Below are 115,343 nucleotides of genomic sequence, written 5' to 3'. Positions count from 1 at the left end.
TTATAATAACCACGAGTACGATAGTCTGGAGTCATTGAATCTTGATCTAAACGGATTAGACTATCAATACATGCACGAATACGATGGGAATTCAAGGCATAAATATCATCACTTAGAGTCTGATAATACTCTAATGATAAATGTCTATTCGGATTATCTGCACGTTTTTCACATGCTGTAAAGCATAATAAACAGACAAAAATGGCCCCCCAAAAACCGATATTCTTCTTCAACAACACTCAAATACCTTAAATATACGAAAGATTAAATTCCCATTTAACGATATCTATCAACTGATGATACTACTGTAACTTACCTTAATTTGACACACGAATTAACTGATAGATACTTTTCTAACCGTTTTTCCAACTTTAATAATATAGCATCCTCGTGTAAGATTGCTCAGATTGAATTGCTTTTCATTACTTTCCACACGATAAGTACCAACACAGACGCCAGCCAAATTATAAATATGAACAACCTGACCACTTGCATTAAAAACATGAAGAATTTCTCCACGAACGCTAATAGTCACGTCATTTGCATCGATATCGCTAATCTCGATAGCTACAGCAGCCTGAGCACTTTCGGCAACAAAAGGTGCAACCAACATACCGATTAAAACGATTATAGTAAGTATACTATTTTTCATACAACAAATCAAATTAATATAGATATTGCAAAGATAATATTTTTTTTAATAGATTGATAAAAAATATAAAAATTAACAATCTAAACATCAAATATTTTTCCTTCATCAGTTAACTTACTGTTTGGGAATATAGTCTTAGCCTCTGCAAGAATTTTGCTTTCATCAATATAGCGGGCACTATAATGTCCTAAAAGCAACTGCTTAGCTCCTGCATCACGGGCTACAGAAGCCGCTTGTTTAGAAGTGCTATGATAATACAGTCGTGCACGATCTTCATAATCGCTAGTATAAGTACTCTCATGATATATGGTATCTATTCCACATAATAATTGGTGCAAAGTCGGTATATAACGGGTATCACTACAATATGCATAACTTCTAGCAGGATCAGCAGGAATAACCAACCTACTATTAGGTATAACTTGCCCACTCTCTGTTGTCCAATCGGCTCCAGCCTTGATATTATTTATTTGGCTTACAGGAATTTGTAAAAAATCTAACATATCTCTCCGAATGTGTGGCTTAAGCGGCTTTTCACGAAAGATAAAGCCACAACATGCTATACGATGCTCCAAGGGTATCGTTTCAATCGTCAAACTGCGATCTTCATAAATAACTTGCGACTTAGATGTGTCAACAGGATGAAATTCAACTTTAAATTCGAGTCCTGAACAGAAAAAATCAATTTGCTGCTGAAGAATCGGTCCAAAGTCAGCTGGCGCATACACATGCAAAGTTGCTGTACGCCCCAACATTCCAAAAGTTGAAATCATACCTATAAGACCAAAACAATGATCACCATGTAAATGCGATATAAAAACCGCACTGATTTTTGTAAATCGTATTTTACTTTTACGCAACTGCATCTGCGTACCCTCACCACAATCTATCATGAAGAGCTTTTCACGAATCTCGACTATTTGAGAAGATGCATTATGATGCAATGTAGGGAGAGCGCTTCCACATCCTAAAATATGAATTTTAAATGGTTCCATGACCCGAATATTATTTTTGAGATAATTTTACCCCACCCTCATTTTTCTGACGTTTATAAGTAAAGATGCCATTATTATTTTCTAAATATAGGCTATCAGCACCCAAACTTGTAATTTCAAAAGTATCCCGATTAAGTAAAAGGTTACCGTTATAGATTTTCCAAACATTCCAAGGATTCTTTTCGGCATTTGTAAAATTACGAACAGTACCCCCCTCTTCTATTTCAAAATTCTTATCCAAACTCACCCATTTTCCTAATAAAGTCGTCAAGTTTATAATTTTATTGGCAACCAGACTACCATCTTCAGTTTTATAGCCACACACGGCCATACGATCGCCCTCAAGTAGTCCTCCCTGTACAGGATTATCATCCTCTATGCCAAACATATACTCGATGGTATCACCACTATCCGTAATCAACTGAATCATATGCATAGAAGATCCTTCACCACATACACCATAGACAGTGGTATCATTATCATCCTCACTCGTCCGTATGCTGTCAGAAACCGTTACAACTGGCATTTTTTTCTTAGTATCATTGCAACCAACCATCATCATAGCAGACACAGCCATTACAACTACCGGTATCAATTTTTTCATAATATTATTGTTTATTTCTTTCTATTTGTTTTGCTTCATTCCAAAGTTTATCCATTTCCTCTAAGTCCGTATCTTTAAATGACTTACCTAAAGACTTCAACGCTTGTTCTACATATCCGAAACGAGAAATAAATTTTTGATTTGTACTTTCCAAAGCATTATCAGGATTTAGCTTATATAATCTAGCTGCATTAATCACACTAAAGAGAAAATCGCCCAATTCCTTCGTTGAATTTTCTTGATCTTCTTTTCGAATTTCTGCCTCTAATTCATCCAATTCTTCACGAACTTTTTTCCAAACATCGCCTTTATCCTTCCAGTCAAAACCTACATTACGAGCTTTATCCTGAATGCGATAAGCCTTAATAAGAGACGGTAGAGAATCAGGAACACCTCCTAAAACGGTTTTATTTCCATCGCGCTCTTTTTGTTTACGCTGCTCCCAAGTTGATTCCACCTGCGAAGCTGTTTGAGGAGCATCACTATCAACAAGAACACGATTTAACTCATCGCGATAAACCACCTGGCCAGAATCATTTACCACCATATCAGAACGAGTAAGCTTCCATCCCCTCCAATCGATAAAATCATGACGGAACATTAGCTTATCTGCTTGTTGATTACACACATCAGCCACATCAAAATCATTTGTTTCATCACCCATAATACTATATAACATCACATGTTCCATGACATCACCTAGTTCTTTGGATATATTTTTGCGATCATCCTTCATCAAGGCATCACACAGTTCAAACACTTCTTCGATAGTATTGGGACGAAGGCTTTCATACGTTTGTTTCCTATCCCAGGGACACTCTTTGCGGAGACGTTCCTGAACATCCAGAAGACGACCAAAAGCCTCAATTTTTTCTTCTCTTGTATGCATAATCTAATGAATTAAAGGCGGTAAAATTTACCCATCAGATGCAAAGGTAATAAAAAGTTTGGAAATAACAAATTCTATTATTTATTACATTATTAAAAAGAATTTTCGTAATTTTGTACCCGATTATGCTATCAACTATATTCAGACAGCATACGACTAAGATTAAAATACGTAAAAAGATAAAAGTTAGAATGGAATTAGCAAGTAAGTACGACCCACAAAACGTGGAGTCAAAATGGTATCAGTACTGGCTTGACAACAAGCTCTTTAGTAGTAAACCTGATGGACGTGAACCTTACACTGTCGTCATCCCACCTCCTAATGTTACTGGTGTCCTCCACATGGGTCACATGCTGAACAATACAATACAGGACATTCTTGTGCGCCGTGCACGCATGGAAGGTAAAAATGCATGCTGGGTACCAGGTACAGACCATGCTTCTATCGCAACTGAAGCAAAAGTAGTAAACAAATTGGCTCAAGAAGGTATCAAGAAGACAGACCTTACTCGTGAACAATTCCTTGAGCATGCATGGGACTGGACCAATGAACATGGAGGCATTATCTTAAAACAGTTAAGAAGATTAGGCTGCTCTTGCGATTGGGACCGTACAGGATTTACTATGGATGAGACTCGCTCAAAGAGTGTCATCAAGGTTTTTGTTGACCTTTACAATAAAGGCCTTATTTATCGTGGTGTACGTATGGTTAACTGGGATCCACAGGCACAAACTGCACTTTCTGACGAAGAGGTTATTTATAAGGATGAGCACTCTAAGCTCTATCACCTAAAGTACTACGTTGTAGAACAAGACAAGGTAGAGCGAAAAGATGAAGGCAACATCATGCACAAGGACGAAAAAGGGTATTATGCAGTAGTAGCAACTACGCGTCCTGAGACTATCATGGGTGACTCCGCCATGTGTATCAACCCTGATGATATTAAGAATACTTGGTTAAAAGGTCTTCATGTTGTTGTACCTGCTGTAAATCGCGAAATTCCAGTTATCGAGGATAGCTATGTAGACATAGAGTTTGGTACAGGCTGTCTCAAAGTAACTCCTGCACACGATATTAATGACCATGCCCTAGGCTTAAAACATGGTCTTGAAACTATCGATATTTTTAACGATAACGGTACCATCTCTGAAGCTGCAGGTCTTTATGTTGGTATGGACCGTATGGATGTCCGTAAGCAAATTGCTATCGACCTTCAGAATGCAGGACTAATGGAGAAGATTGAAGACTACGATAACAAAGTAGGATTCTCTGAGCGTACCAATGTACCTATCGAGCCAAAGCTATCTACTCAATGGTTCCTTAAAATGGAACACTTCGCAGAAATTGCACTTGGCCCGGTTATGAATGATGACATCGAATTCTATCCTAAAAAATACAAGAATACTTATCGTCATTGGCTAGAAAACATCAAAGACTGGTGTATCAGCCGTCAGCTTTGGTGGGGACATCGTATTCCTGCTTACTATTTCTCTACCGCTGATGGTAAAAAAGACGTAGTAGTAGCAGAGACTGCAGAAGAGGCTTTAAAACTTGCACAGCAAAAGAATGCCAATTTGAAAGCTGAAGACCTGACACAGGATGAGGATGCTCTTGATACATGGTTCTCTTCATGGTTGTGGCCAATTTCTTTATTCGATGGCATAAACAACCCTGATAATGAAGAGATTAATTACTACTACCCAACTGCAGACTTGGTAACAGGTCCTGATATTATTTTCTTCTGGGTAGCTCGTATGATTATGGCTGGTTACGAATATCGTGGCAAAATGCCTTTCAAGCATGTTTACTTTACAGGTATTGTTCGCGATAAACTCGGTCGTAAGATGAGCAAGAGTTTAGGAAACTCACCTGATCCTATCATGCTGATTGAAAAATATGGTGCTGATGGTGTACGTATGGGTATGATGTTGGCAGCTCCAGCTGGTAACGATATTCTCTTTGATGAAAGCCTTTGCGAACAAGGTCGTAATTTCAACAACAAAATTTGGAATGCTTTCCGCTTAATTGAAGGTTGGCAAACAGCTGATATTGAACAGCCTGAAGAGAATAAGATTGCCATCAACTGGTTCGACGCTAAGCTGAAAGTTATAAATGCTGAAATGCAAGAACAGTTTAAACAGTATCGTATCAGCGAGGCACTGATGACTGTATATCGTCTATTCTGGGACGAATTCTCTGCATGGTATTTGGAGATGATCAAGCCTGCTTACATAGATGGAAAGGCTCAACCAATTGATCAGATTACCTATAATAGCACTTTACAATTCTTCGAAACATTGATGAAGATGCTTCATCCATTTATGCCATTCATCACAGAAGAACTTTGGCAGCACATTGCCGACCGTAAAAACGGCGAAAGCATTATGAGTGCTACACTAACAATAGATAATCCTTCAGAATCAGACCATAAACTGGTAGATGCAATCGAGAATATGAAGCAAGTTGTAGGTGGAGTTCGTACTGTTCGTAACCAGAAGAACATAGCACCAAAAGAAGCTCTCGAACTTCAAGCTATTGGCCAGAACGCATACGAGGCTTACAACAGTGTAATTATGAAAATGGCTAATTTGAAAGCCATTAATGTAGTTAATGCCAAGGGCGACGATGCTTCTGCCTTCATGGTTAGTACTGACGAATTTGCTGTACCTGTAGGTGATCTGATTGATGTAGCTGCAGAACTAGAGAAGGCTCAGAAGGAACTCGAACACCTACAAGGTTTCCATGCCAGCGTAGAAAAGAAACTCGCTAACAAGAATTTCGTTGATCATGCCCCTGAAGCTGTAGTGGCACGCGAACGCAAAAAGCTCAGTGACTCAGAAGAGAAAATGGCTGCATTAAAGGAAACCATTGCAAAACTGCAGGGTAAGTAATTATAATTTATATTTGGGTACATTCTTTGATAACACAGGGAATGTACCCTTTTTATTTTTACTATGAAGAAATTTATCACTTATATTATTTTAGGCTTAACGGTTTTGGTAAACCTAACCTCATGCAAAGACGATCCTGTTTATGATGAGGATATAATTACGACCCAGACTCTTTTAGTATATATGCCTTGGACAGGAACAGCTACAAAAGCTGATGGTCTGTATACTTATTTGACACAAAATCTTGATAGTATCAAAGCCGCCATTTTGGCACAAGGACTTGATAACAGACGAGTTATTGTTTATTTCAACAACTCTGCTAATTCTGCCAGACTATATGAACTTACCGTTAATGGCAATCAAATACAAGAAAAAGACATCAAAGAATACTCCGGCACAGAATACACTACTGCCGAAGGTATAGCTGATATTATTACTACTGCATTTACATCAGCTCCAGCTCTCAACTATGCAATGATTATAGGTAGCCATGCCATGGGTTGGACCTATAAAGAAGACTGGCTTAATTATCCCTATTACGCAAAATCAAATACTCAAGAATCTAATAAGAAACAGCAAACAAATCCATTAGCTAATTGGAATCAAGGTGATAACATTGAAAACATCACACGCTTCTATGGAAGTGTATCAGACATCAGCAGCTATGGTGTCGATTTAAATACATTAAAAGAAGCTCTCCTAGCTGCGGAAGGTAATATAACCTATCCTGCAACAGAATCTCACAAACTGCAATATCTTCTATTTGATGATTGCTACATGGCTAATGTAGAAACTGCATATGAGATAAAAGATGTTACAAACTATCTAATAGCAAGCACTAGTGAAGTTATGGGTGAAGGTATGCCATATCGAAGGATATTCAATTACCTCTCAAGTGCATCTCCATCATACTCCTCTATAGTTAGCACCTTTTACAGCTATTACAATAATAAAAAAAACTATCCGTATGGCGAACTTAGTGCTATCGACTGCAGACAACTAGATAATTTAGCTGAATTCATGAACAGAATGAATGCGAAATATACTCTTGCAGATTCACTTCGTGACAGCATTCAGGTTTTAGATGGTTTTTCTCATATTCAGGTAGAACCACTCTTTTATGACATGACAGACTACATAAACCATTTAGGACTAAAGAACTCCGAATTAGAAAACTACAATGACCTGATAAGTAAAGTAGTATATGCCCACCAGAACACCACATTACTCTATTCCAATTTGAGTAGTATCTACGGGGAAACTACTTTCAACGTTAATACTTGCTGTGGTTTAACTATCAGTGATCTGAGTCTTAATACTGTTGCTATCAAAGGCAAAGAAAAGACAGCCTGGTGGAAAGCTACCCACACCGCAACTAGCAATTAAATTATCATCGATTATCATTTTTTATTCAAGTAATATCAATGAAAAAATATTTTATTATCATTAATGGCCAGCAGAGCGGCCCATTTTCTTTAGAAGAATTATTCGACCGTCATATCACTTCTGAAACCTTGGTTTGGGCCGAAGGGATGCAAAATTGGACACCAGCTTGGGAAATAGAAGAACTTAAAGATATTCTTAGAGGTATTGATCCACGATCTTCTGCCTATAATGGAACTACTACACCCAATGAACAAGGTGTAACCCCTCCTCCATATCAGCCAACAAAACAACTTACACAAAATGACCAGCAGATACTACAACCAGGTCAGGGATTCCCAAACAATAATCCGATTGATAATGACATAAAGACTAAGGATAAAAGCAAAATAGCTTTGTATTCTGTCATTGCAGCTTTCATTATTCTACTTATTTTTGCTTTTACTGCTCCTAGCAAGAAAAGCCACGAAGAAGCTATTCGCGAAGAAGTAGAAGAAGCCATACAAAAGAAAGCTGACTGTGAATTAGGTGACGGCATCTTCGCTTCTGGTTTAAAAATGTTTACGAGTATGCTAACACGTAATATTGTAGACCAAGTATTTAACGAAGTTCTTGATTATCATAATTATATTATCTTCAGTACCACTTCCGTAAAATATGGCGATGCAGAACATACTGTAAGTTGGGGTATCCTAGGTAAAGTATTCACCATGAACTCTGATGATATACTAAAGGCTATCGATAGTAATAGTCCCACAGTAGACACTTCTAATGAGAAAAATCAGCAACAGATGGAAGAATCAATTGACAACACCAATGATGAAGATAATTCTGACGACGTTACTAATGATAACTCAGAAAAAAATAAATTCCAGAAAACAATCGACAAAAAGGTTGATGAAGCTGTAGATCGCGTTACCAAACATGTTGAGAAAAAAGTAGAGCAAAAAGTCTCTGAGAAGCTAAACGAAGTAGCTGACTCTTCTACTATTGATAAAATTATCGATAAGATTATGTCTCTGTTTTAAGCAGAAACTACTATTTATAACAAAGAGAGTGTGTCATCTTTAAAATGACACACTCTCTTTTTTTGTAAAAATAGATATTTATTACTTTTCTAATTTGTCATACTTGCTTAGTATATTGAACAAACGATTACTGATCTTCTTAACTCCTCCCTTAACATTAGACTCAATATTAAGAGGTAATACTGGGTCATGGAGAGAGAGACGAAGCAAGAACCAACCTTGCTCATCACCATTAGTACAGCTAACACGAATACCCTCATAGTTTGGCTCTACTATATTCCATCCAGCCTCACTCTTTACAGCCTCAGCCACTTCATCAAGTACCTGCTGACCATATGGTTTGAAATCTTCCAAGTTAATTGTAAAACGAACCTCTGTACTTTCAATAGGCTGTTTCAAGTCTTCTATAAGGTTTTGCAGTTCTCCCCCCTCCTTGCGTTGGCGGGCTGCTTCAACTAGTAACTTAGCCACCAAATAAGCACCATCATCAAGGAAATAATTCTCACGAAGAGCAGCATGTCCAGAAGTTTCTATAGCAAGCCAACATTCTTCACCTGAATTATTCAAACGAATACCCTCATCGATTACATTACGATAACCACGGCGAAAACGATGATGACGACCACCACGTACAGTGATAAAATCAGCTAAACCATCTGAAGTTACAGAGTCTGTTACAACAGTACTCTTAGGATGCTCACGAAGAATAACATCAGCTATCAGGGCAATAAGCGAATTACGGTTAATAGACTCGCCATTCTTATCAACAATTGCAGAACGATCTACATCCGTATCAAAAATAATACCTAAATCAGCTTTATTCTTCACTACTGCTGCACAAATAGAAGCCATCGCCTCTTTATTTTCAGGATTAGGAATATGATTTGGGAAACGACCATCAGGGTCTAAAAACTGACTACCTGCTGTATTAGCTCCCAACTGTTCAAGTACCTTGGCAAAGAAGCCACCACCACCATTTCCAGCATCTACAATGATATGCATACCACTTAATGGAGTGCTGCTGCCTGCTGCAATGCGAATATAATCAACCAAGTGGGCCACATACTTATCCATAAACTTATAAGGAATAACAACTCCTCCCACTTTAGGCTCTGGTAGATTACCTTCCTCAGCATATTTTAGAATTTCAGCAATATCTTCTTTTTCAAGACCACCATCTTTAGTAAAGAACTTAATACCATTACGGTTGAAAGGAAGATGACTAGCTGTGATCATGACACCACCATGTACGGGTCTATTTTTATCTATTGTAGTCATAAACATAGCAGGAGTAGAAGCTAAACCACAATCATATATTGTATGGCCTACCTCTGTAACGCCTTTAATAAAAGCTTCTTTCAAAGCAGGACCTGAGATACGAGAATCAACACCAATAGCTAAATTGACATCATCTGTTCCTAATCGTTTGCAAAGCCATGTAATAAAAGCTTTTGCAATAACAGTAGTAGCTTCAGCTGTAAGATTCACATTTTCATTAGGCACGCCTTCTAAAGCTATACCACGAATATCTGATCCATTCTGTAATTTTTTCCAATTCATGATTTTTCGCATTAAATATTTAATATTTTTTATATTCATATATAGGTAAATCCCATCCCATAATAGCAGAAATCTGCGGTATTAAAGTCATGGCTATTTTTGCCTGTCCTTGATAATTCGGATGCCAATCAGACCCCATATCACGAGCTTCTGTTACAATATTAGGCATCGGTTGAGAGAAGTAAACATTTGACCATCCTGCAACTTCTTTACTTAGTTGCTGTAAAGATGCCATCAAATAACCATTGGCTGAATGAGGGGTTACACACAAAATCGGTATATTACCATAATGTTTTCTGATAGTCTGTATCATTTTTTTATAAGACGCAACATACTGATAGATATCTGGAACCATCCCTGGATTATAGTCATTAGTACCTAAATTTATCATAACCAAATCAGGATGATAGACCTTAAAATCATAAGCCGTTTTCTGAGCAGCATCAAATAACTGAACAAAACGCGTAGACATATTCTCTACTGATATTTGCATTTTATCCCCCCAATCGTGTACCATACCCTGACCAGAATGAGCAATAAGCGCATAATCTGCATCAAAATATCTAGCAATAATACAACCATAAGCCTTATTACAGTTTTCTGTATCTATACGAAATGGCTCACTGGCTTTTTTCCCTTCTGTACCATAACCACAAGTATATGAATCGCCATACACCTCTATCATACGAGTCTTTGCAGGCACAGCTCTTAACTGAGCTTTATCAGCAACCAAAAATTGATGAATAGTAGTACATCCGTATTGTCCCTCTGTGCATTTTTGCAGACGAAGACGATGTACTTTCTTTGACAACTTTTCTGCCAGTACTATTACCTGAGGATGTTTTCCTTGGATATGTATCTTCTTAACCCACACATCATCGATAAATACATTATGATAACTTTCCCCTGTTTCAGAGACTTTAATAGCTATTTTACCACCTGTAAAATCTGTTTGGAAATAAGTACCTATCCAATCGTAACGAACACTTCCATCTGAAAGTTTTTCTACACGCCCCGTGTAACTAACTTGACTATCATTAGCAAAAAACGATTGGTCTGCCCAAGCCGACAACGTGCATGCGCATACGAAGACCATCAATGACAAAATCTTTTTCATGTGTATAGTATAAATAATAGTTAGTCGTATGCAAAGATACAACATTTCTAGTAAAAATAAGAGAAATCATTTAGGAAATAATTTGCCTAGGTAACGAACAATATGAATAACCATCTACTCTTTGTAAGTTAAAAACATAACCTAAAAGTCCAAAACGCTTATCAAAAAAGCATCTTACATTTAAATTCAAAATATATCACACCATAGAAAAAATATACCCCACAGTGAAAATTGTATAAATTTCACTGTGGGGTATATTTTTAGCTATATAATAATCACTTATTAGATAGTTATTTTTTGCTAAGAGTAAACCTTTTTTTTATTAAGCGTTTACCCAATCTAACGTATGTCGGTTGAATTTATCTTACGCATATTACGATCATGATTGTCGACATAATAACCTTTTGTTTCAGAATTACCATCAACAGCTTTTTTAAGCCCATGAATCTCAGCTTCTTTCAGTTCACCTGTATAGAAAATTTCGTAATCCACAGGATCCTGAGTTGGGGATACTACATTCGTATCAAAAGAGAGCTCTAGCACACCCTTTGTAGCAAGATTGCCAAAAATACGAATAACTTCATGAACATAACCTAAATTCATGCTACTATCATACACAAACTCCACTGGTTTAGCCATACCAGGCATGATAATCACATCATTATCGGTTGTATTGGTCAAACTTAAAGAAGATGGCTGAATATCATTAATAACTAAAGGTTGGTTACCTGTATTTTTTATTTCAAAAATCATTTTTAATTTTTCACCTTGAATAATAGGATAATAATGTCGCACAGAGTCAACTACAGATACTGTGGTCGGCCCTATAACTTTTTTACAACCTACTAAAAATGGTAAAATCAACAATATTATAATAAAAATCTTTTTCATCATTCAAAATTAAGTTCAAACTGAATCTCATCGCACGCCACGGCGACTTTACCCTGTATATTTGGCAATATGATACGCACATCAAACGGTTTATTAGGCTGAAGTTTTTTTACCGGCATCCGGTATAATAAACGTTGGAGTTCACTATCACCATCTGGTGTATGCGCATAAGGTATATCTGTTTCTGCTATAAGTCTTGCTCCTTGCCACACTTGAACTGTTTTAGGGGCATAGATATGCCAAATAGGAGCTAACAGGCATCCGATAGTTAATACTCCATTTGATTGATCTACCATACACTTATAGTCTGTTGTTAACGTACTAGAATGTACCCAGTTAACATGATAGTCATAAGCAGAACCTATATAGCCATCCGACATCAATGGTTCATTACTGCAAACAAAAGACTTATATTTACCCACCTTCGGCTTATTACTTCTGGAATAAGCGATATAATCACTTAATTTTCCATGTCCCTCACGATAATGAGTTATCAGATTATAGCTGATACCACCTTCCAAATTGTTAAGGCAATCAGCACGATACTCTGCATTATATGGAATATAAGAAGCACGTATCAGCTCCAGCTGAGTATAATTAAAACCTGTAAGTAATATGTTCAGCTTTCTTCTCTCATCTCCTACTATCCCTTTAGACATTTTATCGAGTTTCCTAACAAATTCTAAAAAATTATCAACAGAGAGATACATACGAACCTCATCATTTATGCCTCCATACATGGCAAGCTCGCCATTCGTTTGATCCAAATGCTTTTCTAATGAGAGATAATAATTTGCTATCAACTCACCTGTCTCTGGATAATTATCTACATAGAACTGGTTAACTAACTGATCAAGTTTCTGGTAAGGATTGAGTAATAATTTTGCAAGTACTTCAGTCTGCATATCGCCAAAAGCAGAATAATCGTCACCACTTCCATTCAAGATAATACCTCTAACTCCTTTTTCCTGATACCACTGTAAACGTTTCTGCATCAATCCTAAAACAGGATAAGGAGAAAGATAATCATCAAAATTACTCATATAATCCCAAACATATATTTGGCCAACTTTATTTTTCCAGGATTCAATCAACCTGGAAAAAGATACACCCAACTTGGTCTGAGCAAAGCCCTTAACAAAAGGCAAATCTATAGCACTAATAATAACTCCAACATTATCTGGCATCTTATAAACAGGAGGTTCTTTGACCGACAAATATGATGATGTAAAAAACTCATCGTGAGGAAAGCGATTAGCCAGTTTAGAGATAAATGCTGTAACCGCTGGTGACGCAGAGCGAAGAGAATTGCCTTTCTTACGACACTTTTCACACTGACAGACTATAGCATTATCATTCGGCATAATAACAAATCTACCCGACTTATGCTTTGTATGGTAACTAACTATAAAATGTTCAACACTTCGGTACAACTGCTCTGAAGAAAAACAGTATTGCTCCTCATTTCTACATCCATTCACCAATGCATAAACATCATCTGAAACCTGTTTGCCAAGTATCTTATGCATATTATGTCCCCATAATCCCCAATCATAATCCAAATTTCCACAATCTAAAGCCTTTCTCTGATCTAAAGTTCGAGTATAAGGCGAATATATGCTTCTGTATTTGAAAGCAGAATCATCACCAGCAGACAAGTTCGCACATTGTGTAAACCCTGTGATGCTAGCTATTACAAACAACAAAATACGACTAGAAATATATCGACAAAGTACCATCTATACTAAACAAATTTTTGTATTTAGTTTCCGTATAATCTATAGGATTTAATTCATCACCCGAGCGACGAGACAATACATTGCTAAAAGTATTCCAAATACCAACCAGATTAAATGTAACCATACGAGAAAGCTGATACTGGAAGCCAAAGTTAACCATAGTATTTATCTTATCGAAACTACCCGGTTGAGCACGATCTATGATTTCAGTCTCTGGAGCTGTACCGACAGAAGCTCCTGCCGTAAAACACAGCCACTTACTATCTAATGGATAGTAATGACCTTGAACAGCAGAAGTATAGCAGAGGTTAGATGCATAGAAAACCAGGCCAGCCTTACCCTCAATATCAAACTGATCCCAAGTTTTACGAACTCCTAAACCAGCATTGACCATATTATTAGTCTTTTTGGCCCATGGACCATTTGCCCATGCCCCCTCTGACTCTTCAATAACATAAGTAAAGGTACGGTAATAATTATCTAATTGGCGATATCCTGCGTACAAATTAGCCGACCAATTATTTTTGAAATCATAGTCAAGACGAATATTGGCAGCTAATTTCGGAAAATACTTAGTTGCTACTGCTGCATTAATCATACCACTCCACCTATTATCAAATCGATGTTGCCATTCAACTTGCCCCTGTAAACCAGTTCCTCCTGGTACATAAGAATCTTCTTGATCACCAACATCATTGCCATCTCTACCAGCATAATTAATACGCCCAACATATACATTGTCCTTCGCTTTATGCGTATAAGCTATTGATGCAACGCTGTTAATAACATCAACATCACCATAACGTGATTGACGATATTCAAAATCCAAAATATTCTTTCTTTCCTTACGACGAAGCATATCGAGGTGAATCATAAAATCGCTGTATTCTGCAGCAGAAGGCTGATAGTAGCGCTGATATACATAAGCAGAATCGTACTCATGTACAGATTCATAAGCCAAGCCCTTGGTATACAGCAGTTCTTTATTCTTATCATCATAAACTAATGCAGTATCTACTACAGCAATAGCTTCTCTTCCCTTATGCTTCTTAACTAGTTCTAATGCTAATAAATTACTATTTTCAGAATAAGCACCCACCAATGTAGAATCATAAGAATAGGTAGATAGTAATGGGCGAAGAATATCTAACGCTTTGTGATAATCTTTTTGACGCTTATACGAAGTTGCAAGTTTTTCCTGGAATAATACATCTTCAGGATATAGTTCTGTAGCCCTCTCTACATAAGTGTCGAAATCTATGTACTGTTTAAGCATATCTGAAGTATTAATAGCAAATAACAAACCGTCATGAGATTTTGGATTTACTTCAAGTAGATTACATGCCGTATTCTTAGCACGTCTAATAGCTCCCATTTCTATCAATTTCTTCACATATGGAACAGCCAGTTCTTCATAAGCACTACGATATAATTCTATATTTTTTGCATCCTTAGCACCTTCTAATGCATCAAACAATACATCTAACGATTCATTGGTTTTTCCTTCTGAATCAAGAAGATATGCCTTTCGTATATAATAATTTTTCTGATTAGGAAATTTTTTGCTCATCAAATCAAGCAGTTTAGAAGCCCGACCATACTGTTTAGTTTCTGTAAGACAAGTATATTTCTTATTCATCGCTCCAAGCACCTGCTCTTTATCAGACGAGTGATCAATTACAAAATCGAGCAAAGGAATAGCCTCTGTATAATCATTGGTAACCATTAAATCTTGTGCTTGCTCCAGACGGTAAGCACTCAGTTCTATCACAGCTTCTCTATTACTTGGCTGTACCTTATACAATTTCTCCAGAGCTGATATGGCATGGCGTTTATCCCCTGCACGCTTATAAACTTGATACTCCATAAAGAGTAATTTAGGAGTATTGCCCTGATGTCTACGAGCCTCTTTCAAATAGTAAAGAGCATCATCTGTATATCCATGACTTACAGAAGTATTTAGCAAATAATCAAGAGCCTCTTTAGATTTAGACTCTTCATAGACCTTTCCATACATGGTATAAGCGTCATTACGAAGAGCATCCTCTGCCGCATCTTTACGCATATTTTTACGCATTGCAGCCAATTTGCTACTACTATGGCGCTTTAAGAATGAAGCTAAAAAAGTATCTGCTTCATTATAACGATGAAGTACGGCCAAGATACTAGCACGTTTTTCTGCTAAAGCCACATTACCAGGATTACGCTCCATACCTTCTATTGTAGCAGCTAGAGCTTCTTCGCTACGACCACTCTGTAATAATAAATTAGCTAATTGCAAATAAAGAGACGATTGCTTTGGATTCGCTTTTATCAAAGAACGTACGTTTTCTGCTGCAGCTGTAGTATTGCCATGCAGACGTAACTTTTTAATATTCTCCTCAGTACGCCCATAAAGTCGACGTTGCAAATCTATATCATTCGGGTAAACCTGTGCTATTCTTCGTAACAAGCGGTCGGCCATCTGAAAATTTCCTTGTCTATTATATAAGTCTATTTTCTTTAACCATAATACTTTATCATATGGGCTAACTTTCAGAATATCATTGATATAACTGATGGCAGTAGAATAATTACCCGTTTCTGTTTCTACTTTGACTAAAACGAGTTTAGCTTGAGTATCATCAGGGGTATACCTTACAGCTCGATAAAGATAATAACGAGCCTTATTATAATTCTTCACATCATAATAGCACTTACCAAGCAGATAGTTGAGTAAAGTAGACTCAGGATAATTCTTAACACCATTCTGTAAAACTTTTAAGGCCTCCTCATGTTTGCCCTTTTTAAGAAGCGTAAGAGCTGTAGACTCATAATTGGCAGGTATCTGCATATCTTTGGGAATCTGGGCAGATGCAACAAAAGTAGTTGAGGCCAAAGCAAATAATATACTAGTTATCTTCTTATTAAACATTTTATGCATGCATTTAAGATTGTTTTGACTTATCTGTAGAATCATAACCCTTACGGGCAATAGTTTTCCAAACAGCCTTTTTACCAATAATATATTCAAAATATCCACGAAGTGAGAATAAAACAATCAATGGATGATAGAACAATGGTTCAACAGTAGCTGCCAATGCTAAAGGTATATATTGACTCAAATGCTTATATTCGCATTGCATCTTATAAGTAAAGAATATAACGACGGAAGAAAGCATCAAAAAGAAAGCATACACCGATGCACCAATAATAGTAGCTGCCAACCAATTAATTTCATTGTTCAGGAGTAAGTACACAAATACGAAAAATCCCATGAACTCTATAACCGGAGCACATAATTCATAAATAAACACATAAGGGATTGTTAGTAAACCTATACGATGATACTTGTAATTAAATAGCATATGGTAATGCAGATGGAATACTTGTATTAGCCCTCGTCCCCATCGTGTACGTTGTCGATTTAACATATAAAGTGAATTAGGTCCTTCTGTACGACAACAGGTTTTAGGAATCTGAACTACACGATACTTAATGTTATTCTCACAGCAATATGCTATCATACGGAACAATACATCCATATCCTCTGCAAAAGAATCTGGACTATAGCCACCTGCCTGTATACATACATCACGCTTGAACAAGCCAAAACCACCCGACACATTAGACATGGCATTGACACTAGACCAGCCCATTTTACCAATTACAAACGAACGTAAATACTCTAACTCTTGAAAGAGAGGTATCGGATTCTTAGGCGGAGCAAGTTTAGTAATCATACCGTTTTCTATGGTACATCCATTAGACATAGTCATCATACCACTTACTGCTATAATTTCTGGGTTCTTGAAGATAGGAAGCATACACTGATAGATTGCATCTAACTCAAGAATACAGTCAACGTCTGTATTAATAAAATATTCATACTGCGCTACATTCAAACCACAATTCACAGGGTCTGCTTTGGTACCACCATTTTCCTTATCTACCACTGTAAGATTTTTAAACACTGGATTTACCGAACGATATAAAGCTTTAAACGGTCTAGTCTGCAACTTCTCCTCATACGAAAAAGGAGCGACCTTTAAGTCAAAATAATCAATCAACTTTTGAAGTGTAGAGTCTTTACTACCATCATTTACAATAATAACCTCATACAAAGGATATTGTTGGCTTAACAAAGACTTCACATTATCCACAATAGTTTTCTCCTCATTAAAAGCAGGAGCAATAATAGAAACACCAGGTGTAAAAGGACTCGTATTTACCACCATTTTGGCATAACTATCATCTACATAATTTTTATTACGATAATATCCTCTTGCTGCTAAATACATCAATGCAACATAAGTCAACATTAATGTAAAAGAATAAAAGAAGACTGCATATCCGTATATTTCAAAGAGTATTTGAGACATAGCTAGTAATATTTTCAAATTCATTTGCATGATGAAGCGACATATCCACGTTTTCACGATAAATTCTATCAAGATATATCGTATTCATCACTTGTTCAAATAAGACTTTTTCTTCAGATGATGCCTGTTGTAACAATGCATGAAATAGGTTTTGACCTTCTGTACTGTATCCGAATAAACAAAGTAATGCAACCCTTCGTGTTTTAAAGGAAGCAGAACACTCATAAACATTTTTATAAAAAGATTCTAAATGACCTGAATGGATAAGAAATAGCGTACGTAATATCAACCGACGCTCATGATCTGATTTGGATATATACACCTTCTGCATTGTTTCTACAGACTCTGCCACTTGATTACGAGCCATACTCTTAATTGCAGCACGAGCTATTTTTTCATTAGATGACTTCACTAAAGGAATCAGTAACTTGACATCATCTTTACTTGACCAGAAACCTACTTCTTCTACAAAAAATGCCTTATTGACTGGATTATCAGATCGCTCAACGAAAGATAAAAAACTTGGCAGTTGTTTCTTTTCTAATACGCAGATACGACTTAACATATGCATTTGCATTTTGTCCCAATGCGTCATCTCATCTGTCAAATTCATAGCATACGGATCTTCTTTACAATTCAGCATATAAAAAATACGTGCTTCTTTACGCAAAACCGAATCCTTGTGATTTATTAGACGAGAAACATAACTAATACTTATGGGAAGCATCAACATTTGACTTATTTGTAACACCTTAATTTTATCTTTCAAAGAACCACTGATAAGTACTAACTCGCAATATTCCTTAAAGCCTGTAATGTCAAGTAAATTATGTAAGTTGACTCGATTAGAATATTTATCCAACTTACAATATTCATTCGTATATAATTCATACCAGGCGTTCACTTGGAACATATTATGAATGGAATAATCATCTTTTAATTCCATTTTTTCACGAATCTGAGCCTTGGAATAATTATCACAAGTATCTAAGAGTGACACGAAATTGTTATGATATTTCTTAACAAAATGATTAAGACGCGAGCTTGCTGCCGATATACATATCCCTCATAGCTTATACGTCCTACAATACCTAACAAGACTATAGTACTTAGCAATACTATCATAAAAGATATGCGAACAACCAAAGCATAATCGTCAAAGTATTCATCCGCTCTAAATTCCAAAAAACTAATATAATCAAAGAATGAAAATTCTCGTGTCATCGTCCCTGGAACAACATATGAACCACTATTGGAACTAAACACAGGTTCTCCTCCTATATTAATCAATCGTAATACAATAAAAATAAGAATTGCGATTTCAAGTAATATTAAATATCGATGTTTATTTTTCATAGTATTTTATTTCTCAAAATTTGATATTATTCCCACCTATCATTTTCATCTGATAATGAGGTATTAACTTCTCTAAAACAGAAATAATTAATACGCTTAGAAAAATAGCTCCTACATTTTCCATAATTACATTACATTTAGTTGACTCCATATATATCCGTTCATATGAATTCGGAGTTAAATTTTATTTATTCGTTAGTTTGATTAAAAGCTTTTCCGCCAATATCTGCCCTCTTATTAGGACAAAAACCTTATTTAAAGAAATTATTCTGCAAATATAACTTATTTTTAGAAAATTACAAAGAAAATTAGAAAAAATGTCAAAAAACATAGCTACTAGAATTCGTAATCTAGTTCAAAATCTTCAACTTTTAGACTGACTATTTTGCATTTTTCTATAACACTCTACCCTTTTTCCTATAAAACCATAGCTCATGATAGGCAAAAGTTTATATTTGAGCTGACAAACACTATGCTTTCACTGCATAAACACTATGTTTTTAATCAATAAACACCATACTTATAATCCGTAAACACTATACTTTTGCCATGCATTTATCAGCATACCAAAACAGTACACACGACGATTCATATCAATAAAATTCAAAACACCTTACCATCTTTCCTTTAGACAGAGTAAAACATAACACCAGTACTAATATACTTTTGCTTATAGTCATGTGTTATTCTAAGTTCAACAGAGGCTTTTTTATTTGGAGTGGCTACCTTTCTTCTATCAAACACAAAGTTTAACTGGGGTATTTTGCTATCCACCATTTATATAATACAATTAGAATGATAATTTTGAAAAAGAAAAGAAAGTGTAAATAATAGTATTGAAGTGTGTAAATACTACGTAAAGCATGTATACAAAAAATAAAAGGGAAAGCCGTATAAACCTTCCCTTTACAATATCCTTGCGGAAGAAGGGGGATTCAAACCCCCGATACCCCGAAAGAGGTATACTGGATTTCGAGTCCAGCGCATTCGATCACTCTGCCATTCTTCCTATTAAATTGTACTAACAAAAGTACATATATTTCTTCAAACAACAAAAAATATTAGATATTTTTTTATTCAAAATCTAATTTCGCTAATCTACTTCGAAGTTGTTCTGCCTCACTTTTCCTGATACGAAGGGTTATAGAACAAGTATTATCAAAATGCTGATTAATAATTTGAGGTTGCATTTCTTTAACAATTCGCATCACACCATTCATCATAGGATAAGTAAACTGATACTCAACATCTTCTTCTACCTGCTTAGTTTCTATATCAGAATCAGCAATGGCTTCAGCTGCAGCTGTGCGATAAGCTACGATAAGTCCTCCTGTACCCAAATTTACTCCACCATAATAACGAACAACTACAATAAGGATATTCGTAAGCTCATTACTATTAATCTGCCCAAGAATAGGTTTTCCAGCAGTGCTACTTGGCTCACCATCATCATTGGCACGAAACTCTTCTCGAGCAGCCCCCAAGACATAAGCATAGCATACATGGCGGGCGTCATAATATTGTTTTTTATAAGAAGCCACTAGCTCTTTTATCTCATCAAGAGTATCCACATGATGAGAAAAAGCAAGGAACTTACTCCTTTTCTCGGTGTAAGTTCCCTTGCCTGTCTTATTAGATATAGTTTTATATTCGTCTGTCATTCGTAATGATAGATGATATTGAGTTATTATACTAATTTATGAATTATCAGACCCGAACGTAGTTTAGGTTCAAACCATGTTGCCTTAGGTGGCATGATCTTACCACTATCGGCAATATCCATAATTTGCTTCATACTAACAGGATAAAGAGCCAGCGCCAAACGCATTTCACCACTATCGACACGACGCTTTAATTCCTTCAAACCACGAAGACCACCAACAAAATCAATACGATTACTTGAACGAAGGTCTTTAATATCTAAGATCTCATCAAGAATCAATCTTGAAGAGATATCAACATCAAGTACACCAATAGGGTCGCTATTATCAAATGTTCCAGGTTTTGCCTTCAAACTATACCACTGACTATCCAAATATAGTGAGAATTCATGAAGTTCCTGTGGTTTATATTCATCAGCACCTTTCAGTTCGACAATAAAGTTATCAGCTAACTTAGTCAAAAATTCTTCGGATGTTAAACCATTCAAATCGGTTATAACACGGTTGTAATCTAAAATAGTTAACTGATTAGCAGGAAAACAAACTGCCATAAAATAATTATATTCTTCCTTACCTGTATGGTTAGGATTCTGCTTAGCTTTTTCTGCGCCAACTAAAGCCGCTGCTGCTGATCGATGATGACCGTCAGCAATATATAAACTTGGCATTTTATCAAATTCAGCTGTTACTGTAGCTATATCTTGATCATCACTGATAATCCAGAACTGATGACGGAAACCATCTATTGGGGCTATAAAATCATAAACAGGCTCTGTAGCAGCATAACGAGCAACAAGATCATCCAACACCTTATCATCTGGATAAGCAAAGAATACCGGTTCGATATTAGCATTATTGACACGAACATGCTTCATTCGATCTTCTTCTTTGTCACGACGAGTAAGCTCATGCTTTTTTATAACGCCTGTCATATAGTCTTCTACATAAGCACCAACAACAAGACCATACTGTGTTTTACCATTCATGGTTTGAGCATAAATATAATAATGCTCCTTTTCGTCTTGTACTAACCAACCTTTATCTTGAAATTTTTGGAATTGCTCTGCCGCACTTGCATAAACGCGAGGATCATATTCAGAAGTACCAGGTTCAAAATTAATCTCTGGCTTAATAATATGATACAAACTCATTTCATTTGTACCAGCTTCTGCACGAGCCTCATCTGAATTCAAAACGTCATAAGGACGAGATTCTACTTTTTCTACAAGCTCCTTTGGTGGGCGAATACCCTTAAATGGTTTAACTGTTGCCATAACTGTACAAGTTAAATTTAGAATGAATATATTGCAAAGGTATAAAAAAAAAGCGATATAATAAAATCATTCTAAAATTATATCTAAAAAAAAGCAGACCTCTACATGGAAGTCTGCTTTATATAATAATATTGGTGTATTACTTATTTACTTGAAATTTGGTATCACCATCCTTGAAGAATGCATTAATTTGCTTAGCTGCTGCAATACCCGCATTAACATTAGCTTCTGCTGTCTGAGCTCCCATTTTCTTCGGTGTAGCGAAATAACGACCTTCAAACTTTACAAATTCTGCATCAGCATCAGGCTTAATGTCTGCAACGTACTTCAAATCTTCACGCTCAGCCAACAATTTTAGGAGTTCTTCTTCGTTAATAACCTCTTTTCGTGCTGTATTTACAAGAATACCACCCTTAGGCATCTGATTAACTAATGCATAGTTAATGCTTTTTATTGTCTCAGCTGTAGCAGGAATATGAAGAGATACGACATCACTTGTCTGGAATAATTCTTCTTGAGACTTACAAGCATGAACACCTGCAGCCTCTATAACATCAGCAGGACAAAATGCATCATAAGCAGATACTTCCATACCAAAACCTTTAGCAATACGAGCCACATTTCGTCCAACATTACCAAAAGCCAAGATACCAAGTCGTTTGCCCTTCAACTCTGAACCAGCCTTACCATTGAAGAAATTACGAACTGCATAAACCAGCATACCAAACACTAACTCTGCTACAGCATTAGCATTCTGACCTGGAGTGTTTTCAACAACAATATTCTTCTGCTTAGCATAGGCTGTATCAATAGAGTCATAACCAGCACCGGCACGAACAACAATTTTCAACTGAGATGCAGCATCAAGTACTTCAGAAGTAACTTTATCGGAACGTACGATCATAGCATCCACATCCTTTACAGCATCAAGTAATTGAGCTTTTTCAGTATATCTTTCAAGCAAGACAAGCTCATTGCCCGCAGCTTCTATTTCTTTTTTTATACCCTCAACAGCTGCTGCTGCGAATGGTTTTTCTGTTGCAACTAATACTTTCATGGATTATATATTTATTATTTTTGTTACAAATAGAAATCCCTCTGAATAAATCAGAGGGAATAAATTATTTTTTTATAGAGAATTAATGCTGAGCTTCAAAATCCTTCATAGTTTGGATTAACGCATTAACCCCTTCCATAGTCATGGCATTATAGCAGCTAGCACGGAAGCCACCCACAGAACGATGTCCTTTGATACCAACCATACCGCGCTCTGTAGCGAAGTCTAAGAAAGATTTTTCAAGATCTTTGAATTCATCGTTCATAACAAAACAGATATTCATCAAAGAGCGGTCTTCTTTAGCAACTGTACCACGGAACAACTTATTACGATCGATTTCCGCATACAAAGCTTCTGCACGTTCATGAGCACGACGATCCATTTCTTTAACACCACCCTGAGCCTTAACCCAGCGCAATGTTTCCATTAAAGTATAAATAGGAACTACAGGAGGAGTATTAAACATACTACCCTTCTCTACGTGTGTACGATAGTCTAACATTGTTGGCAATTCACGTGGAGCCTTACCCAAAACATCATCCTTAACTATAATAACGGTTACACCAGCCATAGACATATTCTTCTGTGCACCTGCATAAATTGCATCATATTTTGAAACATCTACAGGACGGCTAAGAATATCAGAAGACATATCAGCTATCAAACGAACTGGAGCATCAATATCCTCACGAAGCTCGGTACCAAAGATTGTATTGTTAGTACAGATATGAAGATAATCCAAATCTGCTGGAATTTCATAGTTATGAGGAAGATGGGTATAATTATCATCAGCGGAGGAGGCAACTTCAACTACTTCTCCAAACAGTTTAGCTTCCTTCATAGCCTTCTTGGCCCATGTACCAGAGTTTACGTAACCAGCTTTTTTTATCAAGAAATTTGCTGGAATCTGCATAAACTGCAAGGAAGCACCACCACCCAGGAATATAACGGAGTAGCCCTCAGGAACGTTGAGCAATTCCTTGACAAGAGCCTCAGCCTCATCTACTACTGGTTGGAAATCTTTAGCACGATGACTAATCTCCATCAGAGAGAGTCCAGAGCCATTGAAATCCAAAATCTGCTTAGCTGTGTTCTCAATTACCTCACGTGGAAGCATTGATGGACCTGCATTAAAGTTGTACTTCTTCATCTGAATGTTTATTTATTTGACTTTAGTATAAAAACGTACACGTATGTACCAAAATTACGATTGCGAAATTACACTTTTTATTTTATATAGCAAAATATTTTAGCAAAAAATTATCAAAATTCAATTTCTTCTTTCATATTGTCACTTTTGTTTGACATAATGCACATGAAAAGGCTATTTTATTTCACTTTTTCCACAACTGTCCGTATTCCTTTTATTTTTTCACCTTTAGTCTGATTAATAACTATATTAACTTTACTACGAAGTACTGCTGCATAGCAAAAACGATCCTCTATATCAATTCGACCAATTTCATTTCCTTTCAATCCAGCCTTTTTACATAGGAAGCCAAGAATATCACCTTTGCTAATTTTATCTTTTTTTCCCTTACCTATATAAATAGTAGCCATCAAAGCAGGAAAAACTTCAAATTTATCATGTTCCTTTCTAAAAGCAACCGTTTCTTCCGGAATTTCATACTCCTCGACTTCTTCATCAACATAGTCTGGTACGACTTCACCAGGTCCCAAAAGGAAAAATGCTTTTCCTTTTGCTTCCCAACGAGCAGTTCTACCTACACGATGTATATATCCATCCTCTGATTCAGGAATATGATAATGTACAATATTATCAATATTAGGAATATCTAGACCTCGACTTGCTAAATCTGTAGCCACTAAAATATTAACAGAACCATTACTGAACTTATATAATGCAGCTTCACGTTGCTTCTGTTCAAGACCTCCATGAAAGAAACTCGTAGAAAATCCTTGTTCTTGAAGATATTTTACCGTTCTCTCAACAGAATCACGATAATTCAAGAAAACAATTGTACTTTTTCCTTTAAAACTACTAAGCAAATAAGCCAAAGTTTGTAATTTATCTTTTTCTGGGCTATCTACCTTATAAATACGAACACGAGCAGGTACTTGTTCTTCGTCCTGCAAATAATTCAAGGTTTTAAATCGAGTATTTATAATATGCTGTTCACGCATCTCTTCAGCTGGGGTAGCACTCAGCAAAATCTGTCTGGCCTTTTCTGGTAATTTACTAATGAGGTTCTGCATTTCTTCATGAAATCCCATTTCAAGACATTTATCAAACTCATCAATTATGATAAACTTGACAGTATCAGATAAGAAATTACCTTTATCCAAGTGGTCATTCAACCTACCAGGCGTTCCAAAAAGAATTTGTGGCTGTACTTTACGCATCATACGATGCTCATCCATCGTTGGACGTCCACCATATACTGCCATGCTACGAAGTCCACATTTCATATTATTCAACACCGTAGACGACTGGAGTGCCAATTCTCGTCCAGGCACAATAATAACAGCCTGCACTTCATTACAATCTTCAGAAACCAATTGAGTTAAAGGAAGAAGGTATGCAAGAGTTTTACCAGAACCCGTTGGTGACAAGATTGTGATATTATCACGATGATGGAGTACAGCATCTATAGATTCTTCTTGCATGGCATTAGGAGTAATACCTAATTTATTAATTATCTCTTGAATTTTCATTTTCTTAATATTTTATCAATTTCCTCAAATTCTTTACCCATATTCAAATTAAGATAAATCGTATAAAGTGGTACAGCCCAACGGTTTTCCATATCGGGAGCCAACTTTCGAAATGTTTGAAAATAAGGTAAAGCCTTACTATAATAACTCTTAATACTCTTGAGTTCTTTCCATTTACTTTTCCTGTTATTTTCCAATTTCAAGGCTTTATTATAATAAGCTAGTCCAGCATTTAGATATGCATCTTTTAAAGTATCATTAATTTCTATCAATTGATTACAAACTTGAACGCACTCATCATAGCGCCCGATATTCAACAAAATTGTACTTTTTGCAAAAAGGAACACTTGATTTTTCGAATCAACAACTAACGCAGAGTCCACTACTGCCAATGCCTTTGCATTATTTTTCTCTACATCACAATAATAATCAATCAATCGAGGAAAGAAAAAAGAAAAAGTAGGATACTTTTTAAATCCTTCGGTCAGAGTACTTACATACCTAGCTGTATCATTTTCTTCTTTATAGGTTTCAGCCAAATATTGAAGCATATATTCATAATGAGCAGTATCTTTTAAAGCCCAATAAGTATGTTTCAACGTTTCCTTTGACTTACCCTCCTTATAAGCACAATAGGTTGCCCAATAAGCTGCTTGTGGAAGCAGTTTATCATTTGTAGCATATTTATAATGACTAAACATCTGAAGGTCGGAGCATTTTAGATACTCATCAAAGAATTCATATGCCTGTGCATATTTTTGCTTATAAGTGAAATACGCACCACCATTATACAGATTTGGCCTAATATGATCTAAAAACTCTGCATGTCGTTCTCTATATTTCAATTTTACTCTTCCTTTTTTATCAGGTAAACTCTCGATAGAATCAAATTTTTCCAAAACAGAAAACAGTTTCAACGTCAAGTTAAAAAGTTGGACTGTATCATATTTTTCTTTCAGATAGAGCTTTTCATTACCTTGAATATATTGCAACTTTAAAGCATCATATAAAGTTAGCCATACTTTTTCATTCGATTTATTTGCACTATCCTTCAAAAGATTTTCCATAGAAGCAACAGCCTTATCTAGATCTTTTCCAGACTTAATTTGGTCTTGCGCTTCATTTATTACCTTTTTCTGTGCCATACCAGTTGATACACAGAAAACATTGATAAAAATAAGAAATATTACAATCTTTTTTATAACTATCATCTTTAATATACTCTATAATAAAGGGTTCTTTGCAAAATTATAAAAAATATCCCAAACTATTCGTATCTTTGCATACAAAAAAAATAAACAATGAAATATCTTTTTATATCAGACATTCATGGCAGTAAACCACAACTAGAAAAAGCATTGAATTTTGGCAAGAAACATCAATGCGATATGATATGTATAGCAGGTGATATTCTTAACTACGGTCCCAGAAATAGAATTCCGGAAGGTATTGATGCTCCTGGAATCGTGGAACTACTCAATAAAAATGCTGACCAAATAGTAGCCGTCAGGGGTAATTGTGACTCAGAGGTTGATCAAATGCTACTCGATTTTCCTATGATGTCAGATTATTTACTTATTGTAGACGAAGGAAAGAAGATTCTTATTACCCATGGACACATATATAATCAAGAAAAATTACCAAAAGGAAAATTTGATGCAATAGTATATGGTCATACTCATATTTGGGAACTTAAAAAAGTAAACAATATGGTCATATGCAACACTGGAAGTATTACTTTTCCAAAAAATGGTAATGTACCAACCTTATGTACTTATGAACATAACGAAATAAAGACATTCTCCTTAGAAACAGAAGAATGTCTTCAAACCATATCGATTTAACACATATAGACTTCGGTGGTTAGCCAAGGTATTTCATCAATAACTTGGCATTTCCACTTTGTCTAATCTTCATAATACTTTTTTCTCTAATTTGACGTACACGTTCACGGGTTAGTCCCATTTCTTCTCCTATCTCCTCCAACCCTTTTTCAGGGCCACCAATACCAAAACAATCCTTAACGATTTTCAACTCTCTGTCTTTCAGAACAGACTTTAATACCCCTTCCATATCATTCTGCATTGACTCATAGTCTACCTGACGGTCAGTCCTAGAATCATCACCTGAAGAAAGCATATCAGACATAGAATTATCATCATCATCAGAAAAAGGTGCATCAATACTCATTTGGTGAGAATCCGCATTCAAACTCTTTTGAATTTTATCTGCATCGATTCCGGTCAATGTAGCAAGTTCATCAGCCGATGGCCTACGATTATGTTCTTGTACAAATTTTGCAGTAACCTGATTTATTTTGCTGACTGCACCTACTTGATTTAACGGAAGTCGAACTATTCGGCTCTGTTCTGCAATAGCTTGCATAATGCTCTGCCTTATCCACCAAACTGCGTAAGAAATAAACTTGAAACCACGTGTTTCATCGAACTTTTCAGCAGCTTTAACTAATCCAATATTACCTTCATCTATCAAGTCTGTCAATGTCAATCCCTGGTGTTGGTACTGTTTGGCAACTGATACTACGAAACGTAAATTAGCTTTGACAAGTTTTTCCTTTGCTCGATCTCCGGCTCGCCCACCTTTTCTAATCTGTTGTGCCAATTCTGTCTCTTCATCAATAGACACCATCGGTTCACGACTGATTTCAGCTAAGTATTTATCTAGAGCCTCACTAGATCGATTGGTAATACTCTTGCTAATTTTTAATTGTCTCATAAAAAATCCTCTTACCTAGTTTTTGCTAAATATTGTACAATTATAATTATAACACTAAACTACATGCAAAAATTGTGCTAAAACATAAAAATAATTACAAAATCTCGAATTATCTATAGAAAATTAAACTAAATTACGATATTGTTGTAACTTTGCACTTAATTTATGGAAGAAAGACTTTGGACTATAGACTACATCAAAGTAATGCTAACAAACTTTTTGCTTTACTTTGCCTTTTATTTGCTTACCCCCCTTCTCCCTATTTATTTAAGTGAAGAATATGGGGCTACAAAAGATACAATAGGAATTATATTGTCAGGATACACATTAGCAACACTTATCATTAGGCCGTTTAGTGGCTTTCTTATCGATAACTTTCCAAGAAAAAAGATTCTTCTAATATGCTTAGCTTTTTTCTTTATCTGCTTTGCTGGTTATATCGCAGCAAGTACTCTTTTGATGTTTGGTATTATTCGCACCTTACATGGTGCTCCTTTCGGAGCTTCTACTGTATCCAATAGTACCTGCGCTATCGATATATTACCATCTAGTAGGCGAAATGAAGGTATAGGTCTTTTCGGTTTAAGCAACAATTTAGCTATGGCTATTTCGCCTAGTATAGGTATTTATATCTATAAAATTGTTGGCAATTTCAATATTCTATTTTGGATAGCATTATTTATTGCTGGAACAGCTTTAATTACAGCCTCATCTATTAAGATTACAACAAAACCTATAGTCCATCAGAACATGAAATTATCACTAGACCGTTTTTTTCTTACAAGAGCGTGGATAATGGCTATTAATATTTCGTTGTTTGGATTCTGTTTTGGTATTTTATGTAATTACCTTGCTATTTTTAGCAAGGAAGAGCTCCATATAACCACAGGAACTGGAACATATTTTGCATTACTTTCCATTGGACTTTTTGTGAGTAGACTTCAAGGAACAAAATCACTGAAAAAAGGAAAGCTCACCCATAATGCTGGTATGGGCATGATACTCGCATCAGTGGGATATCTACTTTTTGTTAGCATACATAATCCGATAGCTTATTATATATCGGCCATACTTATTGGTTTAGGTAATGGACACATGTATCCAGCATTCCTTAATATGTTTATAAGTATAGCTCACCACAACGAAAGAGGAACTGCCAACTCTTCAATTCTTACAGGTTGGGACATTGGATTCGGACTTGGAGTTTTACTGGGGGGTATCATTGCTGAACATACTAGCTACGATGTTGCATTTTGGATTGTTGCAGCGTATAATATAATAGGTGTAGTTTTATTTTATACCTGCACGAGAAACAACTTTCTTCAAATCAACCTAAATTCCCAAAATCATTAATTTGCCTCAACTTACTTATAATCTCATTCTTTAAGCAAGAATTCTAGGAATAGATTGTATATAACAAGCGATCACCACGACAAAAATACAAATCAAAAGAAACTATTCTATTGTCACTTTATTTCAAAACAAAAGGCTTGACAATATAAACTCAGCAATAAAATAACCTCATTGAAAAAAATCCCAATGAGGTTATTTTTTATGTTACCATGACCTCGAATAAAAGTTGGTCATGATGTATAGAAAATTATCTTAAATTATCTTCAAAGAACTGACTAATCTGACGGAGCAAATGATTACGAGAGTTACCTCCTCGAATACTATGATTTCTGTTCGTATACAGAACTTCTTTAAAATCCTTATCTGCTTCAACCAAAGCTTCCTCATATTCGAAAGTATTCTGCGGATGTACATTATCATCTGCAGTACCATGACAAATCAACAAAGCCCCATGTAATTTATCAGCTTGTTGAATAGGATTTGTGTCGTAACCTGTTGGATTTTCCTTAGGTGTACGCATATAACGTTCAGTATAAACGGTATCGTAAAAGCGCCAATCAGTTGGAGGGGCAACAGCAACACCTGCTTTAAAGACTCCACGACCTTCACTCATGCTCATTAGAGTATTAAAACCTCCAAAACTCCATCCCCAAATACCAATGCGATTAGCATCTACATAAGGAAAAGTTTGCATATATAGAGCAGTTTCTACTTGATCTCTTGATTCCAACTCACCTAATTTCAAATAGGTACACTTTTCAAAATCTGCACCACGACCTCCAGTACCACGACCATCTACACAAACGATAATATAACCACGCTGAGCTAGATACATATCAAAAGCTCCGCCTTGCCCCATACTTCCCGAGTTCCACGAATTCATCACTTGCTGGCTTCCTGGCCCAGAATACTGGAAAAGAATTACAGGATATTTCTTTTTTGCATCGAAATTTGCAGGTTTGACCATCCAGCCATCTAAGCGTACTCCCTCTGATGTCGTGAATGTAAAAGGTTCTTTCTTAACCCATCCATACTCAGATATCTTAGTTTTTAATGTAGAATTATCTTCTAAAATATCTATAACTTTACCCTGACGCGTACGAGAAGTAAATACGAATGGTGTATTATAATCGCTCCAAATATTGATGAAATATTTGAAATCACCAGAGAATATGGCAGAGTTTTCACCTTCCCTTTCAGATAAACGATCAACTTTTCCATTAGCATGGGCCACATAAATTTGTCGATCATGAGGATTCAACTTGGCTGCTTGATAAAAGACATCACCACTCTTTGAATCATAACCATATACGGCAGTTACATCATAATTTCCCTTTTCGACCTGACGAATCAGTTTACCATTTATGTCATAAAGATACAAGTGCATATAGCCACTACGATCACTTGGCAATAAAATATGGTTACCATGAATTTCTATGCCTTCCATAGCCTCCTCTTTTACATACTTTGGCACTTGCTCCTGTATAAGCAACTTACTAATACCTGTAAAAGGATTAACAGCATAAAGACGTAAATCATCCTGATGACGATTGAAAGTATAAATTACAATTTTTTTCGCATCATTTGTTGCCTTTATACGTGGCATGTAACCATCAGCATCCATAGGAACATTTAATGGAATAGAAGTCTTTGACTTTAAATCATAACTCCAAGCTGATACCTTAGAATTATCTTCACCAGCCTTAGGATATTTATAACTGTAAAGACCAGGATAAATACGAAACTCTTCTATTTCAGGCATTGAGCCCTTGTACATTTGCAGCGAATATTGCTTTACCTGTGATTCATCAAATTTTAACCAACAGATTCTAGTCCCATCAGCATTAAAAACCAATGCTTTATTATATCCAAATTCCTCCTCATTAACCCAGTCTGGGAGTCCATTGATGATATCATTAAATTTTCCATCATTTGTTACTTGAATTTTCGAAGCTGATGTCAAATCACTAACAAAAATATTATTTTGGTATACATAAGCAATATGTTTGCTATCTGGCGACCATACAGGAATTTGTTCTCTTCCTTCCGCGGACAATTTTATTAGCTTTTTTGTTGAAACCTCATAAATATAAAAATCTGCAGTATAAGAACGACGATAGATATAATTCGTATTTGTACGAATTAAAAGAAACTTACCATCAGGACTAGGTATATACCCATCGAAATTATCAATCTTGTCACCTATAGCCTGAGAAACATCAAACAGAACCGCTATCTGTTTACCTGTTTTAAACGAATAACGTTGAATTTGTCTACCATCCTGACTAATTTTCGCATAATCTCCAGAACCCTTAATAGGAATAATACCAGATACATATTCCGCTGCAAAATCACCTGATGTAATAGACTTCAAATCAAGCTGCTTAACCGCAAAAAGATTTCCTGCAGTCATTACCATAAAACCTAATAAAATGAATATTTTTTTCATCAATGCAATACTTTTTCTACTGCAAAAGTACGAAAAAATTAATAAAATACGCAAAAATGAACAAATGTATTATTTAAAATCAGAATAATCTTCTGATTCCAATAATTTTCCAACCGTTACATTTTTATGCTTTTTCATATAGCGATCAACTATAACCGTATAAGGAGTAGTAAAGACCTGCCTACCTACGGCTTGATTAACAACCCACATAATTTTACCCATATGAAGGTCTCGCTTTAACTGAGGTAACGATTCAAAATTACTAATACGATAAGCACTTAATAAATAAAAACAAAACGCATCAGGAACGATAAACGAACGGTTCATAGATGCAGTCTGCACTGGAGTATAATATTTTTTATACAAAGGATAACTACCTCCCATATATTTATCCAATGAAATACCGATAGATTCCTCTCCCACAATCACACTCTGATCTAATGCACCTATCTGAGCATACACTAAAGGCTTCTTTAACGTAGGAAGCCACTCATGCAACTTTTCATACGTATCATTAAATTGCTGGTTAAGATCATCCATATTAGCATATTGAGTTTCTGCATCAGACAAAAGTGTCTGAAGCACAGAATCTTGATAAAACATCAAAAATTTATGGCTAATATTAGGATCATTAACTTCACCTAATTGTAAGACCTTTTCTAATAAGGTACGAGTTTCCATAGGATACTCTGTATTCATTTGCTGAAGGGCAGAAAAATCACCCGTGGTAAGATAACGACTTTCTAGACGATCATAACGCTTAATTTCTATTTGCGCATTCTGAACGTCCTCTATGTTAGGCTTAAGTTTAAACTCACATGCCACACAAAGAATTGTTACCAACAGCAATATGTAATATACCTTCTTCAAATAACAATTTTTAATTATATATCTGCAAAAGTACTAAAAAATCTTTTAAATGCAAAACAATAAGCTAAAAAAAATAAATTTTTCGCGTTTAATATCCCTATTACGTTTAAATATATAAAAAAAGCTTGTTTATTAATTCGTTAAACATTTTTCCCAACTTTACAACCTTGCGTAACTCCCGTTTTAATGAGATGATTGTGCAATAAGTTAGTAAACTGATAATTTTTTAATCCCCATTTGGGGGCTATAAGCAGTTCTGCAGGAGACTGACTTACGAATCTTTCCAATACTATATCATTACGCAGATACTGAATATACGAGGATATCAACTCAATATATTCGTCTACAGAATAGACATGAAAAGGGTGCTCTTGATATTCATGAGCAAGAATTGTGCCACGAATTATTTGCATTTGATGTATCTTCAAAATATCAATCGGCAAAGACGAAATGACAGATGCTTGACGGATACTCTCTTTCGCATCCTCACCTGGCAATCCTAAAATAATATGAGCTCCAACCGTGAGGCCAAGCTGATGACTCTTTATTATTGCTCGCTTACTACACTCAAAATCGTGTCCACGATTTATTCGCTTTAAAGTCTCATCATTTGTTGTTTCAACACCATATTCAACAAGTACAAATGTACGCTGATTTAATTCTGCTAAATATTGTAAAAGTTCATCAGAAACACAATCCGGTCTTGTACCAATAACTATACCTACAACATCAGGCACTTTAAGCGCCTCCTCATACATAGCTTTTAAATGTTCTAGAGTATCATAAGTATTAGTATATGCCTGAAAATAAGCTAGATATTTCATATCTGGATACTTTCGAGCAAAAAATTCTTTTCCGTCTTCCAACTGTTCTGTAATGGTTTTACTACGATGACAATATGACGGATTAAAGGTACGGTTGTCACAATACGTACAACCGCCCGTAGATATTCTACCATCGCGATTAGGACAAGAAAAACCTGCATCTATAGATATCTTTTGAACACGATACGGGAATACTGTCCTAATCCAATTTCCAAAGTCGTTATAATATTTCACTCTTTATTTTACTTCGATTACAACTGGAGCTTCATTATCTTCCTTCCAGTCTTTCAGCCATTTATACCATTCCTTTTCATTCTTAAAGCCAAAATTCTCATTAGCACTAGTATAAGCTAACTTATAACTTATCTTGTTGTCTGACGGTTTAACCACATAAGTCAAATCATTAACATTGGCTTGTTTTTCACTTTCGAGATACTTCATAGGTACATAAATACCTAGACCTACTGTTTCTAACTTATGAATACCATCATCCTTACCGGTTGGCCAATCCATACCATAGCAACCTCTAAGTCCCGCTTTATCTGAAAATTCTGTAGAATTCTTAACGTTAATAAGACCTGTAGAAAAGCGATAATTCGAAACATCCTTATCAAAGAATACATCACAGTCAAAATCTCGATGCCCTGCATATATGGTATAACGAATTATGGCTGTCACAGGTTTCAATCCTGGAGCAGGTGTCCATCCCTTATCCTCAACCTCTACAATAGCACGCAGAGGACCTTCAGAGATAACACGTTGAGTACGATACTTCACCTGATCCAACATTAGACTCTTAGAGCCATCCCAACCACGAAGGGCACCCAATCCATAAGTATTACCAACCCAAAGTACATCGTCACCAGAACCAGCCTTTAACTGTTCTTCAGAAGGATAAAATTGTGTATCATAAACCACTAATCCTTTACGTGTCTTACCATATATATCCATAGTCTGACGATGATCAAAGTAAACCCGAAGTGCAATTAATTCACTCTCAAAACATAGGCCATGAGAATGTACATAGTGATAAGGATCTACTGTTCGCTGATCAAAAGTGATACTACGTAAATAAATATCTTGCTTATTTTTCGCTAATTTCTTGTTTCTACTTGGCAAACATAGCTCTGCAAATGTACGCTCAGGATATTGATTTTGTGTACCCTCCTGAAATAACTTTATCTGGTAAGTTTTGGCCTCTTTTTTATCTAAGTTCACGAGGAAGCAAAGTTCATCATTGGTCATATCAACGTTGATATCATCCAACTGAGATGGAATCTCCTTTCCATCGACAGTTACTACCGCTTTCTGAACATCACCATATTTAGCCAAACTTAAGACTACAGGAACATCTTTACGTTCTTTTTTAGTAGGATTTGATACCTTTACCGTTAATGATTGCTGCCCCATTACCTGCATTGAAAACGCAGACAAAAAAGCCAAACTTAAAATTTGATTTTTCATTGAATTATTAGTTTTTGTAGATTTCTGAATATTTTTTTCTGCCTAAAACATAGTACTGCCACAGTATAGAAAAATCAGATTGACCATCAATCTGTTTTACTACCCTTGATTTCTGAATAACGTCTCGATCCTTGTCAAAATCATGACGCCATTTACGAAATGCTAGACGAGCCTTAATGATAGCCTTGAAATCCTTAAAATTACCTTTTAGAATTAAAGTTTCAAACGCTGCAAGGTAATCCAAGAACAAACGCATAAACATAACTTTACGCAAATCGCTTTGAGGAACATTCTTATAAAGCATTGTAAGATTGTTTCGAAAATTTAAAAACGTCTTCATTGGATTACTCTTGGGCAAAGTTCCTCCACCTACATGATAAACATAACTCTCGGGCTCACAATAAATTTTTTTACCCAAAAGACGCAATCGCCAACATAAGTCAATTTCCTCATTATGCGCAAAAAAACGTCCATCAAATCCGCCAACTTGCCAGTAATCAGATGAACGAACCATAAGGCAAGCACCTGTAGCCCAAAAAATTTCTTGTCGATAATCGTATTGTCCCTGATCTTTCTCAACAGTATCAAATATACGACCTCGACAATATGGGTAACCATATTTATCTATAAGTCCACCACTAGCCCCAGCATATTCGAATGCATCTTTATCATACTCCGCAAGCAGCTTAGGCTGACAAGCTGCAACTTCTGGATGTGCATCCATCAATTCTATCAATGGTTCCAACCAATGATGAGTGACTTCTACATCGCTATTTAGCAAAACATAATAATCTGCCTCAATCTCTTGAAGACAACGATTATATCCTTCTGCGAAGCCATAGTTCTTCTCCAATCGTAAAGTGTTTACCATCGGATAATGGGCTGTAATAAACTCTATTGATTCATCTGTCGAAGCATTATCAGCTACCCAAATATCCGCATCCATTCTAGAATAATCTATTACTGTTGGCAAATACTGTGCTAGCATTTTCAGCCCATTCCAATTTAAAATAACTATGGCTACTTTACTTTTCATATTATTATGCTAAAATTTCAGCTTTCAAAGCCGTTTTATCATGATTAAAATCACCTAATCGAACCTTAATCAATTGGTTATCAAAATCTTCTTTAGCTAAGGCTGGTGATAATTCAACTCGAATATAATTTTTGGTAAAACCATGCATAGCTTTTCCGACTGCAGATTTTTCAAATAATACCTCAGCCTCAGTACCTATATAATTAGAATAAAAATCTTGTGTTTTCTTATCACTTAAAGCAAGCAATTCCTTAACACGACGTTTCTTCTCCTTATCATCTACGACATAAGGAATAGAAAGCGCACTAGTACCAGGTCGTTCACTATATGGAAAAACATGTAATTGCGTTACAGGTAAACTTTCTAAAAAACGATAACATTCTTCAAAATATTCAGGTTTTTCCCCTCTACAACCTACCATTACATCCACACCTATAAATGCATCAGGCATAAACTTTTTAATAAGCTTTATTTTATGAGCAAACAAAGCACTATCATAACGACGATGCATAAGCTTCAAGACCTCATCACTACCACTCTGCAATGGAATATGAAAATGCGGCATAAAAGCCCTACTTGTAGAGCAATACTCTATTAATTCATCATCACAAAGGTCTGGTTCGAGACTACTAATACGAAAACGCTGAATTCCTTGTACTTGATCAAGTGCCTTAACCAAATCCAAAAAAGATTCATTCGTTGTTTCACCAAAATCTCCGATATTAACACCCGTCAACACTATTTCCTTTCCACCCTCTTCTGCAGCCTCCTCTGCTTGTTTTACCAATGAAACTATAGAAGGATTCCGCGAGAAACCTCTTGCATAAGGAATAGTACAATAAGTACAGAAATAGTTACAACCATCTTGCACCTTTAAAAAATACCGAGTACGATTACCGCGAGAACAACTTGGTTGGAAAGTTTTAATATCTTTAGTTCTTACACTATGATAACTATGCAAGTGTTCAGTATCCGTCGATTCTGAACGGTTCACCGACATATCAGAAGTCAACTGACCTGTAAAAGCATCATTGAGATATTGGATAAGATTAGCTTTTTCATTGCTTCCCAAAACTAAATCTACACCATCTATTTTACTTACCTTTTCTGACTCTAACTGAGCATAACAACCCGTTACCACTACGAAAGAGCCTGGATTCTCTCGTACCATACGATGGATTTGTTGGCGACATTTATGGTCTGCCATTTCTGTCACAGAACATGTATTAATAATACAAATATCCGCTTTCTCTCCTTTTTTTGCAGCATGAACTCCCATATCTTGAAGCATCTTTCCAAAAGTAGATGTTTCTGAAAAATTGAGTTTACAACCTAATGTATAATACGCTGCAGATTTACCCTGAAATGCACTAGTATCTATCATAAATGCAAAAATACAACAAATGAAGAATATAACCAAAGAAAAAAAACAAAAAAAGCCGCTGAAGACAATGTCTCCAGCGGTGTCTCAAATTTTCTGTTCGTGAGTAAAATTACTCAGCAGCAGCTGAATCAGTTGCAGCTGAATCAACAGCTACAGAATCAGCAGCTGAATCAACAGCTACAGTGTCAGAATCAGCACCTGCTGCAGGAGCCTGCTTACCATCGTTACAAGATGCAAAAGAGATAGCTGCGATAGCTACGAACATTAAAACTAATTTCTTCATTTTCTTTGCTTTTTTAAATCTGTAAAACAATCATTTGTTTATTAAAACGTTGCAAAGATAAGTATTTTTTAAATACCACGTACATTTTTTATAGACTTTTTTTAGGTGTTACCTGTAACTTTTTTATAACTTCTTAATTATCAACAACTTACCTACTCTAAACAAATGTTAAAACATATTTTCCATTTTGTGTACCTTCACAAAACGATTTATGGGAGGAACTTTAGAAATAAGTTCCTCCCATAATTTATCTAATGCTTGGGATTATTTTAATACTCACCCCATGCCTTAATATCTATATCATCAAGACTAATAGTACAGAATGCATTAATGAATGCACTTGCCAATCGGCTATTAGTAATCAAAGGCACATTCAAGTCGATAGCAGCACGACGAATCTTATATCCATTCGATAACTCACGAGAAGTTAAGTCTCTTGGTATATTTACGACCATATCTATTTCACGATTACGAAGCATATCAAGTGCTTGAGGTTTATTATCCTCATCTGATGGCCAATATACTAATGTATTCTCGATATTATTCTCGAAAAGATATTTGCTGGTACCTGGAGTAGCATACAATTTATAACCATGTTCTACTAAAACTTTAGCAGCATCAAGCATTTCAGCCTTCTGCTTAGCACCACCAGTAGACAACAAAATATTTTGCTTTGGTATACGCTGTCCTACACTCAACATACTCTTCAAAAGAGCAGTATTAGAATCATCGCCTAAACAACCTACTTCACCAGTTGAATTCATATCTACACCCAACACTGGGTCAGCTTTCTGCAAACGGTTGAAAGAGAATTGACTTGCCTTTATACCTACATAATCCAAATCAAAGAGATTCTTACTTGGCTTTTCTACAGGAAGACCTAACATAACTTTAGTAGCAAGTTCTATGAAGTTAATCTTCAGCACCTTACTTACAAATGGGAAAGATCGAGAAGCACGAAGATTACATTCAATAACCAAAATATCGTTATCACGAGCCATAAACTGGATATTGAAAGGACCACTAATATGCAATTCTTTGGCAATCTGTCTACTTACTCGTTTTATACGACGAACTGTTTCAACATAAATCTTCTGTGGAGGGAACTGGATTGTAGCATCACCTGAATGAACACCAGCAAACTCGATGTGCTCACTAATTGCATATGCCAAGATTTCACCATTCTTAGCTACAGCGTCCATCTCTATTTCCTTAGCATGCTCAATGAACTTACTAACCACAACAGGATGATCTTCACTAACATTAGCAGCCAATTGCAAGAAACGCTTCAACTCATCTTCATTAGAGCAAACGTTCATCGCTGCACCAGAAAGAACATAAGAAGGTCTTACCAATACAGGGAAACCTACTCGCTTAACAAATACGTCAATATCATCCATACTTGTCAATGCACTCCACTCTGGCTGATTAATATTATTCCTTGTCAACATAGCGGAGAACTTCGCACGGTCCTCTGCATTGTCTATATCTTTGGCAGCTGTACCCAAAATAGTAACATGCTGCTCATCAAGATACATAGCCAAATTATTAGGAATCTGACCACCAGTACTAACGATCACACCATGAGGAGCTTCAAAATCTATAACATCCATGACACGCTCAAAAGTCAATTCGTCGAAATAGAGACGGTCACACATATCATAATCTGTACTTACGGTCTCAGGATTATAGTTAATCATTACAGAACGATAACCTTCCTTGCGAATTGTATTCAAAGCCTGAACACCACACCAGTCAAATTCAACAGAACTACCAATACGATAAGCACCACTACCTAGAACGATAATAGACTTCTTATCATTTTCATAATTGATATCACTCTTTACACCGGCATAAGTAACATACAGATAATTAGTCTGAGCTGGATATTCCGCTGCTAGCGTATCTATCTGCTTTACTACAGGAAGAATACCATAGGTCTTACGAAGATTTCTAACAACCAACTGGGCCTTATGCATATTATGAATTTCCTGTTCCAAGCCAACAGCACGTGCTATCTGAAAATCTGTAAAACCATATACCTTAGCTTGACGAAGCAAATCCTTATCCAAGACATTGATAGAAGTACACTTTTTGAGTTGCTGATCAATATCGATGATATGCTTCAACTTTTCTAGGAACCACTTATCAATCTTGGTTAAATCGTGAATCTGATCGACAGTATATCCCTTTTGCATAGCCTTAGAAATAACAAAGACACGCTTATCTGTTGGATCTTGAAGAGCAGCATCAATATCTTCAATTTCAAGCTCTTTATTTTCTACGAAGCCATGCATACCCTGACCGATCATACGAAGTCCCTTCTGAATAGCCTCCTCAAATGAGCGACCTATGGCCATTACCTCACCCACAGACTTCATAGAAGAGCCCAACTCACGATCTACACCACGGAACTTAGAAAGGTCCCAACGAGGTATTTTACATACGACATAGTCTAAAGCTGGTTCAAAAAAAGCAGATGTAGTTTTGGTTACAGAGTTCTTTAGTTCAAACAATCCGTAGCCCATACCCAATTTAGCTGCAACAAAAGCCAAAGGATAACCTGTCGCTTTTGAAGCCAAAGCTGAAGAACGACTCAAACGAGCATTAACTTCTATTACACGATAATCTTCACTATTTGGATCGAATGCATACTGTACGTTACACTCACCAACTATACCTATATGGCGAACTATCTTGATTGAAAGTGCACGTAATTTATGATATTCACTATTAGTCAAAGTTTGGGATGGAGCAATAACAATACTTTCACCTGTATGAATACCAAGCGGGTCAAAGTTTTCCATATTACATACGGTAATACAGTTGTCATATCGGTCACGTACCACTTCATACTCTATTTCTTTCCAACCCTTCAAGCTCTTTTCTACAAGTACCTGTGGTGAAAAAGAGAAAGCCTTCTCTACAAGGATATTTAATTCCTCTTCATTATCTGCAAAACCAGAACCTAAGCCACCCAAAGCATAAGCAGCACGGATAATAACAGGATAACCTACTTCCTTTGCAGCTTTTCTTGCTTGCTCAATATTTTCACAAGCCTCACTTTTAATGGTCTTAACATTGATTTCATCAAGTTGTTCTACAAAAAGTTCGCGGTCTTCCGTGTTCATAATAGCTTGTACAGGAGTACCAAGCACCTTAACATTATATTTTTTCAGAACACCACTCTGCTCTAATTCAACACCACAGTTCAAAGCTGTTTGCCCACCAAAAGAGAGCAAAATTCCATCTGGTTTTTCTTTCTGAATAACACGTTCTACAAAATATGGCTGAACAGGCAAGAAATAAATCTGATCAGCAACACCTTCAGAGGTTTGGACAGTAGCAATATTTGGGTTAATCAATACAGTTTCAACCCCTTCCTCACGTAAAGCTTTGAGTGCCTGAGAACCAGAGTAATCAAACTCTCCTGCCTCACCAATTTTGAGCGCACCAGAACCTAAGAGGAGAACCTTTTTAATATTTTCGTCTTTCATTTAATGATTTTCTTACGATAAACTTTTAAAAAATTCACTAACACATTACCAAGGGATTACTTTCCCAACTCGTCCACAAACTTGTCAAACATAAATTCTGTATCAATCGGACCAGCACAAGCTTCTGGATGGAACTGACTACTAAACCAAGGATTTGTCTTATGTCGAACACCCTCATTAGAGCCATCATTCATGTTAACAAATAATTCTTCCCAATCAGCACCAAGAGTCTTTGCATCTACAGCATAACCATGGTTTTGCGTCGTAATATAACAATTATTTGTACCAACAAGACGAACAGGCTGATTATGACTACGATGGCCATATTTCAACTTATAGATGGTTGCGCCACCAGCTTTTGCCAATAATTGATTACCCATACAAATACCACAGATAGGTTTGCGACTAGCACTCATCTGCTTACGAATGATTTCGACCGCATCATTACACATATCAGGATCACCAGGTCCATTAGCCAAGAATAAGCCATCAAAATCCATATCAGTATAGTCATAATTCCAAGGAACACGAATTACTTCTACACCTCTATTAATAAGACAACGTATAATATTAGCCTTTACACCACAATCTACAAGAACTACCTTTTTACCGGCACCTTCATTGTATCTTATGATTTCTTTGCAACTCACCTGATCTACAAAATTTACACCTTCATACTGTGCATCTGGGATATTATCAGGATCATCATCAAAAATAATCTTACCCATCATCACACCATGCTCACGAAGCACCTTTGTCAGCTCACGTGTATCAATACCAGTAATACCTGGAACATGCTCACGTTTCAACCATTCGCTAAGACTCTCTGCTGCATTCCAATGACTATAGTTCTGACTATAATCACTAACAATAAGAGCTGAAGCGTAAATTTTGTCACTCTCCATAAATGTAGGAAGACCATTTTTCTCAAAAGAGAACTCTGGTACTCCATAATTACCTACCAATGGGAATGTAAGTGTCATCAACTGGCCAGCATATGAAGGATCCGTCAAACTCTCAGGATAACCCATCATTGCGGTGTTAAATACAACCTCTCCGGCAACAGGAGCATCATAACCAAAGCTCTTGCCGTGGAATTTTGTACCGTCTGATAAGACTAAAGTTACGTTTTTCATTTATCTCGTTTAAATTCTAAATTTTATTCGTTTTGGTAGACTTTCTCAACGTAGTTGACAAAAGCTAAATTGCAATTTTTAGTACCTCCAGGAGTTGGGTATTTACCCGTAAAGTACCAATCTCCCTTATGATTTGGTATCGCAGAATGAAGTCCTTCTATACTCTGAAATACTAATTCTATAGGGGTTGTTACGCCATCAGGTCTAAGCATTTCAACAATCTTCTCATTAATCTGCTCTATTGTAAATGGTTTATAGATACCACGGACAGCATTTTGCATCTCTTCCTTTGGCTTTTTAAGCTCATTTTGACAATCATGATAAACATTTTCAATTACATACTGCATATGATTATCTTTTAATAATTCAATAGCAGCACGGAATACACAAAATTCTTCCAAATGAGGCATATCTATACCATAATAGTCAGGATATCTTATTTGAGGTGCAGAACTTACCATTATCATTTTCTTTGGATGTAAACGATCCAAAATACGTAGAATACTTTCTTTTAAAGTCGTACCACGGACAATACTGTCATCAATAATAACTAAGTTATCAGTATATGGTTCTATTGAGCCATAAGATACATCATATACATGACTAGCCAAATCGTTTCTTGATTCACCTTCAGAAATGAAAGTACGTAACTTAATATCTTTCCATGCCACTTTCTCCGAACGAACAAATTCTCCAAGAATCTGCTCTAATTCTTGATGCGTTGGCTGATGATCAAGTGATTCTATAGCTTCTAGCTTCTTCCTGTTCAAATACTCTTTAAAACCGTCGAGCATACCATAGTAAGCAACTTCCGCCGTATTAGGTATATATGAGAATACAGTATGCTTAGTATCATAATTCACAGCTTTCAGAATTGGCTCAGTAAGTTGTTCTCCCAACTTCTTACGCTCTTTATAAATATCTGTATCAGAACCTCGACTAAAATATATTCGTTCAAAAGAACAAGCCTGCTTTTCTTTAGGCTCTAATATTTTCTGAATAGAGCATTCTCCCTTTTTATTGACCATCAAAGAAGTACCAGGCTCCAATTCCAAAATTTCATCACATTCCAAGTCAAAGGTTGTCTGCAGCACAGGACGCTCACTTGCCAAAACAATAATCTCATCATTCTTGTAATAGAAAGCCGGGCGAATACCCCATGGATCACGCATAGCAAACATCTCACCAGAACCAGTAAGACCACATACTACATATCCTCCATCAAAATCTTTCATCGTTGTTTTGAGGACATTGCTCATATCTACATGATCTTCGATATAACTAGTAATTGCTGTCTTTTCTAAGCCCTTACTTTTGGCATCAACAAAATTTCGCTCAACTTCTCGGTCTAGCCTATGCCCCATCAATTCTAACAATATATATGTATCACTATAAATACGAGGACACTGACCCTGTTCTGTAAGCTGATCGAAAATTTCATCAACATTGGTCATATTGAAATTTCCACAAAAACAAAGATTTTTTGCACGCCAATTATTTCTTCTCAAGAAAGGATGAGTATATTGAATACCGCTTTTTCCAGTAGTAGAATATCTAAGATGCCCCATAAAAACTTCTCCTGCAAAAGGAAGATTTTCCTTTGCAAAAGAAGCATCTGCCAACTGCTCTGGAGTTACATCTTTATAGTTATCCTTGAGATTACCAAAAATTTCAGTAATCGCATTACTACCCATAGCCCTTTCACGGAACATATATTCCTTACCTGGTTCTGAGTTTAATTTAACGCATGCCATACCAGCACCTTCTTGACCACGGTTATGCTGTTTCTCCATCATCAGATAGAGCTTATTCAGACCGTACATCCAAGTGCCATATTTTTGTTGATAATACTCAAGAGGCTTAAGTAGTCTTATCAAAGCTACGCCACAATCTTCATGTAATGGTTCCACTTCTAAAATTCCTATTTTATTAATATAATCTTGTTCTATTACGTATATATACAGACGGAGCCTGCTACTCTACGGTAACAGACTTCGCTAAATTTCTTGGTTGATCCACATTCTTACCTTTACAAACTGCTACGTGATAAGCCAACAACTGCAGAGGGATAGTAGCAATTAATGGCTCTAAGCATTCCAAAGTTTCTGGTAATTCTATAACCTCATCTGCAATTTTGGATATAGTATCATCGCCCTTTGTAACCAATGCTATAACTCTGCCTTTTCTTGCCTTAACTTCTTGAATGTTAGAGAGTATTTTCTCATACATCTCATTATGAGTTGCAATAACAACACAGGGCATATCTGAATCTATCAAGGCAATAGGACCATGCTTCATCTCTGCGGCTGGATAGCCCTCAGCATGAATATAGCTGATTTCCTTTAACTTTAATGCCCCCTCAAGAGCAACAGGATAACTAAAACCACGTCCTAAATAGAGAAAGTTGCGAGCATAGGTGAATGTCTGACTCAATTCTGCAATTCTATCATTTTCCTGAAGAACTTCTCTGATCTTATCAGGTATTTCACATAAACCTTTTATTATACATTTATAATCTTCATCACAGATAGTATTCTTTTCACGAGCTATACAAAGTGCCAACAATGTCAACACCGTAACCTGTCCTGTGAATGCTTTTGTTGATGCTACTCCTATTTCTGGACCTACATGTATATAGGTACCTGTATCCGTAGCCCTAGGAATACTAGAACCTATGGCATTACATACACCATAAATAAAAGCTCCTTTTTCTTTTGCCAACTTTACAGCCGCAAGAGTATCAGCAGTTTCCCCACTTTGCGATATTGCAATAACAACATCGTCGGAAGTCACAACTGGATTACGATATCTAAATTCTGATGCATATTCTACTTCTACAGGTATACGACAATAGGTTTCTATCATCTGTTTACCTATCAAAGCAGCGTGCCAACTTGTACCACAAGCAACTATAATTATTCGTTTGGCACTAAGCAACTGTTTTTTATAATCGATTATAGCACTTAACGTAACTTGTTGCTTATCTAGGCTAATTCGTCCACGCAAACAGTTAGTAAGGCATTCTGGCTGTTCAAATATTTCTTTTAACATAAAGTGAGGGAAACCACCTTTTTCGATTTGCCCTAACGCTATATCTACTGTTTTTACCTCGGGATTTAAATCTACATTGTGAATATCAACAACCTTTAAAGGCTCTCCCAAACGTAAAACCGCAATATTACCATCCTCCAAATATACAACTTGATCCGTAAATTCTACTATAGGACTAGCATCAGAACCTAAAAAGAATTCTTGATTATCCTTTCCTATGCCTACAACAAGAGGAGACTGTTTACGTGCTGCTATAATTTGATGGGGATTATTCTTGTCTAGAATAGCAATTGCATAAGCACCAATAACTTGCTTCAAAGCAACTTGAACGGCAGAAAGAAGATCCAGATTCTTTTTTATCTCAATAAACTCTATCAATTGTATTAAGACTTCAGTATCAGTTTCTGAACGAAATTCAACCCCCTCAGCTATAAGATTTTTCTTAATCTCAGCATAATTCTCTATAATTCCATTATGAATTATAGCTAATTTTTTTGATTCTGAATAATGAGGATGTGCATTCGTTGAAGAAGGTTCTCCATGAGTAGCCCATCTTGTATGAGCTATACCAACTTTACCTGTTATATCCTTATCGCTGCAAAAATTTTCTAAATCATCAACTTTTCCTTTTGTCTTATAGACATTAAGATCGTCATTTGAATTAATCAATGCTACACCAGCCGAATCATAGCCTCGATATTCTAAGCGTTTCAGACCCTTTATAAGAACAGGATAGGCTTCACGATTTCCTAAATATCCAACGATTCCGCACATATACTCTATTTTATCTAAATATATTAACTAATAATGAAGATAACGAAGTCACAATTCCTACTACCGAAAACCAGATAGATGTTGTACTTCCTATACTAGAACTTCTTGCCTTCACCTTATTCGGTTCAACATATAAAATATCATTTTGCTGAAGATAAAAATAAGGAGAATTAATCAAATTTGCATCATTTAAATTCAAACGATGAATACTCTTCTCACCATTAACATCTTCTCGAATAAGCATTATATTATTTCGCTTACCATATATTGTAAGATCACCCGCAGAAGCGATAGCTTCAATAACACTCATCTTCTCTGTTGTAACAGGTATTACACCGGGCCGACTTACCTCACCGATTAGAGTTACACGATAGCTGGCCATTCTGACTGTAACAATCGGTTTTTCTGAAGATGCCAAATATGGAGCAACTTTTATTTTAATCAAATCCTCACATTGGGTCTTAGTAAGACCTGCTACATGAATTCTACCAACAACAGGAAAATTAATATTTCCATTATTATCCACCAGATAAGCTTGCAAAAAGCCACTACCACCCGATTCACCAAGTTGGCCACTTGTACCAACAGTATTAGAAACAGAAAGATTAAATGGAGCTGATGCAAGTGGATCTGAAGTTATTACCGTAATAGTCAACTGATCCTTAGGCATAATTTTTGCATCATAAAGCATCTTTGATGCGGCAAGACTAATTTCGTCGGCATTTTGAAAATAAGCTACTTGTCTACTCATTGAACAACTGTTCAAAAAAAGCAGCAAAGTGAACATAGCCACGAAGAAACTTACCTGTTTTTTCATACCTCAAAGATAAATCATTATAATCTCTGCAAAAGTACTGCTATTTTTTTAAAAAAACAAATCTTTTTATTGAAAATATTCTTCTATATACGATAAATGAAAGCAAATAAAACTTATCCTTTACAAGACGTCAAAAAAAGAGCAGGATAAATATTACCCTGCTCCTCTATTACTTTTACAGCTCTATATTAATAGAACTTAAAGTATCTACGTGCATTGTTGTAAGAGATGTCCTCTACCATACGAGCAAGAGACTCTTTATCATTAGGAAGTAGACCATTCTCTACATCATTACCAAGAATGTTACAAAGAAGACGACGGAAGTACTCATGACGAGGATAGCTCAAGAATGAGCGAGAGTCTGTCAACATACCTACGAAACGACTCAACAAACCAAGAACTGACAAAGAATTAATCTGACGGGTCATACCATCAAGTTGATCATTAAACCACCAACCAGAACCAAACTGAATCTTACCAGGCTCTGAACCATCCTGGAAGTTACCAAGCATAGTTGCAATAACTTCATTAGCACATGGATTCAAAGTATAAAGAATGGTACGTGTCAACTTACCTTCCATATTCAATTCATTGAGGAAATGACTCATAGCTGCAGCAGTAGTAAACTCACCAATAGAATCGAAACCGGTATCAGCACCAAGCTTGTTATACATTAATGTGTTATTATCACGAATAGCACCATAGTGATACTGCTGTGTCCAACCTGCATCATAATCCATCTCACCACAAACTTTCAAGAACGCATGTTTGTACTGACGTATTTCCAATACAGAAAGTTGCTGACCACGAAGAGCCTTTTCGAAAATTGTTTCTATCTGAGAATCTGTATAAGGCTCATCATAGAACTCCTCGATACCATGATCGCTCAGTTTACAACCATTTTCAGCAAAGAAGTCATGACGCTTCTGAAGAGCATCTACCATTGACTTAAAGCTATTAACATCAATACCACTAACTTCAGACAAGGTCTTCATGTATGCTGCAAATTCAGGCTTTTCAATATTCATAGCCTTATCTGGACGCCAAGCAGGAATCATCTTAATTTCGAAACCACTCTCACGTGTCATCTTATGCCAACGAAGGTCATCTACAGGATCATCAGTTGTACATACGCACTCTACATGATAGTGACGCATCAAGCCACGTGCACTAAACTCTGGTAATTTTAATTTTTCATTACACTCGTCAAAGATTTCACGAGCAGTAGCTGGGCTCAACAATTTATCAATACCAAAAGCAGTTTTCAACTCAAGGTGAGTCCAGTGATAAAGTGGGTTACGGAAAGTATATGGAACGGTTTCAGCCCATTTTTCAAATTTTTCCCAGTCTGAAGTATTTTTGCCTGTACAATAATCTTCAGAAACACCATTAGAACGCATAGCACGCCACTTATAGTGATCACCGCCAAGCCAAAGTTCTGTAATGCTATTAAATTTGTAATCCTCAGCTACCATCTGTGGTACAAGATGACAGTGATAGTCGATAATAGGCATCTTAGCCGCATGATTGTGGAAAAGATCCTGCGCTGTTTTAGTATCAAGCAGGAAATTTTCATCCATAAATTGTTTCATTTCTTATCTTTTTGTTTTAAGAGTTTAATAATTCTGTTAGCCTTTAAGTTATTATGGGCAAATATACTGATTTTTTTTGGTATATGTACGGATTTTAACTATCTTTGCAAAGATTTTCTACGAAAACGATAACGTAGATTATTCTTCTGGCAAATATGTCTGGTATTATTTATATATGTGATAAATTATGAATTTAACGAGAAACGACAAGGTACTACTTATTTATACAGGTGGCACAATAGGTATGGGAAAAAATCCTCTTACAGGCGCTTTAGAGCCACTAGATTTTAAACATTTAGTAAAAGCTATGCCTGAAATTTCTTCAGTAGATACCGAAATTGACGTTTATCAGTTTACATCTCCTATAGATTCTTCTGACATGAATCCACGTGTTTGGGCACAAATCGTAAGAATAATCTCCGAGAAATATAATGATTATGATGGATTTGTCATTTTGCATGGTACCGACACAATGGCCTATACCGCATCTGCACTTTCATTCATGCTTGAAAATCTTACAAAACCAGTCATATTAACAGGGAGCCAGTTGCCAATGGGACAACTTCGCACTGACGGACGAGAAAATGTACTAACAAGCATAGAAATAGCTTCTGCTCATCATGAGGATGGCACTCCTATTGTTCCTGAAGTTTGTATCTACTTTAACGGACGACTTCTTCGTGGCAACAGATCTACAAAATTCAATGCTGAAGGTTTTAGTGCATTTGAAACCTATAACTTTGGACATTTAGGTGAGGCGGGTGTGAACATACACTACAATGAAAATATTATGCTCAAGCCTGATTATAGCAAGAATATGATACCTCATATTTCCATGGATCCGAATGTCATCGTTTTCTCCCTATTCCCTGGTATACAAGAAAAAATTTTCCATCCCATTCTTGAAGCAGGCGATATCAGAGCTATTGTCATGAGAAGTTTCGGAAGCGGAAACGCACCTCAAAGTGAATGGCTGATAAAAATGCTTAAGAAAGCAACCTCGCGAGGTATCATTATTATGAATATTAGCCAATGCTCTGAGGGCGCGGTAGAGATGAATAGATATGAAACTGGATATCAGCTAAAAGAAGCTGGTGTAATTAGTGGGTATGATAGCACTGTCGAAGCAGCTGTAACCAAACTCATGCACCTACAAGCTAGATTTAACGATCCACATATTATCCGCACATGTATGTCAAGAGCACTCGCTGGCGAAATAACTCTTTAAAAACAAATTATCTAACAATATACTTATAATTATAATGCTTTTACAATGCTTGACAACTACATAATGTCATCAAGTATTGTAAAAGCATTTTAAATATTTATCAATACATCAAAATTGCTAAATAATAACCCTTGTTTTATGATAGTTTTCCCTAAATTCACTAGGGCTACAATTTTTTTTCTTCTTAAATATACGATTAAAATTACTCAAATTATTAAAGCCACATTCTGTGCAAATTTCATTCACACTCTTATTCGTATCCAATAGTAGTCGAGAGCTCTTGCTTAACCGCATATCAATAATATAATCGCTTAGTGTAGTACCTGTATGTGCTTTAAAAAATCTAGAAAAAGCACTAGGTGCCATACCAGCCATATCTGCAAGCAATGCGAGGCGAAGATCTTCTGTATAATGATTAGCAATATAGTCTTTTATCGTCATAATGATACAACTATCTGTCTCCATTGCTACTTTAGCATCACTTGAAGAAGAAAGCATTCGCGCTGTATCACACTTAGAAAGTTCATACAATATTGTAAGGAACTGATTAACAGAATAAAAACCATCTTTTATTGAACTTATTTTATCTAACAAAGAATAAACACCAACAATAGCAGACAACGGAAAGCACAATCCTCTTTTTGCTTTCTCCATCATTAGCCTTATACTCTTATATGGATTTCTATTCAATAACGAATCTGTTTCAAAATCTAGATCAAATTGTATAGTTATTTCACGAATATCCTCACTTTTACAGTGATACAACTCCCAAACATGTTCTAATTTTGGTGACGTAATCAAAACCAAGTCATAATCTCCTATAACTTCTTGAGAATCACCAACTATACGACGCATTCCTGAAGCATTAGCTACAAAATTGAGTTCAAAAACTTCATGATTATGTATAGGATAAGTAAACTCCATCTTGTGACGATCTGCGATATAAAGAATATCACTTCCCACAAGTGGAGTTACTTCATGTATTACGCGATGTTGTTTATCATCCATACGCGATAATTAAATATTTTTTAAAAAGGCAATGCCTTTAATATATCGTGCATTTTTTGTTTCGTTGTAATCGTTGTTGGAACAAGAGGCAATCTCAATTCATTCTTAATTAGCCCCATGTCGTTAAGAAGGGCTTTAACACCTGCAGGATTACCCTCAACGAACAACAAACTATAGAGTTCGGTAAACATATGATGAATTCTTCGAGCAGGCTCATATTCACCTTTAAACTCAAGACGTATCATTTTAGAAAAAGGTTTCGGTACAGCATTTCCAATTACAGATATTACACCAACAGCACCACTTGCTACCATAGAGAATGTCAATGCATCGTCACCACTAATAACATCAAAAGTATCAGGTTTATTCTTGATTATCTCATCAACCTGCTCTAGACTTCCACTAGCTTCTTTAATAGCTATAATGTTAGAAAAGTCTTTTGCCAAACGAACCGTAGTTTCAGGCTTCATATTCACTCCTGTGCGACCTGGAACGTTATACATAACTATAGGAAGTGGACTAACTTCTGCAATAGCTTTAAAATGCTGATAAAGACCTTCTTGAGATGGTTTATTGTAATATGGACATATACTTAAAATACCATCAATGCCACTCCAGTCGCTGTTTTTTATTTCCTCAACCACAGCAGCAGTATTATTTCCACCACAATACTTAAGGATAGGGATTCTACCATTATCAACCTGTTTTATTACCTCTGTAATTTTATCTTTTTCCTCACTTGTTAAACAAGGAGCCTCACCTGTTGTAGCAAGGATACAAAGAAAATCTGCACCATTTTCGATTTGGTACTCTACTAGGCTTCTCAGAGATTGGTAATCTACCGACCCGTCTTCATTAAAGGGTGTAACAAGGGCTATTCCTAACCCTTTGAAAATGTTCTGTCCCATATTATAGTTCCTATTACAAAATCGCTTGCAAAAATACAACAATTATATCAATTCGCAAAAGAAATTAAATATTTTCTTTCAAAACAAACGTTTATAATCGTTTTTTGTTTAAATTATGAATAATTTCGCTTCTATCAACAATCTATTTGATTAATGGCTACCTATGTAAAGGAATAGCATTCCCAACAATACAAGAGCCAAGTCTATAATCTTAGATTTCAAGTTCTTTTCATGGAATAACCACGCTCCAAATAAGAAACTAACAACTACACTACCACGCCTAACCATCGATACAATCGAAATCATAGCACCATCAAGGCTTAACGCATAGAAATAGACAAAATCTGCAGCACTTAAAAATATTGAAATAAATACAATACACCAATTCCAATGAAATTTAGTTTGAGGGAAAAGTGGTTTTCCACCTCTAAAACGAGCAAATGGACGAAAAACGGCTATTAGTAAAACTACTCCCATCATCAGCATTTGGTAAAAATTATACCAACTCTGAACCATCATCTTATCAAGACCGACTCCTCCATTTTCTGGGCTAGCCATAAGATATTTATCATATAAACCACTAATAGCACCTACTATAGCAGACAAGACAATACAAAAAATCCAAACATTATGTTTAAAGTCTATTCCTTCTTTTTTACTACTTCTACTCAGCATGAAAAAAGAAGCTACTGCTAAAAAAACACCTATCCACTGCCATATATTCAGTTGTTCCTGAAAAATCAACAAAGCCCCCACCAAAACCATAACTGGACGAGTAGCATTGATTGGCCCATAAATCGTTAGTGGCACATGCTTCATGCCGAAATAGCCTAATATCCAACTTGTAAGCACGATAATACTCTTCAAAACTATATAGAAGTGATCTGACAGACTGCCTGTAGCCACATGAAAGATGCTACCATCAAGAAAGCTACTAAAATAAGACATACCTATAAAAGGCATAAAAATTAAAGTTGAGAACAACGTGTTAAGAAAAAGCACGGTGATCACAGCATTACCCTGCAAAGCCTTCTTTTTGAAGGCATCATAAAATCCCAGCAATGTGGCTGAGAGAAAAGCTAATAATAACCACATGATTAAAAATTATCTATTATGCAAACCTACTCTGAGGTTACCTATCAATATTCTACTTTCTCTAAAAACAAAGCATTTCCTGGCATAGACTCACCAGCTTTACTACGATTTCCTTCATGAAGAATAACCCGCAAATCATCTAGCGTGATCTTATGACGTCCAAGAAGAAATAATGTACCTACCACAGCACGAACCATATTACGTAAGAAGCGGTTTGCGGTAATCGTAAGATACCAGCTAGTAGGAGAAGTCTGAACCCACTTGCATTCTGTTACATCGCACAAAGTTGTTTTATTGTCTGCACCTGCTTTACAAAATGCTGCAAAATCTTGATGCTCCATAATTATTTTTCCTCCTTCATTCATCAAATCAAAGTCGAGAGGATAATGAGTCTCCAAAGAATAAAAGCGCAAAAAGGATTTTTGTCTGTATGAATATAATAATGATACGTACGCCATTTTGCAGAAAATCGCGCATGCATATCAGACTCAACAGGATAAACATCACTCACAGAGATATCTCTAGGTAAAATGCGATTGATACGATAAACAATTTGTTTGCACTTACTTTCATCTAATAGAGGAAACTCTTCTTCTGAAAGTTCAAAATGGGCAGCCATCTGTCTCGCATGAACCCCAGCATCAGTTCTACCTGCTCCTACAACTTCTATTTCAAAATCATTTGACTTTAATAGTAGAAAACTTCGAAGAGACAAAGCTAATGCGTGTTGTAGCTCAGCCTGAACAGAATTACCATTTGGTTGTATTTGCCATCCATGATAATTGGTACCATCATAAGCAAATATTATAAAATATCTATGCATATGGTTGCAAAGGTAATATTATTTTTTGATTAATACAAATTTCTTAATGGCCATATAAAAAGACAAAATCGCAACATAGAGTAAAAAGACTTGAAATTTACTTATATACACATGGTTTATCATGGCTCCAGGAAGAGAAGCAACAAAAGATACTACTTTATTTAATATCTCTACCATTTCTTCAACTACAATATACAACTTTTGAGCAAAAACAGTAAATGGAAGCAACAGATATACCCCTAACATTCCATAAAGAATTATGGTTGATAATGGAATTACTAACAAACTTAAAAAAATCCCATAACACGACCACTGTCCAAAATAATACAAGGTTAATGGTAATGTCGCAATTTGTGCAGATAACGAAACAAGAAGTATACTTCCTACTTTATTATGAATATTTGGCGTCAAAAGTATAATACCCATTACTGCCATACACGACATTTGAAATCCAACATCAAAAAGTGACTGAGGATTACATAGGAGCATTAATATTGCAGCAAAAGACAAGCTATTAAGAGAAAAGCCTTTTCTATCGGCAATATGCATGAGCATACATAATGAAAGCATTATAGCAGACCGAACTACAGATGCTGACATACCTACTAATATTACAAATGCCCATATTGCCAAAAGTATAAACAGTTGACTTTGCCAACGATTTTTGGGAAACAAAAGCAAGAGTACACCTATTAAAATTGATAAATGTAACCCTGATAGTGCTAAAAGATGAGAACTACCTGCTGCAGAAAAATCATTTTTTTGCTCTTTACTCAAATATGATTTATCTCCCAAAGTCATTGCTGCGATAATAGCAAAACTTGGTGAATAATCATGATTGCTAATATGTAGCAATAATTTATGACGTAATTTTAAAGCATACACACGAAGTCGCATTAATCCACTTACGGCAGATAGCGATACGCTTGCTTTTATCCAGTTATCCTTATAAATAAAAGCGCCATCATATAATAATGCATGCACTATTACCCCATCACCCTCATGAATACGTCGCCATTTCTCCAGCAACCGATCTCGAAGGATACTAATATTAAAAGTCTGACCTACGTTTTGCCCATCCAACACTAGAAGCTTTGTTCTTACAACCTTACCATGTATAGAAGGTTCCTGAGCTACTATAGCTTGACAATAATCAAGCTGGTCATATTTTGTGCTAAATAGTTGATTCTGTTGTAGACACATTCTCCAACCTGCTACAGAAAAAGCCAAGAGAAATATCAAGAGACTTTGTGCTAATTGTAATTTTCGACAAAAGCTCAAGACAACAAAACCAACTGAACACACCAAAACGATAAGCATCCATACTTCAGTGGAAACACCCCTTCCCAGATAATCTGCAAGATAAATACCAACTATTATAAATAATAGTACTCTGAGAAGGGGACATTTTTCTATTTCAGATTCTTCCATTATTTAATGATTATCCCCCTTGTAAGAAAATAACATTTTTAGTTATCTTCCTCTTCCCTATTATTTGTCGCCAACACTTTAAGATGATAATGACTTCCGTCAAAATTAACGCTCATTACCTTGGGTCTGCTATTGGAATCTTCAGGACTTAAAGCCAAAGCCACATGTCCCATGGTTCGTCTTAGATTTACTTCGACACATTCATTAATTCCATATTCTTCTGCAGATTCTGAAAGTGCATACACCATCATATCAACTCCAAATACACCAACATACACATTTTTAAGCTCTTTTTGCATAACTTGGATAATACGATTTTGAATATCAATCAACCTATCTTTACTAATATAAGGTTCCATCATCTTTATTTTTTGACTTTCAGAAGCCAAAACATTACCTACATATGCACCATTCACTGTATCAAACAAAGACAATCCACAATATTCGATATGACCATCAGCATGCGCTTCGAACTCCATACCAAAATCCTTTACCCTAGAATACATAGGTTCTACAGCAATTCCACCTTGTTTGCGTATAACATTATCTGCCCATCTTAACTGCAGTTCATCACCATCAATATGAAAACGAATACCACGACCACTAGAACTCCAAGGAGCTTTTAACACACTTTTCTTCATTTGGGAAGTCACTTCCTTAACACTCTCCAGAGAGAAACAATACTTTGAGTATTTTTGTAAATGCTCGACTGCCCACTCTCTACTACTTACCTTTCTAATTTTCTCCAAAGTAGTATCACTTGGAAGATAATGCGCAAGTTGCGGACATTTTGTCTGCAATTGGTACTTCAAAGATAAGTCCCATCCCCAGGCACAAACCTGCAAATTCTTTTCCCCTACAATTTCATCAAAATGTTCAGATAGTTGATCAATTGTAAGAAATTCAACGACTATGCTATATCCTAATCTCTTGACACGTTGAATAGCTAAGTCGATATCATCAACCAACACCAAATCACCTTCTTTCGCCCATAATGCAGGAATAAAAGCTAAATCAGAGCGTAGTTCCCTTGCAGCATGTGGAGCTGTAAAACCTTTCTTGTTAGCTGCCAAAGCTAGATCATGCTCCGGATTGAATATATGTAATGTCATAATCATCTTTATTTAGAATGCAAAGGTAACAATTTCTGCGCAGAAAAATACTATCTATAATAAAAAAGAAAACACCTGGAGAATTGATATATCCTTATCACTTTCAAAATTTAACTAGTAAAAATTATACAAAGTGAAAAGAAAACAATTATTTTCTTTTTTTTAAAAAGTAAATAAATTTGGTCGCTTATTTTTTTGATAGCTTTACAAACAACGAAGAATAAGATTAGTTAAAGTTTTACAAATATTTATTTATTCAACAAAAACTATCTTGGGAGTGATCTTAGGATGGTTAAAACTAAGAACAAATAGCACTAAAAATTAAGCTCAGATAACTGAGTACAACAAAAGGATGTTAGCCGAGAAGGCTGATATCCTTTTATTTTTTTATTTCAAATTATAAAAAAATGCCAATTCTATTTGGAAAAAACCTTTTAATTTGTATTTTTGTAATAGTAACAATATTCTAAAATTACAATTTAATAATATGGCAACACCACATAACACAGCATCTATAGGCGAAATTGCGGAAACTGTCATCATGTCAGGAGATCCATTACGCGCAAAATTTATGGCTGAAAAATTTCTTGAAAACGCAACTCTGTTTAACACCACTCGAAATATGTTTGGTTACACTGGCACTTATAAAGGTAAAAAAGTCAGCATCATGGGACATGGTATGGGTATGCCATCTATTGGTATATACACACATGAACTATATCACTTTTATGGAGTAAAACAGATTATCCGAGTAGGAACAGCAGGCTGCATACAACCAGGTATAAATATTGGTGATATTGTTATAGCCCAAGCAGCTTGTACTGATTCTAACTATATTAATAATTTTTTAGACATACCTGGTACATTTGCACCTATAGGAAATTTCGACCTCTTAACTGCCGCTGCCAAATCAAGTAAGGATATGAATATCCCTTACCATGTTGGCAATATACTATCTTCAGATATTTTTTATGATTCAAAAGAAAATTGGAAAAAATGGCAAAAACTAGGCATTCTAGCTATAGAAATGGAATGTGCAGCCCTCTATACTAATGCCATCGAAGCAAAACGAAAAGCACTAACTATACTTACAATTAGTGACAACATTATTACAAAAGAAGAGACAAGCAGTGAAGAACGTCAAAAAGCTTTCACCAACATGATGAAAGTAGCATTTAGTATAATATAATTCACAAAAAAGGAAACTAAAAAAGTTTCCTTTTTTAATACAAAAATGAATTATCTTTACCACACAATTAACTTTAGTTAGTATATTTCTAAAAAAAACTAAAATACAAAGAATTTGCAATATTGAGTTTGCAAATTACAAAATAAATAGTACCTTTGCAGAACAAAACAAAAAAAATATCAGTACTAACAAATGGAAGAAGCTTTCTTTCGCACACACACTTTTCTACTGGAACATACCAACGCTCCTGTAAGGCGTATTTTGATGGATCAGATCAACTGGAACGACAGATTGATTGGTATCAAAGGAACCCGAGGCGTTGGAAAAACTACGTTTTTACTTCAGTATGCTAAAGAGAACTTTGCGCCCAATGACCGTTCATGTCTATATGTAAATATGAATAACTTCTATTTTCAAGGACACGGCATTGCTGATTTTGCTAAAGATTTCGTTAGTCTTGGTGGTAAAGTACTTTTAATCGACCAGATTTTTAAAGAGCCGGATTGGAGTAATCAAATAAGAAGAGTATACGATGAAAACCCTACACTTAAAATAGTGTTTACAGGTTCAAGCGTAATGCGACTCAAACAAAATCCTATACTAAAAGATATTATTCATAGCTACAATTTGCGTGGATTCTCTTTTAGAGAATTTATTAATTTGCAGACTGGTAATAACTTTCATCCTTATACTTTAGAAGAGATACTAAATAATCATGAACATATTATTAAAGAAATACTCCCTAAGGTAAGTCCAATTAAGTATTTTCAGGATTATATCCATCATGGTTTTTTTCCTTTATTTTTGGAACAAAGTAATTTTTCTGAAAATTTACTAAAGACGATGAACATGATGACAGAAGTAGATATACTTCTCATCAAGCAAATAGAACTAAAATACCTTTCTAAAATAAAAAAGTTATTTTATCTTTTAGCAGTAGAGGGACTAAAAGCCCCAAATATTAGTAAACTTGCAGACGAAATACAAACCAGTCGTGCTACAGTTATGAATTACATCAAATATTTAGCAGATGCACGACTCATTAATATGGTATATCCACCTGGCCAAGATTTTCCCAAAAAACCAGGAAAGATAATACTACACAATACCAACTTGATGTATGCTATTTATCCTATTAAAGTAGTGAAACAAGATCAGATGGAGACATTCTTTTCTAATGCTTTATGGAAAGATCATAAAGTTAATCTAGGTCCAAGAGACACCTACATAGTAGATGATAAATACAAATTCAAAATTTGTGATGCACAAAAATCAAGTAAAATCAGATATAACACAGATACAATTTATGCCCGATACAATACAGAGGTAGGGCAAGATAATAAAATTCCACTCTGGTTATTAGGTTTTCTGTATTAAGATTGTTAAAAACAAAAATATATACATTAACATTTTATATTATAATAAAAAATGGCTAAAGAAAAAAAGTTTATCACTTGTGATGGTAACACAGCTGCCGCACACGTAAGCTATATGTTTACAGAGGTTGCTGCCATCTACCCTATCACTCCGTCATCTCCAATGGCAGAGCACGTAGATGAATGGGCTGCCAAAGGTCGTAAGAACCTTCTTGGTCAGACTGTTACAGTTCAGGAAATGGAGTCTGAGGCAGGTGCTGCAGGTGCACTTCACGGTTCACTACAGTCAGGTGCATTGACATCTACTTATACAGCTTCTCAGGGTCTTCTTCTGATGATTCCTAATATGTATAAGATTGCTGGTGAGTTGCTTCCATGTGTATTCAACGTATCAGCTCGTACACTGGCTTCTCACTCACTTTGTATCTTCGGTGACCACCAGGATGTTATGGCTTGTCGTCAGACAGGTTTCGCTATGTTCTGTTCAGGTTCTGTTCAGGAAGTTATGGATCTTTCTGCAGTTCCTCACTTAGCTACCCTCGAGAGCAAAGTTCCATTCATTAACTTCTTCGACGGCTTCCGTACTTCTCATGAGTATCATAAGATTGAGGAAATGGATATGGAAGACATCCGTCCATTGGTTAAGAAGGAGTGGATTGAGGATTTCCGCAACCGTGCACTTACTCCTGAACGTCCTGTTACTCGTGGTACAGCTGAGAATCCAGAAACATTCTTCACACACCGTGAGGCTTCTAACAGCTATTACAATGCAATCCCAGAGATTGTAGAGAAGCACTTGGCTGAAATCAGCAAGATTACAGGTCGTGAATACCATTTGTTTAACTATTATGGTGCAGAAGATGCAGAAAACATTATCGTATTGATGGGTTCTGCAACAGAGCCAGCTCGCGAAGCTATCGATTACCTCGTAAAGCAGGGTAAGAAAGTTGGTATGGTAGCAGTTCACCTCTACCGTCCATTCTCTGTTGAGGCTATCAAGAAGGCTATTCCTGCTACAGTTAAGCGCATTGCTGTACTTGACCGTACTAAGGAACCAGGAGCTGAGGGCGAACCATTGTACCTCGATGTTAAGTCTGCTCTCTACGATGACGAGCGTAATCCATTGATTGTTGGTGGTCGTTATGGTTTGGGTTCTAGCGATACAACTCCATCTAAGATTGTTGCTGTATTCAAGAATCTCGAGTTGCCAGAGCCAAAGAATCACTTCACTGTAGGTATCGTAGACGATGTTACTTTCACTTCACTTCCAGAGGAAGAGGAAATTCCAATGGGTGGCGATAGTCTCTTCGAAGCTAAGTTCTTCGGTCTTGGTTCTGATGGTACTGTAGGTGCTAACAAGAATTCTGTACAGATTATCGGTAACAATACTGATAAATATTGCCAAGCTTACTTCTCATACGACTCTAAGAAGTCTGGTGGTTTCACATGTTCTCACCTCCGTTTCGGTGATGAGCCAATCCACTCTGCTTACTTGGTAAATACCCCTAACTTCGTTGCATGTCACGTTCAGGCTTACTTGCACATGTACGATGTTACTCGTGGTCTCCGTAAAAACGGTACATTCTTGTTGAATACTATCTTCGATGGCGAGGAGTTGATTAACTTCATCCCTAACCACGTTAAGGCTTATTTCGCAAAGAATAATATCAAGGTTTACTATATTAACGCTAGCAAGATTGGTCAAGAAATCGGTTTGGGTAACCGTACTAACACTATCCTCCAGTCTGCATTCTTCCGTATTACAGGTGTTATCCCTGTAGATCTCGCTGTTGAGCAGATGAAGAAGTTCATCGTTAAGTCTTACGGTAAGAAGGGTGAAGATATCGTTAATATGAACTACGCTGCTGTTGATCGTGGTGGTGAGTACAAAGAACTTACTGTTGATCCAGCATGGGCAAACCTTCCTGAAGATGAAAAGAAGGTTGACGATGCACCAGATTTCGTTAAAGAGCTCGTTCGTCCTATGAACGCACAGGCAGGTGACTTGTTGAAAGTTTCTGACTTCGTTAAGCACAATACTGTAGACGGTACTTGGCAGAACGGTACAGCTGCATACGAAAAGCGCGGTGTTGAAACATTCGTACCAGTTTGGAACGTAGAGAACTGTATCCAGTGTAACAAGTGTTCATTCGTTTGTCCTCACGCTGCTGTTCGTCCATTCGTTCTCGATGAAGCTGAAAAGGCTAACTTCCAGGGTGCAACTCAGGATATTTTGGCTCCTAAAGCTCTCAAGGGTATGAATTTCCGTATCCAGGTATCTGTACTAGACTGCCTTGGTTGTGGTAACTGTGCTGATGTCTGCCCAGGTAAGAAGGGTGAGAAGGCATTAAAGATGGTTCCATTCAATGTTGACGCTGAAGATATGATTCAGGAAGCAAAGAATTGGGATTACTGTGTTAAGAACGTAACTTCTAAGCAGGATCTTGTAGACATCAAGCAGAGCCCTAAGAACTCACAGTTTGCTCAGCCATTGTTCGAGTTCTCTGGTGCATGTTCAGGTTGTGGTGAGACTCCTTACGTTAAGTTGATTTCTCAGCTCTTCGGTGATCGTCAGATGGTTGCTAACGCTACAGGTTGCTCTTCTATCTATTCAGCATCTGTTCCTGCTACTCCATATACAACCAACGCTAAAGGTCAGGGTCCTGCTTTCGACAACTCATTGTTCGAGGACTTCTGCGAATTCGGTCTTGGTATGGCTATGGGTAACAAGAAGATGAAGGCTCGTATTGTAGAACTTTTGAACCAGGCTAAGGAAGACGCTAACGCTACAGAAGAATACAAGGCTGCTGCAGACAAGTGGATTGCAGCTAAGGACGATGCTGAGGGTTCTAAGGAAGCTGCTGCAGAGTTGAAGCCATTAATCGCTGCTGCTGCTGAAGCAGGTTGCCCTATCAACCAGGAGCTTAAGACATTGGATCATTACCTTGTTAAGCGTTCACAGTGGATTATCGGTGGTGACGGTGCTTCTTATGATATTGGTTACGGTGGTCTCGATCACGTACTTGCTTCTGGAGAAGATGTTAACATCTTGGTACTTGATACAGAGGTTTACTCTAACACTGGTGGCCAGTCTTCTAAGTCTACCCCAATCGGTGCTATCGCTCAGTTTGCTGCTTCAGGTAAGCGCGTTTCTAAGAAGGACCTTGGTTTGATGCAGGCAACCTATGGTTACGTTTATGTAGCTCAGATTGCAATGGGTGCTGATCAGAATCAGACATTGAAGGCTATCCGTGAAGCTGAGGCTTATCCTGGACCATCTTTGATTATCGCTTACGCTCCATGTATCAACCATGGTATCAAGGGTAAAGATCCAGATGGTAAGGGCAAGCGTTCTATGAACCGTTCACAGCACGAGGAAGAGCTCGCTGTTGAGTGTGGATACTGGCACTTGTGGCGTTTCGACCCACGTTTGGCAGAAGAAGGCAAGAATCCATTCCAGCTCGATTCTAAAGAGCCTAACTGGGATAACTTCCGTAACTACTTGATGGGTGAGGTTCGTTTTGCTTCTCTTGCTAAGGCATTCCCTAAAGAAGCAGAAGAGCTTTATGCTGCTACACAAGCTAGTGCTTTGAAGCGTTACAAGTCTTATGTTCGTAAGAGCAAAGAGGATTGGAGCGAATAATTCAAAGTTTCCAAACTAGAATAGTTTTATACTAATAAATAACGAGAGGAGTTCATCACACGATGAGCTCCTCTTTATTTATTAGAGCTGAATGCTAATAAAAAAAGTGATTAGAAAATTATCCAATCACTTTTTACTAAATAAAATATTTCTAAAATTACAAATTTTACCTTGATATTATACAGGGTCTTCAGTCCTGTCATTACTAAAGAGGTTATCTGCATCCTTCATCTCTTCCTCATCAAACCAAAGTCTCATTTTTTCTTTAGCCTTAACTTTAACATCATCAGAGACCTCACCCCATATCTTTTTAACTACGTATATCAACACAGCAATGTCATCAGTAAGACCAGCAATAGGAATGGCATCAGGTATAACATCTAATGGACTGATTAAATACCCTAAAGCACCTATAATAATAGCTTTGTCCTTCATGGATACTTTATCACTTTCTAATGTATAATACAGTATTAAAGCTGCATAAACCAATTTAGCACCAGAGCGCTTTGCTATACGAGCGATTTTCTCTATAAATGCTGTTTTATTAAACTTGTCCTTATAGGACATGAAATCTGGTAATTCAGGAGCTTGCATATATGTAACAATTAAGGATTTACAATTGATAATTCAATACATCATCGATATAACGATCTATTGACGGATTAGATATTTTATTTAACTTTGTACGAATCATAACCTTTACAATACACCATTTTATCAAACAAAGAAGCAAACCAACCAAGATAGCCATAATTATTGTCCACCTACCCAATGGTAAATTATCTTCAGGAATAGTAGACATCACTACAATAGGAATAACCATTAAGATTCCCACCCAGGTATATCGAGTTCTTTCTGAGCCCTCACTATCTATAATAGCCTGCTTGTCAAAAAGATAACTATCAAGTTCAGCACGTGTAATGCCATAATCCTCCATGACAGGAAAACCAGTTCTTCCTTCACAAGCACGGATACGATTAGTAACACTATGCTCAAAATCATCCAAAATTTTATTGGTTTCTTTTAAACGCATACACCATAAAAACAAAAAAAGGAAAAAAGAAAACAGTGCCCCTATAAGCCGGGTTCTGTACCTCAAAAAGGTGCCTGTCATTTATCTAGTCTCAGAGTTACCCCTGAGCTCAAGCATTCTACCCTCCGCAGGAGTCCAAAGACAATCGAACGGGCCGCTCTCAATCTGCGGTATACATGAACTTGCGTCCTCCAGATGACACAGCCTGATGATCACCCATCAGCTGGTGGTCTCTTACACCACCTTCTCACCCTTACCCTAACACAACAAGATAAACCTCATTAGTATTTAAGGCGGTTATTTTCTTCTGCCGACACCTACTGTCACCAATAGCTTCTACTTTCGGAAGTGGAGTGCCCTATGCCGCCCGGACTTTCCTCTCGCACCATTAAGATGCCAGCGACAGAGCCGGGACACTGCTTTCATGATACAAAGATACTAAAAATATAATACATCAACAATATTTCCTTTACATAAATACAGTTTTTAAACTCTATTAGATTAACTCTTTCACTATTTTTTATCATAAAAGCCACTTTTAATTACATATATTTAATTATCTTTTCTTTCAATAAATATAATAGACCCCCAAAAATAGCACTACAAAACACTATATATAGATAAAACAAAGCTTTTTGTACATTAATTTGCGTTAAAGTGTTAAATCGAATTGTTAAAATGGGATAAAGAAATAACCTTTTTAGAACGAATAAAGAAAAATGCTTTTATATTTGCAAATGTAAAAGGGAAAACAGATCCCATATGGATTACAAAACCAATGGAAAACAATTCCATAATCGTACAATCCAATAGGAAATATTCCTTGAGAAACATAATAAGAACAATTTAAATAATTAAAAATATGAATAAACTAGGAAATTATGTAGTAACAGGTTTGTGCATAGCTTCACTTGCTATATCTTCAACTGCATTCATTAATGCAAAAGCTGCTAGCAAATCCATGGCTCTTCCTGCAGGTCAGCCTGTTGATTTAACTTATGCTGCAGACAAAGCTCTTCCTGCTGTAGTACATATTAAATATGTACAAAATGCAAAGACAAAGACTGTAGATGTTCAGAGCGACCCTTTCGATTTCTTCGATCCATTTGGATTCTTTGGCAATCCACAAGGTGGAAATGGCGGAACACAAAAAAGACAAGTACAAACACCAAAGAAGGAAGCTACAGGAAGTGGTGTTATTATAAGTTCTGATGGATATATCGTAACTAACAATCACGTAGTTAATGGTGCAGATGAATTAACTGTGACTTTAAATGATAACCGTGAATACAGTGCAACCATCATTGGCACAGACCCATCAACAGACCTTGCTCTCATCAAAATTAACGGAAAGAATCTTCCAACACTGCCTATAGGTAACAGTGATGAATTAAAAGTTGGCGAATGGGTAATTGCAGTAGGAAACCCGTATAACCTATCTTCTACAGTTACCGCTGGTATTGTTAGCGCTAAAGCCCGTGGTCTATCTGGACAAGGGGATGGCCCTAGTGTAGCTAGTTTTATTCAAACAGATGCAGCTATCAATCCTGGTAACTCAGGTGGAGCACTTGTTAATACTAAAGGTGAACTTGTAGGTATTAATGCTATGCTTTATTCACAAACAGGTAGTTATAGTGGTTATGGCTTTGCTATCCCTACTACTATCATGAATAAGGTAGTTGATGATCTTAAAAAATTTGGTAGCGTTCAGCGTGCTATGCTTGGCATTCAAGGCGGCGACGTTCTTAATTATATTAATAGCCAAAAAGAGGCTGGTAAAGAAGTCAATCTAGGAACCAACGAAGGCGTTTATGTAGCCAAAGTTGACGAAGAAGGCGCTGGTGCTGCTGCTGGATTAAAAGAAGGTGACGTTATTATTGCAGCAGATGGTAAAAAAGTTACAAAAATGTCTGAGCTTCAGGAAATTATAAGCAAGAAACGTCCTGGCGAAAGCCTCAGCTTAACTTATTTGCATAATAAGCAAAAGAAGAGTAAGACTGTAACTTTAAAGAACGCTCAAGGTACAACTTCTGTTATTAAAGCAGCCGATCTTGATATACTTGGAGGTAATTTTAGAGAAGTTACCAATGAGCAAAAAGAACAGCTTAAGATTAATTATGGTGTAGAGGTTACCAAGATAAATAAGGGTGCCCTTCAAAAAGCAGGTATCAGTCGTGGATTCATTATTCAGAAAGTCAATGATCAACCAATCAAGAGCATCGATGAACTTCAGAAAATTGTTAAAAATGCATCTACAAGCAAAGACCCTGTCCTCTATATCCAAGGTGTATGGCCTACAGGAAAGAAGGCTTACTTTGCTGTACCTCTTGAACAAGAATAAATCAGAGTTTCTATGGCTACTGTGTAGACATAAGACGTAGCAGATTGTTACAATAAAGATAAAAAATAGTAGGTATTTAGAAAAATATCTACTATTTTTTTTGTAAAATCAACAAAAAGCAGTACATTTGCGACTACTTAAATTATATGCCATGAGACAACTAAAGATCACAAAATCAATCACTAACCGTGAAAGCGCCGCATTAGACAGATATCTACAAGAAATCGGTCATGAAGACCTTATATCTGTTGATGAAGAAGTAGAACTTGCCCAACGTATAAAAAAAGGCGATAAAAGAGCATTAGAAAGACTCACAAAAGCAAACCTTAGATTCGTGGTCTCTGTTGCAAAACAATACCAGAATCAGGGACTAAGCCTTCCTGATCTTATTAACGAAGGAAATTTAGGGCTTATTAAAGCTGCAAAAAAATTTGATGAAACAAGGGGCTTTAAATTCATTTCATATGCTGTGTGGTGGATTCGCCAAAGTATTCTTCAAGCCATAGCAGAACAGAGTCGTATCGTTAGATTACCACTAAACCAAGTAGGCAGCGTAAATAAAATAAACCGACTTGTAAATAGTTTCGAACAAGAAAACGAACGACGCCCAAGTGTTGATGAAATTGCAGACAATATCGATTTGCCCGAAGATAAAATCGCAGATGCACTAAACGTGAATACACACCATGTAAGTGTTGATGCACCATTTCAAGAAGGTGAAGACAATAGCTTACTTGACGTACTTCCAAATACGGATATACCTTCAGCAGACAGTGAGTTGGTGCACGAATCGTTACGTGAAGAAATCGCACGAGTTCTTGAAACGCTAAACCAGCGAGAACGCAATGTCGTAGAGGCTTTTTTCGGAATAGGACAAGCCGAAATGACCCTGGAGGAAATTGGTGACAAATATGGACTCACTAGAGAAAGAGTTAGACAAATTAAGGAGAAAGCTATAAGGCGACTCCGTCACAATACGAAAAATAAGTACCTAAAAAGTTATTTAGGTCAATAAAAAATTATCATAAATGAAATTTATAAAATACACTCTGTTAGTAGCACTTTATGTGATATCAGCATTCTGTGCAAATGCCAAGAATAAGCAAACAACTCTTTATATGTATGGAGTTGCAGCTTCGTTTAATGACTCAACCATCTATTTTACCGATGTACAACAGGTAGATTCTGCATGGATTGAAACAAGTAATAATTTTCTTATAAGCCGAGACAATTATTCATACCAACTTAGAGATTTTCTTGCAAACCATGGTGAACCTAACAGAACATGTATTGTTTCTTTTGCAACAACAGCTAAAAAAGCTCAGAAGAAATACCAAAAAACCTTGAACAAATATCTTAATGCCAAAAAAGAAAATTTTGATGTAAGATATCTGAAGCGTGAAGATTTTGCATTCAAATCTATTGCACCTTACGAAGCTGAAGAACAAAACGCCGAAACAAAAAAAGAAAAGAAAATTAAGAAGAAAAAAGAAAATACTAGAAAACGACCAACTTTAGGAGCAAAACCTCAAGAAGGAATGCCTAATCAGCCACCTATGGGCGGCGATATGATGTAATCATACATTTGATTTTCTGCTTTAAAAAACACAAATATGAGTAATGTTTATTACTACAACATTGCTGAATATGATATCCGAATTCATTTTTCAAATACGAGATATCATCCACAATATATATTATCTTCCTTTGAGCCTTTTCGACAAGAAAAGCCCAAAGGAAAACTTTTTTTTGACTTTACCATAGACAACCATCTATGTCCTTATCCAAAGGAAAAAGTAACTCCAATTCGTACATTCGATACAGGAAATGGAAATACAACAGTAGATTTGCTCGATAATGGAGGATACCAGTATATTATTAAAGATATTGAAGGAAACAAATGTGCTTTACTCATTTCAAATAAAGACTTTTCAGAATGTCATTGCGCTTTACGTGGCACTTTTGCCATGCAGCGCTTTGGTATAAACAATGCACTGATGTTAGTATTTGCATTTGCCGGAAGCTTCCACCAAACACTTTTACTTCATGCCTCACTTGTAAGAAAAGATGGCTATGGATATGCTTTTATTGCCAAGAGCGGCGTAGGAAAAAGTACACACGTAAGTTTATGGTTGAGAAACATTGAAGGTTGTGATTTAATGAACGATGATAATCCGATTTTACGCATTATCAATGGAAAGCCTTTCATTTACGGTAGTCCTTGGAGCGGTAAAACACCATGCTATCGCAATATAAAAGCAAAATTAGGTGCAATAACAAGAATAGATCGAGCGTCGCAAAACAGCATAGAACAAGTTAGACCAGCAGAAGCCTTTGCATCCCTATTGCCAGCATGTAGTACAATGAAGTGGGATCAAGTTATTTTTCATCATACCTGCAATACAATAGCTCATATTATAGAGACCACATCTATATATACCTTACATTGTTTACCTAACGAAGAAGCTGCAATAATATGTCAGAAGATCATATCCAAGAATTGAAATTCGCAAATTCTATTTTCATTCCTGAAATCATAAAATTTCTGGAACAAGGACATACTGTTACTATTAAACTTAAAGGATATTCTATGCGACCATTTTTGGAAAATAACCGAGATAAAGCTATTCTTCGCAAACCTGACAAACTGAAAATAGGAGACGTAGTATTAGCAGAAATTAGTCCTCAAAATTATGCTTTACACCGAATTATTAAAATAATTGGTGAAAATATTGTACTACGTGGTGATGGCAATTTAACATGTGAATACTGTAAATCGGAAAACATCAAAGGATATGCAGTAGGATTCTATCGGAAAGGAAAGAAAAATATGGACTCAACTAACAGCATGAAATGGAAATTATATTCAAAAGTATGGTGTGCACTATTTCCTATTAGACGCTATCTCCTTGCGTTCTATCGAATATTATGGATACCTCTTTTCGAGACAAAATAAGAACGTTACTAATTATATTATTATAAGCAAAACAGAAAACTAATGAGAGCAAAAAGTGGATTCTTCCTCAAAAACATATGCGGAGAAAGCATTATCATCGCTGAGGGTGCTGAAAATATCGACTTCAGCAAGATTATTAGCATGAACGAAAGTTCAGTCTATCTGTGGGAAAAAATACAGAATATAAACTTTACAGAAGAAACTTTGGCAGAATTATTAATAGAAGAATATGAAGTAAGCAAAGAGAAAGCCTTAACTGACTGTCATGCACTTATCAAACAATGGATGCAAGCCGGCATCATAGAATGCGATAATAAAGTTGAAATTACAAAGGGGTGAGTCATAATAAGACACAACCCCTTACATATTTGAATAGTATTGATTCCATCTCTATAATAAGAAAAATAAAGAGACACCAAGCACAGAAATCACAGCACCTGCAACAACCTTAAGTGTCAATTTCTGATGAAAGAAATACCAACTAGGCAAAAGAATAATAATAGGAGTTGTAGCCATCAATGTTGAAGCTATACCTGCCGCAGTATGCTGAACAGCCATCAGAGAAAAACCTACTCCTAAAAAAGGACCAAATAAAACCGCTAGCAATAACATGCCCATTCCCTTATGTTCACGATGACTTTTCTTAAGCTGTGAATACTCACCACGAACCAATAACCAAATAAAAAAACATATAAAACCTGCTATACATCGAATCATATTTGCCGAGAAAGGAAGATAGTTTTCTAACTGAGGCAATAGCTCATGAGGAACACCTGCCGTATATCGATCAAGCCCTATCTTAGACAAAACTAATCCTATGCCCTGTCCCAAACCTGCACCCAAGCCAAAGAGAACTCCTTGCCAAGGCAAATTTAATTTTACTTTCTTACCTTCTCCACGGCCCAATACAGTAATTGCAATTCCCAACAATGTTACCATCATAGCAACAAGAGATTGCCAAGAAAGCTGCTGCCCAAGTGTAAACCATGCAGCAAAAGCTGCAGCCATTGGAGCTATTGTCATAAAAAGTTGACCATATCGACTTCCTATCCATATATAACTATTAAATAGACACCAATCACCAAAAAAATATCCGACAACTCCAGAAAAAAGTAACCATAACCATGTTCCTCCATCTGCATAAACAGGAAACCAAGTTCCTGTAAAAAAATACATAAAAAAAGCAGAACACAAGAATGCCAATAACATTCGCCATACATTAGAGACAAAAACACCCATTCTCTTGGTTGCAACTTCTGATGCCATTGCAGTTATTGTCCAACTGAAAGCTACACCTATTGAAATAATTTCACCTATAAATTGCATATATTTTTACTTAATATGTTCGTAAACGATGCAAAGATAACCATTTTTACACTTTTGACAAAATAAATAAGTACCTTGTAACAAGTAATTCTATAAAATCTGGATATAATATGAAATCAACATACTGGAATAAATTATGTACTCATAAACAAAACTACGTAAAAACTAAATAAAAATATTGTTCGCGACTTCATGTAATCAGTTCGCTTTTTCGGGTATTACTACACCACCTTACATATAAATAGTTTTTTAACGGTTATGACATTATATTATCATAAAAAAAAGGTAACTTTGCAATAATATTATAATAGATACTTGTTATACATGAGAAAAATATTTATAACAATAGCTTTATTAAGTTCTTTCGAGTATGTTGGAGCACAAAATACGTTATCACTCCAATATTGCCGCAAACTAGCTCTTGATAACAACAAGCAATTACAAATATCTAAAGTTGCAGTTGATATTGCAGAAAACGTTCAAAAGTCGGCAAAAACAAAATATCTCCCCAAAGTAGACGCATTGGGCGGATATGAACTTTTCTCAAAGGAAATCTCACTACTCAACGCTGATCAAAAATCAGCACTATCTGGACTTGGTTCAAACATAGTTTCTCAAATGGGAAACGGATTAACTTCTAGAGTAAGTGAACTTTTAGGCGGATTAGTACAAAGTGGCATTTTACCGGCTCAAACAGCACAGCAATTAGGACAGCAACTTGGCCAAGACCTGAATGGAGCTGCAGAAAACGGCAACACTATTGGGAATAAAGTAAAAGATGCACTACGTACAGACACACGAAATATTTGGGCAGCAAGCATCATGCTGAGACAGCCAATTTACATGGGAGGTGCAATCATTGCAGCTAATAATATCGCTAAAATTGGCAAAGATATGGCTATTAACAATATGGACAACAAACAACAAAATGTTCTCTATGCTGTAGACAATGCCTATTGGTTAACCGTTTCTCTTAAAAACAAGGAAAAACTTGCATTGCAATATCGAGAACTCCTTGGCAAATTAAATAATGATGTCCATAAACTCATCAAGGAGGGACTAGCTACAAAATCAGACGGATTAAAAGTTGAAGTAGCTGTAAATGAAGCCGACATGAATATTACACGATTACAAGATGGTGTAGCCCTAGCTAAAATGTCTCTTTGTCAACTCTGCGGAATAGATCTTAATGAAGGTATCGTACTAGAAGACGAAAACAAAAATTTTTCAGAATCTACCGAAACTAATATAGCTACGACAACTGACACAAGTTTTCAAGCTCGACCTGAGGTTAGATTGTTGCAAAATATGGTTGATATTTCAGAGCAAAACATAAAATTAACACGCGCACTATATTTACCACATATCGCTCTCACGGGCGGATATATGGTAAGTAATCCGAATATATTTAACGGCTTTGAAAAAAAATTCTCTGGTGTTTGGAACGTTGGAATTCTCGTTCAAATACCAGTATGGAATTGGTTTGATAGTAGATATCGTATACGTACCAGCAAAGGTATGACTCAAATAGCCTTATTGGAATTGAATGACGTAAAAGGCAAGATAAGTCTACAAGTTGCTCAAAGCCGATTCAAAGTTAACGAGGCAACCAAAAAACTGAATATGGCACGAAAAAATATGGAGGCTGCTCAGGAAAACTTGCGTTGTGCTAATCTAGGTTTTAAAGAAGGAGTCATGAGCGTTACTGACGTCATGAAAGCACAAACAGCTTGGGTAAAAGCCCAAACCGAAATTCTCGACTCTGATATTGATGTTAAACTCTCACAAATAACTCTCAATAAAGCTTTAGGCTTATTCAAATAGAACTAATTAACGTACAACAGAATATAGAAAAATAAAAAATATGTCAAAAACATCACAACATAGAAATATATTACTAGCCATTGGCGGTTTTATAAGTGTAATCGTTATTGTAGGTACAATTGGATACTTCACCGTGGATAGAGAACCGACTACAATACAGGGATCGCTAGAAGTCAGCGAATATAGAGTTTCTTGTAAACTTCCTGGTCGTATCAAGGAAATTCGTGTACAAGAAGGAGAAATAGTACACAAAGGCGATACTCTAGCCATACTTGAGATACCCGAGATAAATGCACAAGAAGACGTAGCAAAAGCAACTGCTGGAGCAACAGAGGCTTTAAGTGACTTAGTTGAAGCTCCTACACGTAAAGAAACCGTAGAAGCTGCATACCAACTATATCAACAAGCAGTTGCTGCCATGGGCATTGCTGAAAAAACATTTGGTAGAACAGACCGTTTATATGCTGAAGGTGTTGTAACAGGACAGAAACGCGATGAAGCTCAGGCTGCCTATACTGCTGCTAAAGCTGCTGTTGCTGCAGCTAAATCACAGTGGGAATTAGCTAAAAATGGTGCTAGAGCTCAACAAAAAGAGGCTGCTATAGAACAAGCTAAAGCTGCCAGAAGCGCTGTTAACGTCGTAAAATCTGTATTAAAAGAAACTATTCAAGTTGCCACACATGATGGTGAAGTAAGTACTATTTATCCAAAAGTTGGTGAACTTGTTGGACTTGGAAGCCCAATTATGAGTATATCTATAATGGATGATATGTGGGGAACCTTTAATGTACGTGAAGACGAACTTAAAGGTCTAAAGATTGGAGACACTTTTACAGCATTTGTTCCTGCTTTTAACAAAGATATTAAAATGAAAGTTTATGCTATGAAGGATGCTGGATCATATGCTACATGGAAGGCAACCAAGACTACGGGGCAATACGACTTGAAGACTTTTCAAGTTAAAGCACGTCCTATAAACAAATTTGAAGGACTTCGCCCAGGCATGTCTCTTATCGTAAAAAAATAAAAAGAATGAAATGACAGAAGACAGAGAACATACATGTTTAGATAGCTCAAAGCAAAAAAAAGCTAACATTCTGCAGTGTATAGGAAGATTAGCCTATCGAGAAGCAGGATTTATTACAAAAAATCCTGTTTATCTCTTTTGTGGTGTTATCTTCCCTATCATCGTAATCCTCTTCTTTACATCACTCATGAACGAGGGCGTACCTACCGATATGCCTTGCGGTGTTGTTGACCTAGATAACACTTCAACTACTCGTGAATTAATAAGGACTTTAGACAGTTTTGAATCAACTCAAATAACCGACCACTATTCTAACGTTGCAGAGGCTCGTAAAGCCATTCAAAGAGGCGACATATATGCTTTTATCTACTTTCCAGAAGGTACAACTAGAGATTTATTGGGCAAAAGACAGCCTAAAATTTCATTCTATTATAGCAGTGTTGTCATGGTAGCAGGAAATATGCTATTTAAAGATCTAAAAACCGTAAGCAGTCTAGGTTCAGCTGCAATAGGTAAAGCCAAGCTCAATATGATTGGAAAAAGTGAAAGCGAAATTATGGCTTTTTTACAACCTACAACTGTTGACTTACACATGATTGGAAATCCATGGGCAAACTATAATGTCTATCTCAGTAGTGTCATGATTCCTGGTGTTCTTATGCTTCTCATGTTTCTTATAACTACCTATTCCATCGGAACGGAATTAAAATTTGGACTTAACCATGAATGGTTAGCTATGGCTAATAACAATATTTGGATTGCATTAACTGGAAAACTACTTTTTCAGTTTGTAATCTTCTTCTCCATAATGATGGGATATATGTGGTATTTATATGGACATCTCTGTTTTCCACATCCAGGAGGCTTAAAAGTAATAATACTTCTAGCCTTTTTGACTGTAGTAGCAGCCCAAGGTTTTGGAGTATTTGCTTTTGGTATTGCACCATCATTACGCATGTCAATGAGTATTAGCTCTCTATGGGGAGTAGTAGGGTTCTCCGCTTGTGGTGCAACTTTTCCTGTATTTGCGATGGATTCTATCATAGAAGCAGTAGCACAGCTCTTCCCATTACGTCATTATTACATGATATACCAAATGAACCTGTTTAATGGTTATCCATTATCTGATGCATGGTGGGACATAACTGCACTCACAATCTTTGCATGCCTACCAATATTAGTTACCTGGCACATTAAAAAAGCCATGGTTGAATATGTTTATATGCCATAAAGCTATGAATAAGACCGATAATAATATAATAGAAAAGTGTACAAGTTTCATAACAGACATTATCTATGTATGGTGGGTAGAATTAAAAAACATCTTCAAGGATGAAGGTGCTCTTATCTTTATGGTAGTTGTGCCTCTTGCCTATCCCCTACTATACTCATGGATATATAATAATGAAGTTGTTAGAGATGTTCCTGTTGCAATCGTAGATATGTCTCATTCCTCAAAGAGTAGAGAGTTTATACAAAAATTAGATGCAACACCTGATGTTAAAACAACTTATTTTTGCAATAATATACAAGAAGCTAAAGATCTTGTTGGAAAACAAGTTGTACATGGAGTTATTTATTTTCCTGAAGATTTTGAGAGAGCTATTGGTCGAGGTGAGCAAAGCCATATAGGTTGCTATTGTGATATGAGTTTAATGCTGACATACAAAGCTATTTATCAAGCTACACAGTCTGTATCACTCGATATGAATACAGAAATACAGAAACCCAAATCATTTAGTTTCACTTCTCGCGATGAAGAAATCAACACAAAACCTCTTGAATTTGATGAAGTCAATATCTTCAATACAACAGGTGGATATGGCAATGCCTTACTACCAGGTGTTCTTGTATTAATATTGCAACAAACTTTGTTATTGGGCATTGGCTTATTAGCAGGAACTGCTCGTGAAAAAAATCCAGGAAACCATCTGGTTCCTAACAGTCCACATTATAGTAGTGCTATTCCCATCATTACTGGTAAGGGTTTAAGCTACCTCATGGTATATGCCGTTATGGCTGCATATATCTGCTTATGTGTACCAAGATTCTTTCACTTTACTACTTTAATAAACAAGTGGGATTTACTTACAATCATGGTCCCATACTTATTAGCTGCAATTTTCTTTGGTCTAATGCTTTCATGTACCATTAGATATCGAGAAAATGTAATGTTACTTGTTGTATTTACATCAGTACCATTCTTATTCTTAGCTGGCGTTAGTTGGCCTCTAAGCAATATACCAGGAATCTGGCAGGGAATTAGTTGGCTAATTCCATCAACATTTGGTATTAGAGCCTTCCTTAAATTAAGCAGTATGGGAGCAGACATGTCAGATATTCAAACTGAATATCTTGCTCTCTGGCTGCAAACTGGTATTTATTTTATCGCATCTTGCTTAGTTTATCATCACCATATTCAACGAACAAAACAACCATGTGAAGATGAACAATAAAATAAACATATAAAAGAAGGTAAGCAATTACTGCTTACCTTCTTTTATATAACCTTTTGATATTAAATCATAATAAAGAGCTTCTAATTCACCTCTTGTTAGATGTTCAACACTATGTTCGATAATTCTTATAAGTTCATCACGACGATACTCCCCAGATGAACCAAATTTATTAAAGTCCATAATAAAAGACAGTATTTATTTTTTTACTTCAGGAACAGCAAACTTATCACCAGTCTGCTTAATAACCTCTCTAAAATAACTCTTAGAGAAACCTGGACGTATAGTAGGAGCTGCAATACCCTCTTTAGTCATTTTAAAGGCTCCATTTTCTTCTGGTTTTACTACCATATCATTGTATTTAACAATCATATAATAAGCCATTTTTTTCCAATCTGATAGCATCGACTGAGCCTTATCATTACTATAACTATTCAGATACTTGACTGCTTCCTCTGAACTTTTCTTATAAAGTTGTAAAGCATTTGCTTCAACTTGCTTCTGATCTTTAAAATATGAATTTTCTAGGCTGTCTCTAACTTGTTTCAGAGTTGGAAATAGCATAGAATATCTAGGATACACCATATTACTAACCCAGTTACATACCCAGAAAGCATTTTTATCAGAAAAAGTTACATCATCAGCACCGGGAGTGTTATAGCACTCAGGCTGAATCGTGTTACCACAATAAATAGGAGTATACGCAATCATGTTGGCATCATCATTGCCAAACCATAGAACACCACCAATTTGACGAGGCAACCAATTGCGCATCTGACTAACAAATGTAAAACCTGTCTGCTGTGTACTTATTGGTCGCTCATTAAAATATTGCTTACCATCAACCTCAAAAGTAAGTGGACTTGGGCGATAAGGCATTTCCCAAAGACCTCCACCAATATCTTCACCATCAGCTACAGACAATGGAGTACCCTCATAGTGGTCACGCATACACATTTCCACATCCTGAACGCTTAATTTACGATTAGGCAAAATCCAAAGAGGCATATCTTCAGCATTTGCATCCTTTCCAAGAGCCCAAGGAAGCCAGCGGCTCATATCATGAAAATGGTTGAAGAAACTCCAAGCACGTGCATCGCAAAAGCGTCGACCTTCAAAATCTGGGAAAGCATAGGTATTCTTCCAAGAGAAGTCCTTATCCTTACCCACATACCATCCTTTATTACGAGCAAAACTAACAACATTTTTACTATGAAGTACTTCTGTTTTATAAGCAGAGAATACACCTATTCTACTTTGGTTAGCATGAGCACAAATAGCATTATCAGGGATACGAACTGCACACCATACAACTTTATTATGTTTATCACCACCGCAGCCTTGCATCTCAAGAATCCATGCTTCATTAGGATCACAAATAGTGAAAGTTTCACCTTCTGAATAGTAACCATACTTTTCGACTAAAGAAGTCATAACCTTAATTGCTTCACGTGCTGTCTTGCTTCGCTGCAAACCAATATAAATTAAATTTCCATAATCAATAATTCCTGTAGTGTCAACCATCTCATGTCTGCCTCCATAAGTGGTTTCCCCTATAGTTACTTGAAATTCATTGATATTACCTATCACATTATAAGTTTCTGCAGCTTCTGGTATTTCACCAAGGTATTTATGAGTATCCCAATCTACAATCTTACGCATTTCACCCTTAGCATGCTTAGCCGCAGGATAATGACATAAACCTATATACATACCATAAGAATCTGCATTGTAACTACAAATCACCGACCCATCAACAGATGCAGACTTACCTACTATAAAATTTGTACATGCCATTGAGGTATATAATCCCAAAATGGCACATACAAAACTGATCAAAATTCTTTTCATATTTTGAAATCAACTAAAAAATATGCAATGCATAATTAATCACAAGCCTTAAAGCTCATATCAAGCCCCTTAACTGAATGAGTTAAAGCACCTACAGAGATAAAATCTACTCCTTGTTCGGCATAACTACGAATTGTATCAAAAGTAATGCCACCAGAAGACTCTGTTTCGTAACGATGATCAATGATTTTAACAGCTTTAAGAGTATCTTCTGGAGTAAAGTTATCCAACATGATTCGGTTAACGCCACCACAATCAAGAACCTGCTGAAGTTCATCAAAGTCACGAACTTCTATTTCAATTTTTAGATCAAGATTATTTTCCTTAAGATACTCATGGCAACGATTAATTGCATTTGCAATACCTCCAGCAAAGTCGATATGATTATCTTTAAGCAGAATCATATCAAATAGTCCGATACGATGATTCATACCACCACCAATCTTAACAGCCTGCTTCTCTAAGATACGAAGGCCAGGAGTTGTTTTGCGAGTATCGAGGACACGAGTACCTGTGCCTTCAAGTAACTTTACATACTTATTTGTCATGGTAGCAATACCACTCATACGCTGCATGATGTTAAGCATCAAACGCTCTGTCTGAAGCAAACTTCTAGTTTTACCAGTTACAACCATTGCAATATCACCAACTTTAACAGGAGTTCCATCAGTAATTAATACATCAACCTGCAATGTTGGATCAAAACGAGCAAATACTTTTTTTGCAATTTCTACACCTGCAAGTATACCATCTTCTTTTATCAATAAATGGCTCTTACCCACAGCATTTTCCGGAATACAACAAAGAGTTGTATGGTCACCATCACCAATATCTTCTGCAAAAGCGAGGTCGATTAATCTCTCCTCCAATTCATCTACACTTAACATAAAATCCAAGTTTTAATATTTTTTATTCTAACATTCTACCATTCCAATAAGCTCTAAGCACATGAAACTCATCATAATGTATTTCAATTTTTCCACCTAACCATTCTGTCATTGGCATTTCATCAGAAAATTCTGAATAATCTACAACAATACCATCAACAAGCGTAACAAAAGCTTGATATAATGAATGATCAGCTAACTCTACAATATGTGCTGCAAAACGACGACTAGCCATTATTTTTTCTCTACTTTCATTTTCACTGCATCTTCTGCTTTTACAACTCGAGTTAAAACTCTAGCAGATCCAAGAGACTCATCAGGAACAGATGAACCAGGAGCCGGTATATGACTAGAGTCTAAACGAGATTGCTGTAAAGAATCAGATGAAAGGTTTGTAGAAGTAATAGATTCTCGTATATGCATACGAACCATTTTTATATTATCTATGATTAGCAATCGCAAAGTTGTCTCACTACTTCCCACATCATTACCTTGTCCCAACAAAAAGTAGCCCTTAATGGCTTTGATACCGACTCGATCGCGATCTTCAAGCTGTATATTGAAATGCTGACTATTTTGGATATGAAGCAATTGAGAAGCTACACTATCATTGGCAAAAGTAACTGCTAAAACGACAATGCCATCACGCATTCCGTCTTGATATAAGAACTGTGCATCAAAGTCAAAAAGTATACGGTCACCCTTATGATACGCAGAATCTACAGGTAACGAAAATGTTTCTAAATTAAAAGGCTTGTTTGGAGAAAGAATTAAAGCATTATTGCCATTCCAAATATTTGTGGTATCACCAGATGCAACATCACCATAACGTTGTAAATCATTAGCGTCCGCTCCTAATGCAACACTTTCGTTTTTCAATCTATCCACAAGATTTTTATAAACATCATGAAGCAACTCTGTATGACGCGAATAATATACCATTGAACTATCAAATTCAGCTTCTGTGACATTGTACTTTTTGAGTATGGCAACACGATATGTTATCATATCGGCACCACTTCCACCTCTCTGGTTATCAGCCATTGCCTGAGCTATATGATAATCATATAAAATATCCTCCATTTCATCACTAGACAAATATTCACTAGGAATACCTGGCTTACAAGACTGCAAAAATAAAAGCAGTACAAAGAAGGAACCAACAAGCTTTAAAAATACTTTCAATGTATATAACATATTACTTATCCTCCTCTGTTACAGGATTCTTTTTATTACGCTTAGTAGAAAAAGAAGTACTTAAATCATCTAGATCTTTTCGACAAAAAAGCAGCATACTAATCACACCAACACTGACACAAGCATCGGCATAATTAAACACAGGACTAAAAAAGACAAACTCTTCACCACCCCAAAAAGGAAACCAGTCAGGCCACGTTGCTACAATCAAAGGAAAATAGAACATATCTACTACTTTACCCAACAAGAAAGAAGAATAGCCCTGACCAAATGGAACAAAATAAGATACATAATAAGGTGAAGATGCATTGAAAATCAATCCATAAAACATTGAATCAACCATATTTCCAAATGCACCTGCTAAAATAAGAGCCAAACAAACAACATAACGCAAACGCGCATTCTTTTTTATTTGCCCATACAAATAATAACCTATCAAAGATATAGCAACTAAACGGAACAAACTGAGCACCATCTTATTAAAAAAAGTCATGCCCCAAGCCATACCATTATTTTCGATAAAGTTAATATAAAACCAGTCTGTAATACGAATAGACTCGCCCAAACTCATTGATGTCTTAACATTAATCTTTATAACTTGATCAATAATCAATGAAATGACTACAATGAGTATGGCGAGCCAACCTTTATGATTTTTCAAAAAATTATTCATATTCAAATATATACATGATTCTAAATCATGCAAAGTAACTTAATCAGTGTCTTCGTGCATTTTTTGACTCCACACTAAGTGTGGCATGTGGAACTGCACGTAATCGTTCTTTCGGAATGAGCTCTCCTGTAACTCGGTCAACTCCATAAGTTTTATTCTGGATTCGAATAAGTGCGGCTTCAAGACCTTTAATAAACTTTTGTTGACGCTGAGCCATTCTTAGGAGATCTTCCTTTGATTGCACTTCAGTTCCTTCCTCCACAGCGTGATAAGTCGGAGACGTATCAGCAACATCATTACTAACGGAATTGTCTAACTGTGACATCATATCCTTATAGTCACGTCGAGCTAAAGCTAATTTGTCATCAATAATAGCTTTAAACTCTGCAAGTTCCTCATCTGAATAACGTTTTTTGGCTGTAGTCATAATAATTATTTTTATAAGGTTAATAATAAATTGGGGAGAGATCGTTTTCTCTCTCCCCCAATTATCGCATTAATATTAATCTTTTACAACTTTGATATTAATAGAAAAGTCATCAAACTCAGTTGCAACTCCATCATTATCAGCAATAGTTATACTATTGGCCAACACCTGTCCTTTAATTAATTCAGCATATGCCTCAACGGCTTTCTCTACCTCTTCTTGAGGAGCAAGAGTTATTTGGACACGATCAGTAATCTCAAGCCCAGAATCCTTTCTAATATTTTGGATTCGGTTAATTAATTCACGAGCCATACCCTCCTTTTTCAACTCCTCAGTCAATTCCACTTCAAGAGCAACTGTAAGATTACCTTCATTAGAGACCAGCCAACCTGGAATATCCTCAGATATAATCTCGACATCAGCTACATCAACAGTAATTGACTGATCTTCAAGTTCGAAGCAATAAGAACCATTCTGCTCAAGCAAAGCTATCTGTTCCTGGCTCAAAGTACTCATATGAGCAGCAACTCCCTTCATAAGTTTACCATACTTCTTACCCATAACACGGAAATTGCATTTTACCTTCTTGACGAGAATACCTTGACCCTCAACAAACTTAAGTTCCTTGACATTCACCTCATTTTTCACAAGTTCAGCTACAGCTTCGATATGAGCCTTTTGCTCATCGTTAACTGCAGGTATCATAATCTGCTGAAGTGGCTGACGAACTTTGATATTTACCTTACGACGAAGAGCAAGAACCATAGAAGTAATCTTCTGAGCGATAGCCATACGTGCCTCTAAATCAACATTAATTGCTGTCTCATCTACAGCAGGATACTGTGATAAGTGGACACTAGCCAAATTACCGCCCAAATCCTTATATAATTGATCTGCGAAGAACGGCGCAAATGGAGCAACAACCTTAGCCACAGTCATCAAACAAGCATAGAGAGTCTGATAAGCACTCAGTTTGTCTTCGCTCATCTCTTTACCCCAGAAACGCTTACGATTCAAACGAACATACCAGTTACTCAAGTCGTCATTAACAAAAGATTCGATCAAACGACCAGCACGTGTAGGATCATAACTATCCAACTCCTTCTGTACATTTTTAACTAATGTATTAAGACATGAGAGAATCCAACGATCTATCTCTGGACGCTTTTCGAAAGCTACCTGTGGAGCATCTACATCAAAATTATCAACATTTGCATAAAGTGCAAAGAAAGAATAGGTATTGTAAAGAGTTCCAAAAAACTTACGACGCGTTTCATCTACACCATTAGGATCAAACTTCAAATTATCCCATGGTTCACTATTTGTAAGCATGTAAAAGCGTACAGGATCAGCGCCATACTTATCAATCATCTCAAATGGGTTGGTAACATTACCTACATGCTTACTCATCTTGTTACCCTTTGCATCAAGTACTAAACCTGAAGAAATAACATTTTTGAAGGCAACCTGGTCAAATACCATGGTTGAAATCGCATGCAAAGTGAAGAACCAACCACGAGTTTGGTCTACACCCTCATTAATGAAGTCTGCTGGATAATAAGCTGGAGGTACAGGGATACCTGTATATGTGCTATGTACCAATTCTTCTCGATACTCGGCTTCACTCTTGCCTGTAGCAGCCAAAGCCTCAGCATTCATAGCTCCCTCAAATGGGTAATGCTGCTGTGCATAAGGCATTGAACCAGAATCAAACCAAACATCAATCAAGTCACTCTCACGATACATAGGCTTACCTTCCTCATCTACCAATATTATACGGTCAATATATGGACGATGTAAATCTATCTTATCATAGTTTTCCTGACTGTAATCACCAGGAATAAAACCTTTATCCTTCAAAGGGTTAGAAGTCATAACACCTGCAGCAACAGACTTTTCGATTTCTGCATATAACTCCTCTAAAGAACCAATACACTTAGCATTACGATTTTCATCACGCCAAATATTCAATGGAGTACCCCAAAAACGTGAACGAGAAAGATTCCAGTCATTCAAGTTCTCAAGCCAATTACCAAAACGACCACTACCAGTTGATTCTGGCTGCCAGTTGATTGTTTTGTTTAACTCTACCATACGCTCTTTTTTAGCTGTGTCTTTAATAAACCAGCTATCGAGTGGATAATAGAGAATTGGCTTGTCTGTACGCCAACAATGAGGATAATTGTGTACATGCTTCTCTATCTTGAACGCAGTACCTTCCTGCTTCATCTCCATACAAATGATGACATTAAGATCTTCAGCCTTTTCACTAGCTTTCTTATCCCAAACGCCATCAGGATTATATTTCGGATCGTATGAATTCTTTACATAATCACCTGCATGGTGACTATATACATCATTTACACAAGCCTTTACAAAATTAACATCAAGATCGTCTACTAAGTAATACTTACCCTGGAGATCAACCATAGGACGAGTTTCTCCCTTCTTTGAAATAAGATAAAGAGCAGGGATATTAGCATCCTTAGCAACCTTAGCATCGTCAGCACCAAAAGTAGGCGCAATATGTACGATACCAGTACCATCATCAGTTGTCACGTAGTCACCCAATATAACTCTGAAGGCCTCATCAGCCATTTCCACAAACTTATCGCGCCCATCCTCACTGGCAAATACCTTTTCAGGATGCGCCGCAGCATATTCATTAACAAATGAAGGTGCAAAATCGCCAATTTTTTCACAAGGCTTAACCCATGGCATTAACTGCTGATAGTGTATACCTTCAAGGTCTGTTCCTTTAAAATGAGCAATAATCTTATAAGGTACGTATTTATCACCATGCTGATATTCTGGCAGTTCGCCATCATCCGTAACTTGACCTTCAGGCTTCAAATAAGCATTAACCAAATCATTAGCCATGATGAGGGTCATCTTTTTTGCATTATATGGATTATAAGTTTGAATAACCACATAATCAAACTTAGGACCTACACAAAGAGCTGTATTAGAAGCTAAAGTCCAAGGTGTTGTTGTCCAAGCTAAGAAATAAGGAGCACCCCACTCTTTTGCATGCTTCAAACTCTGACTTTTAGTTTTCAAAACTTCCCAATCAGCTGGTTGAATAGCAAATTGAGCAGTAACAGTTGTATCTTTAACATCACGATAGCAACCAGGCTGATTCAATTCATGAGAAGATAAGCCAGTACCTGCTCCAGGAGAATAAGGTTGAATAGTATAGCCCTTATAAAGTAAACCTTTATTATAGAGTTGTTTCAACAACCACCATAGTGTTTCAATATACTTATTGTCATAGGTAATATAAGGATGATCAAGATCCACGAAATAGCCCATTTCTTCTGTCAAAGTACGCCATTCCTGAGTAAACATCATGACATTTTCACGGCATTTCTTATTGTAATCTTCTACTGAAATATACTTTTCTGAAGCCTTATTATCAATATCCTTTTTCGTGATACCTAATTCTTTTTCCACACCAAGTTCTACAGGAAGTCCATGAGTATCCCATCCAGCCTTACGATGAACCTGGAATCCTTGCATAGTTTTGTATCTATTAAAAGTATCCTTGATAGAACGAGCAAGGACATGATGAATACCCGGATGACCATTAGCAGATGGAGGTCCCTCAAAGAAAATAAATTGAGGACATCCTTCACGCTCATCAATAGATTTGTGGAAAATATCATTCTTTTCCCACTCTGCTAAAACGTCTTTATTGGTCTTAACAAGATCAAGACCGTTATGTTCGGCAAATTTCTTAGCCATGATATGATCTTTATTTATTACGTAATATTTTTTAATGAGCGCAAAGTTACACAAAAATATTTTTTTCACCAAATAATTTATGAACTACATAACTTTGCACTCTATTTGTAACTATTCATTATAGATTCTCTAAATCCTTTAACCATATTGTAGAAACGGCATCAGAAGGCATACGCCAATCACCACGTGGACTCAAACTGACACTTCCTACCTTTGGGCCATCAGGCAGACAACTACGCTTAAATTGCTGATTAAAGAAACGACGAACAAAGACTTTTAACCACTTTTTTATAGTTTCATCATCGTATTTTCCTCCAAGATCAGCCCCTTTCGTTTCTTTAACTGTATCAGAAGTAGGTTGCTCAAAAGCATGACGTGCCAGCATATAGATTTTCTTTGGACGAAAACCAAAACGCAAGAAATAATACAAGAAGAAATCATGTAACTCATAAGGTCCTACAAGATCTTCTGTTTTCTGCTTGATATTACCATCTTCATCAGCAGGTACTAATTCTGGACTTATTGGTGTATCAATGATATCTAACAACGTTTCTTTCGAAGTTTCATCAACTGAAGTCATAGCAACATAGCGTACCAAATATTTTATCAATGTTTTGGGGATACTACAGTTTACGCCATACATACTCATATGATCACCATTATAAGTCGCCCAACCTAATGCTAATTCAGACAAATCACCTGTACCGATAACCATTCCACCAAGTTGATTACTCAAATCCATCAGAATTTGAGTTCGTTCACGAGCCTGTCCATTCTCATAAGTGATATCATGCACCGATATGTCATGACCGATATCTTCAAAATGCTGCGTTACCGATTTAGCTATACTTATTTCACGAATAGTGATTCCCAAACCATTCATCAAGGATATAGCATTGTTAAAAGTACGATCTGTTGTACCAAAACCAGGCATGGTTACGCCAACAATTCCCTTTCTGTCAAGTCCCAACCGATCAAACGTTCTGCAACATACGAGCAAAGCCAGCGTTGAATCTAATCCTCCACTAATTCCTATAACAACGGTCTTGCAATGAGTATGAACCAAACGTTTGGCCAAACCCATGGTCTGAATATTAAAAATTTCCTCGCAAGATGCATTCATATCTGAAGACGTAGGAATAAAAGGATGAGCATTAACCTTTCGCTCTAACTTAAAGTCATGAATTATATCACTCGATTTAGCATCAATCGTTCGAATAGCAAATTGCCCATTCAATTCTGAATATTTGATATTACGCTGAGCATTTACATACGTACTATTGGTACGTCGTTCACTACGAAGTTTTTCCACATCAATCTGGCTTACAACCATTTGTGATGAAACAGAAAAGCGATCACCTTCTTCTAGCAATTGTCCATTTTCATATATTAGCGCATTGCCCCCATAAACAACATCTTGTGTACTTTCACCAAAACCACAACTACTATAAATATATCCAGTCATAGTACGTGCACTTTGTTGCGCCAACAGACTCTTTAGATAAGCATGCTTTCCAATTAGTTCATCACTAGCAGAAAGATTAAAAATCAAATCTGCACCTGCCAAAGCTAATTTATTACTTGGCGGTGCCGGAGCCCAAACATCTTCACAAACTTCTATACCAAACTGAACACCATCTGCTGTTCTGAAGAGTTGAACATCAGGAGTAAGTTGTAAAGTATGACCTGCATAACGGATACTCATGTTTTTTAAATCCTGTGCAGAAGCAAACCAACGCTTCTCATAGAATTCGCTATAATTTGGTAAATATGTTTTTGGAACAATACTTAGAATCTGCCCTTTCTGAATAACTACGCCACAATTTAGGAGTAAGCCATTAGCCGCAACAGGAGCACCTACAATAGCGATAATATCCAATTTTCGAGTAAAATCAAGCAACATCAATATCGCATTTTCAGATGCTTCCAAAAGAAGTTGCTGCCCAAACAAATCCTGACAACTATAGCCTGTTATCGAAAGTTCTGGGAAAACAACTATTTCAACACCCTTACCCTCTGCTTGAGCTATAATACTTTCTATTTCGTGTGTATTATATTCGATATCGCCAACTTTCACATTAGGAACTGCTGAAGCGACTTTAATAAAACCGTAGTTCATATTGACATTGCTTATCATATTAACAATTCTAAATTAGCGGATTGTTACCTGAGTTGCACCATAACCATATTCTTGGAAAGAAGCATCTTGATAGGTACAATTCTTATAACGATAATTCAATTCGTGCACTAAAGCTTGACGTAGCACACCCTCTCCTTTACCATGGATAAAAATAATTTTTTGTCCTTTTTTCTTTTTATTTTCATCCATTATTTTCTTAAAGTAGTCTATCTGATAATGAAGAATATCAGCAGAATTCATACCCTGAGTAGTTTCCAAGACTTCATCTGCATGTAAATCCACAATAATTGTTCCATCATCTTTCACAGTCTTCTTTTTCTCCGTCTGCGCCACAACAGCATCGTCCTTATACATTTGAGCTTTCAAACGTTTACTGTCAATTATCAATGGACGAGCGACTTCATCATTATCAACGATTGTATAGAGTAATGAAGGCTGTTCGAAGAAATCATTTTCTTCAAAAGCATGAAACTTATAGAACTTAATAGGATCAATACGGAATTGAACATCTATTGCTGGTTTCAATAAGAACGGCTTATCCTTTTTAAAAGCCATCATTTGCATAGCAACACGACCTAAATCATTCAGATTCTCACTATTTACATCTTCTATAAAAAGTTTCATATTTGGTTCAACAACACCCTGCGCTTTCAATGTCCACGCATTACCTTCAGAAATAAAATACACATACTGAAGATAATAATTGCTATCATTAACCAAGTAACATTCAAACTCTGTTTTTTCAAATTCCTTGATATTTTTAGGAACGAATGCTAAGAAAGCAGAAAGTTTATTACCTCCCTGACGTTCCTCAACTTGCTTTTGAAAAGTAATTTCACGATCAGCCGGATCATAATCATCAACCTCCATGGACACGGCTTCATCATGAGCACTCAACATAGACTTGATACTACGACTATCATGTGCAAGTTCTGTATTAGCATGAGCTTCGGCTGCCTCACGAGCATCCATCTTTTCATTGATCATTTTACCCATGCTATAATCATCCTGCTCTACTACAACAATATCAGTAATTGGTGTTGGAATCTGAAAGCCATCTTCATCTTCTACCAATACGATATTACCTTTTTGAAAACCGGCAACTTTTCCACCACCAGTTTCTGACAAAAATCTTACTTTATCACCGATTTTAACTTTCATAACTTACCTTGATATAATTAGTAATTAAGGAATCAGCAGAGAACTATCTCCATAGCTAAGGAAACGAAACTCATGACTTAAAGCATAATCATAAACCTTTCGCCAATCTCCTTTCAAAAATGCACTAACTAAAAGAAGTAAAGTACTTTGTGGCTGATGAAAATTAGTTATAAGCATCTTAACTATCTTATATTCATAACCTGGAGCTATAATAATTTGGGTGCTGCTATGTAACGCTTCCAAATTATTTCGATCCAAATAATCTAAGATATTTTGCATAGCTTTCACAGCCGTAATTCCATCTACAAGTTTTCCATCTCGCCCATCGTCATAAGGAGTCCATTGATGGACATGCAACTCGTCTTCTGAAGCATCAGGATGATGTTCCAAATAGACACCCATATAATAAAGACTTTCAAGAGTACGAACACTTGTTGTACCAACAGCAATAGCACTACAATCATGTTCCAAAAGTCTCTCAAAGGTATGACGATGCACTACAATATACTCTGTATGCATCTCATGTCCATCTATTTCTACACTTTTTACAGGTTTAAATGTTCCCGCTCCAACATGAAGGGTAACCTCATCACGTACAATTCCATGTTTATCTAAGTCCGACAAAACAGAATCTGTAAAATGAAGACCAGCAGTAGGTGCAGCAACACTTCCTTTTATTTTACTATAAACAGTTTGATAAGTTGTCTTATCGCTTTCTTGAGTTTCTCTGTTCAAATATGGTGGTATTGGCAGTTCCCCGACAGCTTCAAGAATTTCAGCAAAATTTACTTTTTCAGTATTCCACTCAAAATCTACCCAGTAATTAGTTCCACCAGAATGAGTAGTCAACTTTTCTTGTTCTGGAGTCAAAGCTTCGCCACGACGAAGGGATGCTACCAACGTAAACTCATGACCATTAATGGAAAAATCACGTTTAAGAGAACCTTCTTTCCACTTTTTCAGATTACCTATCATACATAGCCAAGCACAATGACCTGTCGTTTGAAACATTAATTCATAATCAGTAGGTGCAGCAGGTTCCATTAAGAACACTTCGATTAAAGCTCCAGTTGCTTTACGGAAATGCATACGAGCCTGAATAACTCGAGTATTATTACAAACCATTAGTGCACCTTTAGGAAGATGGTTAGGAATATTATAAAATACATCTTCACTAACTTCACCATGCTTGTACAACAAAAGTTTAGAATGATCACGCTGACTTAGAGGGAATTTTGCTATTCTTTCATCAGGCAAATCATAACTATAATCACTTATTTTTATATGTTTTGTTTCCATTTCTCGCACAATTTAAAAAGTAAATAAAATTCCTTTCATCACAACATATATTAAGATAAAAGATACTACTGTCAATACCATATTGATATCATCCAAATCATATCCTGTTTGTGTATACTGACAGGATATATAATTTGCATTTGTTGAAATCCTACGATAAACATTTTTAAAGACTACATAACCTATTGCACCAGCAACACATCCCCATAAGATTCCACAAATAATATCACTTGGATAATGCATCCCCAAATATAGTCTTGTCCAGCAATTAATTAAACTCCATGAAAAAAGCGTATAATTAAGGACTTTGCTTCTTACCAAAAGACAAAAAAATATGGCAATAGACATTGTATTAGCAGCATGAGCAGAGAAAAAACTAAATTTATCCCCACTTACATTAGCAACCAAATCCAAAGAACTCTTAAATGCTGGATCATTAAGAGGACGCAACCGTCCAACCCACGGTTTAATAATACCATCAGTCATTCCGTCAGCTAAGAATACACATAGGAAAGCACAACCTATTGCCAACATAATTTGAGCCATATTCTCATTATTTTTAATAACAAGAAACAATAATGCCATATAGAGTGGAATCCATGTCAAGCCATTTGTTAATGACACAACCACTCCATCTAAAAAGAGGCTTTCACTTCCATTAAAAAATAGTAAGATTGCTCTATCTATATCTAAAAGACCATTAAAGTCCATTTCACCTTATAATAATACTAATTTCCGTAAATAAACCAAAATAGAAATAATCATATTTCTTCTATTTGTTTCGTTTCAATCCATCCTTCACGACCATCTGCTAGTTTTATACCTCTCCAATCCTTCATTGTCTTATCTGTAATATCAACATGAGTTCCTTCATGAATTACAAAAGATTGTGTACTATTTGTCGAAGGTGTCTTCATAACATTTACTGTAGGAGCAATGACTATAGCTCCGGATCGATTCAGAAGCGTCTGCTTCTGCTGAAAAGCAAACAAATTGGCCATTAGGAATAATACGATAAAGAGAATACCACCAAAGAAACCAATTTTCCTCATCAGGATATTATATGAGAACAAATATATCAAAGTAAGAACCAAAGCTACAATGATAAAACCAATAGCCATGCAAGCCCAATTGTCCACACTCGTAAAATTAACCAAAGAATGATACCATGTAACAAAAAACATTTCATTAATCGGTGTAATTTTATCGATAGTCTTACTACTTGCAAATTGAAGATTAAATCGGATATCAGCATCACCTGGTGCAAGTAAATAAGCTCGCTCATAAGCCAAGATAGCCTGAGTAAGGTTGTCTGTACGGTAATAAGAATTACCTAAATTATAATATATATCGGCAGATACTCCTCGTTTCAATATTTCGTTATAATCTTTGATTGCCTGATGATAATTTCCACGAAGATATTCAGAATCAGCAATTTTTTTACTTGCAGCATCTGCACTGCTCTTTGGCGCAGCCTGTGCAGACAATGATACCATTACAAAAGCAAAAAGCAACAACAAAGTATGAAATCCTGATTTTCTCGCTTTTTTAGAAGCTTTAAGAGAATCCTCAATATGTTCAATTGCAGTCATAGCAGATTCAAATGTCTTATTCATATTACCAGTTGGATCACCAGGAGCATAACGTTCAAACTCACACTCGTCTAAAGCACTAACAAACTTTTTAATAGTTTCACTATCCACATGATTATTCGCCAAATTATCCTGAATATTATCACGAGAAAGGGTTACTACTGGCATATTTAATTTATCACCGACATATCCCCAAAGTGCTCTTAGAACTTCATCATAAAATTCTGCCTGTCTATTTTTAAACATCAATTGACTGGCCTTCTTAAGTCGTTTACTAGCAATTTTATTTGCTCTGTTTCTACGCTTCCCTACCATATCGGCATTTTCCAACGCACGCTGACGGAAAACAATAAGCAATGCTACAAAGATACAGATACAAATAGTCAGCCAAATCGTATAAGAAGTACTGCCAAAGAAGAAATCATGCTTTTTACTAAGTTCAACAGGTCCCTTCTTTATAGCATGAATATCCTTATCGATATCTTGAGTAAAATCTGCAGAAGAACTTAAGCCACCATCACCTCGCTCTACATGAATTGTAAAAGGCTGAGTCTTAATTGTTTTGTACGCATTCTGTGTAACATCATAATAAGTAAAAGTAACAGATGGAATAGTATAAGTACCTTGATTTCTAGGAACAGCCATAAAATCATAAACCATATTACCTTCCAAACCATTCGCAGTCAACTTTGTCTTATCGGTAACTTTGGGATCATAAGTATCGAAATCCTTAGGAAAATTAACTATAGGCTGCTTTATCAACTTTAAGTTACCAATACCCCCTACTACAATACGAAGATTAATAGGATTACCCGATTTCAATTCCCTTTTATCCAACTGCGCAGAGATATTAAATTTACCAACTCCACCAGAGAAATCTGTAGGACGATTAGGTAACGGATCTACAGTTATATCAATACTAGGAGCTTTTATACTCTTTTTTACTTCAACATAACCAGAACCTCCATTAAAGAAAGCCTCAAACGGATCTACACTTCTATTTTCTTGAACAACAATACCATTAAAAGTAATGCTAGGTATTGTCAGTTTTCCTGTCATTTGAGGATACATAACATACTGACTCCAAGTAACACACTTATAGGTTTTGCCTCCAACTTTTTCTAGATGAAAAGACTTCTGTTGAGGTAACTGAACCTCTTGAGAATGAAAGCCTTTTAAATCAGGCATTTTACCCTCCAATTGAGTCAAATCCACCTGAGTATATACCTTATAGGTTAGAAGTACGGGCTCCTGCTCATGAACATGTTTTTTATTCGCACTAACACGAATAAACAAGTCATTTCCAGAGATAGGAGTACCAGCAGATTGCATACGGGAAGTATTAACATTATTCTGATGCATTGAAGGCTGCTGGTTATTCGAAGATGAAACATGGCCAGAGACATGTACTGTCACGGCATGAGAATGAATACGCTTTCCGTTAACAATAGCATAAGCTGGTGGAATTTTAAACGTGCCATCCTTTGAGGCATACAAAGTATAAGTAACCGAAGAGGAACTACTTGTATGCCCATTAATCATCTGAAAACTAGACTGCGAAGATGTATATGGACCTGCCAGTACCTCTAATGCTCCTGGTATATTCCCTGCACGAAACTCTTCTACATCTTGCGTATTCACAGTATAAGCCAGACGAAAATTCTCTCCAGCTGCGACATGAGATGGAGCAGATACAGTTATAGATTGTGCTTTAAGTGCAATAGCATTCAAAGCACAAAATACACATAATATGAAATATCGTAAAGTCAATCTCATCCTCTAAAAATTTATATCTATGTTTAATAACATAATTCTGTTTTGCAAAATTACCAATTTTTATCCAAATTACGGCTTTTTGGCTGCGACATATTTCGCTGCATCTTCTGTTTTGTAGCTTTTTCTTGCTGGATAGCCGCATTCAAAAGTTGATCGGCATTATCCCGACTCATTTTCTGCTCATGTCGCTGATTTTGATTTTTGTTTTTATCTTGATTTTGCCCCTTCTTATTTTGATTTTGATCTTCCTTTTTATTATTTTGATTCTTTTTATCCTTATTCTTGTTCTTATCTTTATTTTTATCATTTTTTTTGTTCTGTTGATTAGGATTATTTTTCAACAGTTTTTTACAAAGAGCGAGATTATAACGCGTCTCGTTATCGCCTGGATTATCTCGTAAACTCATTTTATAAGCATCAATTGCTTGAGCATACTGACGCTGCTTTTGCATAATCACACCTATATTATGATAGCTTTTTGAACGTCTGAAAGGATTATTTTCTATTTTACTTGCTTTTTCAAATTGTTCAACCGCCATAGAGTCTTTATCTTGTTGCAGCAAGGCACAACCCAAGTTATAAAGAGCTTGAGAGTTTGAACTATTCTTTGCCAAAGCTTTACGGTAATTAATTTCAGCCTTAGTCCATTTCTGAGCATGAAAAGCACGATTACCCATACGAATAAGCCCTCTGTCACTTTGAGCTTGTAATGACAGGGTGCAAACCATCATAACTATTAATATAATATAGCGATAACAATCTCTCATTTTCTTATTACTTCCGTTTGAAAATTTTTATATTTTTCAAGAGTGGATTCTTCCTGTAAAGAACACAGATTTCTAAGATTAGCAGAAACATAACCACAATTGCTACAGCCTGAAACTGTTCATTATAATCACTATAGATGACACTATCAGTTTCACCTTTTTGTAATCTACTTAAATCATCATTCAACTGATTTTCTGCATCTTTAGTATTATCCACGTGGATATACTTTCCACTACCTGCTTCAGCAATTTGCTTACACATTTGTTCATTTACAGCAGTCATTACAGTATTACCAGAACGGTCTTTCAGATAGTCACCATTACCCATTGGAATTGGTGCACCTTTAGAATCTCCTATACCAAGGATAAACACATTAATACCTCTATCATGAGCTGCTTTAGCAGCCTCAATTGCACCACCTTCATGATCTTCGCCATCCGTAATAACGATAATAGCCTTACCCACTTTATCATTTGGAGTAAAAGCGTGCATACAAGTATTGATAGCACCTGCTATATCTGTTCCTTGCGTCTGAATAAGACTTGGTTGAATGTCTTGCAAAAACATTTTTGCAGATACATAATCGCTGGTAATAGGTAACTGAACATAAGATTGGCCTGCAAAAACCACCAGTCCGATTTGATCATTATTAAAATGATCAACCAAATTTTCTACCAGCATCTTACTCTTAGTCAATCTTGATGGAGCAACATCCTCAGCCAACATAGAATTAGAAATATCTAAAGCTATCATTGTCTCTATTCCATTACGCTTATCATGAGATATACGAGTACCCATTTGGGGACGGGCTAGCATAATAATCGCCAAGGATAATGCACCTAGAGCTAACCAAAATTTAACTGAAGGTCGATATACAGATATATCAGGCATCAATTGTGCGACCAACTCAGGATCACCAAACTTTTTTATTTTCTTAATTCTTCTGCGCCAACCTACAAAACGTATCAGAACCATGACTGGTACGAGAAGCTGAAGCCATAAATATACAGGATCGTCAAATCTAAACATAATATTTAAGGTATTCTTCTAAACCAAGTTATGCGAAGCAATATTTCAAGCAATAATATAAACACTACAGCCATAGCAAATGGCTGGTAAGCTTCATAACGCTTAGCATAATGCTTAACACTCATCTTCGTTTTTTCCAGTTTATCAATATCTTTATAGATACTCTTCAACTGAGCCGTATTAGTAGCACGATAGAAATTTCCTTCTGTCGTTGCTGCTATTTCTTTAAGAGTTTGAATATCTATATCTACAGGCATATTTACATATTGTATTCCTCCTGCAACCATCATTGGATAAGGAGCAACTTTATTTGTTCCTACACCAATCGTATAAACACGAATGCCATAGCTCTTAGCCATCTCTGCAGCAGTCATAGGCGATATATCTCCACGATTATTACTACCATCAGTAAGGAGGATTATCACTTTACTCTTACCCTTAACATCTTTCAAACGAGATACTGCGTTTGCCAATCCCATACCTACAGCTGTACCATCTTCAATCATACCAGTAGCAGCCATATCTGTACGTGCATCTTTTAAGAGTGTAAGCAGACTGGTATGATCTGTCGTCATCGGGCATTGGGTAAACGATTCTCCAGCAAAAATTGTTAGTCCGATATTATCATTAGGACGACCAGAAATAAATTCTGCAGCTACATTTTTAGCAGCCTCTATACGATTCGGCTTCAAATCTTCTGCTAACATACTGGTAGAAACATCCATTGCCAACATAATATTTATACCTTCCACCTGTCGGTTATTCCAAGAATTATGGGTCTGAGGGCGTGCCAGTATAAAAACCAACAATATGAACGTAATACACCTTAAGAACATTGGCAGATGTATCAAACGTACACGCCAACTTTTTGGCGCATAACGATACGGATTGGTGTCTGCCATCCTTAAAGCTGGCTCACTCTTCTTACTATATAAAAAATACCATAGTATATAAGGTATCAGTAGAAGCAGAAGCAGGAAATATCCTTTACTTGCAAATTCCATCTTTTTATATGTGTTCTCTTATCTAGTCATTTACATCAGTAACATGACCACATTATATATAACATAACCTAAAATAGCCAATGATGCAATAATAAGACCAGCTATCAACGATTTTAGAACAATACGGTTCTTGCGTGTTTTCACATCATCATCACTCAATTGTGGCTTTACCTTTTCTTCTGTTGGTATTTCATCCGTTTTAGTCTGATCTATAAAGTTTATAGCATTGACCAAATTTGCATCATTCTCATTAATTAAGGTTTCGTATTTAGCAAACTTCACAAGATCAGCAGTTTGGAAAAGTTCATGAAGCTCTCTAATCATAGTTTTATCTCCTGTTGCCTGAAGATGTTCTATAATTTCAGAACTTGTCATCTCCATAGCATTGAACCCGAATCGCTGTTGAATATATTCTCGAAGCGTATCCGTCAATCTTGTATAATATTCCTTCTGACCTTCCTGAGTTTCTACACGATGCTGTTTCATCTCATTGATTTCATGAAGTGCTTTCTGATGAGCAGGAACCTTCTTTACTATCTTAATATGTGTAATAACAGGCTTATTTTTTCTTAATCTATCATACAGATAAAAGCCCACTCCACATAACAACAGGAAGAGGATACTTAACCAAAACAAAGGAGCCCATTCTGCCCAAGAAAAAGGATTATCCTGTACATCTTTAGGTGGATAAAACTGATTTGGATGAATTGTATCTACAGGTACCGTAAGAACTTTCAGTGCTAACTGATTGCCTTGGTAAGATTTACCAGCGACCTTTACTTTCAAAGCCGGAATAGCATATATTTTCTCATCAAAAGAGGTCAATGTATAAGAACGTGTTATACGGGTTGATTTATCATCGACCTCAGTTGTATCATCCTTCATTTTCAATACTTCTACACCAGGAGTAATATACTGAGATGGCTTTAATGAAGGGAAGTCTACACGTTTTCCCTTGGGTAAGGTAACCCTAACATGCAAATCGGTCTGCTGTCCTATCATTATTTGGATAGAATCAATTTGCTGTTCCACCTGTACCTGAGAACTACCAGCTATAGGAGTTGATAATACAACGAGTGTAAAGATTATATGTCTATACCAATTTTTCATTTTTTTACGAGTACAATCGTCTTTAACTTCTTTGTTTAAAAAGCAATATCAGTGCTTGAACAAAATCCTCATGAGTTGCCACACTAGTCCAGTCCACTTTACTCTTAGCAAATGTTTGTTTTAGAGAATCTTCTCTCATCTTCCAAGCCTGTTCGTGTGCAATTCTCAATTTTTTAGAAGACGTATCAAGATACATCTCATGCCCTGTTTCAGCATCCATCACCTTAATAAGTCCAACATCTGGAAGAGATTTTGCTCTTTGGTCATATACCTGAATAGCTACCACATCATGTTTTTGGTTAGCAATCTGTAATGGTTTCTTAAAATCTCGTTGATCATAGAAATCGCTCAGTACGAATGCCGTACAGCGTCTACGCATAACACGAGTAAGGTACTCCATAGCCGCACCAATGTCAGTGCGCAGGCTTTGTGGATGAAAGTCGAGCATCTCACGTATAAGATATAATATATGCTTCTTTCCTTTTTGGGGTGGAATATATTTTTCTATACGATCAGAGAAGAAGATGACACCTATCTTATCATTATTTTGGATAGCACTGAAAGCGAGTGTAGCTGCTATTTCTGTTACCATATCCTTTTTCATCTGCCGAGAAGTACCAAATTCAAGTGACCCACTGACATCTATCAACAGCATCACTGTTAATTCTCGTTCTTCCTCGAAGACCTTTACAAAAGGTTTATGATAACGAGCCGTAACATTCCAATCAATATCGCGTACATCATCGCCAAATTGATATCCTCGCACCTCTGCAAAGGCCATACCTCTACCCTTAAAGGCTGAATGATATTGACCTGCAAAGATATTTTGACTCAGTCCACGAGTTTTGATTTCGATTTTACGAACTTTTTTAAATATATCTTCTGTATCCATTATTCGAATTGAAAAGATCTAGACGCCTAACTATTAATCCAAGTGCCATAAACCTTAAGGCACTTCCACTTTATTAATAATTTTACTGATAATTTCTTCAGAGTTTACACTATCAGCTTCAGCCTCATACGACAGTCCGATACGATGACGCAATACATCATATGCTACAGCCCTAACATCCTCAGGAATAACATAACCTCTGTGTTTGATAAACGCATATGCACGAGCAGCTTTTGCTAAATTAATACTTGCACGAGGACTACCACCATAAGTAATGAAGTTTTTAAGTTCCTTCAAACCATATCGCTCTGGATAACGGGTAGCAAAAACAATATCCGCAATATACTGTTCTATTTTCTCATCAAGATATACCTGATTTACAACCTCGCGAGCTTTGATTATTTCATCTGCTGTTGTTACAGGAGTTACAGTTGGCATGTGCCTCTGAATGTTTTCACGAATAATAAGTTTTTCCTCTTCAATTGTAGGATAATCAATAATCACTTTCAACATAAAACGGTCCATCTGCGCCTCAGGCAACTGATATGTACCCTCTTGTTCTATAGGGTTCTGAGTCGCCATTACAAGGAATGGATTTGGCAACTTAAATGTATTATCACCAATTGTTACTTGATGTTCCTGCATAGCTTCTAGCAAAGCACTCTGAACTTTTGCAGGTGCACGGTTTATTTCATCGGCAAGCACAAAATTGGCAAACACAGGTCCCTGTTTTACTTGAAATTTTTCATCTTTCTGTGAATAGATTAGGGTTCCTACAACATCGGCTGGCAATAAATCTGGAGTAAATTGAATACGACTGTAATCTGAATCAATCAACTGTGAAAGTGTCTTAATAGCCAATGTTTTAGCCAAACCAGGAACACCCTCCAAAAGGATATGACCATCACTCAGAAGACCGATCAATAGCGAGTCTACTAAATGCCTCTGTCCTACAATAACTTTATTCATGCCAGTAGTCAGATTAGTAATAAACTGACTTTGCTGTTCTATCCGAATGTTTAATTCTCGAATATCTATTGATTCTGCCATAATATTTTAATCTATAGAAGTTTTTCCATCTTTTTTTTACACACGCAAAAGTAAGCAAAAATGATGGGCTAAGCGAATACAGCAGTCTAAATAATATTAAAAAACTTTTTAGAAGTATAGAAATTAAGAAAATTTCAATGATTATAAGCAAAAAAAAATCCAGCTGTTTAAGAGACAGCTGGATTTTCTTCATTTTTTTCGCAAAAAATTATATCTTTCATAACTTTATTGCAATAAATTTACTGTATTTCTACAGTAGCTCGACGATTATTATCTACAGGTGACAAATCATCTACTCCACCCTTAGCCTGAGTTGTTATCATCGATTTGTCTACACCAAATTTAACAAGAGCTTCAACCACTGCATCTGCACGACTCTGAGACAGTTTCTGATTATATTCTGCTGAACCAGTTTTGCTATCCGCATATCCAGTAACCAAAATCTTATTATTATTCTCTTTAGCTGATTTTGCAAAAGATTCGAGGTTTACCATATCCTTACTTGAAGCTATTTTAGTTTTACCTATATTAAAGAATACGGATACAGGTGCGCTCTTATATACTACTGATGAGGTTTGATTTGACTGTTTAGCTTCTAACTCTCCACGCAAACGCTCATTTTCTGCATTTGCATCTTCCAATTGGCTATTCAGTGCATCTAACTGACTTTGATTCAAAGCATTCAAGGCCTCAACATCTGGAGTCTTACTCCAACCAGACTTGCCTAATCTGAAAGTAAAACCAACCTCTGCATATAAATTATTGTCTTTTCTTTCCCACACACCATCATAATTTGAACTACCTTTAACAGCTGTAACACCATCAAAAGCCTGTCCAAGACGATTCCATCCTGCTTCTACATAAACATCTACTTTTTTACCTAAACGCCAAGAAGATTGTAAACCGACATTAAGATCTACCACATTAATATTATCACTCATATTGCGACCAAGACCCGCACCAACAAAAGGAATTACGTTCCACACCCGATTAGGATTATAGCCACAAAACAAATTACTTAAATTAAACAAGACCTGCTCGTTAATAATAAGGTATTTGTTATGATTTCCTTTTGTTTGATCATTTACTACAGCCTTGCCCCAAATACCCTGGAACTTAGTGCGAAGACCTATACCTGGTGTAAACCATTTACCTAAGGCAATAGAAGCACCAGGATTGGCACGAAACTTTTTAAATGGACTATGAGATAGACCTAAACCATGCTCTTCATTCGAATAGAAAGCATTCCAATCTGCACCAACTTGCACAAACCAGTTGCTAAAGAAAGAGTTTGTTGCAACACTATACTTCTGTTCTGGTAAATCTTCCTGGGCAAAACCTGTCATCGCACAAGTTGCTAACGCCAATCCCATTATTAACTTTTTCATACCTATATTCTTGAAATTTTACTATATTATTTACTATATTACACTGCATTAATAAGATGCAAAGATAAACATATTATTTTAAAAAGGAAGAATTTCTTAAAAAATAGTTAATCAAATTATTTTATGCGAAGATACTCATCAAGATACTTGATAATGATGGCTTTATCTTTATGAAACACACGCCGTTTAACACTTATAGTTTCCAATCTTTTTTGGAACACAGGATACTGAGGAAAAAACTTTGCCATTGAAGACAATTTCATACTACCACCAAGAGACAAACCTGTAACATTAAAATTACCCAAATTGATAGTTCCTGGCACTAACGATTCTGAATAATACAATCGAATCTCTTTTTCTGTATTTAATCCATAATAGAACTGATCAACTTGTTGACTAAAATAATGTTTATTGGCATTACTCGTCATTTCTGCCACTCGGCTAGTATATACACTAGTTCTTTCACCTTTCCAAATTCTTTTTACCAACAATGGCCTATCCGTGTTTACAGGAGAACTTAGATTATAACTTTGATTTATCCATTTCGATTCCCATACTGTACGTTGTCCGTTATCTGTCATTACAATACTGTCTAACGATTCCGCTTTATAGCGGACACGTTCGCCGGTATCTTTTAGATATACATCTACATGAGCATCAAGTTTATTCAGTTCGTTTCTTAGTATGGCAACTTTAACTTCGCCTTTCTTCAAATATACTGTTACTTGCTTATTCATCTTGCTTGCATGAGCAATTTGCACAGGCGAAAAGGTTATTAATATACTAAAAGCCATCAAGGCCAAAGATCTTTTCATACCACTATTTTTTAATCTTCAGAATGTAGTTTTGGCAATGATATATGATATCTCACTGCAAGGAAACGTATCAAGCATACCACGACAAATACACTAGGTACTGTAATATATAAACTCACACCAGCCATCCACATCAACTGATATACGACACCTCCGATTACACAAGCGATGGCATATATTTCTTTTTGAAATATAACAGGTTCATTATTTAGAAGCACATCTCTTATAACACCTCCTGCAGCGCCTGTAATACATCCCATCATGATCGCCACCCAAAATGGATAACCCAAAGCTAAAGATTTTTGGATTCCAGCTATTGTGAACAACGCTAATCCTAAAGTATCAAAAACAAGCCACGCATTATCTAACTTTTTTAAGATATGATGGAAGATAATAAATACCACCTGTGCTAGCATTGTACATATCAAATAAATTGGTGATGTCATCCAAAAAGGAGTTTGCCCTAACATGACATCTCGAATTGTACCTCCGCCAATTGCGACTACAAGTCCACAGACAAATCCACCAAACCAGTCGTACTGCTTAGCCCCTGCCAATCGGATACCCGACATAGCAAAGGCAAAGGTACCAATAAACTCTATAACCTCCTGCAGATTTTTTACAAAAACAGGATCCTCGTACAGCATATTAATATTGTTTATATTATCGATTTACTACATTAATAGGTTGCCCCTCAACAAATGATTTTACATTTTCGACACAAGTATCTATAAGACGAGTACGTGCCTCTTCAGTTGCCCATGCTATATGTGGCGTAATAAAAGCATTCTTTTGCTTGAGTAATGGATTATCTTTAGATGGCGGTTCCTGACACATTACATCTGCACCATAATACAATAGCTTTCCTGTCTGAAGAGCCTCGGCTACATCTGCTTCGTTAACAAGAGGACCACGACCGGTATTAATCAATATTGTACCATCTTTCATCTTTGCAAGAGTATTCTTATTGATTAACTCATAGGTTTCTTCTGTCAACGGACAATGAAGAGTAAGAATATCACTTACAGAAAAAAGACCTTCTAAAGTTGTTTTTTGAATACCATCAGGAAGATCTGCTGCATTCTTACTGGTATAGGCAAAAACATCCATTCCAAAGTCAAGCGCCAGATGAGCTACTTTCCATCCTATACTACCCAAGCCTACAATACCAAGAGTCTTCCCGGCCAGTTCGCGAAGTGGCGTATCCCAATAGCAGAAGTCATCATTATCACTCCATCTTCCTAATCGATTTTTGTTGGCATAATGAGCCACTCGATTAGTCATATTCAGAATCAAAGCGAAGGTTGCCTGTGCCACACTATCTGTACTATAAGCAGGAATATTAGTTACTAGGATACCTAATTCTTTAGCTTTCTTGATGTCTACCACATTATAACCTGTAGCAAGCACACCTATATATTTCAACTTAGGCAACTGTATCAAAACCTCTGCATCAAGCACTACCTTATTCGTCAGGACGATTTCTGCATCTTTAGCACGTGATACAACATCTTCCTTCTTTGTTCGAGGATAAACGATAAGCTCTCCATATTCCTTAAGCCCATCCCAACTTAAATCACCAGGATTGGCTGTATATCCATCTAAAATTACGATCTTCATCTTTACGATTTTATTATAACTTCTATATAATTCTTATATCATTTTAGTATACACGATACCTTTTATATCATTATTTTTAGAATTCAATTAGGACCTTTTTACATTATTGGTCATATCGGTCACCCCAACAAGTTTTCATCCACTGATAAAGTCGTTCTTCCTGTGGAGAATGCTGCGCGTGCCAAATTCTAGTATTTTTGAGAGCATCAGGCAGATATTGCTGTTCCGTAAAATGCCCAGGATAATCATGCGGATACTTGTAACCATCATGATAGCCTAAATCTGCCATTAACTGGGTTGGTGCATTTCGTATTGGTAATGGTACTGGCAGATTTCCAGTCTGTTTAACCAACTGCAAAGCATCATTGATGCCCATATATGCAGAATTACTCTTGGCACTGGTAGCCAAATATATTGTAGCTTCTGCCAATGCTATTCTTGCCTCAGGCCAACCGATTTTCATAACAGTATCGAAAGCTGCATTAGCAAGTAGCAAAGCATTAGGATTAGCCAAGCCTATATCTTCACTGGCACTGATTACCAATCTTCTTGCTATAAACTGTGGATCTTCTCCCCCCTCTATCATTCGCGCCAACCAGTATAAGGCTGCATCAGGATCACTACCACGGATACTTTTGATAAAGGCCGATATAATATCATAGTGCATCTCCCCCTGTTTATCGTATGCTAAAGGATTTTGCTGCAATCTTTTCACCACCAAATCGTCGGTAATCTCGACATCTCCCATTTCTGACTCAACTACCAACTCCAGTATATTCAACAGTTTACGCGCATCTCCACCACTATATCGCAACAGGGCTCCATGCTCTTTCAAAATTATATTACGCTTCTTTAATTCCACATCCTCTGTCAACGCACGGTGTATTAAATCAAGCAAATCATCCTTATTCAAGCTCTTCAGTACATATAACTGACATCTTGAAAGTAATGGCCGAATTACTTCAAACGAAGGATTCTCTGTTGTAGCACCTATAAGTGTAACCGTACCTCGCTCTACTGCTCCAAGCAAAGAATCTTGCTGCGATTTAGAAAAACGATGTATTTCATCAATAAATAATATAGGTGAAATGGTATTAAAAAACTGCGATTTTGCAGCCTTATCGATAACTTCTCTTACATCTTTAACACCGCTCGTTACAGCACTCAGTGTATAAAAAGGGGTTTCGAGCTTATTAGCAATAATATGGGCTAAAGTTGTCTTTCCTACTCCAGGAGGCCCCCAAAGTATAAAGGAAGGAATGCGTCCCGCATCAATCATATTGCGCAACACAGCCCCCTCACCCACCAGATGCTTTTGCCCTACATACTCATCTAGTGTACGAGGTCTCATTCTTTCAGCCAAAGGTTCACTCATACAATTGCAAAGATACAAAAAAGTTAAGATTAGCGAAGAAGTAAACCTGTTTTTTTTAGAGCTACCATTTTTTTGAATGAAAAGTTTGGTTTTTAACAATTTAGTATTTAATTTTGCAGCAAATACAACTACAATTATGAAAGAACAGAAAGCTATTACTCTCAAGACGCTTACTAAGAGCAATGTTTGGGATCAGCAGGAAAATGATATTTTCCGTATGTGGGAAGCTGCTGAGAAGGAAGCTGACCTTCGTGATAATCAGCGAAGCTATATTAATACAATTCGCAGTGCTTTCGAAATTGAGGAGATCAAAGTCGATAAGCCTGAAATAATCGCAAAATATGAAAATCGAGGTTTTAAAGTTGGAAGCGTTCGTCTTGACGATTCTCAGAATCGTACAAAATGGGCCATTAAAAAGAAGCCTATTCTGCGCGTAACAGACCTTACTTATGAGAACATTCACCATATCAGCGCAACCAAACTTCTCGATGTTATCGACCGTAATTTCGGTGGTGGTTGGGATAGTCTATCTCAGAGTATTCAGGATATCATCATGTCTGGTTTTGACATAAGTAACACAACTCTTCCTACTGATCGCCTGCACAAACCAGGTGGCATGTATGAGAAAAAGAAAAACGATGGCTTTGAAGTTCTTGAAATTACAAAAGGTAACTGGACAGAAGCAATCTTCGCAAAAGAAAAACCTGAATCAGAAAAGCTTCACACAAAATTTGAAGACGACGAGGAGCTCGATCGTAAGAATCGTGATTTAGACATTGATGATGATGATGATGCACCAGAAATTGATGATCACTACAATGACATTGATGAGGATGACGATGCATTTGATGATGATAAGCTTACGGAGGAGAGTTATCACACTAACTTTGATGAGAATGCTGAAGACTTAAATCTTGAGGCTGAAGACGTGGTTGATGATGATGACAACTACTAAGATTTAAAAACATTTATTTTTAGATAGAATTTTCAAAAAAAGACGTATAGAGCATAATGCTTTATACGTCTTTTTTATCATTTATCATATCCTGTTGGGCGAAACTGTTTCTGTTCTTCGCTATATACATAGCCGTTTTCTCCAAGATAGCTCTTAATCTCTTCAACTTCTTTATCATAGCAATTACAGAGTGACTCCAATGAATCAAATTCTTCATCACGCAGCAACATATTGATACTCGACACCAGAATGGCTGGCTCCTTTGGTAAATAATCCATAGTTTTTCTTTTTACTTCATTGATTTCGGAGTGCAAAGTTACAACAAAATTTCTAAATATCAAGACATATTTAGCACCCGCCTTTCATATCTTCTTTATGTGCCAACTATTTTTTTCTCAGCACTATCTTCTGATTTGAATATCTCGAATCTAGTGTTTCCCGATACTTACAATAATCAGCATAGAGCGATTTATCATAGCGTCCTTTCTTTTGCAGACGACGATTATAAAGCACTATCTTACGCCCTTCCAGTTTCAGTTCTGATGTAAAATCGGCAAAAGGATAAGTCTCCTTAATATTTTTGGGAATTGCCTCTACAACATATCCCTCAGGTATCAGCACTATAATGCTGTCTTCCTGCAAGAAACCATAATCCAATACCAATTGTTGCTGTCTCTCCTTTAGATTAGAAGGAGTCGAAACCTCCTGATGTAACGGACAAACTGGGATAAAAAGACGCAATCCTTTACCTTGACCATATTGCTTATCTTCCAACTTAGCTCTTATCTCATAGTGAGGAATACTATAAGCCTTTTTATCGTCAATCATTTCGAGCGAGTTGATAGTTACCAGCGGTTTGTTGAGCACGTGGTGTATATATTCACGTTGAACATCCTCCTTTGCTCCAATTAACCCCATCAAGGGTTCATATTCGCTCATATACGAATCTTGCAAGAAGTTCATTTTTGCCGAACCATTAGCCTGCAAATCGACCTCCATACAAGTTATTTCCCGATTATCAGCATCCTTATACGATGGCACCTTTAGAAATTTTCCTCCTTCAGCCGCCACCTCCAGACAGTCGTGACCAGCAATATCCATGTGGCAATAACCTAAAGGTATCTTAGCATCGGTACATTCAATCCATACCGTATCCTGCCGCATAGGAACCATCAGGATCTCGTGATTAAATTGATTAAAGTTAGGATAATCTTTGTAAATCTTATCGTACTTGGTGCTGATAACAACCTCGCTTGATGGCACTCCCACTTCCTTAAGCATAGCATGCATAAAGTTACTCAAGCCTTTACAGTCACCAAATCCTGTACGGCATACTTCTGCAGCTGCTACCGGTTGATACCCACCTATACCGAGAGTTATATTTACATAGCGAGTATTCTGTTCCAGATACTTATACAGCACATCTATTTTACTTTTGACTGATTGACAGGTATCCGTCATTGAATGTAGTTTAGACTTCATATCTTCAGTAAGAGCCGTTTTTCCGTCTCGAATATTCCACAGCCACTTACCCATCTGTTTCCAGTCTTTCAGATTTACCGTTGTACCAAGATATTTAGCCGTTTCTGGCCCAAAAAAAATTCTTGGTGCCAATTCATGCAAAGGCTGCCCGAGAGGTTCTTTCTCAATGGAGGGCAAATTTTCTACCGATACAGTCCACACTTTATTACCTTTACCATCTGAAGTTTCCTTCACCTCTGCATTGGTATTCATTTTCTTATAACGACATGCTATAGAGTCGACTACGGTAAGCTGGTAAAACGCTTTCTTAACCGGCACATCATACGCATTCTGAGGATAAAACATCGGAAAAGCTAGCACATCATCCGTAAACGACTCCTCCCATTCATAAGTTACCATAATCGGATAAACTGGTGGCGTATAGTTGAACACCATCATATAGCTTACATGCCCTAGCATTTCCCGTGAATATTCAGAACGCACCATATCAGTCTTCTTAGCCTTCTTAATCACCTTACCGCTCTGATCTGTAAAGACTGCACTAAAGTTTATCAATTTATGGTTTTTATCAAATGGCAATACCAAATGAGCATAGTCAGCAGCTTTCTCGTCAAGTATTTTGTAGCAAAGCATATATTTCACGGTAGCATGACGCACATCAGTACAAATGACTTGCGTTACTTCATTTTCAACTATCACATGGGATTCTGCGTAAGCAATAAGTGTCATGACCACCAGTATTGCCACCATTAAAAATCTACGTATCTGCATCATTTATACCTTTTTAAGGACCACCATATCATCTAAACGTTTTACCACGGACTCGAAGATATGCTTAACATACTCATATTCATCTACACCAAATAATAGACGTTTTACATTAAATCTATACTGCATCTGCAGGACTCCTTCACTATTTTGGTTTACCATAAAGACAAACTCAAGTCCTTTATCAACCGTATAGGTCATCACCCCCTTAGGCAATTCTTCCACTACATATCCCTCAGGTAGCTTTATGCTTACCGTCTGCACTATAGTATTGAGATGTGCAAACTCAACAGGAAGCTCACGAGTTTCCTTTTTAAATGGATTTTCGTGTAAGAATCCCACAATCATCGGATTGACATATATACGGTCTTCTGTAGCATCATAAGCCTTAACAAAATCGAACTCATGTGTAGAGATACGCTCCACATTCATATCATTCATCTTATAATTGGTTATCCTTAGGCCATCCGCCTTAGCCATACTGTCAACGAAGGCAATACTATCTTTAACTTCGCGGAAATCATGACGGAAATCAGCAGCACTTTCATCTTTCATAACTGACTGAAAGTGTCCTCTCACAATACCTTTCTCGTCAATTTCTGATTCAATAAAAATTTGTTCTAATCCCTTCATAGCATGTTGCACATCCACCCAATCAAAAGTATCATCACGCACAAGTATACAACGATCTACAAGCAGATTGGAAGGCAGAGCGTACAACGATCCATCTTCTGATGATCCGTCAAGATAAAGATATTTATCATTACCTTTATCTACTGCCACAATAAATGTATTTAGTCCCCTTAGCGATGGAAAAAAAGCCATTCGACCATTATCACGAGAACTCATCAGCACTGGATAAGCTTTTAGTCCAGCTGCCTTTAGCATAGCGATGAGTATAAAATTGATGTCAGCATTACTGCCCGTACCACGTTTCAATATCTTGCTTGCATTATCACCACCAAGTCTATATTGCTTATCCCATTTCACTTTACTTTTAAGTAAATGAAATATAGTAGCGACCTTATCGTCTACGTTAACAATCTTGTCAATATTCAGTTTAGCCAACTCCTCTTTCAGCGGATTAGAAATTTTCAGTCGTTTACCAAAACTATCCGCCTCTTTCAAATTCTTAATTACCGCATCCCATGTAGAAGACAAATTTTCACACACATAACCAGGAACATAGATAGCAGAAAGTTCAAACTCAACTTTATCTAGAAAATCTGTTACATCATAAATGTAATTGTCAGCATCTACTCCAGGCAAATTTCTAGCTACCCACTCATAATCGGTACCAGATAAACTGGCTGTTTCGCTCGGCAGATCGATGTACACATTAGATACCATTTTAGAAGCTTCCAACTGGTGAGCACCAGACTGATTAAACTGAAATACAAATCGATCTGGTATAGATAGTTGCACTCTACTATACAGCACTGGAATTTTCTGCTGAGCTACCCACGTATCAATCAAGGAATAGAAATCGCTTTCCTTGCGGTAGCTATACTCGATAACGCTACCCGGCTTAACATTAGGCACGGAGAATTTCGTCGTCACATGATTATCATCAATACGCTCAGTAAAAATCTCGCTGCTTTTCATTTTCGTCTTCACAACTTTTCCATCCTCTATATTATAAGAAACAGCTTTCAAACCTACAACTTTCTCTTTTATCGAAGACTCATTTTTTGATTCATAATACCCAATACTTACATTAGCTTCATCCTTACCTTCTGAAGTAAGAATTTTGATTTTACAATCCACATCGGTATAAAGTTGCCAATACCCCTTCCGCAAACTATAAAAATGTTTTACATTGTGATAAAGTACCACAGCTGGCGCTTTCTTATCAGCCGGATACTCTTTCATAGCAATTTCTTCTTTAGTGGGACTTCCGAATTTTAAATTAGGTTGCATTTCTTGCGCCATCACAGTAGAAGATACAGATAGTACAAATAAGGAAAACAACAACCGCTTAAGGTTACATAATTTCATAATATATCAATATAATTTAGTTATAAATTTTTTACGTATTTAGCTTTTAGCGTTTATAGTACAAAACTATAAAAAAAATCAAAATAAACAAAAAAGATAAAGGAAAAAGTGACGATTATAATTTAGGAAAATAATCCACTAGTATTTGAGAAAAGAGAAGACTATAAGTCTTCTCATTGTTGTTGTTAATTCTAGAAATTTAAAATCGTGATTGAAAGGTAGTCGGTAAGGGAATCGAACCCTTATGCCAAGATTGAGAATCTTGTATCCTAACCGTTAGATGAACCGACCAATTAAGGGTCAAAAAAAACCTCTTCTAAAAAGGAGAGGTTATATATTACGTAGTCGGTAAGGGAATCGAACCCTTATGCCAAGATTGAGAATCTTGTATCCTAACCGTTAGATGAACCGACCGTTAGTGCAATTACATTTGCCTGACCCCCGAAGAGCGGAAGGTGGGGGATTCGAACCCCCGGTACGGTTACCCGCACGTCAGTTTAGCAAACTGGTGGTTTCAGCCACTCACCCAACCTTCCAGTCACGGGCTCGTTACCGAGTTGCCAAGCTTCATTTCTGAATTGCGAGTGCAAAGGTAGTATTTTTATTTTATCCCACCAAACTTTTTACTGTTTTTTTTCAAAAAAACTTTCATTTTTATTTTTCACCTTATTATATAGCATTTCAGATTTACCAGTACTCCATCCTACTTCACTTAAGCTCAAACTATAAATATTGTTTGAGAATGCCGATAAGCTGATACTTATCTACCTCAAGATATTTCGTTCGTACAGCATCAATTCTAAACCCCGAATGACGATGAGGAAAAAAAGCTGGTATACGATAATCATCAGCATTTTTATACAATGGATAGAAAAAGCTACATCCCTTAGCTCGTTCTGCCTGAAAATCGCTAATATCATTCCAGTCAATGTGGAGGTAATGACGAGCAAAAGGCGAATACACAAGAAGTTCATCTTTTTTAGCAACCACAGCAGGTTTGCGTTTTATACAAAGATCAAAGTAACGCATACAAAGATACCATATAAAAAAAAGACACTGTAAGAATCCAAACCAGCCTATTATATGGACCAATATCTCCAACCAGCCTACATAGCCAAAACTTCCTGTAGCCAAATATAAACATAAAGGTGCACATACAATTAATGTCATTATCGTTAATAGTGCTGAGAGCAGGTGCCTTCTCTCGAAAAATTTCCTTGTTTCCATTTAGTTGATTTCTAGAGTATTTGGAAGCAAAGATACCAAAAAGTATCCATATAAAAAAATTATGTGCACAAAATGATACCGTCACTTCATGCACATAATCTCATCAGAGTCCTATAGCATCTTTGCGAGACTGGGGAATAGCAAAATTAAAATTATCGCTAGCTTTAAGTTTTGCAAAATTAACACCTACCACCTCACCATATTTGTTGAGGACAGGAGATCCACTACTTCCCTGTACCGTAGGAATACTATACAAAATACGCGAAGAATCTGGATTTTGAGTAACTTTTCCACTCGTCATCTGCACACTGATTCCCTTCTGAGTATTAGCCAAAATTAAGCCTGCATTATAACCTATCATATATAGCTCCTGATCGATTTCGAGAGGATCATCCGTAAACGTAAAAATATGAGTATTGACAGGTGTCTGTTTGCTCTTCAACTGAATAAGAGAAAGATCTGCATCCTCTTCCTTAGAAGTTGCTAAAACTATAGCCGGATTGGTTCTAAGGAAGTCTGACTCACTTCTGACTTTATCACCATCATAGGCTATACCTAAAGTTTTAACTACCCGTATTTTCATTCCCTTCTGAAATTTAGAATTACCGAGCTGAGAAACCAAGCGACTCAATTGATTATATTCTTCTAATATTTTTTTCTCTGCAGCAGTTATCTGCTCCAAAGCTCGTTCATTATGTATCACGATATTACCAAACATATCATACCCTTGGAGTAAAACTTTTCTACTTTCCAAGACATCATATTCTGCCATCACTCGACGTATCAGTTGTCCAATATAAGACTGCAATATTTTAGCTACTTCGGCATAATTCTTACTAAGTACAGACTGAGTAAATTCTGTCTCTGTAACATGCCTGTTAGTAACTATACGACCTTCCTCATCTATAAAGAAACCTGTACCCGTAGCCACGCTCTGATGCCGAAGAATCGAATCGCGAATATCTGTAAGATTTTGTAAACCATCTTCACCAATATGCGAGAAAAAAAGTTGGTACCCACTAGGCAGCGTCAGTTCATAATAATACTTATTCATAATGAGTACTACACCCGATTTTTCCTCATCAAAAATTTGTTGAGCCGTCATTTCCCGTTTACCACAAGATACAAACAACAAGACCACTCCTAACAACACATATAAAGTTTTCTTCATATCCAAAACATATTAGGGGCATCGCAAAAACATGCGACACCCCCTATAAATCTAGTTGAAAAGTCTAAGAACTAATAACATGATAGCTATTAAGCCAAACCAAGGCTCTTTTTGATAGCTTCAACATGCTTCTCTGCTTTAGCCTCAAGAGCTTCGAACTGAGAAGGATCTGTCATATTATCCTTAATCTCGATATAGAACTTAATCTTAGGCTCTGTACCTGATGGACGAGCACTAACCTTAGTACCATCTTCACAGAACCACTGAAGAACATTGCTAGTTTCAGGCATAACAAGTTTGGTAACATTACCCTGTGCATCTTTAGCTTCGAGACTCTTGTAATCCTTCAGCAATACGACCTTACTTCCACCAAGTTCCTGAAGAGGATGCTCACGGAAGTTAATCATCATCTGCTGAATTTCATCAGCACCGCTCTTACCAGGACGTTCTACATTGATGAGGGTTTCCTTAGAATAGCCATATTCCATATAGATATCCATCAATATATCATATAGAGTCTTACCATTATCCTTGGCATAAGCACAAATCTCAGCAAGAAGAGAACATGCAGATACAGAATCCTTATCACGAACGAAGTCTTCAGCAAGGAAACCATAACTTTCCTCACCACCACCAATATACTGCTGCTTTCCTTCAGAAATCGCAATTTCACGAGCAATCCACTTGAAACCAGTGTAACAATCACGCATTTCAATATTGTTCTTATCAGCAATCTTCTTGATATTCTCTGTAGTAACGATTGTCTTAACAATAAAATCAGTAGGTTTCATCTTACCAACAGCCTTACGGTTAGCAATGATGTACCACAAGAAAATCATACAAGTCTGGTTACCATTGATAAGTACCCATTCACCCTTATCATTCTTGCAAGCCATACCAATACGGTCTGCATCAGGATCACTAGCCATCAGGATATCTGCATCAAGAGCCTTAGCATCACGAAGACCGAGAGTAAGAGCCTCAGCAAACTCTGGGTTTGGACGATCTACTGTTGAGAAATTTCCATCTTTAACCATCTGCTCCTTTACACAATGTACATTTTCAAATCCCCACTGCTTAAGTGATGCAGGAATCATAACCCTACCTGTTCCATGAAGTGGTGTATAAACGATACAAAGATCCTTCTGACGCTTGATAACTTCTGGATCAATGCTCAAAGTCTGTACTTTATCAAGGTAAATCTTATCTACATCCTCACCAATCATCTGGATAAGGTCTTTATTGCCAGTAAACTTAACATCCTCAACTTTAACCTTATTTACTTCGTCAATAATACCCTTATCATGTGGAGCCAAAACCTGTGCACCATCCTCCCAGTAAGCCTTATAACCATTATACTCACGTGGGTTATGGCTAGCAGTAAGGTTTACACCACCCTGACAGCCAAAATGACGAATAGCGAAAGAACACTCAGGTGTAGGACGCATTTCATCGAAGAGATATACTTTAATACCGTTAGCAGAGAATATATCAGCAACCGCCTGAGCAAACTTGCTACTATTGTTACGACAGTCGTAACATACGACTACAGAAATCTCTTTCTTGTCCGCAAAATTTTTCTTCAAGTAGTTCGCAAAACCCTGAGTAGCCATACCTACAGTGTAGATATTCATACGGTTAGAACCTGCACCCATAATACCACGAAGACCACCGGTACCAAATTCAAGATCCTTATAGAAGCTCTCGATTAGTTCGGTTTTATCATCATTATCAAGTTTTGCCTGTACTTCCTTACGAGTCTCCTCATCAAAAGCTGGAGACAACCATGCTTTTGCTTTCGCCTCACATAGGGCGATTAATTCTGCGTTATTAGCCATATATTTAATATTTAATATTAGATTTTTTATTTTGAACATCACAAAGATAATCAATAAAACTGAAAAATCAAGGGTGTTTGAATATTTTTTTGTAAATTTGTAACCTAAACTTGATATAAAATTATGGAACTACATTACACAGGCATTATAATCGCAGTAAGCACTTTCCTGATTATCGGAATATTTCACCCTATTGTGATTTTAATGGAGTACTACACTGGTACCAAATACTGGTGGATATATCTCATCATCGGATTCATAAGCGTTTGCAGTGCCTTTTGTATAGCTAATGTTATCATCTCTTCTATATTGGGTGTTCTTGGCGCCTCCATGCTTTGGAGTATTGGTGAACTTTTCCAACAAAAGCAACGAGTAGAAAAGGGATGGTTTCCAATGAATAAGAAGAGACAAAACGAATACACTCGAGCATACGACGAGTCGATAGACAAACGTAAATAAGCCGAAAGTATAACTACAGATACAATCAATAAAGCAACTAAAAAGATGAAAACGGTACTAATACTAGTAGGTAAAACAGTAAATAAGCATTTTGTAGCTGGCATTAATGATTATACTGAGCGTATAGGCCACTATATGCCATTCATCATAGAAACAATTCCTGAACTGAAAAATACAAAAAACTTATCAGAGGATCAGCAAAAGGAAATGGAGGGCGATTTGATCATGAAGCAGATACAACCTAGTGATACCGTGGTGCTTCTTGACGAACATGGTGCTGAATACCGAAGTATCGAATATGCAAAATGGCTACAAAAGAAACAAAATACTGCTAGAAGGCTGGTATTCGTTATTGGTGGCCCATATGGCTTTGCTCAAAAAATATATGATAGATGCAATGAAAAAATCAGTTTGTCTAAAATGACATTCTCGCATCAAATGGTCAGACTCATCTTTGTAGAACAACTCTATAGGGCATGTACTATTATTAAGGGCGAGCCTTATCATCACGAATAATAAACAATAGACCTATATTAAGTTAAAACTAATCGATATCATCTACTTTAATAATAATAGATATGAAGAAAACTAACCGAACATCTTTACTTTTAGGTCTTATGGCCTTATCACCAATAACAGCCTTGGCACAAAACTGGCCTGCAGCACAGCCCGAAGCTAAAGCCGGTGCGAGATGGTGGTGGCTTGGATCTGCCGTAGACACAACAAATTTAAAATGGAACATCGAACAGTATGCTAGTCATGGTATAGGGACACTAGAAATTACCCCTATTTATGGTGTACAAGGCAATGAAGCTAATGATATCCCCTATCTTAGCGATCGTTGGATGGACATGTTGAAGTTTACGCAAGCTATAGGTAAAGAGAATAAGGTTGAAATCGATATGACTACTGGTACTGGATGGCCTTTCGGTGGACCATGGGTTCCACTCGAAGAGAGTGCATCCAAATCAGTATTTATTGTTAAAGCCATCAGCGAAAAGAAAATCAAAAATATGGATTTGTCTCCTGCTGAAAAGGATGCTGACAGATGTAAACTACTCAAGGTGATGGCTTATGATACGAAAGGTAATGTTGTGGATTTATCTTACGGCATAACAGTAAATGGAAACAAATATCTACTTAATGCCAAACTGCCACAAAAAGACAATTGGAAAATATATGCTCTGTACAACAGGTATGGCATCATGAAGGTAAAGCGCCCTGCTCCTGGTGGAGAAGGGCTGGTAGTTGACCACTTCAACAAGAAGGCTGTTGAACACTATCTCACACACATTTCAGATGCTTTCAAACGTACCCAAACTCCTTACCCTCATACCTTCTTCAACGACAGTTATGAGGTAGCAGAAGGAGACTGGACACCAGAGCTGCTTACCGAATTCGAAAAGCGTAGAGGTTACAAATTAGAAAACTATCTACCACAACTACAAAACGACAAAACGGCGAACCAAAA

General features: G+C 36.5%; 93 protein-coding genes, 4 tRNA genes, 1 other RNA gene and 1 pseudogene (2 of these 99 only partly in view). 23 read left to right on the top strand and 76 right to left on the bottom strand.

The window, feature by feature from the left end; genetic code table 11:
* The 5 genes from L6469_RS02325 to mazG form a co-directional block, all read right to left on the bottom strand.
* Nucleotides 1-239: the 5' end (the start) of a L,D-transpeptidase family protein gene (locus tag L6469_RS02325; protein WP_006282333.1), read on the bottom strand. It extends 1,285 nt beyond the left edge of the window; the window shows 239 of its 1,524 coding nt (coding positions 1-239); the start codon lies at nt 237-239; its stop codon lies beyond the left edge, outside the window.
* Between the two features lie 95 nt (nt 240-334).
* On the bottom strand, nt 335-652 hold the full coding sequence (locus tag L6469_RS02320; protein WP_027453702.1) for a T9SS type A sorting domain-containing protein: 318 nt from the start codon (nt 650-652) through the stop codon (nt 335-337).
* A gap of 80 nt (nt 653-732) precedes the next feature.
* Nucleotides 733-1,647 carry a ribonuclease Z gene (locus tag L6469_RS02315; RefSeq protein ID WP_006282335.1) on the bottom strand — a complete coding sequence of 305 codons (915 nt, stop codon included), beginning with the start codon at nt 1,645-1,647 and terminating at the stop codon, nt 733-735.
* Nucleotides 1,648-1,657: 10 nt separating this feature from the next.
* Entirely contained in the window at nt 1,658-2,251 is a 594-nt protein-coding gene (locus tag L6469_RS02310; protein ID WP_006282336.1) for a hypothetical protein, read from the bottom strand.
* 4 nt (nt 2,252-2,255) lie between these two features.
* A complete protein-coding gene (gene mazG / locus L6469_RS02305) occupies nt 2,256-3,140 on the bottom strand; it encodes a nucleoside triphosphate pyrophosphohydrolase (RefSeq protein ID WP_006282337.1) in 885 nt (294 codons plus the stop codon).
* 191 nt (nt 3,141-3,331) lie between these two features.
* On the opposite strand from mazG, the gene L6469_RS02300 reads away from it, so the two are divergent.
* The 3 genes from L6469_RS02300 to L6469_RS02290 all read left to right on the top strand — a co-directional run bounded on the left by L6469_RS02300 (nt 3,332) and on the right by L6469_RS02290 (nt 8,442).
* Complete coding sequence (locus L6469_RS02300; RefSeq protein WP_006282338.1) at nt 3,332-6,031, top strand: valine--tRNA ligase; 2,700 nt, start codon at nt 3,332-3,334, stop codon at nt 6,029-6,031.
* Nucleotides 6,032-6,094: 63 nt separating this feature from the next.
* Nucleotides 6,095-7,417, top strand: a complete 1,323-nt coding sequence (locus L6469_RS02295) for a clostripain-related cysteine peptidase (protein ID WP_006282339.1) — start codon at nt 6,095-6,097, stop codon at nt 7,415-7,417.
* A 38-nt stretch (nt 7,418-7,455) separates the two neighbouring features.
* Complete coding sequence (locus L6469_RS02290) at nt 7,456-8,442, top strand: DUF4339 domain-containing protein (RefSeq protein WP_006282340.1); 987 nt, start codon at nt 7,456-7,458, stop codon at nt 8,440-8,442.
* Nucleotides 8,443-8,523: 81 nt separating this feature from the next.
* Here L6469_RS02290 and L6469_RS02285 read toward each other — a convergent pair whose 3' ends face one another.
* The 14 genes from L6469_RS02285 to L6469_RS02220 all read right to left on the bottom strand — a co-directional run bounded on the left by L6469_RS02285 (nt 8,524) and on the right by L6469_RS02220 (nt 27,345).
* Entirely contained in the window at nt 8,524-10,002 is a 1,479-nt protein-coding gene (locus L6469_RS02285) for a phosphoglucomutase (RefSeq protein WP_006282341.1), read from the bottom strand.
* Between the two features lie 19 nt (nt 10,003-10,021).
* Nucleotides 10,022-11,119 (bottom strand): SGNH/GDSL hydrolase family protein, encoded by a 1,098-nt coding sequence (locus tag L6469_RS02280; RefSeq protein ID WP_006282342.1) that lies wholly within the window; start codon nt 11,117-11,119, stop codon nt 10,022-10,024.
* A gap of 339 nt (nt 11,120-11,458) precedes the next feature.
* On the bottom strand, nt 11,459-12,010 hold the full coding sequence (locus L6469_RS02275) for a DUF1573 domain-containing protein (protein WP_050787924.1): 552 nt from the start codon (nt 12,008-12,010) through the stop codon (nt 11,459-11,461).
* Nucleotides 12,010-13,749: a DUF4838 domain-containing protein gene (locus tag L6469_RS02270; protein ID WP_027453696.1), complete on the bottom strand. Its 1,740-nt coding sequence runs from the start codon at nt 13,747-13,749 to the stop codon at nt 12,010-12,012. Before L6469_RS02270 ends, L6469_RS02275 begins: the two co-directional genes overlap by 1 nt.
* Nucleotides 13,724-16,672, bottom strand: a complete 2,949-nt coding sequence (locus L6469_RS02265; protein ID WP_006282345.1) for a tetratricopeptide repeat protein — start codon at nt 16,670-16,672, stop codon at nt 13,724-13,726. The genes L6469_RS02270 and L6469_RS02265 overlap by 26 nt, the downstream gene beginning before the upstream one ends.
* A gap of 4 nt (nt 16,673-16,676) precedes the next feature.
* Nucleotides 16,677-18,128, bottom strand: coding sequence for a glycosyltransferase family 2 protein (locus L6469_RS02260; RefSeq protein ID WP_237851115.1), 1,452 nt, complete (start codon nt 18,126-18,128; stop codon nt 16,677-16,679).
* On the bottom strand, nt 18,091-19,056 hold the full coding sequence (locus L6469_RS02255) for a HEAT repeat domain-containing protein (protein ID WP_237851113.1): 966 nt from the start codon (nt 19,054-19,056) through the stop codon (nt 18,091-18,093). The genes L6469_RS02260 and L6469_RS02255 overlap by 38 nt, the downstream gene beginning before the upstream one ends.
* Nucleotides 19,057-20,386: 1,330 nt before the next feature.
* Nucleotides 20,387-20,475 (bottom strand) — tRNA-Ser (locus L6469_RS02250).
* A gap of 64 nt (nt 20,476-20,539) precedes the next feature.
* Nucleotides 20,540-21,127, bottom strand: coding sequence for a YigZ family protein (locus L6469_RS02245; protein ID WP_006282348.1), 588 nt, complete (start codon nt 21,125-21,127; stop codon nt 20,540-20,542).
* A gap of 26 nt (nt 21,128-21,153) precedes the next feature.
* Nucleotides 21,154-22,401 (bottom strand): DUF1015 domain-containing protein, encoded by a 1,248-nt coding sequence (locus tag L6469_RS02240; RefSeq protein WP_006282349.1) that lies wholly within the window; start codon nt 22,399-22,401, stop codon nt 21,154-21,156.
* Nucleotides 22,402-22,540: 139 nt separating this feature from the next.
* Nucleotides 22,541-23,458: an NAD(P)-dependent oxidoreductase gene (locus tag L6469_RS02235; protein ID WP_006282350.1), complete on the bottom strand. Its 918-nt coding sequence runs from the start codon at nt 23,456-23,458 to the stop codon at nt 22,541-22,543.
* 82 nt (nt 23,459-23,540) lie between these two features.
* Nucleotides 23,541-24,608 carry a 3-phosphoserine/phosphohydroxythreonine transaminase gene (gene serC / locus L6469_RS02230; RefSeq protein WP_074548307.1) on the bottom strand — a complete coding sequence of 356 codons (1,068 nt, stop codon included), beginning with the start codon at nt 24,606-24,608 and terminating at the stop codon, nt 23,541-23,543.
* A gap of 179 nt (nt 24,609-24,787) precedes the next feature.
* Nucleotides 24,788-26,134 (bottom strand): DEAD/DEAH box helicase, encoded by a 1,347-nt coding sequence (locus L6469_RS02225; protein WP_006282352.1) that lies wholly within the window; start codon nt 26,132-26,134, stop codon nt 24,788-24,790.
* Nucleotides 26,131-27,345 (bottom strand): hypothetical protein, encoded by a 1,215-nt coding sequence (locus L6469_RS02220; protein ID WP_083382188.1) that lies wholly within the window; start codon nt 27,343-27,345, stop codon nt 26,131-26,133. The genes L6469_RS02225 and L6469_RS02220 overlap by 4 nt, the downstream gene beginning before the upstream one ends.
* A 90-nt stretch (nt 27,346-27,435) precedes the next feature.
* On the opposite strand from L6469_RS02220, the gene yfcE reads away from it, so the two are divergent.
* Nucleotides 27,436-27,978, top strand: a complete 543-nt coding sequence (yfcE, locus tag L6469_RS02215; RefSeq protein WP_006282354.1) for a phosphodiesterase — start codon at nt 27,436-27,438, stop codon at nt 27,976-27,978.
* 19 nt (nt 27,979-27,997) lie between these two features.
* Here the strand turns inward: yfcE and L6469_RS02210 are convergent, their stop codons facing one another.
* The gene (locus L6469_RS02210) at nt 27,998-28,870 is read right to left on the bottom strand and encodes an RNA polymerase sigma factor RpoD/SigA (RefSeq protein ID WP_006282355.1); all 873 of its coding nucleotides are present in this window, start codon (nt 28,868-28,870) and stop codon (nt 27,998-28,000) included.
* A gap of 165 nt (nt 28,871-29,035) precedes the next feature.
* On the opposite strand from L6469_RS02210, the gene L6469_RS02205 reads away from it, so the two are divergent.
* Nucleotides 29,036-30,223, top strand: coding sequence for an MFS transporter (locus L6469_RS02205; protein WP_006282356.1), 1,188 nt, complete (start codon nt 29,036-29,038; stop codon nt 30,221-30,223).
* Between the two features lie 247 nt (nt 30,224-30,470).
* On the opposite strand, the gene L6469_RS02200 is transcribed toward L6469_RS02205, so the two are convergent.
* The 13 genes from L6469_RS02200 to uxaC form a co-directional block, all read right to left on the bottom strand.
* Nucleotides 30,471-32,672: a S9 family peptidase gene (locus L6469_RS02200; protein WP_006282357.1), complete on the bottom strand. Its 2,202-nt coding sequence runs from the start codon at nt 32,670-32,672 to the stop codon at nt 30,471-30,473.
* Between the two features lie 69 nt (nt 32,673-32,741).
* Nucleotides 32,742-33,542: a gliding motility protein GldB gene (locus tag L6469_RS02195; RefSeq protein ID WP_027453461.1), complete on the bottom strand. Its 801-nt coding sequence runs from the start codon at nt 33,540-33,542 to the stop codon at nt 32,742-32,744.
* 140 nt (nt 33,543-33,682) lie between these two features.
* Nucleotides 33,683-34,600: a TIGR01212 family radical SAM protein gene (locus tag L6469_RS02190; RefSeq protein WP_006282359.1), complete on the bottom strand. Its 918-nt coding sequence runs from the start codon at nt 34,598-34,600 to the stop codon at nt 33,683-33,685.
* Nucleotides 34,601-34,603: 3 nt separating this feature from the next.
* A complete protein-coding gene (locus L6469_RS02185) occupies nt 34,604-35,830 on the bottom strand; it encodes a DUF4861 domain-containing protein (protein WP_006282360.1) in 1,227 nt (408 codons plus the stop codon).
* Between the two features lie 7 nt (nt 35,831-35,837).
* Entirely contained in the window at nt 35,838-36,866 is a 1,029-nt protein-coding gene (locus tag L6469_RS02180) for a glycosyltransferase family 2 protein (protein WP_006282361.1), read from the bottom strand.
* A 4-nt stretch (nt 36,867-36,870) separates the two neighbouring features.
* Nucleotides 36,871-38,250 carry a tRNA (N(6)-L-threonylcarbamoyladenosine(37)-C(2))-methylthiotransferase MtaB gene (mtaB, locus tag L6469_RS02175; RefSeq protein ID WP_006282362.1) on the bottom strand — a complete coding sequence of 460 codons (1,380 nt, stop codon included), beginning with the start codon at nt 38,248-38,250 and terminating at the stop codon, nt 36,871-36,873.
* A gap of 109 nt (nt 38,251-38,359) precedes the next feature.
* A complete protein-coding gene (locus L6469_RS02170) occupies nt 38,360-38,533 on the bottom strand; it encodes a hypothetical protein (RefSeq protein ID WP_006282363.1) in 174 nt (57 codons plus the stop codon).
* 269 nt (nt 38,534-38,802) lie between these two features.
* Nucleotides 38,803-42,030, bottom strand: a complete 3,228-nt coding sequence (carB, locus tag L6469_RS02165; RefSeq protein ID WP_074802986.1) for a carbamoyl-phosphate synthase (glutamine-hydrolyzing) large subunit — start codon at nt 42,028-42,030, stop codon at nt 38,803-38,805.
* 56 nt (nt 42,031-42,086) lie between these two features.
* The gene (gene carA, locus L6469_RS02160) at nt 42,087-43,166 is read right to left on the bottom strand and encodes a glutamine-hydrolyzing carbamoyl-phosphate synthase small subunit (RefSeq protein ID WP_006282365.1); all 1,080 of its coding nucleotides are present in this window, start codon (nt 43,164-43,166) and stop codon (nt 42,087-42,089) included.
* Nucleotides 43,167-43,189: 23 nt separating this feature from the next.
* On the bottom strand, nt 43,190-45,076 hold the full coding sequence (locus tag L6469_RS02155; protein ID WP_006282366.1) for an amidophosphoribosyltransferase: 1,887 nt from the start codon (nt 45,074-45,076) through the stop codon (nt 43,190-43,192).
* Nucleotides 45,077-45,140: 64 nt separating this feature from the next.
* The gene (gene glmS, locus L6469_RS02150) at nt 45,141-46,991 is read right to left on the bottom strand and encodes a glutamine--fructose-6-phosphate transaminase (isomerizing) (protein WP_027453456.1); all 1,851 of its coding nucleotides are present in this window, start codon (nt 46,989-46,991) and stop codon (nt 45,141-45,143) included.
* A gap of 10 nt (nt 46,992-47,001) precedes the next feature.
* Nucleotides 47,002-47,808 carry a polysaccharide biosynthesis/export family protein gene (locus L6469_RS02145; protein WP_027453455.1) on the bottom strand — a complete coding sequence of 269 codons (807 nt, stop codon included), beginning with the start codon at nt 47,806-47,808 and terminating at the stop codon, nt 47,002-47,004.
* A gap of 188 nt (nt 47,809-47,996) precedes the next feature.
* Nucleotides 47,997-49,400, bottom strand: a complete 1,404-nt coding sequence (uxaC, locus tag L6469_RS02140; RefSeq protein ID WP_006282369.1) for a glucuronate isomerase — start codon at nt 49,398-49,400, stop codon at nt 47,997-47,999.
* Nucleotides 49,401-49,587: 187 nt separating this feature from the next.
* Between uxaC and L6469_RS02135 the strand changes: the two genes are divergently transcribed.
* Complete coding sequence (locus L6469_RS02135) at nt 49,588-50,628, top strand: asparaginase (protein WP_006282370.1); 1,041 nt, start codon at nt 49,588-49,590, stop codon at nt 50,626-50,628.
* A 117-nt stretch (nt 50,629-50,745) separates the two neighbouring features.
* Here L6469_RS02135 and L6469_RS02130 read toward each other — a convergent pair whose 3' ends face one another.
* The 6 genes and pseudogenes from L6469_RS02130 to L6469_RS02105 form a co-directional block, all read right to left on the bottom strand.
* Nucleotides 50,746-51,636, bottom strand: coding sequence for an AraC family transcriptional regulator (locus tag L6469_RS02130; RefSeq protein ID WP_006282371.1), 891 nt, complete (start codon nt 51,634-51,636; stop codon nt 50,746-50,748).
* Nucleotides 51,637-51,656: 20 nt separating this feature from the next.
* On the bottom strand, nt 51,657-52,544 hold the full coding sequence (dapA, locus tag L6469_RS02125; RefSeq protein WP_006282372.1) for a 4-hydroxy-tetrahydrodipicolinate synthase: 888 nt from the start codon (nt 52,542-52,544) through the stop codon (nt 51,657-51,659).
* Between the two features lie 150 nt (nt 52,545-52,694).
* Entirely contained in the window at nt 52,695-53,639 is a 945-nt protein-coding gene (locus tag L6469_RS02120; RefSeq protein WP_006282373.1) for a DMT family transporter, read from the bottom strand.
* A 44-nt stretch (nt 53,640-53,683) separates the two neighbouring features.
* Nucleotides 53,684-54,462 (bottom strand): annotated as a pseudogene (gene truA, locus L6469_RS02115) (tRNA pseudouridine(38-40) synthase TruA).
* An 18-nt stretch (nt 54,463-54,480) separates the two neighbouring features.
* On the bottom strand, nt 54,481-55,893 hold the full coding sequence (locus L6469_RS02110) for a ComEC/Rec2 family competence protein (RefSeq protein WP_006282375.1): 1,413 nt from the start codon (nt 55,891-55,893) through the stop codon (nt 54,481-54,483).
* A gap of 38 nt (nt 55,894-55,931) precedes the next feature.
* Nucleotides 55,932-57,005, bottom strand: a complete 1,074-nt coding sequence (locus tag L6469_RS02105; RefSeq protein ID WP_027453453.1) for a hypothetical protein — start codon at nt 57,003-57,005, stop codon at nt 55,932-55,934.
* Nucleotides 57,006-57,492: 487 nt separating this feature from the next.
* Here L6469_RS02105 and deoD point away from each other — a divergent pair, with 487 nt between their 5' ends.
* The 3 genes from deoD (at nt 57,493) to nifJ (ending at nt 63,213) form a co-directional block, all read left to right on the top strand.
* A complete protein-coding gene (gene deoD, locus L6469_RS02100) occupies nt 57,493-58,194 on the top strand; it encodes a purine-nucleoside phosphorylase (protein ID WP_006282377.1) in 702 nt (233 codons plus the stop codon).
* A 192-nt stretch (nt 58,195-58,386) separates the two neighbouring features.
* Nucleotides 58,387-59,571 carry an ATP-binding protein gene (locus L6469_RS02095; protein WP_006282378.1) on the top strand — a complete coding sequence of 395 codons (1,185 nt, stop codon included), beginning with the start codon at nt 58,387-58,389 and terminating at the stop codon, nt 59,569-59,571.
* A 51-nt stretch (nt 59,572-59,622) separates the two neighbouring features.
* Complete coding sequence (nifJ, locus tag L6469_RS02090; protein ID WP_006282379.1) at nt 59,623-63,213, top strand: pyruvate:ferredoxin (flavodoxin) oxidoreductase; 3,591 nt, start codon at nt 59,623-59,625, stop codon at nt 63,211-63,213.
* Nucleotides 63,214-63,390: 177 nt separating this feature from the next.
* On the opposite strand, the gene L6469_RS02085 is transcribed toward nifJ, so the two are convergent.
* The 3 genes from L6469_RS02085 to rnpB form a co-directional block, all read right to left on the bottom strand.
* On the bottom strand, nt 63,391-63,807 hold the full coding sequence (locus L6469_RS02085) for a YkvA family protein (RefSeq protein WP_006282380.1): 417 nt from the start codon (nt 63,805-63,807) through the stop codon (nt 63,391-63,393).
* Nucleotides 63,808-63,826: 19 nt separating this feature from the next.
* Complete coding sequence (locus L6469_RS02080; RefSeq protein ID WP_006282381.1) at nt 63,827-64,246, bottom strand: hypothetical protein; 420 nt, start codon at nt 64,244-64,246, stop codon at nt 63,827-63,829.
* 28 nt (nt 64,247-64,274) lie between these two features.
* Nucleotides 64,275-64,666: RNase P RNA component class A (gene rnpB / locus L6469_RS02075), an RNA gene on the bottom strand.
* Nucleotides 64,667-65,108: 442 nt separating this feature from the next.
* On the opposite strand from rnpB, the gene L6469_RS02070 reads away from it, so the two are divergent.
* The 6 genes from L6469_RS02070 (at nt 65,109) to L6469_RS02045 (ending at nt 69,882) form a co-directional block, all read left to right on the top strand.
* Nucleotides 65,109-66,587: a Do family serine endopeptidase gene (locus L6469_RS02070; protein WP_006282382.1), complete on the top strand. Its 1,479-nt coding sequence runs from the start codon at nt 65,109-65,111 to the stop codon at nt 66,585-66,587.
* Nucleotides 66,588-66,738: 151 nt separating this feature from the next.
* The gene (locus L6469_RS02065; protein ID WP_027453451.1) at nt 66,739-67,602 is read left to right on the top strand and encodes an RNA polymerase sigma factor RpoD/SigA; all 864 of its coding nucleotides are present in this window, start codon (nt 66,739-66,741) and stop codon (nt 67,600-67,602) included.
* A gap of 13 nt (nt 67,603-67,615) precedes the next feature.
* Nucleotides 67,616-68,164 (top strand): hypothetical protein, encoded by a 549-nt coding sequence (locus tag L6469_RS02060; RefSeq protein ID WP_074548326.1) that lies wholly within the window; start codon nt 67,616-67,618, stop codon nt 68,162-68,164.
* Nucleotides 68,165-68,200: 36 nt separating this feature from the next.
* Complete coding sequence (locus L6469_RS02055) at nt 68,201-69,091, top strand: hypothetical protein (protein WP_006282386.1); 891 nt, start codon at nt 68,201-68,203, stop codon at nt 69,089-69,091.
* The gene (locus L6469_RS02050) at nt 69,064-69,543 is read left to right on the top strand and encodes a S24/S26 family peptidase (protein WP_006282387.1); all 480 of its coding nucleotides are present in this window, start codon (nt 69,064-69,066) and stop codon (nt 69,541-69,543) included. The genes L6469_RS02055 and L6469_RS02050 overlap by 28 nt, the downstream gene beginning before the upstream one ends.
* A gap of 42 nt (nt 69,544-69,585) precedes the next feature.
* Nucleotides 69,586-69,882: a PqqD family protein gene (locus tag L6469_RS02045; RefSeq protein WP_006282388.1), complete on the top strand. Its 297-nt coding sequence runs from the start codon at nt 69,586-69,588 to the stop codon at nt 69,880-69,882.
* A gap of 51 nt (nt 69,883-69,933) precedes the next feature.
* Here L6469_RS02045 and L6469_RS02040 read toward each other — a convergent pair whose 3' ends face one another.
* Nucleotides 69,934-70,869 carry a DMT family transporter gene (locus L6469_RS02040; RefSeq protein WP_006282389.1) on the bottom strand — a complete coding sequence of 312 codons (936 nt, stop codon included), beginning with the start codon at nt 70,867-70,869 and terminating at the stop codon, nt 69,934-69,936.
* 324 nt (nt 70,870-71,193) lie between these two features.
* On the opposite strand from L6469_RS02040, the gene L6469_RS02035 reads away from it, so the two are divergent.
* Genes L6469_RS02035 through L6469_RS02020 form a run of 4 tightly spaced genes read left to right on the top strand, consistent with a single transcriptional unit; the run spans nt 71,194 to nt 76,176 of the window.
* Nucleotides 71,194-72,693, top strand: a complete 1,500-nt coding sequence (locus L6469_RS02035; protein WP_006282391.1) for a TolC family protein — start codon at nt 71,194-71,196, stop codon at nt 72,691-72,693.
* 40 nt (nt 72,694-72,733) lie between these two features.
* Nucleotides 72,734-73,720 carry an HlyD family secretion protein gene (locus tag L6469_RS02030; protein WP_006282392.1) on the top strand — a complete coding sequence of 329 codons (987 nt, stop codon included), beginning with the start codon at nt 72,734-72,736 and terminating at the stop codon, nt 73,718-73,720.
* A gap of 10 nt (nt 73,721-73,730) precedes the next feature.
* The gene (locus L6469_RS02025) at nt 73,731-74,951 is read left to right on the top strand and encodes an ABC transporter permease (protein WP_006282393.1); all 1,221 of its coding nucleotides are present in this window, start codon (nt 73,731-73,733) and stop codon (nt 74,949-74,951) included.
* A gap of 4 nt (nt 74,952-74,955) precedes the next feature.
* Entirely contained in the window at nt 74,956-76,176 is a 1,221-nt protein-coding gene (locus L6469_RS02020) for an ABC transporter permease (protein ID WP_006282394.1), read from the top strand.
* A 27-nt stretch (nt 76,177-76,203) separates the two neighbouring features.
* On the opposite strand, the gene L6469_RS02015 is transcribed toward L6469_RS02020, so the two are convergent.
* The 24 genes from L6469_RS02015 to L6469_RS01900 all read right to left on the bottom strand — a co-directional run bounded on the left by L6469_RS02015 (nt 76,204) and on the right by L6469_RS01900 (nt 103,974).
* On the bottom strand, nt 76,204-76,359 hold the full coding sequence (locus L6469_RS02015; RefSeq protein ID WP_006282395.1) for a hypothetical protein: 156 nt from the start codon (nt 76,357-76,359) through the stop codon (nt 76,204-76,206).
* Nucleotides 76,360-76,374: 15 nt separating this feature from the next.
* Nucleotides 76,375-78,027, bottom strand: coding sequence for a dipeptidase (locus tag L6469_RS02010; RefSeq protein ID WP_039870369.1), 1,653 nt, complete (start codon nt 78,025-78,027; stop codon nt 76,375-76,377).
* A 35-nt stretch (nt 78,028-78,062) separates the two neighbouring features.
* Complete coding sequence (gene nadC / locus L6469_RS02005; protein ID WP_006282397.1) at nt 78,063-78,914, bottom strand: carboxylating nicotinate-nucleotide diphosphorylase; 852 nt, start codon at nt 78,912-78,914, stop codon at nt 78,063-78,065.
* 22 nt (nt 78,915-78,936) lie between these two features.
* Complete coding sequence (locus tag L6469_RS02000; RefSeq protein WP_006282398.1) at nt 78,937-79,149, bottom strand: hypothetical protein; 213 nt, start codon at nt 79,147-79,149, stop codon at nt 78,937-78,939.
* Nucleotides 79,149-80,111, bottom strand: a complete 963-nt coding sequence (locus tag L6469_RS01995; RefSeq protein WP_006282399.1) for a DUF4296 domain-containing protein — start codon at nt 80,109-80,111, stop codon at nt 79,149-79,151. Before L6469_RS01995 ends, L6469_RS02000 begins: the two co-directional genes overlap by 1 nt.
* A 1-nt stretch (nt 80,112) precedes the next feature.
* On the bottom strand, nt 80,113-80,784 hold the full coding sequence (locus L6469_RS01990; RefSeq protein WP_027453445.1) for a lipoprotein signal peptidase: 672 nt from the start codon (nt 80,782-80,784) through the stop codon (nt 80,113-80,115).
* Between the two features lie 43 nt (nt 80,785-80,827).
* The gene (locus tag L6469_RS01985; RefSeq protein ID WP_006282401.1) at nt 80,828-81,211 is read right to left on the bottom strand and encodes a TraR/DksA family transcriptional regulator; all 384 of its coding nucleotides are present in this window, start codon (nt 81,209-81,211) and stop codon (nt 80,828-80,830) included.
* A gap of 75 nt (nt 81,212-81,286) precedes the next feature.
* Nucleotides 81,287-84,955, bottom strand: a complete 3,669-nt coding sequence (gene ileS / locus L6469_RS01980; protein ID WP_006282403.1) for an isoleucine--tRNA ligase — start codon at nt 84,953-84,955, stop codon at nt 81,287-81,289.
* 118 nt (nt 84,956-85,073) lie between these two features.
* Nucleotides 85,074-87,074 (bottom strand): NAD(+) synthase, encoded by a 2,001-nt coding sequence (locus L6469_RS01975; protein ID WP_006282404.1) that lies wholly within the window; start codon nt 87,072-87,074, stop codon nt 85,074-85,076.
* 33 nt (nt 87,075-87,107) lie between these two features.
* Complete coding sequence (locus L6469_RS01970; protein WP_006282405.1) at nt 87,108-88,256, bottom strand: DUF2027 domain-containing protein; 1,149 nt, start codon at nt 88,254-88,256, stop codon at nt 87,108-87,110.
* Nucleotides 88,257-88,280: 24 nt separating this feature from the next.
* On the bottom strand, nt 88,281-89,555 hold the full coding sequence (locus L6469_RS01965) for an S-adenosylmethionine:tRNA ribosyltransferase-isomerase (RefSeq protein WP_006282406.1): 1,275 nt from the start codon (nt 89,553-89,555) through the stop codon (nt 88,281-88,283).
* Nucleotides 89,556-89,567: 12 nt separating this feature from the next.
* A complete protein-coding gene (locus L6469_RS01960) occupies nt 89,568-90,266 on the bottom strand; it encodes a phosphatase PAP2 family protein (protein WP_006282407.1) in 699 nt (232 codons plus the stop codon).
* Nucleotides 90,267-90,316: 50 nt separating this feature from the next.
* A complete protein-coding gene (locus tag L6469_RS01955; RefSeq protein ID WP_006282408.1) occupies nt 90,317-92,923 on the bottom strand; it encodes a BatD family protein in 2,607 nt (868 codons plus the stop codon).
* Between the two features lie 50 nt (nt 92,924-92,973).
* Nucleotides 92,974-93,690: a tetratricopeptide repeat protein gene (locus L6469_RS01950; protein WP_039870373.1), complete on the bottom strand. Its 717-nt coding sequence runs from the start codon at nt 93,688-93,690 to the stop codon at nt 92,974-92,976.
* Between the two features lie 7 nt (nt 93,691-93,697).
* Nucleotides 93,698-94,720: a vWA domain-containing protein gene (locus tag L6469_RS01945; RefSeq protein WP_006282410.1), complete on the bottom strand. Its 1,023-nt coding sequence runs from the start codon at nt 94,718-94,720 to the stop codon at nt 93,698-93,700.
* A gap of 5 nt (nt 94,721-94,725) precedes the next feature.
* The gene (locus tag L6469_RS01940) at nt 94,726-95,724 is read right to left on the bottom strand and encodes a vWA domain-containing protein (protein ID WP_074802989.1); all 999 of its coding nucleotides are present in this window, start codon (nt 95,722-95,724) and stop codon (nt 94,726-94,728) included.
* 30 nt (nt 95,725-95,754) lie between these two features.
* A complete protein-coding gene (locus L6469_RS01935) occupies nt 95,755-96,834 on the bottom strand; it encodes a hypothetical protein (RefSeq protein WP_006282413.1) in 1,080 nt (359 codons plus the stop codon).
* A 22-nt stretch (nt 96,835-96,856) separates the two neighbouring features.
* Entirely contained in the window at nt 96,857-97,726 is an 870-nt protein-coding gene (locus tag L6469_RS01930; protein ID WP_006282414.1) for a DUF58 domain-containing protein, read from the bottom strand.
* Nucleotides 97,727-97,780: 54 nt separating this feature from the next.
* On the bottom strand, nt 97,781-98,776 hold the full coding sequence (locus tag L6469_RS01925) for an AAA family ATPase (RefSeq protein ID WP_006282415.1): 996 nt from the start codon (nt 98,774-98,776) through the stop codon (nt 97,781-97,783).
* Between the two features lie 239 nt (nt 98,777-99,015).
* Nucleotides 99,016-100,164: an OmpA family protein gene (locus tag L6469_RS01920; RefSeq protein ID WP_006282416.1), complete on the bottom strand. Its 1,149-nt coding sequence runs from the start codon at nt 100,162-100,164 to the stop codon at nt 99,016-99,018.
* 116 nt (nt 100,165-100,280) lie between these two features.
* The gene (locus tag L6469_RS01915) at nt 100,281-100,979 is read right to left on the bottom strand and encodes a hypothetical protein (protein WP_039870376.1); all 699 of its coding nucleotides are present in this window, start codon (nt 100,977-100,979) and stop codon (nt 100,281-100,283) included.
* An 11-nt stretch (nt 100,980-100,990) separates the two neighbouring features.
* Nucleotides 100,991-101,626, bottom strand: a complete 636-nt coding sequence (locus L6469_RS01910; protein ID WP_006282417.1) for a trimeric intracellular cation channel family protein — start codon at nt 101,624-101,626, stop codon at nt 100,991-100,993.
* Between the two features lie 16 nt (nt 101,627-101,642).
* Nucleotides 101,643-102,599 (bottom strand): D-2-hydroxyacid dehydrogenase, encoded by a 957-nt coding sequence (locus L6469_RS01905; protein ID WP_006282418.1) that lies wholly within the window; start codon nt 102,597-102,599, stop codon nt 101,643-101,645.
* 103 nt (nt 102,600-102,702) lie between these two features.
* A complete protein-coding gene (locus L6469_RS01900) occupies nt 102,703-103,974 on the bottom strand; it encodes a replication-associated recombination protein A (RefSeq protein ID WP_006282419.1) in 1,272 nt (423 codons plus the stop codon).
* 136 nt (nt 103,975-104,110) lie between these two features.
* Between L6469_RS01900 and L6469_RS01895 the strand changes: the two genes are divergently transcribed.
* Nucleotides 104,111-104,929, top strand: a complete 819-nt coding sequence (locus tag L6469_RS01895) for a hypothetical protein (RefSeq protein ID WP_027453432.1) — start codon at nt 104,111-104,113, stop codon at nt 104,927-104,929.
* 77 nt (nt 104,930-105,006) lie between these two features.
* Here the strand turns inward: L6469_RS01895 and L6469_RS01890 are convergent, their stop codons facing one another.
* From L6469_RS01890 to L6469_RS01850, 9 genes are all read right to left on the bottom strand, one after another.
* On the bottom strand, nt 105,007-105,207 hold the full coding sequence (locus L6469_RS01890) for a DUF4250 domain-containing protein (RefSeq protein WP_006282421.1): 201 nt from the start codon (nt 105,205-105,207) through the stop codon (nt 105,007-105,009).
* Nucleotides 105,208-105,313: 106 nt separating this feature from the next.
* The gene (locus L6469_RS01885) at nt 105,314-107,185 is read right to left on the bottom strand and encodes a DUF3857 domain-containing protein (RefSeq protein WP_006282422.1); all 1,872 of its coding nucleotides are present in this window, start codon (nt 107,183-107,185) and stop codon (nt 105,314-105,316) included.
* Nucleotides 107,186-109,177 carry a DUF3857 domain-containing protein gene (locus L6469_RS01880; RefSeq protein WP_081657086.1) on the bottom strand — a complete coding sequence of 664 codons (1,992 nt, stop codon included), beginning with the start codon at nt 109,175-109,177 and terminating at the stop codon, nt 107,186-107,188.
* Between the two features lie 219 nt (nt 109,178-109,396).
* Nucleotides 109,397-109,468 (bottom strand) — tRNA-Glu (locus tag L6469_RS01875).
* Nucleotides 109,469-109,519: 51 nt separating this feature from the next.
* Nucleotides 109,520-109,591 (bottom strand) — tRNA-Glu (locus L6469_RS01870).
* A 35-nt stretch (nt 109,592-109,626) separates the two neighbouring features.
* Nucleotides 109,627-109,713: transfer RNA gene (locus tag L6469_RS01865), tRNA-Ser, on the bottom strand.
* A 187-nt stretch (nt 109,714-109,900) separates the two neighbouring features.
* On the bottom strand, nt 109,901-110,347 hold the full coding sequence (locus tag L6469_RS01860; protein WP_006282425.1) for a hypothetical protein: 447 nt from the start codon (nt 110,345-110,347) through the stop codon (nt 109,901-109,903).
* A 160-nt stretch (nt 110,348-110,507) separates the two neighbouring features.
* On the bottom strand, nt 110,508-111,575 hold the full coding sequence (locus tag L6469_RS01855) for a S1 family peptidase (RefSeq protein ID WP_027453428.1): 1,068 nt from the start codon (nt 111,573-111,575) through the stop codon (nt 110,508-110,510).
* An 89-nt stretch (nt 111,576-111,664) separates the two neighbouring features.
* Entirely contained in the window at nt 111,665-113,413 is a 1,749-nt protein-coding gene (locus L6469_RS01850) for a phospho-sugar mutase (RefSeq protein WP_027453427.1), read from the bottom strand.
* Between the two features lie 123 nt (nt 113,414-113,536).
* Here L6469_RS01850 and L6469_RS01845 point away from each other — a divergent pair, with 123 nt between their 5' ends.
* From L6469_RS01845 to L6469_RS01835, 3 genes are all read left to right on the top strand, one after another.
* Nucleotides 113,537-113,872 (top strand): DUF4491 family protein, encoded by a 336-nt coding sequence (locus L6469_RS01845; RefSeq protein WP_027453426.1) that lies wholly within the window; start codon nt 113,537-113,539, stop codon nt 113,870-113,872.
* Nucleotides 113,873-113,917: 45 nt separating this feature from the next.
* Complete coding sequence (gene rlmH, locus L6469_RS01840; protein WP_006282933.1) at nt 113,918-114,388, top strand: 23S rRNA (pseudouridine(1915)-N(3))-methyltransferase RlmH; 471 nt, start codon at nt 113,918-113,920, stop codon at nt 114,386-114,388.
* 62 nt (nt 114,389-114,450) lie between these two features.
* Nucleotides 114,451-115,343, top strand: the 5' end (the start) of a protein-coding gene (locus tag L6469_RS01835; protein WP_006282934.1) for a glycosyl hydrolase. It continues 1,771 nt past the right edge of the window; the window shows 893 of its 2,664 coding nt (coding positions 1-893); its start codon is at nt 114,451-114,453; its stop codon lies off the right edge, out of view.

Source organism: Segatella baroniae B14, assembly GCF_022024235.1.
Lineage (GTDB): Bacteria > Bacteroidota > Bacteroidia > Bacteroidales > Bacteroidaceae > Prevotella > Prevotella bryantii.
This window is presented reverse-complemented; position numbering and strand designations above follow the sequence as displayed.

Bases quoted from the DNA above. Each gene is read 5' to 3' on its own strand.
- L6469_RS02320 (WP_027453702.1), bottom strand. From the start codon at position 652: ATGAAAAATAGTATACTTACTATAATCGTTTTAATCGGTATGTTGGTT.
- L6469_RS02315 (WP_006282335.1), bottom strand. From the start codon at position 1,647: ATGGAACCATTTAAAATTCATATTTTAGGATGTGGAAGCGCTCTCCCT.
- L6469_RS02310 (WP_006282336.1), bottom strand. From the start codon at position 2,251: ATGAAAAAATTGATACCGGTAGTTGTAATGGCTGTGTCTGCTATGATG.
- mazG (WP_006282337.1), bottom strand. From the start codon at position 3,140: ATGCATACAAGAGAAGAAAAAATTGAGGCTTTTGGTCGTCTTCTGGAT.
- L6469_RS02300 (WP_006282338.1), top strand. From the start codon at position 3,332: ATGGAATTAGCAAGTAAGTACGACCCACAAAACGTGGAGTCAAAATGG.
- L6469_RS02295 (WP_006282339.1), top strand. From the start codon at position 6,095: ATGAAGAAATTTATCACTTATATTATTTTAGGCTTAACGGTTTTGGTA.
- L6469_RS02290 (WP_006282340.1), top strand. From the start codon at position 7,456: ATGAAAAAATATTTTATTATCATTAATGGCCAGCAGAGCGGCCCATTT.
- L6469_RS02285 (WP_006282341.1), bottom strand. From the start codon at position 10,002: ATGAATTGGAAAAAATTACAGAATGGATCAGATATTCGTGGTATAGCT.
- L6469_RS02280 (WP_006282342.1), bottom strand. From the start codon at position 11,119: ATGAAAAAGATTTTGTCATTGATGGTCTTCGTATGCGCATGCACGTTG.
- L6469_RS02275 (WP_050787924.1), bottom strand. From the start codon at position 12,010: ATGAAAAAGATTTTTATTATAATATTGTTGATTTTACCATTTTTAGTA.
- L6469_RS02270 (WP_027453696.1), bottom strand. From the start codon at position 13,749: ATGGTACTTTGTCGATATATTTCTAGTCGTATTTTGTTGTTTGTAATA.
- L6469_RS02265 (WP_006282345.1), bottom strand. From the start codon at position 16,672: ATGCATAAAATGTTTAATAAGAAGATAACTAGTATATTATTTGCTTTG.
- L6469_RS02255 (WP_237851113.1), bottom strand. From the start codon at position 19,056: ATGGAATTAAAAGATGATTATTCCATTCATAATATGTTCCAAGTGAAC.
- L6469_RS02245 (WP_006282348.1), bottom strand. From the start codon at position 21,127: ATGACAGACGAATATAAAACTATATCTAATAAGACAGGCAAGGGAACT.
- L6469_RS02240 (WP_006282349.1), bottom strand. From the start codon at position 22,401: ATGGCAACAGTTAAACCATTTAAGGGTATTCGCCCACCAAAGGAGCTT.
- L6469_RS02235 (WP_006282350.1), bottom strand. From the start codon at position 23,458: ATGAAAGTATTAGTTGCAACAGAAAAACCATTCGCAGCAGCAGCTGTT.
- serC (WP_074548307.1), bottom strand. From the start codon at position 24,608: ATGAAGAAGTACAACTTTAATGCAGGTCCATCAATGCTTCCACGTGAG.
- L6469_RS02225 (WP_006282352.1), bottom strand. From the start codon at position 26,134: ATGAAAATTCAAGAGATAATTAATAAATTAGGTATTACTCCTAATGCC.
- L6469_RS02220 (WP_083382188.1), bottom strand. From the start codon at position 27,345: ATGATAGTTATAAAAAAGATTGTAATATTTCTTATTTTTATCAATGTT.
- yfcE (WP_006282354.1), top strand. From the start codon at position 27,436: ATGAAATATCTTTTTATATCAGACATTCATGGCAGTAAACCACAACTA.
- L6469_RS02210 (WP_006282355.1), bottom strand. From the start codon at position 28,870: ATGAGACAATTAAAAATTAGCAAGAGTATTACCAATCGATCTAGTGAG.
- L6469_RS02205 (WP_006282356.1), top strand. From the start codon at position 29,036: ATGGAAGAAAGACTTTGGACTATAGACTACATCAAAGTAATGCTAACA.
- L6469_RS02200 (WP_006282357.1), bottom strand. From the start codon at position 32,672: ATGAAAAAAATATTCATTTTATTAGGTTTTATGGTAATGACTGCAGGA.
- L6469_RS02185 (WP_006282360.1), bottom strand. From the start codon at position 35,830: ATGAAAAATCAAATTTTAAGTTTGGCTTTTTTGTCTGCGTTTTCAATG.
- L6469_RS02180 (WP_006282361.1), bottom strand. From the start codon at position 36,866: ATGAAAAGTAAAGTAGCCATAGTTATTTTAAATTGGAATGGGCTGAAA.
- mtaB (WP_006282362.1), bottom strand. From the start codon at position 38,250: ATGATAGATACTAGTGCATTTCAGGGTAAATCTGCAGCGTATTATACA.
- L6469_RS02170 (WP_006282363.1), bottom strand. From the start codon at position 38,533: ATGAAGAAATTAGTTTTAATGTTCGTAGCTATCGCAGCTATCTCTTTT.
- carB (WP_074802986.1), bottom strand. From the start codon at position 42,030: ATGAAAGACGAAAATATTAAAAAGGTTCTCCTCTTAGGTTCTGGTGCG.
- carA (WP_006282365.1), bottom strand. From the start codon at position 43,166: ATGAAAAACGTAACTTTAGTCTTATCAGACGGTACAAAATTCCACGGC.
- glmS (WP_027453456.1), bottom strand. From the start codon at position 46,991: ATGTGCGGAATCGTTGGATATTTAGGAAATCGTGAAGCCTATCCTGTT.
- L6469_RS02145 (WP_027453455.1), bottom strand. From the start codon at position 47,808: ATGAAAAAACAGGTAAGTTTCTTCGTGGCTATGTTCACTTTGCTGCTT.
- uxaC (WP_006282369.1), bottom strand. From the start codon at position 49,400: ATGAAACAATTTATGGATGAAAATTTCCTGCTTGATACTAAAACAGCG.
- L6469_RS02135 (WP_006282370.1), top strand. From the start codon at position 49,588: ATGAATTTAACGAGAAACGACAAGGTACTACTTATTTATACAGGTGGC.
- L6469_RS02130 (WP_006282371.1), bottom strand. From the start codon at position 51,636: ATGGATGATAAACAACATCGCGTAATACATGAAGTAACTCCACTTGTG.
- dapA (WP_006282372.1), bottom strand. From the start codon at position 52,544: ATGGGACAGAACATTTTCAAAGGGTTAGGAATAGCCCTTGTTACACCC.
- L6469_RS02120 (WP_006282373.1), bottom strand. From the start codon at position 53,639: ATGTGGTTATTATTAGCTTTTCTCTCAGCCACATTGCTGGGATTTTAT.
- L6469_RS02110 (WP_006282375.1), bottom strand. From the start codon at position 55,893: ATGGAAGAATCTGAAATAGAAAAATGTCCCCTTCTCAGAGTACTATTA.
- L6469_RS02105 (WP_027453453.1), bottom strand. From the start codon at position 57,005: ATGACATTACATATATTCAATCCGGAGCATGATCTAGCTTTGGCAGCT.
- deoD (WP_006282377.1), top strand. From the start codon at position 57,493: ATGGCAACACCACATAACACAGCATCTATAGGCGAAATTGCGGAAACT.
- L6469_RS02095 (WP_006282378.1), top strand. From the start codon at position 58,387: ATGGAAGAAGCTTTCTTTCGCACACACACTTTTCTACTGGAACATACC.
- nifJ (WP_006282379.1), top strand. From the start codon at position 59,623: ATGGCTAAAGAAAAAAAGTTTATCACTTGTGATGGTAACACAGCTGCC.
- L6469_RS02085 (WP_006282380.1), bottom strand. From the start codon at position 63,807: ATGCAAGCTCCTGAATTACCAGATTTCATGTCCTATAAGGACAAGTTT.
- L6469_RS02080 (WP_006282381.1), bottom strand. From the start codon at position 64,246: ATGCGTTTAAAAGAAACCAATAAAATTTTGGATGATTTTGAGCATAGT.
- L6469_RS02070 (WP_006282382.1), top strand. From the start codon at position 65,109: ATGAATAAACTAGGAAATTATGTAGTAACAGGTTTGTGCATAGCTTCA.
- L6469_RS02065 (WP_027453451.1), top strand. From the start codon at position 66,739: ATGAGACAACTAAAGATCACAAAATCAATCACTAACCGTGAAAGCGCC.
- L6469_RS02060 (WP_074548326.1), top strand. From the start codon at position 67,616: ATGAAATTTATAAAATACACTCTGTTAGTAGCACTTTATGTGATATCA.
- L6469_RS02055 (WP_006282386.1), top strand. From the start codon at position 68,201: ATGAGTAATGTTTATTACTACAACATTGCTGAATATGATATCCGAATT.
- L6469_RS02050 (WP_006282387.1), top strand. From the start codon at position 69,064: ATGTCAGAAGATCATATCCAAGAATTGAAATTCGCAAATTCTATTTTC.
- L6469_RS02045 (WP_006282388.1), top strand. From the start codon at position 69,586: ATGAGAGCAAAAAGTGGATTCTTCCTCAAAAACATATGCGGAGAAAGC.
- L6469_RS02040 (WP_006282389.1), bottom strand. From the start codon at position 70,869: ATGCAATTTATAGGTGAAATTATTTCAATAGGTGTAGCTTTCAGTTGG.
- L6469_RS02035 (WP_006282391.1), top strand. From the start codon at position 71,194: ATGAGAAAAATATTTATAACAATAGCTTTATTAAGTTCTTTCGAGTAT.
- L6469_RS02030 (WP_006282392.1), top strand. From the start codon at position 72,734: ATGTCAAAAACATCACAACATAGAAATATATTACTAGCCATTGGCGGT.
- L6469_RS02025 (WP_006282393.1), top strand. From the start codon at position 73,731: ATGACAGAAGACAGAGAACATACATGTTTAGATAGCTCAAAGCAAAAA.
- L6469_RS02020 (WP_006282394.1), top strand. From the start codon at position 74,956: ATGAATAAGACCGATAATAATATAATAGAAAAGTGTACAAGTTTCATA.
- L6469_RS02015 (WP_006282395.1), bottom strand. From the start codon at position 76,359: ATGGACTTTAATAAATTTGGTTCATCTGGGGAGTATCGTCGTGATGAA.
- L6469_RS02010 (WP_039870369.1), bottom strand. From the start codon at position 78,027: ATGAAAAGAATTTTGATCAGTTTTGTATGTGCCATTTTGGGATTATAT.
- nadC (WP_006282397.1), bottom strand. From the start codon at position 78,914: ATGTTAAGTGTAGATGAATTGGAGGAGAGATTAATCGACCTCGCTTTT.
- L6469_RS02000 (WP_006282398.1), bottom strand. From the start codon at position 79,149: ATGGCTAGTCGTCGTTTTGCAGCACATATTGTAGAGTTAGCTGATCAT.
- L6469_RS01995 (WP_006282399.1), bottom strand. From the start codon at position 80,111: ATGTTATATACATTGAAAGTATTTTTAAAGCTTGTTGGTTCCTTCTTT.
- L6469_RS01990 (WP_027453445.1), bottom strand. From the start codon at position 80,784: ATGAATAATTTTTTGAAAAATCATAAAGGTTGGCTCGCCATACTCATT.
- L6469_RS01985 (WP_006282401.1), bottom strand. From the start codon at position 81,211: ATGACTACAGCCAAAAAACGTTATTCAGATGAGGAACTTGCAGAGTTT.
- ileS (WP_006282403.1), bottom strand. From the start codon at position 84,955: ATGGCTAAGAAATTTGCCGAACATAACGGTCTTGATCTTGTTAAGACC.
- L6469_RS01975 (WP_006282404.1), bottom strand. From the start codon at position 87,074: ATGAACTACGGTTTTATTAAAGTCGCTTCAGCAGTTCCTAATGTGAAA.
- L6469_RS01970 (WP_006282405.1), bottom strand. From the start codon at position 88,256: ATGAAAGTTAAAATCGGTGATAAAGTAAGATTTTTGTCAGAAACTGGT.
- L6469_RS01965 (WP_006282406.1), bottom strand. From the start codon at position 89,555: ATGGAAACAAAACATATAAAAATAAGTGATTATAGTTATGATTTGCCT.
- L6469_RS01960 (WP_006282407.1), bottom strand. From the start codon at position 90,266: ATGGACTTTAATGGTCTTTTAGATATAGATAGAGCAATCTTACTATTT.
- L6469_RS01955 (WP_006282408.1), bottom strand. From the start codon at position 92,923: ATGAGATTGACTTTACGATATTTCATATTATGTGTATTTTGTGCTTTG.
- L6469_RS01950 (WP_039870373.1), bottom strand. From the start codon at position 93,690: ATGAGAGATTGTTATCGCTATATTATATTAATAGTTATGATGGTTTGC.
- L6469_RS01945 (WP_006282410.1), bottom strand. From the start codon at position 94,720: ATGTTTAGATTTGACGATCCTGTATATTTATGGCTTCAGCTTCTCGTA.
- L6469_RS01940 (WP_074802989.1), bottom strand. From the start codon at position 95,724: ATGGAATTTGCAAGTAAAGGATATTTCCTGCTTCTGCTTCTACTGATA.
- L6469_RS01935 (WP_006282413.1), bottom strand. From the start codon at position 96,834: ATGAAAAATTGGTATAGACATATAATCTTTACACTCGTTGTATTATCA.
- L6469_RS01930 (WP_006282414.1), bottom strand. From the start codon at position 97,726: ATGGATACAGAAGATATATTTAAAAAAGTTCGTAAAATCGAAATCAAA.
- L6469_RS01925 (WP_006282415.1), bottom strand. From the start codon at position 98,776: ATGGCAGAATCAATAGATATTCGAGAATTAAACATTCGGATAGAACAG.
- L6469_RS01920 (WP_006282416.1), bottom strand. From the start codon at position 100,164: ATGAAAAAGTTAATAATGGGATTGGCGTTAGCAACTTGTGCGATGACA.
- L6469_RS01915 (WP_039870376.1), bottom strand. From the start codon at position 100,979: ATGAAAAGATCTTTGGCCTTGATGGCTTTTAGTATATTAATAACCTTT.
- L6469_RS01910 (WP_006282417.1), bottom strand. From the start codon at position 101,626: ATGCTGTACGAGGATCCTGTTTTTGTAAAAAATCTGCAGGAGGTTATA.
- L6469_RS01905 (WP_006282418.1), bottom strand. From the start codon at position 102,599: ATGAAGATCGTAATTTTAGATGGATATACAGCCAATCCTGGTGATTTA.
- L6469_RS01900 (WP_006282419.1), bottom strand. From the start codon at position 103,974: ATGAGTGAACCTTTGGCTGAAAGAATGAGACCTCGTACACTAGATGAG.
- L6469_RS01895 (WP_027453432.1), top strand. From the start codon at position 104,111: ATGAAAGAACAGAAAGCTATTACTCTCAAGACGCTTACTAAGAGCAAT.
- L6469_RS01890 (WP_006282421.1), bottom strand. From the start codon at position 105,207: ATGGATTATTTACCAAAGGAGCCAGCCATTCTGGTGTCGAGTATCAAT.
- L6469_RS01885 (WP_006282422.1), bottom strand. From the start codon at position 107,185: ATGATGCAGATACGTAGATTTTTAATGGTGGCAATACTGGTGGTCATG.
- L6469_RS01880 (WP_081657086.1), bottom strand. From the start codon at position 109,177: ATGAAATTATGTAACCTTAAGCGGTTGTTGTTTTCCTTATTTGTACTA.
- L6469_RS01860 (WP_006282425.1), bottom strand. From the start codon at position 110,347: ATGACATTAATTGTATGTGCACCTTTATGTTTATATTTGGCTACAGGA.
- L6469_RS01855 (WP_027453428.1), bottom strand. From the start codon at position 111,575: ATGAAGAAAACTTTATATGTGTTGTTAGGAGTGGTCTTGTTGTTTGTA.
- L6469_RS01850 (WP_027453427.1), bottom strand. From the start codon at position 113,413: ATGGCTAATAACGCAGAATTAATCGCCCTATGTGAGGCGAAAGCAAAA.
- L6469_RS01845 (WP_027453426.1), top strand. From the start codon at position 113,537: ATGGAACTACATTACACAGGCATTATAATCGCAGTAAGCACTTTCCTG.
- rlmH (WP_006282933.1), top strand. From the start codon at position 113,918: ATGAAAACGGTACTAATACTAGTAGGTAAAACAGTAAATAAGCATTTT.